General features: G+C 62.4%; 103 protein-coding genes, 1 tRNA gene and 5 pseudogenes (2 of these 109 cut by a window edge). 44 read left to right on the forward strand and 65 right to left on the reverse strand.

What is annotated here, in order from left to right:
* Positions 1-721 (forward strand): annotated as a pseudogene (locus PZ895_RS14165) (IS110 family transposase); it begins 316 nt to the left of the window's first position.
* Between the two features lie 389 nt (positions 722-1,110).
* On the opposite strand, the gene PZ895_RS14170 reads toward PZ895_RS14165, so the two are convergent.
* From PZ895_RS14170 to PZ895_RS14190, 5 genes are read right to left on the reverse strand one after another with little or no spacing between them, the layout of a single operon-like run.
* Positions 1,111-2,394 (reverse strand): FAD-binding oxidoreductase, encoded by a 1,284-nt coding sequence (locus PZ895_RS14170; protein WP_275839624.1) that lies wholly within the window; start codon positions 2,392-2,394, stop codon positions 1,111-1,113.
* Positions 2,395-2,406: 12 nt separating this feature from the next.
* A complete protein-coding gene (locus PZ895_RS14175; protein WP_275839625.1) occupies positions 2,407-3,135 on the reverse strand; it encodes an amino acid ABC transporter ATP-binding protein in 729 nt (242 codons plus the stop codon).
* On the reverse strand, positions 3,132-3,785 hold the full coding sequence (locus PZ895_RS14180) for an amino acid ABC transporter permease (RefSeq protein ID WP_275839626.1): 654 nt from the start codon (positions 3,783-3,785) through the stop codon (positions 3,132-3,134). The genes PZ895_RS14175 and PZ895_RS14180 overlap by 4 nt, the downstream gene beginning before the upstream one ends.
* A gap of 22 nt (positions 3,786-3,807) precedes the next feature.
* A complete protein-coding gene (locus PZ895_RS14185) occupies positions 3,808-4,551 on the reverse strand; it encodes an ABC transporter substrate-binding protein (protein WP_275839627.1) in 744 nt (247 codons plus the stop codon).
* Between the two features lie 23 nt (positions 4,552-4,574).
* Entirely contained in the window at positions 4,575-5,354 is a 780-nt protein-coding gene (locus PZ895_RS14190; RefSeq protein WP_275839628.1) for an IclR family transcriptional regulator, read from the reverse strand.
* A 173-nt stretch (positions 5,355-5,527) separates the two neighbouring features.
* Between PZ895_RS14190 and PZ895_RS14195 the strand changes: the two genes are divergently transcribed.
* The 7 genes from PZ895_RS14195 to PZ895_RS14225 all read left to right on the forward strand — a co-directional run bounded on the left by PZ895_RS14195 (position 5,528) and on the right by PZ895_RS14225 (position 14,609).
* A complete protein-coding gene (locus PZ895_RS14195; RefSeq protein ID WP_275839629.1) occupies positions 5,528-6,682 on the forward strand; it encodes an IclR family transcriptional regulator in 1,155 nt (384 codons plus the stop codon).
* Between the two features lie 42 nt (positions 6,683-6,724).
* Positions 6,725-7,723 (forward strand): TAXI family TRAP transporter solute-binding subunit, encoded by a 999-nt coding sequence (locus tag PZ895_RS14200; RefSeq protein ID WP_275839630.1) that lies wholly within the window; start codon positions 6,725-6,727, stop codon positions 7,721-7,723.
* 56 nt (positions 7,724-7,779) lie between these two features.
* Positions 7,780-9,654 carry a TRAP transporter fused permease subunit gene (locus PZ895_RS14205; RefSeq protein ID WP_275839631.1) on the forward strand — a complete coding sequence of 625 codons (1,875 nt, stop codon included), beginning with the start codon at positions 7,780-7,782 and terminating at the stop codon, positions 9,652-9,654.
* Positions 9,651-10,793, forward strand: coding sequence for a thiolase family protein (locus PZ895_RS14210; protein ID WP_275839632.1), 1,143 nt, complete (start codon positions 9,651-9,653; stop codon positions 10,791-10,793). The genes PZ895_RS14205 and PZ895_RS14210 overlap by 4 nt, the downstream gene beginning before the upstream one ends.
* A gap of 5 nt (positions 10,794-10,798) precedes the next feature.
* Positions 10,799-11,173: an OB-fold domain-containing protein gene (locus PZ895_RS14215; protein ID WP_275839633.1), complete on the forward strand. Its 375-nt coding sequence runs from the start codon at positions 10,799-10,801 to the stop codon at positions 11,171-11,173.
* A complete protein-coding gene (locus PZ895_RS14220) occupies positions 11,170-13,257 on the forward strand; it encodes an acetate--CoA ligase family protein (protein WP_275839634.1) in 2,088 nt (695 codons plus the stop codon). The genes PZ895_RS14215 and PZ895_RS14220 overlap by 4 nt, the downstream gene beginning before the upstream one ends.
* Positions 13,258-13,511: 254 nt before the next feature.
* Complete coding sequence (locus PZ895_RS14225; RefSeq protein ID WP_275839635.1) at positions 13,512-14,609, forward strand: DUF4268 domain-containing protein; 1,098 nt, start codon at positions 13,512-13,514, stop codon at positions 14,607-14,609.
* Positions 14,610-14,856: 247 nt separating this feature from the next.
* On the opposite strand, the pseudogene PZ895_RS14230 reads toward PZ895_RS14225, so the two are convergent.
* From PZ895_RS14230 to PZ895_RS14245, 4 genes and pseudogenes are all read right to left on the reverse strand, one after another.
* Positions 14,857-15,191, reverse strand: a pseudogene (locus PZ895_RS14230) (IS3 family transposase); the annotation flags it as partial.
* A 272-nt stretch (positions 15,192-15,463) separates the two neighbouring features.
* A complete protein-coding gene (locus PZ895_RS14235) occupies positions 15,464-18,736 on the reverse strand; it encodes an error-prone DNA polymerase (RefSeq protein ID WP_275839636.1) in 3,273 nt (1,090 codons plus the stop codon).
* Positions 18,733-20,256, reverse strand: a complete 1,524-nt coding sequence (locus PZ895_RS14240) for a DNA polymerase Y family protein (protein WP_275839637.1) — start codon at positions 20,254-20,256, stop codon at positions 18,733-18,735. Before PZ895_RS14240 ends, PZ895_RS14235 begins: the two co-directional genes overlap by 4 nt.
* Positions 20,171-20,929, reverse strand: coding sequence for a damage-inducible protein (locus PZ895_RS14245; RefSeq protein ID WP_275839812.1), 759 nt, complete (start codon positions 20,927-20,929; stop codon positions 20,171-20,173). The genes PZ895_RS14240 and PZ895_RS14245 overlap by 86 nt, the downstream gene beginning before the upstream one ends.
* 178 nt (positions 20,930-21,107) lie before the next feature.
* Between PZ895_RS14245 and dinB the strand changes: the two genes are divergently transcribed.
* Entirely contained in the window at positions 21,108-22,193 is a 1,086-nt protein-coding gene (gene dinB, locus PZ895_RS14250; protein WP_275839638.1) for a DNA polymerase IV, read from the forward strand.
* A 121-nt stretch (positions 22,194-22,314) separates the two neighbouring features.
* A pseudogene (locus tag PZ895_RS14255) lies at positions 22,315-22,398 on the forward strand (HVA1 family protein); the annotation flags it as partial.
* Positions 22,399-22,441: 43 nt separating this feature from the next.
* Here the strand turns inward: PZ895_RS14255 and PZ895_RS14260 are convergent.
* The 3 genes from PZ895_RS14260 to PZ895_RS14270 all read right to left on the reverse strand — a co-directional run bounded on the left by PZ895_RS14260 (position 22,442) and on the right by PZ895_RS14270 (position 27,039).
* Positions 22,442-23,485, reverse strand: coding sequence for a hypothetical protein (locus PZ895_RS14260; protein ID WP_275839639.1), 1,044 nt, complete (start codon positions 23,483-23,485; stop codon positions 22,442-22,444).
* Between the two features lie 778 nt (positions 23,486-24,263).
* The gene (locus PZ895_RS14265) at positions 24,264-25,907 is read right to left on the reverse strand and encodes an E2/UBC family protein (protein ID WP_275839640.1); all 1,644 of its coding nucleotides are present in this window, start codon (positions 25,905-25,907) and stop codon (positions 24,264-24,266) included.
* On the reverse strand, positions 25,900-27,039 hold the full coding sequence (locus PZ895_RS14270) for a CBASS cGAMP synthase (RefSeq protein WP_275839641.1): 1,140 nt from the start codon (positions 27,037-27,039) through the stop codon (positions 25,900-25,902). The genes PZ895_RS14265 and PZ895_RS14270 overlap by 8 nt, the downstream gene beginning before the upstream one ends.
* 103 nt (positions 27,040-27,142) lie before the next feature.
* On the opposite strand from PZ895_RS14270, the gene PZ895_RS14275 reads away from it, so the two are divergent.
* The gene (locus PZ895_RS14275) at positions 27,143-28,132 is read left to right on the forward strand and encodes a CBASS cGAMP-activated phospholipase (RefSeq protein WP_275839642.1); all 990 of its coding nucleotides are present in this window, start codon (positions 27,143-27,145) and stop codon (positions 28,130-28,132) included.
* Between the two features lie 32 nt (positions 28,133-28,164).
* Here PZ895_RS14275 and PZ895_RS14280 read toward each other — a convergent pair.
* Positions 28,165-28,359, reverse strand: a pseudogene (locus tag PZ895_RS14280) (transglutaminase family protein); the annotation flags it as partial.
* Between the two features lie 581 nt (positions 28,360-28,940).
* On the opposite strand from PZ895_RS14280, the pseudogene PZ895_RS14285 reads away from it, so the two are divergent.
* Together PZ895_RS14285 and PZ895_RS14290 are read left to right on the forward strand one after the other, a co-directional pair.
* Positions 28,941-31,030, forward strand: a pseudogene (locus PZ895_RS14285) (ATP-dependent helicase).
* Positions 31,031-31,622: 592 nt separating this feature from the next.
* On the forward strand, positions 31,623-32,045 hold the full coding sequence (locus PZ895_RS14290) for an MbcA/ParS/Xre antitoxin family protein (protein ID WP_275839643.1): 423 nt from the start codon (positions 31,623-31,625) through the stop codon (positions 32,043-32,045).
* Between the two features lie 754 nt (positions 32,046-32,799).
* Here the strand turns inward: PZ895_RS14290 and PZ895_RS14295 are convergent.
* On the reverse strand, positions 32,800-33,414 hold the full coding sequence (locus tag PZ895_RS14295; RefSeq protein ID WP_275839644.1) for a hypothetical protein: 615 nt from the start codon (positions 33,412-33,414) through the stop codon (positions 32,800-32,802).
* Here PZ895_RS14295 and PZ895_RS14300 point away from each other — a divergent pair.
* A complete protein-coding gene (locus tag PZ895_RS14300; protein WP_275839645.1) occupies positions 33,401-33,700 on the forward strand; it encodes a hypothetical protein in 300 nt (99 codons plus the stop codon). The genes PZ895_RS14295 and PZ895_RS14300 overlap by 14 nt on opposite strands.
* A gap of 31 nt (positions 33,701-33,731) precedes the next feature.
* On the opposite strand, the gene PZ895_RS14305 is transcribed toward PZ895_RS14300, so the two are convergent.
* From PZ895_RS14305 to PZ895_RS14315, 3 genes are read right to left on the reverse strand one after another with little or no spacing between them, the layout of a single operon-like run.
* Entirely contained in the window at positions 33,732-34,907 is a 1,176-nt protein-coding gene (locus tag PZ895_RS14305) for a DUF3644 domain-containing protein (protein ID WP_275839646.1), read from the reverse strand.
* Positions 34,908-34,920: 13 nt separating this feature from the next.
* Positions 34,921-35,742 (reverse strand): nucleotidyl transferase AbiEii/AbiGii toxin family protein, encoded by an 822-nt coding sequence (locus tag PZ895_RS14310; protein WP_275839647.1) that lies wholly within the window; start codon positions 35,740-35,742, stop codon positions 34,921-34,923.
* Positions 35,739-36,539 carry a type IV toxin-antitoxin system AbiEi family antitoxin gene (locus PZ895_RS14315; protein WP_275839648.1) on the reverse strand — a complete coding sequence of 267 codons (801 nt, stop codon included), beginning with the start codon at positions 36,537-36,539 and terminating at the stop codon, positions 35,739-35,741. Before PZ895_RS14315 ends, PZ895_RS14310 begins: the two co-directional genes overlap by 4 nt.
* A 166-nt stretch (positions 36,540-36,705) precedes the next feature.
* On the opposite strand from PZ895_RS14315, the gene PZ895_RS14320 reads away from it, so the two are divergent.
* From PZ895_RS14320 to PZ895_RS14335, 4 genes are read left to right on the forward strand one after another with little or no spacing between them, the layout of a single operon-like run.
* Positions 36,706-37,263 (forward strand): hypothetical protein, encoded by a 558-nt coding sequence (locus tag PZ895_RS14320; protein WP_275839649.1) that lies wholly within the window; start codon positions 36,706-36,708, stop codon positions 37,261-37,263.
* The gene (locus PZ895_RS14325; protein ID WP_275839650.1) at positions 37,260-38,615 is read left to right on the forward strand and encodes a 7-cyano-7-deazaguanine synthase; all 1,356 of its coding nucleotides are present in this window, start codon (positions 37,260-37,262) and stop codon (positions 38,613-38,615) included. Before PZ895_RS14320 ends, PZ895_RS14325 begins: the two co-directional genes overlap by 4 nt.
* Entirely contained in the window at positions 38,612-39,802 is a 1,191-nt protein-coding gene (locus tag PZ895_RS14330) for an XRE family transcriptional regulator (protein WP_345803532.1), read from the forward strand. Before PZ895_RS14325 ends, PZ895_RS14330 begins: the two co-directional genes overlap by 4 nt.
* Positions 39,777-40,400, forward strand: a complete 624-nt coding sequence (locus tag PZ895_RS14335) for a hypothetical protein (RefSeq protein ID WP_275839651.1) — start codon at positions 39,777-39,779, stop codon at positions 40,398-40,400. The genes PZ895_RS14330 and PZ895_RS14335 overlap by 26 nt, the downstream gene beginning before the upstream one ends.
* A gap of 5 nt (positions 40,401-40,405) precedes the next feature.
* Here PZ895_RS14335 and PZ895_RS14340 read toward each other — a convergent pair whose 3' ends face one another.
* The 3 genes from PZ895_RS14340 to PZ895_RS14350 all read right to left on the reverse strand — a co-directional run bounded on the left by PZ895_RS14340 (position 40,406) and on the right by PZ895_RS14350 (position 45,592).
* Positions 40,406-43,309, reverse strand: a complete 2,904-nt coding sequence (locus tag PZ895_RS14340; protein WP_275839814.1) for a DNA methyltransferase — start codon at positions 43,307-43,309, stop codon at positions 40,406-40,408.
* A gap of 214 nt (positions 43,310-43,523) precedes the next feature.
* Positions 43,524-45,332, reverse strand: coding sequence for a relaxase/mobilization nuclease domain-containing protein (locus PZ895_RS14345; RefSeq protein WP_275839652.1), 1,809 nt, complete (start codon positions 45,330-45,332; stop codon positions 43,524-43,526).
* Positions 45,329-45,592: a hypothetical protein gene (locus PZ895_RS14350; protein WP_275839653.1), complete on the reverse strand. Its 264-nt coding sequence runs from the start codon at positions 45,590-45,592 to the stop codon at positions 45,329-45,331. Before PZ895_RS14350 ends, PZ895_RS14345 begins: the two co-directional genes overlap by 4 nt.
* An 814-nt stretch (positions 45,593-46,406) precedes the next feature.
* Here PZ895_RS14350 and PZ895_RS14355 point away from each other — a divergent pair.
* The gene (locus PZ895_RS14355; protein ID WP_275839654.1) at positions 46,407-47,087 is read left to right on the forward strand and encodes a SprT-like domain-containing protein; all 681 of its coding nucleotides are present in this window, start codon (positions 46,407-46,409) and stop codon (positions 47,085-47,087) included.
* Positions 47,088-47,149: 62 nt separating this feature from the next.
* Here the strand turns inward: PZ895_RS14355 and PZ895_RS14360 are convergent, their stop codons facing one another.
* From PZ895_RS14360 to PZ895_RS14370, 3 genes are read right to left on the reverse strand one after another with little or no spacing between them, the layout of a single operon-like run.
* Entirely contained in the window at positions 47,150-47,458 is a 309-nt protein-coding gene (locus PZ895_RS14360; protein ID WP_275839655.1) for a hypothetical protein, read from the reverse strand.
* Positions 47,455-47,664 (reverse strand): hypothetical protein, encoded by a 210-nt coding sequence (locus PZ895_RS14365; RefSeq protein ID WP_275839656.1) that lies wholly within the window; start codon positions 47,662-47,664, stop codon positions 47,455-47,457. Before PZ895_RS14365 ends, PZ895_RS14360 begins: the two co-directional genes overlap by 4 nt.
* 39 nt (positions 47,665-47,703) lie before the next feature.
* Complete coding sequence (locus PZ895_RS14370; RefSeq protein ID WP_275839657.1) at positions 47,704-47,937, reverse strand: hypothetical protein; 234 nt, start codon at positions 47,935-47,937, stop codon at positions 47,704-47,706.
* Positions 47,938-48,544: 607 nt separating this feature from the next.
* On the opposite strand from PZ895_RS14370, the gene PZ895_RS14375 reads away from it, so the two are divergent.
* A complete protein-coding gene (locus PZ895_RS14375) occupies positions 48,545-49,777 on the forward strand; it encodes a hypothetical protein (RefSeq protein ID WP_275839658.1) in 1,233 nt (410 codons plus the stop codon).
* Positions 49,778-49,787: 10 nt separating this feature from the next.
* Positions 49,788-50,366, forward strand: a complete 579-nt coding sequence (locus tag PZ895_RS14380) for a hypothetical protein (RefSeq protein ID WP_275839659.1) — start codon at positions 49,788-49,790, stop codon at positions 50,364-50,366.
* Here PZ895_RS14380 and PZ895_RS14385 read toward each other — a convergent pair.
* A complete protein-coding gene (locus PZ895_RS14385) occupies positions 50,348-50,713 on the reverse strand; it encodes a phosphoglycerate kinase (protein ID WP_275839660.1) in 366 nt (121 codons plus the stop codon). The genes PZ895_RS14380 and PZ895_RS14385 overlap by 19 nt on opposite strands.
* Before the next feature lie 1,357 nt (positions 50,714-52,070).
* On the opposite strand from PZ895_RS14385, the gene PZ895_RS14390 reads away from it, so the two are divergent.
* Complete coding sequence (locus PZ895_RS14390) at positions 52,071-53,597, forward strand: type IV secretory system conjugative DNA transfer family protein (RefSeq protein WP_275839661.1); 1,527 nt, start codon at positions 52,071-52,073, stop codon at positions 53,595-53,597.
* Here PZ895_RS14390 and PZ895_RS14395 read toward each other — a convergent pair.
* The gene (locus PZ895_RS14395; protein WP_275839662.1) at positions 53,594-53,989 is read right to left on the reverse strand and encodes an ankyrin repeat domain-containing protein; all 396 of its coding nucleotides are present in this window, start codon (positions 53,987-53,989) and stop codon (positions 53,594-53,596) included. The two genes, PZ895_RS14390 and PZ895_RS14395, sit on opposite strands and share 4 nt — an antisense overlap.
* Positions 53,989-54,813 (reverse strand): hypothetical protein, encoded by an 825-nt coding sequence (locus PZ895_RS14400; RefSeq protein ID WP_275839663.1) that lies wholly within the window; start codon positions 54,811-54,813, stop codon positions 53,989-53,991. The genes PZ895_RS14395 and PZ895_RS14400 overlap by 1 nt, the downstream gene beginning before the upstream one ends.
* Before the next feature lie 118 nt (positions 54,814-54,931).
* Between PZ895_RS14400 and PZ895_RS14405 the strand changes: the two genes are divergently transcribed.
* Positions 54,932-55,630 (forward strand): hypothetical protein, encoded by a 699-nt coding sequence (locus tag PZ895_RS14405; protein WP_275839664.1) that lies wholly within the window; start codon positions 54,932-54,934, stop codon positions 55,628-55,630.
* A gap of 50 nt (positions 55,631-55,680) precedes the next feature.
* Here PZ895_RS14405 and PZ895_RS14410 read toward each other — a convergent pair whose 3' ends face one another.
* From PZ895_RS14410 to PZ895_RS14440, 7 genes are all read right to left on the reverse strand, one after another.
* Positions 55,681-56,589: a zincin-like metallopeptidase domain-containing protein gene (locus tag PZ895_RS14410; protein WP_275839665.1), complete on the reverse strand. Its 909-nt coding sequence runs from the start codon at positions 56,587-56,589 to the stop codon at positions 55,681-55,683.
* Between the two features lie 411 nt (positions 56,590-57,000).
* Positions 57,001-57,531, reverse strand: a complete 531-nt coding sequence (locus PZ895_RS14415) for a GIY-YIG nuclease family protein (protein ID WP_275839666.1) — start codon at positions 57,529-57,531, stop codon at positions 57,001-57,003.
* Between the two features lie 161 nt (positions 57,532-57,692).
* Positions 57,693-60,149: a S8 family serine peptidase gene (locus PZ895_RS14420; protein WP_275839667.1), complete on the reverse strand. Its 2,457-nt coding sequence runs from the start codon at positions 60,147-60,149 to the stop codon at positions 57,693-57,695.
* 106 nt (positions 60,150-60,255) lie between these two features.
* Positions 60,256-61,278: an ATP-binding protein gene (locus PZ895_RS14425; protein ID WP_275839668.1), complete on the reverse strand. Its 1,023-nt coding sequence runs from the start codon at positions 61,276-61,278 to the stop codon at positions 60,256-60,258.
* A 438-nt stretch (positions 61,279-61,716) separates the two neighbouring features.
* On the reverse strand, positions 61,717-62,928 hold the full coding sequence (locus PZ895_RS14430) for a site-specific integrase (RefSeq protein WP_275839669.1): 1,212 nt from the start codon (positions 62,926-62,928) through the stop codon (positions 61,717-61,719).
* A 57-nt stretch (positions 62,929-62,985) separates the two neighbouring features.
* Entirely contained in the window at positions 62,986-63,228 is a 243-nt protein-coding gene (locus PZ895_RS14435; RefSeq protein ID WP_275839670.1) for a hypothetical protein, read from the reverse strand.
* An 11-nt stretch (positions 63,229-63,239) separates the two neighbouring features.
* Positions 63,240-63,473 (reverse strand): hypothetical protein, encoded by a 234-nt coding sequence (locus tag PZ895_RS14440; protein WP_275839671.1) that lies wholly within the window; start codon positions 63,471-63,473, stop codon positions 63,240-63,242.
* A 310-nt stretch (positions 63,474-63,783) separates the two neighbouring features.
* Between PZ895_RS14440 and PZ895_RS14445 the strand changes: the two genes are divergently transcribed.
* The 3 genes from PZ895_RS14445 (at position 63,784) to PZ895_RS14455 (ending at position 66,026) form a co-directional block, all read left to right on the forward strand.
* A complete protein-coding gene (locus tag PZ895_RS14445; protein WP_275839672.1) occupies positions 63,784-63,978 on the forward strand; it encodes a hypothetical protein in 195 nt (64 codons plus the stop codon).
* Between the two features lie 183 nt (positions 63,979-64,161).
* Complete coding sequence (locus PZ895_RS14450) at positions 64,162-64,386, forward strand: hypothetical protein (RefSeq protein WP_275839673.1); 225 nt, start codon at positions 64,162-64,164, stop codon at positions 64,384-64,386.
* Positions 64,383-66,026, forward strand: a complete 1,644-nt coding sequence (locus PZ895_RS14455) for a recombinase family protein (RefSeq protein ID WP_275839674.1) — start codon at positions 64,383-64,385, stop codon at positions 66,024-66,026. The genes PZ895_RS14450 and PZ895_RS14455 overlap by 4 nt, the downstream gene beginning before the upstream one ends.
* Here the strand turns inward: PZ895_RS14455 and PZ895_RS14460 are convergent.
* Both PZ895_RS14460 and PZ895_RS14465 read right to left on the reverse strand, forming a co-directional pair.
* Positions 65,997-66,073, reverse strand: a tRNA-Arg gene (locus PZ895_RS14460). The two genes, PZ895_RS14455 and PZ895_RS14460, sit on opposite strands and share 30 nt — an antisense overlap.
* Positions 66,064-66,228 carry a hypothetical protein gene (locus PZ895_RS14465; RefSeq protein WP_275839675.1) on the reverse strand — a complete coding sequence of 55 codons (165 nt, stop codon included), beginning with the start codon at positions 66,226-66,228 and terminating at the stop codon, positions 66,064-66,066. Before PZ895_RS14465 ends, PZ895_RS14460 begins: the two co-directional genes overlap by 10 nt.
* A gap of 78 nt (positions 66,229-66,306) precedes the next feature.
* Here PZ895_RS14465 and PZ895_RS14470 point away from each other — a divergent pair, with 78 nt between their 5' ends.
* From PZ895_RS14470 to rpiB, 7 genes are all read left to right on the forward strand, one after another.
* Complete coding sequence (locus PZ895_RS14470; protein ID WP_275839676.1) at positions 66,307-66,846, forward strand: cell wall hydrolase; 540 nt, start codon at positions 66,307-66,309, stop codon at positions 66,844-66,846.
* A gap of 78 nt (positions 66,847-66,924) precedes the next feature.
* Positions 66,925-68,016, forward strand: a complete 1,092-nt coding sequence (locus PZ895_RS14475) for an FAD-dependent oxidoreductase (protein WP_275839677.1) — start codon at positions 66,925-66,927, stop codon at positions 68,014-68,016.
* Between the two features lie 89 nt (positions 68,017-68,105).
* A complete protein-coding gene (locus PZ895_RS14480) occupies positions 68,106-68,858 on the forward strand; it encodes a FadR/GntR family transcriptional regulator (RefSeq protein WP_275839678.1) in 753 nt (250 codons plus the stop codon).
* Between the two features lie 12 nt (positions 68,859-68,870).
* Positions 68,871-69,863 carry a TRAP transporter substrate-binding protein gene (locus PZ895_RS14485; RefSeq protein WP_275839679.1) on the forward strand — a complete coding sequence of 331 codons (993 nt, stop codon included), beginning with the start codon at positions 68,871-68,873 and terminating at the stop codon, positions 69,861-69,863.
* 63 nt (positions 69,864-69,926) lie between these two features.
* Positions 69,927-70,391, forward strand: coding sequence for a TRAP transporter small permease subunit (locus PZ895_RS14490; RefSeq protein WP_275839680.1), 465 nt, complete (start codon positions 69,927-69,929; stop codon positions 70,389-70,391).
* 1 nt (position 70,392) lies between these two features.
* A complete protein-coding gene (locus tag PZ895_RS14495; protein ID WP_275839681.1) occupies positions 70,393-71,667 on the forward strand; it encodes a TRAP transporter large permease in 1,275 nt (424 codons plus the stop codon).
* A 13-nt stretch (positions 71,668-71,680) separates the two neighbouring features.
* Positions 71,681-72,127, forward strand: coding sequence for a ribose 5-phosphate isomerase B (rpiB, locus tag PZ895_RS14500; RefSeq protein ID WP_275839682.1), 447 nt, complete (start codon positions 71,681-71,683; stop codon positions 72,125-72,127).
* A gap of 94 nt (positions 72,128-72,221) precedes the next feature.
* On the opposite strand, the gene PZ895_RS14505 is transcribed toward rpiB, so the two are convergent.
* Both PZ895_RS14505 and PZ895_RS14510 read right to left on the reverse strand, forming a co-directional pair.
* Positions 72,222-73,133 carry a D-alanyl-D-alanine carboxypeptidase family protein gene (locus PZ895_RS14505; RefSeq protein ID WP_275839683.1) on the reverse strand — a complete coding sequence of 304 codons (912 nt, stop codon included), beginning with the start codon at positions 73,131-73,133 and terminating at the stop codon, positions 72,222-72,224.
* A gap of 77 nt (positions 73,134-73,210) precedes the next feature.
* Positions 73,211-74,344: a 5-methyltetrahydropteroyltriglutamate--homocysteine S-methyltransferase gene (locus PZ895_RS14510; RefSeq protein WP_275839684.1), complete on the reverse strand. Its 1,134-nt coding sequence runs from the start codon at positions 74,342-74,344 to the stop codon at positions 73,211-73,213.
* A 134-nt stretch (positions 74,345-74,478) separates the two neighbouring features.
* Between PZ895_RS14510 and PZ895_RS14515 the strand changes: the two genes are divergently transcribed.
* Positions 74,479-75,507 carry a TRAP transporter substrate-binding protein gene (locus tag PZ895_RS14515; protein WP_275839685.1) on the forward strand — a complete coding sequence of 343 codons (1,029 nt, stop codon included), beginning with the start codon at positions 74,479-74,481 and terminating at the stop codon, positions 75,505-75,507.
* A gap of 49 nt (positions 75,508-75,556) precedes the next feature.
* Here the strand turns inward: PZ895_RS14515 and PZ895_RS14520 are convergent, their stop codons facing one another.
* The 7 genes from PZ895_RS14520 to ureC are packed head-to-tail and all read right to left on the reverse strand — an operon-like array spanning position 75,557 to position 80,765.
* On the reverse strand, positions 75,557-76,327 hold the full coding sequence (locus PZ895_RS14520) for a class II aldolase and adducin N-terminal domain-containing protein (RefSeq protein WP_275839686.1): 771 nt from the start codon (positions 76,325-76,327) through the stop codon (positions 75,557-75,559).
* Between the two features lie 60 nt (positions 76,328-76,387).
* On the reverse strand, positions 76,388-77,020 hold the full coding sequence (gene ureG / locus PZ895_RS14525; protein WP_275839687.1) for an urease accessory protein UreG: 633 nt from the start codon (positions 77,018-77,020) through the stop codon (positions 76,388-76,390).
* The gene (locus tag PZ895_RS14530) at positions 77,017-77,664 is read right to left on the reverse strand and encodes an urease accessory protein UreF (RefSeq protein WP_275839688.1); all 648 of its coding nucleotides are present in this window, start codon (positions 77,662-77,664) and stop codon (positions 77,017-77,019) included. Before PZ895_RS14530 ends, ureG begins: the two co-directional genes overlap by 4 nt.
* A complete protein-coding gene (locus PZ895_RS14535) occupies positions 77,657-78,124 on the reverse strand; it encodes an urease accessory protein UreE (RefSeq protein WP_275839689.1) in 468 nt (155 codons plus the stop codon). Before PZ895_RS14535 ends, PZ895_RS14530 begins: the two co-directional genes overlap by 8 nt.
* Entirely contained in the window at positions 78,121-78,729 is a 609-nt protein-coding gene (locus tag PZ895_RS14540) for a glutathione S-transferase family protein (protein WP_275839690.1), read from the reverse strand. The genes PZ895_RS14535 and PZ895_RS14540 overlap by 4 nt, the downstream gene beginning before the upstream one ends.
* A complete protein-coding gene (locus tag PZ895_RS14545) occupies positions 78,729-79,025 on the reverse strand; it encodes a putative quinol monooxygenase (protein WP_275839691.1) in 297 nt (98 codons plus the stop codon). The genes PZ895_RS14540 and PZ895_RS14545 overlap by 1 nt, the downstream gene beginning before the upstream one ends.
* Positions 79,026-79,052: 27 nt before the next feature.
* Entirely contained in the window at positions 79,053-80,765 is a 1,713-nt protein-coding gene (gene ureC / locus PZ895_RS14550; RefSeq protein WP_275839692.1) for an urease subunit alpha, read from the reverse strand.
* Positions 80,766-80,982: 217 nt separating this feature from the next.
* Here ureC and PZ895_RS14555 point away from each other — a divergent pair, with 217 nt between their 5' ends.
* Together PZ895_RS14555 and PZ895_RS14560 are read left to right on the forward strand one after the other, a co-directional pair.
* On the forward strand, positions 80,983-81,513 hold the full coding sequence (locus tag PZ895_RS14555) for a hypothetical protein (RefSeq protein ID WP_275839693.1): 531 nt from the start codon (positions 80,983-80,985) through the stop codon (positions 81,511-81,513).
* Positions 81,514-81,678: 165 nt separating this feature from the next.
* A complete protein-coding gene (locus tag PZ895_RS14560) occupies positions 81,679-82,227 on the forward strand; it encodes a hypothetical protein (RefSeq protein WP_275839694.1) in 549 nt (182 codons plus the stop codon).
* Positions 82,228-82,242: 15 nt separating this feature from the next.
* On the opposite strand, the gene PZ895_RS14565 is transcribed toward PZ895_RS14560, so the two are convergent.
* The 8 genes from PZ895_RS14565 to PZ895_RS14600 all read right to left on the reverse strand — a co-directional run bounded on the left by PZ895_RS14565 (position 82,243) and on the right by PZ895_RS14600 (position 88,917).
* Positions 82,243-82,548 (reverse strand): urease subunit beta, encoded by a 306-nt coding sequence (locus PZ895_RS14565; protein ID WP_275839695.1) that lies wholly within the window; start codon positions 82,546-82,548, stop codon positions 82,243-82,245.
* Positions 82,549-82,557: 9 nt separating this feature from the next.
* Complete coding sequence (locus PZ895_RS14570; protein WP_275839696.1) at positions 82,558-83,145, reverse strand: HupE/UreJ family protein; 588 nt, start codon at positions 83,143-83,145, stop codon at positions 82,558-82,560.
* A 28-nt stretch (positions 83,146-83,173) separates the two neighbouring features.
* Positions 83,174-83,476 carry an urease subunit gamma gene (locus PZ895_RS14575; protein ID WP_275839697.1) on the reverse strand — a complete coding sequence of 101 codons (303 nt, stop codon included), beginning with the start codon at positions 83,474-83,476 and terminating at the stop codon, positions 83,174-83,176.
* Positions 83,477-83,486: 10 nt separating this feature from the next.
* Complete coding sequence (locus PZ895_RS14580; protein WP_275839815.1) at positions 83,487-84,314, reverse strand: urease accessory protein UreD; 828 nt, start codon at positions 84,312-84,314, stop codon at positions 83,487-83,489.
* 74 nt (positions 84,315-84,388) lie between these two features.
* Positions 84,389-85,240 carry an ABC transporter permease gene (locus PZ895_RS14585; protein ID WP_275839698.1) on the reverse strand — a complete coding sequence of 284 codons (852 nt, stop codon included), beginning with the start codon at positions 85,238-85,240 and terminating at the stop codon, positions 84,389-84,391.
* 10 nt (positions 85,241-85,250) lie between these two features.
* A complete protein-coding gene (locus PZ895_RS14590) occupies positions 85,251-86,537 on the reverse strand; it encodes an ABC transporter permease (protein ID WP_275839699.1) in 1,287 nt (428 codons plus the stop codon).
* A gap of 89 nt (positions 86,538-86,626) precedes the next feature.
* Positions 86,627-87,733: an ABC transporter substrate-binding protein gene (locus PZ895_RS14595; protein ID WP_275839700.1), complete on the reverse strand. Its 1,107-nt coding sequence runs from the start codon at positions 87,731-87,733 to the stop codon at positions 86,627-86,629.
* 80 nt (positions 87,734-87,813) lie between these two features.
* Positions 87,814-88,917: an ABC transporter ATP-binding protein gene (locus tag PZ895_RS14600; protein ID WP_275839701.1), complete on the reverse strand. Its 1,104-nt coding sequence runs from the start codon at positions 88,915-88,917 to the stop codon at positions 87,814-87,816.
* A gap of 232 nt (positions 88,918-89,149) precedes the next feature.
* Here PZ895_RS14600 and PZ895_RS14605 point away from each other — a divergent pair, with 232 nt between their 5' ends.
* Positions 89,150-90,604 (forward strand): aldehyde dehydrogenase family protein, encoded by a 1,455-nt coding sequence (locus PZ895_RS14605; protein WP_275839702.1) that lies wholly within the window; start codon positions 89,150-89,152, stop codon positions 90,602-90,604.
* Positions 90,605-90,970: 366 nt separating this feature from the next.
* Positions 90,971-91,594, forward strand: a complete 624-nt coding sequence (locus tag PZ895_RS14610; protein WP_275839703.1) for a transglutaminase-like cysteine peptidase — start codon at positions 90,971-90,973, stop codon at positions 91,592-91,594.
* 231 nt (positions 91,595-91,825) lie between these two features.
* Here PZ895_RS14610 and PZ895_RS14615 read toward each other — a convergent pair whose 3' ends face one another.
* Both PZ895_RS14615 and gshB read right to left on the reverse strand, forming a co-directional pair.
* Positions 91,826-93,358: a YifB family Mg chelatase-like AAA ATPase gene (locus PZ895_RS14615; protein WP_275839704.1), complete on the reverse strand. Its 1,533-nt coding sequence runs from the start codon at positions 93,356-93,358 to the stop codon at positions 91,826-91,828.
* A 116-nt stretch (positions 93,359-93,474) separates the two neighbouring features.
* Positions 93,475-94,416 carry a glutathione synthase gene (gene gshB, locus PZ895_RS14620; RefSeq protein ID WP_275839705.1) on the reverse strand — a complete coding sequence of 314 codons (942 nt, stop codon included), beginning with the start codon at positions 94,414-94,416 and terminating at the stop codon, positions 93,475-93,477.
* Positions 94,417-94,649: 233 nt separating this feature from the next.
* Between gshB and PZ895_RS14625 the strand changes: the two genes are divergently transcribed.
* Complete coding sequence (locus tag PZ895_RS14625; protein WP_275839706.1) at positions 94,650-95,948, forward strand: EAL domain-containing protein; 1,299 nt, start codon at positions 94,650-94,652, stop codon at positions 95,946-95,948.
* A gap of 9 nt (positions 95,949-95,957) precedes the next feature.
* Here the strand turns inward: PZ895_RS14625 and PZ895_RS14630 are convergent, their stop codons facing one another.
* The 3 genes from PZ895_RS14630 to PZ895_RS14640 form a co-directional block, all read right to left on the reverse strand.
* Positions 95,958-96,272: a septal ring lytic transglycosylase RlpA family protein gene (locus PZ895_RS14630; RefSeq protein WP_275839816.1), complete on the reverse strand. Its 315-nt coding sequence runs from the start codon at positions 96,270-96,272 to the stop codon at positions 95,958-95,960.
* Positions 96,273-96,470: 198 nt separating this feature from the next.
* Positions 96,471-97,868, reverse strand: coding sequence for a M20 family metallopeptidase (locus tag PZ895_RS14635; RefSeq protein WP_275839707.1), 1,398 nt, complete (start codon positions 97,866-97,868; stop codon positions 96,471-96,473).
* Between the two features lie 5 nt (positions 97,869-97,873).
* A complete protein-coding gene (locus PZ895_RS14640; RefSeq protein WP_275839708.1) occupies positions 97,874-98,632 on the reverse strand; it encodes an SDR family oxidoreductase in 759 nt (252 codons plus the stop codon).
* Positions 98,633-98,736: 104 nt separating this feature from the next.
* On the opposite strand from PZ895_RS14640, the gene PZ895_RS14645 reads away from it, so the two are divergent.
* The 3 genes from PZ895_RS14645 to PZ895_RS14655 are packed head-to-tail and all read left to right on the forward strand — an operon-like array spanning position 98,737 to position 100,870.
* Positions 98,737-99,492: an HpcH/HpaI aldolase/citrate lyase family protein gene (locus tag PZ895_RS14645; protein ID WP_275839817.1), complete on the forward strand. Its 756-nt coding sequence runs from the start codon at positions 98,737-98,739 to the stop codon at positions 99,490-99,492.
* 31 nt (positions 99,493-99,523) lie between these two features.
* Positions 99,524-100,159: a glutathione S-transferase N-terminal domain-containing protein gene (locus tag PZ895_RS14650; RefSeq protein ID WP_275839709.1), complete on the forward strand. Its 636-nt coding sequence runs from the start codon at positions 99,524-99,526 to the stop codon at positions 100,157-100,159.
* A gap of 9 nt (positions 100,160-100,168) precedes the next feature.
* Complete coding sequence (locus PZ895_RS14655; protein ID WP_275839710.1) at positions 100,169-100,870, forward strand: FadR/GntR family transcriptional regulator; 702 nt, start codon at positions 100,169-100,171, stop codon at positions 100,868-100,870.
* Here the strand turns inward: PZ895_RS14655 and PZ895_RS14660 are convergent.
* The 6 genes from PZ895_RS14660 to PZ895_RS14685 all read right to left on the reverse strand — a co-directional run bounded on the left by PZ895_RS14660 (position 100,861) and on the right by PZ895_RS14685 (position 106,964).
* Positions 100,861-101,196 carry an NIPSNAP family protein gene (locus PZ895_RS14660; RefSeq protein ID WP_275839711.1) on the reverse strand — a complete coding sequence of 112 codons (336 nt, stop codon included), beginning with the start codon at positions 101,194-101,196 and terminating at the stop codon, positions 100,861-100,863. The genes PZ895_RS14655 and PZ895_RS14660 overlap by 10 nt on opposite strands.
* On the reverse strand, positions 101,193-103,157 hold the full coding sequence (locus PZ895_RS14665) for a TRAP transporter permease (RefSeq protein ID WP_275839712.1): 1,965 nt from the start codon (positions 103,155-103,157) through the stop codon (positions 101,193-101,195). Before PZ895_RS14665 ends, PZ895_RS14660 begins: the two co-directional genes overlap by 4 nt.
* A gap of 88 nt (positions 103,158-103,245) precedes the next feature.
* On the reverse strand, positions 103,246-104,190 hold the full coding sequence (locus tag PZ895_RS14670) for a TAXI family TRAP transporter solute-binding subunit (RefSeq protein WP_275839713.1): 945 nt from the start codon (positions 104,188-104,190) through the stop codon (positions 103,246-103,248).
* Positions 104,191-104,246: 56 nt separating this feature from the next.
* The gene (locus PZ895_RS14675; protein WP_275839714.1) at positions 104,247-105,320 is read right to left on the reverse strand and encodes an Ldh family oxidoreductase; all 1,074 of its coding nucleotides are present in this window, start codon (positions 105,318-105,320) and stop codon (positions 104,247-104,249) included.
* A gap of 193 nt (positions 105,321-105,513) precedes the next feature.
* A complete protein-coding gene (locus PZ895_RS14680) occupies positions 105,514-106,191 on the reverse strand; it encodes a GntR family transcriptional regulator (RefSeq protein ID WP_275839715.1) in 678 nt (225 codons plus the stop codon).
* A gap of 59 nt (positions 106,192-106,250) precedes the next feature.
* Entirely contained in the window at positions 106,251-106,964 is a 714-nt protein-coding gene (locus PZ895_RS14685) for a GntR family transcriptional regulator (protein ID WP_275839716.1), read from the reverse strand.
* A gap of 150 nt (positions 106,965-107,114) precedes the next feature.
* On the opposite strand from PZ895_RS14685, the gene araD reads away from it, so the two are divergent.
* Together araD and PZ895_RS14695 are read left to right on the forward strand one after the other, a co-directional pair.
* Positions 107,115-108,851, forward strand: a complete 1,737-nt coding sequence (araD, locus tag PZ895_RS14690) for an L-arabinonate dehydratase (RefSeq protein WP_275839717.1) — start codon at positions 107,115-107,117, stop codon at positions 108,849-108,851.
* Between the two features lie 10 nt (positions 108,852-108,861).
* Positions 108,862-109,578, forward strand: a complete 717-nt coding sequence (locus PZ895_RS14695) for a ribonuclease activity regulator RraA (protein ID WP_275839718.1) — start codon at positions 108,862-108,864, stop codon at positions 109,576-109,578.
* Here the strand turns inward: PZ895_RS14695 and PZ895_RS14700 are convergent.
* On the reverse strand, positions 109,565-111,154 hold the full coding sequence (locus PZ895_RS14700) for a CRTAC1 family protein (RefSeq protein ID WP_275839719.1): 1,590 nt from the start codon (positions 111,152-111,154) through the stop codon (positions 109,565-109,567). The two genes, PZ895_RS14695 and PZ895_RS14700, sit on opposite strands and share 14 nt — an antisense overlap.
* Positions 111,155-111,157: 3 nt before the next feature.
* Positions 111,158-112,281, reverse strand: the 3' portion of a protein-coding gene (locus PZ895_RS14705; RefSeq protein WP_275839720.1) for a vanadium-dependent haloperoxidase. The gene runs 184 nt beyond the window's last position; only the last 1,124 of its 1,308 coding nucleotides appear in the window; the start codon falls outside the window, past its right edge; it ends in the stop codon at positions 111,158-111,160.

Genomic DNA, 112,281 nt, shown 5'->3' on the forward strand with positions numbered 1-112,281 from the left:
GGTTCGTGGCAATGAAGTCCGCCGAGCAGCAGGCGGCACTATCGATCCACCGCACTCGCAATCTCCTGGTCAAGCAGCGCACGCAACTGGTCAACATGATCCGAGGTCTGTTGGCCGAGTTCGGCATCGACATACCTGAAGGCCTAGAGCGGCGCTTGGGTTGGCACGCCCGATTGCATCAAAGGAAGCGACACCAGACGTACCATCGATGGCAATGCAAATTCTCGGTCTGCTGTGCGGACAGGTTCTCGACACCCATGTCCGTTTGCAGGCGATAGACCGAGCGATCCTTGCCCTGCAGAGAACCGACGAAGTGGCACGGCGTCTGTCGACCATCCCTGGGATCGGCCCGGTCGGTGCAACAGCACTGGCGGCATCGGTTGCTGATCCCGGACAGTTCCGTTCGGGTCGAGAGTTCGCCGCTTGGCTCGGGCTCACGCCGTCGCAAAACTCGAGCGGTGGCAAGGACCGGCTCGGCCGTATCACTAAGATGGGTGACCGATATCTGAGAAAGCTGCTGGTGGTCGGCGCGACATCGTTGATCCGCGGAGCTAAATACAAGCCGGAGACTGCGGACCCCAGGCTGGTCGCACTCCTCGCCAGGAAACCGGTGCGCGTGGCGAGCGTCGCCATGGCGAACAAAATGGCCCGCGTCGTCTGGGCAGTCATGGTTCGCGGCGAGGTCTACCAGCCTCGGTATGTCCCCCACTTGGCAGTGTGACATCGCCAAGAGATGAGACCCTGAAGCAGGTAACAGTTCGAGCCGACCGATCGGCTCCATGAAGTTGTGAGAGCGAAGCGATGTGATGGCGAAACCGGTCAGGCCGGGAACAGGGACAACCCACGGACTGTCTGAGGCATCATAGCCTGCAAAGCAGATTGGGACCTTGTTAGCCGACCCCATCAGGGCCAGCAGTCTCCAATGGCTGCATCAACAGGCCGGACAGAAGACTGCACCCGACCAACGCGCTAGAACGTCGAATTACCTCTTGCAATGCGGGAGCCATCCACAGAAGACTGTCAGCAAATCTAGTAGCCAACATTGACGCCAGTTATCTGCAACCGAGAATCCGGAAATCGAATTCTTTGCAAGTGGCTGCCAGTTCATCGCTACCGTACTACGTCTGCAATCTTGTAGTAGGAGAGCGTCGCAGCGACATAGAGCCGACGCAAGGCATGAAATGGGATTGGCGAAATGTCGGTCACAGGGAGCGGCAGCTTCTGCGGATCGCCGCTGACGATGTAGTCGCGGACCCACTCACCCATCTTGCTTTGCAGCGCCACGCCTCGTCCTTGGCATCCAAGTACGAATAGCAACCCATCTTCCGGCGTGTGCAGGTGCGGCAGGAAATCCGGGGTAATCGCGACCCGTCCACCCCACCTGAATTCGATCGGCTGGTCGGCAAGCATGGGGTAGGATCGCGCCAGCATTCGCTCAACATGGCGAAACTCGGCGGCCGTGGTCGGCTCGGCAAAGGTGCCACGTCCACCCATGATGAACCGTCCATCGCGGTCCCGGCGGAAGTATGCGAGCAGCCGGCGCGTGTCAGAGGCGACGACATTGTCCTTCAAGATCAACCGATCGAGGTTGGGCGACAGGGGCTTAGTCGCGACCTGAAAGCTGTTCGCTGCGATCGCTGTCTGCTCGAGCTTCGGCCATAAACTCTTGGAATATGCGTTGGTGCAGACGATGACATTGGCAGCGGTAACGGCAGGGCCGCGATCGGTCTTGATACTCCAGTTGGCACCGTCGCGATTAAGCGATGTGGCGCGGGTATGGGTGGCGATTGCCGCACCTTCCTGCAAGGCGGCGCGCGCGAGACCACGCGTGTAAGATAATGGCTGGACACCTCCACCTCGTCGGTCGATCCAACCTCCGTGGTAGACGTCAGTCCCGAGAAGCTCGGCCATCTGATCGCGGTCGAGTTCGGTGACGTCCGCTCCCAGGGCCAGCCATTGCCTGCACCGGTTGCGAGCGGCCGCCTCTGCGACTTTCGAATGGGCAGGCTGAGCCCAGCCGCTTCGCGTGTCATCGCACTCGATCTTATAGCGATCGATCAATTCAAAAACCTTTGCGGCGGTCGATCCGAAATTTGCGGCGGCACGTTTTCCAGCATCCTGACCGAACATCTTGATGAGATCGTCGGGATCATACTTGATGCCGGGTATGACTTGACCGCCGCTTCGCCCTGACGCGCCCCAGCCGATGTCGCCGGCCTCGACAACCTGCACCGTGCGTCCGACCGTGGCGAAATGAAGTGCCGTGGACAAACCCGCGTAGCCTGCGCCGACAATCGCGACATCGACAGCGATGTCTCGGTCGAGAGGCGACGTCTGGGGTGCCGGCGCGGCGGTCGCCGCCCATAGGGATTGGGGAAGTTCTAGCTTCGACATGAAAGGGCCAGTCTATTTGTTGAGTACGCGGCGCAAAAAGTCCCGTGTACGGTCCTCCTGCGGATCGGTGAGGACACGTTCGGCCGGTCCCTCTTCAACGATCAGGCCGCCGTCCATGAACAGGACGCGGTCGCCGACCTCACGCGCAAATGCCATCTCATGCGTGACGACGAGCATCGTCATACCGTCGTTGGCGAGATCGCGCATGGCCCCCAGAACTTCACCTACAAGTTCGGGGTCGAGTGCCGACGTAGGCTCATCGAAAAGGATCGCTTTCGGCCGCATTGCCAAAGCGCGTGCGATTGCCACGCGCTGCTGCTGCCCGCCGGATAGGGATGTTGGGTAGGTCTCTGCCTTGGCACCAAGGCCCATACGATCAAGGAGCTCTCGACCGTGCTCTTCGGCTTCTCGTCGCGCCTCCCCTTTGACGTAGATTGGACCCTCCGTGACGTTCTCAAGCGCTGTTCTATGAGGGAAAAGATTGAAACGTTGGAACACCATCGTGACCGAGGTCCGCAGGGCACGAATTGACGGGTCCTTTCGATCAACGAGCTTACCGTCGATTGTGATCTGGCCCTCTTCGTAGCTTTCAAGCCCATTGATACAGCGCAGGAGCGTAGATTTTCCCGAGCCGGAAGCGCCGATGAGGCATACCACCTCACCTTGCCGGATCTCGCCGTCGATCCCCTTGAGAACCTCGAGATTGCCGAATTTCTTGTGGACGTTGTCGAGCTGGATCATCGTGCTCCGAACCTCCGCTCCAGATAGGATGCCAGGATGACGAGAGGCACCGAGAGGGCCAGGTAGAGCAACGCCACGAGCGTGTAGACGGTCATGTTGTCGAACGTGGATGAGGCAACGAGCTTGCCGCGCATCGTCAGCTCCGCAACCGTGATCACCGAAGCTTGCGACGTGTCCTTCAGGAGCATGATCATAGTATTGCCGTAAGGCGGCAGGACGGTTCGGATTGCTTGGGGCAGGATGACGCGCCGCATCATCAATGACCACTTCATGCCGATCGACTGCGCAGCCTCGATCTGCCCTTTGTCGATAGCCTCCAGACCAGCTCGAAAATTCTCGGCCATATAGCACGAATAAGCCAGGCCGAGCCCGAGCGCGCCCGCTTGGAACGCGCTCAGGTCGATGCCAAATTCCGGCAGGACAAAATAGATGTAGAACAGCTGAACAAGGATCGGGATGCCTCGCACCGTGTTGACGATTGCCTTGGACACAAACACCAGCGGCGCGATGCCTGAATAGCGCATCAACGCCCATACCAACCCCAGCAGTGTTGATATGACGAGCGCCGCGAGCGTCAGCGCTATGGTGATCCCCACGCCCTGAAGCAGCAGAGGAAGATATCTTCCCGAATTTTCCAGAAACTGCATCATGTTGTCCTGCCTTCAGGGCGCGTTATTGCAAGCCCCATTTGGCAGCGAGCTCATCGACGGTGCCACGCTCTTTCAGCGTGGCCAGCGCAGCATTCAAGCGCTCCAGCAGCTCCGCTGAATCCTTGCGCACGCCCAGGCCGACAGAACCGACATACTGACTTTCGTAGTCGGCCAGCTCAATGTTGGAATACCGTCCTTCGGACAACTGATAGGCAATGATCGGGCGGTCGCCCATCCCAGCTGCGATGCGACCACGGTCCACCTCGGCTAGAATGTCAGCAAGGGAATCGTAGACCCGCACTTCGGAGAACACGTCCGAGCCCTGAAGGTTCTCTAGGTACACCGTGCCCTGCTGGACGCCGATGACCTGGCCCTGCAGTTCCGAGAAATCGGCAGAGATCGAGGTGGCTCCATCGGCTGGAACGACGATGCCCTCGCCATACGGCATGACCGGATCGGAGAAGTCGATTACTTCCTTGCGGGCATCTGTTGCCAGCATGGCAGCAGATATGATGTCGATGCGGTTTGATGTCAGGGCAGGAATGAGGGAGGCGAAGTCCATCGGCTGAACGTTCACGTCGAAGCCGGCTTCTTCGCCGACAGCCGTGATGAGGTCCACCATCATACCTTGGATCTCATTGGTTTCCACGTCGAGGAAAGTGAACGGCACCCCTGTCGGCGTAGAGCCGATATTCAGTGTTTCAGCCGAGGCTCCGGCCGTCAGGCCGGCAATGAGCGTTGTTGCGAGAATGGCATTCCGGATCATATCTAGTTCCTTTCCCATTGATGTTATTGCTGCGAATGCAGGTAGCCACCGGACGAAATCGTCCGGACGGTCTGGATGAGAAGCGGAGCAAGTTCCGCCTCCATTCTCTCCATGCTCCATCGACTGGTCGGGCCGGAGATGTTGACGCAACCGAGCGTCTGCCCGTCCGCGCTGATGATCGGTGCGGCGATGTTCAGATCACCGACGTAGAATTCCTCGGAAGCCTTCGCGAACCCCTGGTCTCGAGCCTCATCGACCAGTTCCATGATGGCATCGACGTCAGTGATCGTCTTAGCGGTGAATGCTCGGCGCGCTGCATGTTCAACGAGCAGACGCGCGTCGTCGCGCGGTTGGGTCGACAGATAGGCCCTGCCTGATGCAGCGCAGTACATTGGAATGCGCGTACCGATTGGCATGTGAATGAAGAAACGCCGGTTGGCCGTGAAGCGCGCCATGTAGACCATATCTGTGCCATCCGGCTGGGACAGGTTCACGGACTCGCCGCACTCGTGGTTGAGTTCGTTTAGGTGTGGATTGGCCCGTTCGAGCAGCGGATCCGATGCGAGGTAGTAGGTTCCGAACTCAAGGGCGCGCGGGGTCAGGCTCCAGCGCTTGCTGGAGTCCCGGCGCAGGAACCCCAAAACTTCAAATGTATGCGTGAACCTCTGAGCGGCACTTTTTGTGATGCCCGCCCGGTCGGACAGTTCCGTAAGACTGAGCGAGAACGTGCCCCGAAATGCACGCAGAACTTCGAACCCGCGTTCTACGGACTCTACGAACAACCGATTGTCTCGTTCGATCATTTATCGCTCTGCAATACAATGTGTTGCTTAGCGATATCGTTGATCGAACGTCGTGGCATGTCAAGCGTAAGCGTCGCTGCGTTAACTGGCCAATGCAACTGTCGATGGTTCGAGTATCGACGCGGCTCACTGCAAACTCGAACAGAAGCAGGTGGACGGTAATCGCCCTCTCAATGGCCGAGTTCGCATGCGCACAGCTGCCTGGGGTCGAAAGAAGCAACCATTGCTATTCCAAGCTTGCGGAAATCAGTTTCCAGATCTCCTCGTCCGGCCGCCACGGCGAGTTCGTCCTGTCCATCCTCGACCTCCGAAGCGTTATGTCGAAGCCGGTCGAAGAGCTGCGCGAGCGGGCCGCATTGAAGGGTGTCTTCTACTGGCATGCGAGGTCAGCCTCATATTCCGCCAAGTCTCGCTATGCGATACGGACAGACCTATTGCCTTCGAGAACTTCTTTTTCGACCTTGAGTTTCTACGTTTTCTGCCTGATGTTCCGTCTCGCTGAACGAGACAGGTGCCATGAAGTCATGAGCGGCTCGAACACGGTCCATAGCCTCGAAAGAGGACTAGCCATACTCCGCATCGTCGCGGGATCCGGCCCGGCGGGATTCCGACTGACGGACATCGTAGAGCTGGCGGGGATGCACAAAGCTTCGGTCGCCCGCATTTTGGATACCCTGGTCAACGGACAAGCGATCCGAAAGGGTGCCGACAAGCGGTATTACGTCGATGATGCTTTCAGGGCGGTCTTCGGGATGCCCAAAAGTACGATCATGATCCGCGACGCCGTTCGCCCGGCCATATCTCGCGTGGTCGAAGATCTCGGCGATGCTGCTTTCCTGTCGGTCCGGTCAGGTTTCGACTCGCTTTGTGTCGAGCGTCACGTCGGCTGGTATGCGATGCAGGCATTGTCTTTGAATGTCGGCAGCCGCCGCCCTCTTGGAATAGGTGCCGGAGCCATGTCGCTTCTCGCGCATCTCGACGAAGACGAGCAAGAGGCCATCTTCGCGGACCTTCCGCGCCGATTGTCGGCATTTCCGCACATCACCGTCGATGAAGTACGTCGGGAGGCGGCCGCGACCCGCGTCAAGGATTACGCGCACCTGCCGAATTTCGTCGTTCCGGGCATGACCGGAATGGGCGTCGCGATCAGGGATCGGGACGGCATCGTAGTCGGCGCGATAAGCGTCGCGGCCGTTGGAGAACGATTGAATGGACAACGCCATGAACATGCTTTGCGCACGCTGCGCGAAGCGCGCCAGGTCGCGGAGGAGCGGTTGGCGAGCGGTTCAAGTGAAATCCATTCATTCGCAGAAAGGATCGCGTCTTAACCGTCGCTGAAGCGACTTGGAACTCAACAAGGAGGAAATGTAATGAAGTATGGATGTAGCCTCGCCGGATTGGCGTTTTCGGTTGCCTTGATTGCAGGTGGCGCGGCGAACGCGCAGAACCTGACGCTCGCCGCGGGACCTTCCGGCGGCACTTGGTATCCACTCGGCACGGCCGTCGCCGACATAATCCAACGTGAAATTCCCGGGACAAGGGTCAGCGTCGTCAACGGAGTGACGGTCGCCAACATCCTCGGCACGAATGCGGGGCAGTACGATCTGGCGCTTTCCCTTTCGACTTCGAACGCCGACGCGCTCAACGCTATCGGAGAAAACTTCCCGCAGCCCCAGTCCAACATCACCGGGGTCGTTTCGTTCTACCCGTCTCCATACCAGATGGCCGTTCGTCCAGGCAGCGGCATCGAGAGTGTGGCGGACTTCGCGGGCAAGATCGTGAACCCGGGCGTGGTGGGCGGAGCCACCGACGTCATGACGCAGAAGCTGCTCGAGTTGAACGGCCTGTCTTACGACGACCTGTCGCGCGTCGAGAGGCTTTCCTATGCCGACGCCTCGATGCAGATGAAGGACGGCCATATCGACGTCTTCACGGGCATCATTTCGGTGCCTTCCTCCGCGATCGCGGAAGTGGCTTTGGGCGGAGGGATAAATCTGGTGCCCATAGACCAAACCACCGTCGACGAGCTTCGGAAGGAGAACGACGGGTACAGCGCCATCACTATTCCGGCCGGCACCTATCCGGGCCAGGACGAAGACACGCTCGCCGTGGGCATGAACAATGTTCTGATCGCCAATGCGGAACTGCCTGCCGATCTGGTGGAGAAGATCACCAAGGCGCTCGTCGAAAACGCTGGCCAACTTCAGCAGGTTAATGCCGCCCTCCAGAATTTCGGGCCCGAAACCGCCGGAAGCGGCATCGGCGCGCCGCTTCATCCCGGTGCGGAGGCCGCACTCGCGGCGGTTGGCACCGGCGGGTCGGGCGGGACGACCCAGGCAGACGGGGAAGCTGGCGCTTCCGACGACTGATTGTTCCCGCAATCGGCCGGAAGCGCGGAGCTTCCGGCCATCGGTCTGGTGACGAAATGCGAAATTTGACCGTGGCGTTTACGGCCGCCGCCATCGCCCTTGCTGCCTTCCATCTTTGGACGGCCTTGTTCGGCGTGATGGAGAGCTTCACGCAGCGAAGCGTCCATCTGCTGCTGGTCTGCCTTGCGCTCCCGATGCTCGCCTTGCTGGGGCCTCAGGAAAGCCGATCAAGAAGGTTCTTGCTGCTGGCGGGATCCTTGATGGTAGTGGTTCCGCTTCTGTTCAATATCTGGACTGGCGACTATTGGGCCAATCACATGGCCTATGTCGTCCCTTTGGAGGCGGTCCCTATCATTCTGGCATGCATTGGCATCGCCGGTTTGGTGGTCCTTTCCGAACGCACGCTGGGTCCGGCTTTCGCCGTGATTGTTTGCGTCTTCATCCTCTATGCCTGGCTGGGCCAGTACATCCCGGGCCGCTTCGGCCATCGCGGGTTTTCACTGTCTTGGGCCGTCGACCACTTCTGGTACACAAAGGAGGGCGTCTTCGGCATCCCCTTGGGTGTCTCGGCGACCTACATCTATCTATTCGTCCTCTTCGGAGCCCTGCTGGACCGCTGTGGCGGGGGCAAGTTCATGATCGACCTCGCGATCGCCGCGACGGGGCGCTTTCGAGGCGGCCCGGCCAAGGCGGCGATCGTCGGATCCGCTGTGATGGGAACCATATCCGGATCGGCGGTCGCCAACGTCGTCACGACGGGCGCGATCACCATACCGCTCATGAAGCGAAACGGGTACAAGCCGCATTTCGCCGGGGCGGTGGAAGCGGCAGCCTCTTCCGGAGGCCAGCTCGTGCCGCCCGTCATGGGTGCCACCGCATTCGTGATCGCCGAGTTCGTCGGCCGTCCGTATTCCGAAATCGCCCTGTCGGCGGTGTTCCCCGCGCTCCTGTTCTATGTCGGGATCTTCATGGCGGTTCATTTCGAGGCGCTCCGCACGGGGCTCGCGGGAAACCTGAAAGTACCGAGCATGGTCGCCATGCTTCGCGAAGGGGCTCTGTTCCTTTTGCCGATCGGCGTCATCGCCTGGTCTGTATTCCAATATTCTCCGATGCGGGCCGCACTTTATGGCATCGGTTCGGTTATCGCCGTTGCGGTGTTCTACAGGCTCCTGCGCGGCGACTTGTTCAAATTGCCGAAGCTCGTGGCGGACGGCGTGGTCGAAGCCGCAAAGGCTATAGGTCCGGTCGCCATAGCGTGCGCAGCATCCGGACTGATCGTCGGCGTGTTGAGCCTCACCGGCCTCGGCATCACGATCAACTCCGCGATCCTCTCCGTTGCCGGATCCTCAATGATCGCTGCCCTCGTCCTGACGATGATCTCGTCGCTGATCCTGGGTATGGGGTTGCCGACCGTGGCGGCCTATCTAGTCCAGGTCGGAGTCACCATTCCCGCGCTGGTCAATCTCGGAGTGGACCCTGTCGGCGCTCATCTGTTCGTGTTCTATTTCGCGATCCTCGGCAACGTAACGCCGCCCGTCGCCGTGGCCGCTTACGCTGCTGCGGCAGTCGCAAATTCCAATCCGGACAAGACGGGTTGGCAGGCGTTGGCGATTTGCCTTCCTGCGTTCATCGTCCCGTTCATGTTCGTCCTCGAGCCTGCCTTGATCATGCAGGGAAGCGGCGTGAGCGAGGCGATCTGGCCCTTGGCGACCGCGATCGTCGGTGTTGCCGGCCTCGCCGCGGCTATCGTCGGGAACGGCTTCGTGCCGCTTAACTTCGTCCTCCGGATCGTGGTCGGCGTCGGAGCCTGCGCCATGCTCTACCCGGGGGTCGCCAGCGATATCGCCGGTGTCCTCGTGATGGGCGGTGCGCTTTTGACGGGAAGGGCGCTCGCGCTGAGGCACGCCACGGCAACTTCGGAGGGATCATGACACGGAGCAAAGGCGGCACTGCCTACATCGGAGGAGTCGGCCTGACGCCCTTCGGGCGGTTGGAGGGCCTGGACACGCTCGACCTGATGTCGTGGGCCGCCAACGAGTGCCTCTCGAACGCGGGATTGATCCGTGCCGAGGTCGACGGCCTCGTCACGGGCTATTCCACGACCATGCCGCACTTGATGCTGGCGACGCTGTTCGCGGAGCACTTCGGAATCGAGCCGAGCTACTGCAACGGTCTGGCGCTGGGAGGCGCGACAGGCTGTGCAGCGATCATGCTCGGCAAGATGCTGGTCGAGAGCGGCCAGTGCGGCAACGTCCTAGTGGTGGCGGGCGAGAACCGACTGTCGAGCAAAGGCGGACGGAACAGCGCCATCCAGACCCTGGCGCAAGTGGGACACGCCGACTTCGAGGTACCATACGGCTGCACCATTCCCGGCTACTACGGTCTTCTCGCTTCCGAATACGCAGACAGGCACGGTGTCCGGGAGGTGGACTTGGCGGAGGTAGCGGTCCACATGCGTGGCAACGCGGCCGGGCGGTCGGGAGCGCATCTTCGAACACCAGTATCGATCGAAGACGTGATGGCCTCGAAGCCGATCGCGACACCTCTCAAGCTGCTGGACTGCTGTCCCATATCGGACGGTGCCGCCGCCGTCCTGCTGACATCTCGACCCGCGCAGATCAGGATCACAGGCGCGGGCCAGGCACACCGGCACCAACATGTCAGTTCCATTGGATCCATCGACGAGACCGGGGCGGCGTTGTCGGCTGGCCGAGCGTTGGCGCAGGCGGGGCGGACCGTCGACGACATCGACGTTCTCGGCATCTACGACAGCTTCACGATCACGCTGACGATGTTGCTCGAAGAGATTGGGTTCAGCGCCCGGGGCCGCACGGGCATAGACCTACGGGAAGGGCGGTACGACGTTTCCCGAGGGGGCAAGCCTATGAACGGCCACGGGGGTCTTCTCTCCTACGGACACTCGGGCGTGGCGGGCGGCATGGCGCATTTCGTGGAGGTAGTCGGCAGCCTGCGCGGCGACCGGAATGCAGATGCCGGCAAAAGCGGCTTCGTGCACGCAGACGGGGGCGTGTTGTCCTCGCATGTCAGCATCGTCCTGGAAGCGGAGTGAGAGCGATGGACTTACCGACACCCAGAGCCAAATCCATCTCCGAGGGCAGCGCCGTGCGCGCCTACCGCTGCACCGATTGTGGCTTCGAGCATCTTTATGCTCGCGGTTTTTGCCCTCGATGCGGCAAGACCGATCTGCAGCCATTCAGCCTTTCTGGCGAAGGCCGTGTAGCGTCGGTGACTGTCCTCCATAGAGCGCCGACGCCGGAGTACGAATCCAAGGTGCCTTACGCGGTCGCCCTGGTCGATCTGGACGAAGGGTTCCGCGTGATGGGCCATGGGCCCCTCGACGTGGTTCCCGGAGCTCGGGTGTCGGCTGTTTTCGAGGGTTCATCTGACGCTCCACTCAATTTCCAACCGCTTGCCAAGGCTGACCAATGACGCTCGACATGTTCCTCGACCCGAATTCAGTCGCCGTCATCGGCGCGTCCGATAGCGAGGACAAGATCGGTGGCAGACCCATCGCTTTCATGAAACGCTTCGGCTTCAAGGGGAAGATCTATCCGGTTAATCCCAGTCGGACCGTCATTCAGGGACTGCCCGCATTCGCAGGACTCGAGGACCTGCCGGAAAGCCCGGACGTCGCCATCATCGCGGTGGCGGGCCAAGCGGCGGTAGACGCAGTCGGACAGTGCGCCGCGGCGGGCGTCAAAGGCGCGATCATCATCGCCAGCGGCTTTTCCGAGTTGGGTGCGGAAGGGCGCTTGATCGAGGAGAGTATGCGCCGGACCGCCAACGATGCGGGGATGCGCCTCATCGGCCCCAACAGCCAAGGTCTCGCGAATTTCGCAACGGGCGCGATCCTGTCATTTTCGACCATGTTCATCGAGGCCGAGCCGGCCGATGGTCCGGTCGCGTGCCTATCGCAAAGCGGGGCGATGAGCGTCGTTCCTTACGGCCTGCTCCGGGCGCGCGGCATCGGGGTGCGCCACGTGCATGCGACCGGGAACGACTGCGACGTCAGCGTTTCGGAACTGGCGGCGACCGTCGCGGCCGATCCGGACGTCAAACTGATCCTGATATACCTCGAGAAACTCGTCGATCCGGAACATCTTGCCAAAGCCGCGGCCGTTGCCAGGGGGCGGGGAGTTCCGATCATTGCATTGAAGTCGGGCGTATCCGAGGAAGGGAAGCGCGCCGCGGCGTCGCACACCGGGGCGATAGCGAGCGAAGACCGGGTGGTCGACGCGTTCTTCAGGAAGCATGGCATATGGCGCGCCAGGAATACGACTGAACTCGTCCGGGCGGCCGAGCTCTATCTGAAAGGGTGGCGGGGCAGCGGCAGGCGACTTGCCATTATCAGCAACAGCGGGGCGACCTGTGTCCTGTCCGCCGACGCTGCCGAGCGGGAGGGCCTGCAGGTGGCACGGCTGGGTTCCGAAAACGAAGAGAGGATCGGCAAGATATTGCCGGCTTTCGCTTCGTCGCGGAACCCGATCGACATCACCGCCGCTCTCCTCAGCAATGGGGGGCTGTTCGGAGAAGTCTTGCCCGTCGTGGGGAGCGATCCGAACATCGACATGCTTCTCATTGGGATACCCGTCAGCGGACGGGGATATGATTTTCCCCGCTATGCCCGCGATACTGCTAAATTCATGAAGGAAGCGAGCTTCCCTGTCGTCGTAGCAGCACCACAACAGTCGGTCCGGGCCGCCTTTGCGGCCGAGGGTGTTCCCGTATTCGAAACCGAGGACCAAGCGATAGCGGCCCTGGCGCAATTCGCGATGCATCGTGAAATGATCGAGCATACGCAAGGGCATGTTCTCGACCAAACGGGTGTGGTTTCGACCTCCGGTTCGGCGGGCGATTGCAAGACGCTGGACGAAATGCGATCGCTGCGGATCGTCGCCGATGCCGGCTTGGATTGCGCCCGCCATTTGGTATGCGCTTCAGTCGAGGACGCAGTAGCGGTTCAGCGGGAGTGGGCACTTCCCGTGGTGGTGAAGGCGGTATCGGAGGAAGTTCCCCACAAGTCCGACCATGGCCTCGTCCATCTGAACGTCGGTGGCCAAGACCAGGTCCGCTCGGCCTACGTCGATATCGCCGACAAAATGGCGGCCATGGGGAAGCGCTTCGACGGCGTCCTCGTTTCAGAGATGCTCAAAGGCGATCGAGAGCTCGTCATTGGCGCTAACAGAGATCCCCACTTCGGGCCGGTTGTAGTAATCGGCGACGGCGGCATCGCAGTTGAAGCCATTCCTGACAATGTCCTCCTACTAGCTCCATTTTCCAGGCGTGAGTTCAGTGACGCGCTTGCGACGCTTCGGATCGCGCCGTTGTTCGAGGGAGTGCGCGGCAGGAGCGGACTCGCTATCGACACCCTGTTCGAGGCGGCTACAAATCTCGCCGATCTGCTTCGGGACGAAGCTGACATCTGTTCGGTTGATGTCAACCCGATCCTAGTTTCAGCCGACGCAGCGATCGCGGTCGACGCGCTGGTCGTTCGAGGGACGGCGGGTAAGTAAGTGCGACGATAATGCTTGTTGTAAGTCTTCTGCCTCCGCATGTGACCCGCCCACGGTCTGTTCCCAGCTGGCGGATTTTGATCCTGTAAGCATGCGAAGTCACCTCCTCGCCCATGATGGGTCGTCAGCAGCCGGCGAGCAGACGACAACACGATTCTAGGAAAAAATGCGGATAGTCGCGGTGGAGAATGGCTACCGGACGATGCATGTTCTGTGTAAGCCTGTGCACAGATAATCGAGGGACGCCGCGCCGCATGTACAGCATCGACCGCACCGCGAACAGGATCAAGCCGTTGGAGAAAAAGACCTTCGCCGAGCTCCAATTCCGCGAACGCGACCATCTTCAGGAGTGGATCGCCAACCATCCATCCGTCCTCGGCGAGGAACTCCTGATCATCGCCAAAGAGTTTGCAGGTTTCGAGGAAACAAACGAGCGGCTGGATCTCCTCGCGCTTGATACGTCTGGCGCGCTCGTTCTCATCGAGAATAAGCTGGACGACGCGGGCAAGGACGTCACCTGGCAGGCGTTAAAGTATGCCTCATACTGTTCCGGATTCACGAAAGACAGCGTCCGCGACATTTACGCCAAGTATCGCCAGATGGACGTTGCCGCCGCCGAGGAATCGATCGCGGATTTTCTCGGAGCCGAGAGTTTCGGGGAGGCAACGGTCAACGCGGGTTTGACACAGCGGGTCATCCTGGTCGCGGCGCACTTCCGCAAAGAAGTGACTTCGACGGTGATGTGGCTTCGCGGCTTCAACCTGCGCGTTCAGTGCATGTCGGCTGCGATCCACGTCGATGAAGGGGGAAGCCTCTACTTCTCGGTGGAGCAGCTGATCCCGCCGAAGGCGGCCGAAGAGTACATGGTCAACTTGGCACGCAAGCAGCAGTCCGAGGCCGCAGCGGCCGATGTCGATGCTGCTCGCTATACAGTTCGTCGCAACTTCTGGAGCAAGCTGCTTCCCGAGATGGGTAAGGCCACCACCATCTTCCAGAATATCAGCCCGCAGAAGAGCAGCTGGGTGATGGCGTCGTCGGGCATCTCAGGCCTCAGCTGGATGCTTTATGCGCTCGGGACAGAGACGCGGGTCGACTTCTACATCGACTCGAAGGACGCCATGCGAAACGACCTCACCTTCGTGAAGCTGGAAACTAAAAAGGAGGAAATCGAACAGGCTTTCGGAGAGCCGCTTCACTGGGAGCCGCTTCCGAATTACCGAGCATGCCGCATCAGGCACGCCATGCCTGCGAACGTGTTCGATGAGGATCAGTGGCCCAACATGATTTCTTCCCTCACCGAGCGAATGGTTCGGCTGGAAAGCGCAATCAAGCCCCATCTTAAAGAAATCTAAGACCCCAGCGCCTCCGTCTGGTCCCCTGTCGCTAGAAACCGCCTGTCCGCCGTGAGGACCACCATTGCCCGCTTTCCGCTGGAATAAGTAATCACATAGTATGCGCCTACGTCATCTGGCCCCGATTTTACGCGTGTCGAAAAGTTTCTCGCTGCGCCTGGATTCGACATTCCTCCATGACTTCGGTCGAGCCAAACTGGCTCACTACTTGCGTTGAATAGCCCCGAGTTTCATGGAGACCCTCGGGTTACAATTCCTGCTGCCGTTCGAATTCGACAGGTGACAGCATCCGTTCCTGACGTGCTTGCGCTTCGCATTTTAGAACATCTCGATGTAGTCGAACACGTCCTGCCTTGCCTCTTCGTGTGTTCGGTAGGTCCTTCGCCTGATTCGCTCGCGCTTGAGGAGATTGAAGAAGCTCTCCGCCACAGCGTTGTCGTGGCAGTTTCCGCGCCGGCTCATCGAATGCTCCAGATTGTGGTGCTTCAGGAACGCCGCCCATTCCATGCTGGGGAACTGCGAGCCCTGATCCGAGTGGACCAGGACCTTGCTCTTCGGCTTTCGACGCCACACCGCCATCACGTGATCGCCAACGGAAAACTTGCTTATCTCGGCCTCCCTTGTGTTCCAAATGCCTTCGTGGCCGCTTTGTTTCGGCTGAAACCGCATCGAACTCGAACAGAGTGGGCAAGAGATTGGTTGGGAGATGTTGTTGTCGTCTAGGCGCAACTTCGTGGCACGATCTACGATGATTGCCCCGCCCAAATTCAAGCTGTTACAACGGCGGCTTTCAGGAAGTTGCAAAGGAGTTGGGAATGGCAGGCATGGGGTCGAAAGCGGTCGTACTCGGTCGGTCAGCGGAAATCCCGTGTCTTCACCTTAATCGCGTCGATGTGCAAATCTGGGATGTAGATGTCACGCGTCCGCAGGCCTTTCGGCGGCAGCCCGCGCGGGTCGGGCGCGGATGAGCCGTGGTGGAGTTCATCGCCGCGGCCGTGGGGCAGGGGAAAGGGAGTGTCGCGTTCGCCGACGCTCCGGAGTTCGTCTGAAAGATCCTCGATCTTGTGTGCGACCAGGTGGACGACTTCGCCTTCGCGTTGAATGCGCCCTTGGACGGCAATCATTCCAGCGGATAAAACGATGCGGCGATGGGCCTCGAACACCTTCGGCCAGACGACAAGGTTGGCCACTCCGGTCTCGTCTTCGAGCGTAATGAACATGACTCCCTTCGCCGATCCGGGCCGCTGGCGCACGAGCACGATCCCGGCGGCCTGCAGCCACCGCCGGTCCTTGGCGTTCATCGCGTCGCTGCAAGTGACCATCCGGCGGTTCCGCAACTCCTGCCGCAGGAATGAAACAGGGTGGCTGCGAAGCGAAAGCCCGACATGGCCGTAGTCTTCGACGACTTCGCCGCCCGCGGCCATCTGCCTGAGTTTAACAAACGGCTCGACGGCTTCCGGAACGGTCTCTCCTGCCTTAGCTGAGGCTGCGGCGAACAGCGGAAGCTCCTTGTCGCCAAGCCCCTTGATCGCCCACAGCGCGTCGCGACGCGACAGGCCGAACGCAGGGAAGAATCCGTCGGCCTCCGCGATCCGGGCTAGGGCGGCGACTGGGACGCCAGCCCGCCTCCAAAGATCCTCTGCCGATACGAAAGGCCGATCCGCGCGTGACGCGACGATCGAGGCCGCATGCGCGTTGGCGAGGCCTTTCACTATCCGCAGGCCAAGCCGGACAGCGAAGCGCCCGTTGTCACGGGTTTCCTCGAGGGTGCAATCCCACCGCGACGCGTTCACGCAGACCGGACGGATTTCGACACCGTGTTCCTGTGCGTCTCGCACGATCTGGGCCGGGGCGTAAAATCCCATCGGCTGGCTATTGAGGAGGGCCGCGCAAAAGACGTCCGGATGCCAGCATTTGAGCCAAGAGGAGGCGTAGGCGATCAACGCAAAGCTGGCTGCGTGGCTTTCCGGGAAACCGTAGCTGCCGAAGCCTTCGAGCTGCGAGAATGTCCTTTCCGCGAAGGACCGCTCGTAGCCACGGGCGACCATCCCCTCGATTAACTTGGTTTTGAAGGCGCTCACCCCGCCCGTAAACTTGAACGTCGCCATGGATTTGCGCAGCATGTCGGCCTCGCCCGGCGTGAAGCCGGCGCACTCGATCGCGACGCGCATCGCCTGTTCTTGAAAGAGGGGCACGCCAAGTGTTTTTCCGAGAACTTTTTCGAGTTGCGGCGTTGGGTAGTGGACCGGCTCCAGTCCCTCGCGCCGCCGAAGATAAGGATGGACCATGTCACCTTGGATAGGCCCAGGTCTCACGATCGCCACCTGCACGACAAGGTCGTAAAAGGTCCGCGGCTTCAGGCGCGGCAACATGGACATCTGCGCGCGGGATTCGATCTGGAATGTGCCCAGGGTGTCCGCCTTGCGGATCATCGCATAGGTGCGCGGATCCTCGGCCGGGATGCTTGCAAGGTCGTGGATGACGCCCTTGTACTCGGCCAGCAGGTCGAGCCCCTTCTTCATGCAGGTCAGCATGCCGAGCGCCAAGACATCGACCTTCATGAACTTCAACGCGTCGATGTCGTCCTTGTCCCATTCCACGACCTGTCGATTATCCATGGAGGCGGGTTCGATCGGGACGAGATCGTCGAGCCGGTCGTGCGTTAGCACAAAGCCGCCGGGATGCTGTGACAGATGTCGGGGCGCGCCCATGAGCTGGCGGGCGAGGTCTAGGGTGAGCCGAAGGCGTCGGTCGGCGAGATTGAGGTTCAGGTCTTTGACATGCATGTCTTCGACCCCTTCCTCCGACCAGGCCCAGATCTGGCTCGAAAGCGTCTGGATCAGGTCCTCGGGAAGGCCGAGGGCCTTGCCGACGTCGCGCAACGCACCTTTCGTTCGATATCGGACAACTGTCGAGCACAGCGCCGCCCGGTCCCGGCCGTAAGTCTCGTAGATCCACTGGATGACGAGTTCCCGGCGCTCGTGCTCGAAGTCGACGTCGATATCCGGCGGCTCTCGCCGCTCCTCCGACACGAAACGTTCGAACAGAAGATCGTTGCGGGACGGATCGATGGAGGTGATGCCGAGGACGTAGCAGACGGCCGAATTCGCGGCGGAACCTCTCCCCTGGCACAGGATGTCCTGCGAGCGCGCGTAGCGCACGATATTGTTGACCGTCAGAAAATAGGGGGCGTAGTCGAGCTTGCGGATGAGTTCGAGTTCATGGCGCAGGGACACTTTCACCTCCTCGGGCACGCCTTCCTGAAAGCGGGCGGCTGCGCCTTTCCAGGTCAGCCTTTCCAGCGTCTGCTGCGGCGTCAAAATCGGATCGTCCCGCTCCTCAGGGTACTGGTATGCGAGTTCGGACAGGCCGAAGGTGCACCGCCGGGCGATCTCGAGCGTCCGCGCAAGCGCCTCCGGGTACCGGTCGAAGAGGCGATGCATCTCAGCCGCCGGCTTGAGGTAACGGTCCGCATGGCGCTCGCGCCGGAAGCCGAGCCCGTCGACCGTGACGTTGTGGCGGACCGCGGTGACGACGTCCTGCAGCATCCGGCGTCCGGGCTCGTGATAAAGGACGTCGTTGGTCACGATCGTGGGCACACGCATGGCGAATGCGAGGCTCGACAGGTCGTGGAGGCGGAGCTGGTCGTTGGGCCGGCGGCGCAAGGTGAGCGCCAGATAGGCCCGGTCGCCGAACGCGTCACGCAGGCGGCGAAGCCGCAGTCCGCAGTCGTCGTTGGCCAGGTCCGGAACGAGGACGGCGACCAGCCCCTCGCCATAGGCAACGAGATCATTCCAGTGGAGCAGGCATTTGCCCTTCCCGGCGCGCTTCTTGCCGAGAGACAGGAGACGGCAGAGCCGCGAATAAGCGGGCCTGTCGATCGGGTAGACGAGAACGGACATGCCGCAGGCAAGATCGAGCCTGCATCCGACGACGAGCCGGACCTTGGTGGTCTTCGCAGCCTCGAAGGCTCGCACGATCCCGGAAAGCGAGTTGCGGTCGACGACGCCGACGGCTTCGATCCCCATGAGGGCGGCCGTGGCGAACAGTTCCTCCGCCGAGGACGCGCCGCGAAGAAAAGAGAAATGCGTCGTGACCTGGAGTTCGGCGTAACGGGGCTCGCTCATCCGAAGATTCCGTGCATAAACCACCGGTGCGAGCCGGTTTCGGCGTTCTCGCCGTCGCCGGCGCGGTAGACCCAGAAGCGCTCTCCCGCGTCGTCCTCAACGCGGAAATAGTCGCGCACCGCGACGAGCTCGGCGTCGGCCCGCCACCATTCGCCAAACACGCGTTCGGGCCCGTCGGCACGTTTGATCCGCCGCCGTATCCCGCGCCACGAAAACCATGCAGGCGGATGGTCGGGCAGCAGCGCCATCGTTTCGATCACCTCAGGACGGAGCAGCAATCGGGAAGGACGGGGCCAGTGGTCCGGCCATGCGCTTCCCGTGTCGGCGGCGAGCGGCGAGATGCGTTGGACGGACCGTTCTGGAACATCGCTTGCGACCGCCGCGAACCGGTAGACGCCGCGTTCGCCGATGCGATTGGAAAGGACGTCGATTAGGTTGGAGATGTCAGTTGGTGCAGTCTCGATCAGCGTCGTTGCCGATTGGCGGGCGTGCAACGGTTCGGCGACCGTGGCGGCTATGGTCATTAGTTCAATACCGAAACCCGGTGCGATGGTCTCGATCTTGTCGCATAGAAGCCGGGTCAGCCGTTTGACGTCGCGGACCGGCGTCGCCGTCCCGACGCGTACCGCCTCGACGCCGCTGTCGACGCGGTGACAGACGAGATCGAGACGGCGCGCGCCGAGACCCCGTCGATCGAGTTCCATGCAAAGCGCGACGACGAGCTTGCCGACATAGCGCGCGATGGTCTCCGCCGCGCCGATAGGCTCCGCAAAGGAACGCCGGACCTCGACGATGTCATCCGGCCGCAACGGTTCGATCGGTTCGACAGCCTGGCCGAGCGCGTGGTCGATCCGACGACCCAGCTCCGTGCCGAAACGTCGTACAAGCGGAGCGCGGGGTTGCGCCAAAACATCGCCGACGGTGCGGAACCCCAGCTTGACGAGGCCGTGTGCTGTCGCATCGTCGATCCGTAGCGCCCATAGGGGCAGCGGTTCGAGGATCTGAGGTCCATGCGCCGAGTTTGCGACGACTATGGTTTCCCTGCGAAATCGCGCCAGGGCATGCGCGGCTCCCCACGTATCCGCGATGGCGACCTTGGCCGCAATGCCGGACATTGCAAGCCTGCCCACGATCGCGTCAAGCATGGCTGCCTCGCCGCCGTGAAGGTGGTCGGAACCGGTGGATTCGACGACAATGCCGTCCGGCGGATCCACCGCGACGACCGGGCTGAACCGTTGCAACAGCCAAAGCGCGAGACGCTTGAGGCTTTGGGCATCGGCGGCAGGATCGGCGTTCTCGACGACGAGACCGGGGACGAGGACCCGCGCTTTCGTCAGCGGCATCCCGACCCGGATACCCGCCGCGCAAGCAGCGTCCGTCGCCGCGGTCACGACTTGGCGGTTCCGCTCGCTTCCGGCGACGACGAACGGGCGGTCAGACGCTGGCATAACGTCGCCACCCGTCCGCCGCAGCCGATCGATCGGCCACTTCGGCAGGTAGACCGAGATGACCCGAGCCATCACATGCCTCCACTTCGATATCGAGACTTTCGCCCGCGCGGGCGCGGATCAGTTCGACCAGCCATCGGGCGCGGTCTACGCCGGGAACGGGCAGGGGGCGGGACGGAAGAGCGGAGATCCGCCAGCGCGTCATTGCCGCCGTCGGCTGGCCGAAGTCCGCCGCCTCGGCCTGCCGCCGCCATCGGCGCAAGGCGATGCCGACCGAGCCTGTGCCCTCCGCCGCCAATTGCAGGCGACGCGACGCCGTCATGGACAATCGGGACACCTCGGCGACGACAGCGCCAAGACCGCCGTGCCGCAACGCTTCTTCCATACAGCCAAGCAATGCCTTTTCGTCGCCTGTTTCGGCATAAATGACGCGGTCGGCCGCGAGACCGGCTTGGGCAAGAGCAGGGGCGAACAGGTCCTGCCTTGCCACGCACCACAGCACCAGTCCTTGGGTTCTGGCGGCGATACCAGCCGCGAAAAGCGCCGCCGCGGCACCGTCAACCGCGCCGCTTCCTCTACCCGCCACCTCATGCAGCGCTCCTCGCGCGAGACCGCCGCCGGGAAGCTTGCGGTCGATCTCGGGAACGCAAAACGGCAGGACCTCCCGTGCCTTCGCATGTCCACCTTCGAGGTGGACGATGCTGGAACGGAGGGCTTCTATGGCCGGGTTCAGGTTCGATGACATGTGCACAGCGGTTGGCAGGCCGTCAGCTTGATAAGGTGGTTTGTTCCCGTTTTGTTCCTTATGCGCTAGAGAGTCAATCGCGAGTTCGCGCTTCATGATACGACGCCGGGTTAACGTCGGTGGACGAAGCCGGGAATCGGCGCGGTCGGCTCTGATGGAAACGCCGGAGGAAAACCCAGTGGACAGTCACGACGACGGGCGGAAGATCATCCATGTCGACATGGACGCTTTCTATGCTTCCGTCGAACAGCGGGACAACCCTTCGCTGCGCGGCAAGCCGGTCGCTGTGGGCGGTTCGGCCGCCAGGGGTGTCGTGGCGGCCGCGAGCTACGAGGCGCGCGTCTTCGGCGTTCGCTCGGCCATGGCGTCGGTCACGGCCAAACGCCGATGTCCCGACCTCGTCTTCGTTAAGCCACGCTTCGACGTCTACCGCGAAATCTCAAATCAGATCCGGTCGATATTCGCCGAGTACACGGACTTGGTCGAGCCGCTCTCCCTCGACGAGGCTTACCTCGACGTGACCGTGAATAAGAAGGGCATTGAGCTGGCAAGTACGGTGGCGCTGGAAATCCGCAACCGCATCCGCGCGGAAACGGGCCTCAACGCGTCCGCCGGCATCTCCTACAACAAGTTCCTGGCAAAGATGGCGAGCGATCTGAACAAGCCGAACGGCCAGGCGGTGATACCGCCTTCCATGGGGCCGGCGTTCGTCGCGGACCTCGCGGTCAAAAAATTCCACGGTGTCGGACCCGCTACCGCCGAGCGCATGGAGCGTCTTGGCATCAGGACAGGCCGTGACCTTTGCGACAAATCGATCGCGTATCTCGAGGAGATGTTCGGCAAGTCCGGACGCTGGTACCATCGGATTTCGCGTGGCATCGATTTCCGACCTGTCGAGCCCAACCGCGTACGCAAATCGATCGGAGCGGAAGACACGTTCGACGAAGACATCCACGAGTTGGAAAAGGCCGACGCCGAACTCGCCAAACTCGCTTCGAAGATCTGGAAGGGATGCGAGGGCAAAGGCATCACGGGGCGGACGGTCACGCTCAAGGTTAAGTATTCCGACTTCCGCCAGATCACCCGCAGCCGCACCGTCAACCGAAGGATCGAGGGCGCGTTGGAGCTGCAGCTCCACGCAGCAGACTTGTTGCGGGCGGTCCACCCATTCGAACGCGGCATCCGCCTGCTTGGCATCAGCCTGTCCGGCCTGTCGGTAGCCGAAGCGGGACCCGCGGAGGACCGACAGTTGTCGCTCTGGTAGCGGCCTGCGCAAAAATCCGTTTCGGTTTGCACTTGGACATGGCGTCGCTAGTAGCTGCAAACGGTCGGTCGGCGCACCGCTTCTCTGTGCCACGAGCTGAGCCTGCAAAGCGGCCGCGTCAAAGGACGATCCTCAATATATCGTCGAAAGCGAAAAGTCCGGCAAGTCGGCGGCGCATCGGCCGAGTAAACTCAAGAAGCGTTGAAGCAAGCCGCCTCCACGACCCCGTGCCTCGGCCAGAACCAAGGTTACCCGCCAAAGCAGCTCTTGTTCTTCACTTGAACCGGAATAGTGCCCAACCCCCCGTTCTCGGAGCCGTTGACAATTCCGGACATGACATAGGGGTTCCAACGGTAGCCGCAATGTGCGGTGTCCGGGCGCTCCAACAGGCCAAAATATGTCGGTCCGTTGGATACGAGCACGTTCGTCACCTGAACCCGCTCGGGGATGTTGGCTCCGGGCAACAGGCGATAGCTCAAGAGATCGTTGGGATCGGTATAGGCCACGAAATGCAGAGTACCGCTTGGCTCCGCGTCCAAGGCGCGGACGCTCTCCGGCGAGCGCGCTTCCGCAAGAACGTCCAGAAGCGACAGTCCCGGATCGTTGCCTTCGTCCAAGGTCCTCGTCCCGATTGGCGGAAGCCTGCCTCCAGCATCCAGGAGCGGGATCTGATTGGCCGCATAGAAGACGGTCTGCACATCCGCGAGGCGCTCGACCACCGCCGAATCACGTTTTTCCCAGATGGAAAGCAGCCCGTCCGATAGCATCTTGCTTCCTAGGCTCTCCGCGACGAAGACAACTTTGGACCGTGGCCGTTCGGGATCGATGCGGCACCGCCGGTCACCAGAGATCGCTCCTCCGAGCGCATCGCACAGCTCCGAGCGCACCCAGGTCCGGATGCTATCGCCCGCCGCACCCAAATAGATGACGGCGTCCGATAGGCAGTCGTTGATCAATCCCTGCTTGATCTGGGCGTTCAGGCTCGCCTTCACCGGGCTGCCGTCTGGCCTCAGATCATCGAGCTTCACTGCCACCTTTTCCGCATCGTTTAAGGGCGACCAAACGAGGTAGCGCAGTTCGAGACCGTGACTTTTCCCCGAAGGTCCGGCTACCCGGTGTTCATATACCGCTCGGAATGCGCCGCTCGGGTCCGCGACGTCGTAGGGTTCGACAGTCGGCAAGCCTGCGGCAGCTGCGAATGTTGACTGGCGATCGGTCACCCAGGTGTTGCCATGGCTACACATGCCGTGCAGCCACACAACCCGGGTATCGCCCTGGGCAGCGTAGTCCATAACACCCGGGAAATAGGCCGGTCCGGCATATCCTAACGGCGTTAGGCTTGGAGAAGAGTAGGGCGTCGCGCAGCCAGCGACGAACAGCAATAAAGCCATTGCACCGCGGTGGGCATATGCAAGCACGTTCTGAAACGCTGACACGGCATCCCTTCGCCTCTCGGCGATCCTGTCCCAGCAGCGGGATGTTTGCAATGGGCGGCATGCTGGTAGCGTGGCCGACGTTCGCCCTTAGCCGCTCGACAGACGTTAGACCGACGCCTTCGGCACGGTTTCAGGCAGTGCAACGACGGGCGGAAGGCCGCGGCCGCATTATTCGGGGGGCCCTACTTGTTGATGCTCGGACATTCGACGGACTTGTCGGTCATTTCCAAAGCCCCACCAGCAAGAGTTCCAGCCTCCGACAGCGAAAACCAAGGGTGCGCGGCACCTCGCGAAGAGCGATTTCCACGTGCGCCGATCAATAGGCGAAGGGACCGGATCATTCTCGGGATGCGTATGCCATTCGCCCACGTAAGTGTCGGTACCGCTGCTGGCGCGCCAAGCCTTCATCGCCGCGGCTTGGTGTCCCGGATCGCGTCGGTCGAAGATTGTGGCGCGGCACCTGTCGCCAGGTAACGGCGATGTGCACCCGAAAACCTCGATATGGTCACCCCTATAGCACCCTAACAAGACTCCGCCTGCTTCCCGAGCGCTTGGACCTCGTTCGACATGTGTACTGATCACTCTATTACATCGGGCCAAACGAGCACGTAACGTTGGTCGTCGGTCGTCAGGATCAGCGGGCGACGGTGCACGCCGGACAATCTTTACTAGGTGTCGGACTTTGGTCCTTGATCTCAAAAGCTTGCCTAGGATTGAACGTCCGCGAACGAAGCCGATCACGCTGATTTCCGTTCGCCCAATCCAACACGAGGTCGCAGACCAGTGCAGCAGCCGATATCGATCGGGACACCGGAAACGTTACGAACCCGGTATCGCTACAGGCTTGGACAGCACCGATCTCGACGGACACTCCGGGTTTCAGGGTTGGGAAGCGCGAACGACCGGCCAGAGTAGGTTTTAGGCATTTGAGGCATGCGTTCGCTTCGGAACCGTCGACCATCAAACATTGTGCGATCGCTCCGTTTCCTGCGAGCCATCCGTAGAAATGCGTCGGACCTTTAGGCCTCCGGTCGATGGCGCGCTGGTTCAGCGCGATGGAAAATGCTTCCTCGCCTGTGACGTCGATGACGGCATCATAACGAGATACGTCGAACCCCTCGACGTTAGCCCCCGGAAGCATCCCGTTCAGGAACTCGGCACACGCTTCCGCCTTATTCCGGTGAAGGTGCGGCACGCCAAGTAGATGTCGGCCGAGATTGGCTGTTTTCAACTTGTCATTGTCGATCAGATGAAACTCGCCGCCCCCTACCCCGGCACCGCACATCGCCATTTGATGGGCCAAGAAGCTGCCGATTGTCCCGCATCCGATCATCAAGAGCTTCTTGCCGGAAAGATTCCGAGTCCGCCCGAGGTTGCGGCTATACACGTAATCCAGGTCAGCCGCGTCTGTCGAAATCCTTTCGACCCGAACGGTCGATGCCATGGTTCGCAACACCTTCGGGATTGAGCGGCGACGACTGTTGAGGAACTCTCTTGTCTGAAGCTGTTTGGGTAGTCCAAACCTAACCGCGAACATGCCGTTCGTGGCCTTGATCGCCAAAGCCACAGTCGGCGATCCGTCGATTATGGCCTCATCGAGCCGGGTCACGAGGCGCGGATTCAACCATTCAAGCCAAGCGATCACTTGATCGAGCGTAGCGGGAGGCCAAGCCCGGTTGGGGTCGACCGAAACCGCACGATCGATGCTGACGATCAGCGCGCGTTCGATCTCAGATTTGGCTTGTGACGAGGGGTCAAGGTCAGTCCACCAGGATCTTCCGGCGGTCAACACCGGAGTGCGCTTGTCTTCGGTGTTGAGGCGGACAAAGCTTATGCTGCCGGCCCCTGTGAAAGACGGCGGTACATCTGAAAGCATGAAGGTCTCGGTCCAGTAGCCTTCGAATTCCGCGACAAAGTCATCATCAAGCTTCCCCGCGATGGCTTGACGGATCACCTTTTCCGCCTTGTACAAGCACTGCAAGGCGGTTCCGGTCGGATCGTACCGGTCGAGGACGATGGAACCGCGCTGATAGTAGCAGACCACCCCGGTCGGGCCGAAGATGTGCGGGAGCGCCCGTTCGGGAACCGCGTCCCGATCCGTCAGGCGAATGACGGGCAATTGAACGAAGTCGAGGTCGACCAGAGATATCTCGACGGGGATGCCGGGACCGTTGTTCTTCAGCAGCCCGCGGTAGAGGTGGCCGACGCGGGAGGAAATTCTTTCGAATCCGTGTTGGTTCAGACCGTCGTGAAGAGCCGCGATACGCCCGTTAGCCACTTACCGACCGTCCGACTTCCGGAGCGGGCACAGCTTTCTTGGACTGCGCCGTGATCTTGCCCGCCAGGGTGGCGGGGATCGAAACCAAATCCGGACGGTTCGGCACCCTCAGGCCAAACGCCGCGCGCATCTGCGCGACTGCCTCTGCCTCGTTGTCGCATCGCTTGACGATCTCTTCCAATTGCGAAGCAAGTTTCTCCATCTTTCGCGCCACCATCTCTCTATGGTGTCCCGCTATCCTGTTCAAATCCTCCGACTTGCAGGCCGGATTGGGAACCGCGGTTCTTAGATACCCTGAGAGACGCTCGGCGACAGCGAGTAAGCGTTCGTCCTCCCGCTCGGGGAGGTAAAGTCCACGAATCTCTTCGTAAGCTTGCCAGATGCAGGCCATGAGCAGAATCGACGTCACGCGATACTGGTCGAGTTCGAAATGATCCCGCCAGCCTTTGATGAACCGGGCATCACGGCGAAGGCGCTCGCCGTACAGGCGCACGGCGTCGGTGAACCATCTATGGATGAGGCGAGGATCAGATTCGACCCAATCTTCGTCGCGATGGGCGAGCAAGACGGCATCGGACGGCAGGTCGCTCCAGTCATCAAGGGATTTCTTGATCGCCGTGCGAGTAGATAGGGCATCGTGAACTTCGAGGAGCTGGAACTGGGCGTCCGGGATCGCATAAAGAGGGACGTCGATGTGAGCGTCGCTCGAGATCACAAGTCGCGAACAGGTCGGTTTTTCGACATGGTCCCAGCCCATCTCCTCGGCCATGTCCTTAAGTGCGGTATCCACAAACTCGAAGAACATCGTGGCAGCCTGCGACGGCCGCGTACCTTGCACGAACGACAGAGGCAAATAACAGCCGTCGTCGAGATCCATCTGTTGATGGGGAGGCCAAGCTGGGTCATTCAGCGTTTTGTAGGCGAAGCTGCCCTGTGTGAAAAATCGGGGGCGCACCATGCGACCGAACGCCTGTTCGCTGCCCGCCGCGAATGCCTTCCGGAGATGGTCCCGTATAGTTTTCTTGGCTTCGCGCAGGAATCGATCCCGGGGAGTGAGGTTGACCAGATACGTCTCAGGGTCGACCGTGGTGTAGAGGAGCTTTGAAACGTTGGCCATCACCGGTCCTTTCATGGCCGCAATTCCGATGTCGGCCGGACCTATGGTATAGCCGATTCTAGCTAGGGAACAAACATCGAACGTGTCGAGAAAAAACTCCAAAGCATAGGGAGAGGCGATGCCATTCCAAATTTTGAGCCTTTCAGGCGGCGGGTACCTCGGCCTCTATACGGCGGCGGTGTTGGCGGAGATCGAAGCGCTCTACCAAAAACCGATCATCGATAGCTTCGACATGATCGTCGGCACGTCTGTGGGAGGCATTACAGCTCTGGGGCTCTCTGCAGGTACGCCCGCTTCCGAGATTCTGGACAGCTTCTATGTTGATGGGCCTGACATCTTCGGTTCAAGTCGCCCTCCCCGGGGAGGGATAAGCGGGTTTCTCAATGTGGTGCGAGGAATTCGGAAGGCCCGTTACGATCCGAATCCGCTGCGCGGCGTCATTGAACGGATAGTTGGTGCGGAAACGGTGATGGCCAACCTTCGACGGCCGACGTTAGTTCCGGCCGTGAACCTGACAAAGGGTGGCCCGCGCGTATTCAAGACGGGACATCACCCGGATTTCAAGTTCGATTGGAGACTCAACGTAGTGGACGTAGCACTGGCTACCTCGGCCGCGCCGACGTACTTCCCGCTGCATCGAATCGGCAGCGAACTGTTCGCCGACGGCGGAATGTTTGCCAACTCGCCGGACATGATAGGAATCCATGAGGCGGAGCACTTTCTCGACATTGACCGTGAGGATATTCACCTCTTGAGCATCGGAACGACGACAACCAAGTTTGCTTTCTCGTCCTCGGTAAGCCAGCAGATCGGCGCTTATGGATGGATGAAAGACGAACGGTTGCCGACGGTGATGATCGGGTGCCAACAGGCGCTCGCCGACCACATGGTGCAACACATTCTCAAAGAGAGATATCTTCGCATCGATCGCGAGCAATCGCCGGACCAGAAAGTCGAACTGGCGCTCGATTGTGCGAGCGAGAACGCAAAGCGCGATCTGTCGGCAATGGCGGCCCAGTCAGCGATGGAGATGTCCAACGACAGGCGGCTTGAAGACATGCTCTCGCATTCCGCTCCACCGTTCTCGTTCATTAATGCCGGCGGATGAACTCGGCTAGCCATCGTCGCGCATTTGCCTACTTACTTCGCTCCGGCATCGGGAGCCGGCTCCTCCGTTGAAACGGCATCGACCGTCCGCCCGTTCTCCTCGCCGCTCCCGTCGGCATGCTCGATCGTGATCTCGACCGGCCCGGCTTCCATCTCGCCGAAGGGCGAGGCGAACGCGATCTCGGCGGCGTCGCGACCGACGCCAATGCGCACAAGTCCGTCTAGGTTCCCGCCGGGCAAATTGAATAGAATTCTGATTGTTCGGCAAGCTTGTGACGCGGAGCGCGCCTCCTTTTGAGCGGAGCGCCCATGCACGTAGGCGCGTTTGAGGCATGGGTCGCTCAGCCGGATCGACCGGGATCTCCGGGGAAAAATGGCCGACTTGGTGGGCATCAGGAAAGTCTGTGCGACCTGTTAAGATCCCTCTCCGGAGTCACGATCGGATTCGGAACCCGAACGCTACCTTCGGTGGCCTCCTTTCGGCGCTCCCAGATCATGCTGCGCGGCGAGACTTCGGACCTCGCCGTTTTCCGGAGTTGCTCTAAGCCGAACGAGGATGTCCGTGATCGGACGGCGGTGGCACAACATTGCATGACCGCGAACCTGCCGCGCCGATTTGTCAGATCCACGGCAGATGGACCTCGCGATGACACCGCACCTCAGGAAGATCGGGAAGCGCTGCGAGGCATGGGCTAGCGAGTGCCTCGTTTCGCCTTGCACCGCAACCGCCGCCGATCAGCGCATCGAGACGCGCCAGCATGAGGCAGTTCCCTTGCGAACGAAACGGAAACGGGCTTCAGTCCGCAGCCATGGACCTACTCATTTCCGACTCGCGGCCGGCTCCCGACGAGCACGGCTATCTCGCGGGACTCAACGCCGAGCAGCGGCAAGCCGTCGAGCATGGAAACGGCGACGTCGCCGGTCCGCTTCTCGTCATCGCCGGAGCAGGTTCGGGCAAGACGAGCGCACTCGCGCATCGCGTGGCTCACCTGATCGTCAAGGGTGCCGATCCACGCCGCATCCTTCTGATGACGTTCTCGCGCCGCGCAGCGGGCGAAATGCGGAGCCGGGTCGAACGCATCTCCGCCAAGGTCATGGGGGAGAAGGCGGCTATTTTAACCGAGGGCCTGATTTGGGCGGGCACGTTCCACGCGGTAGGCGCTAGGTTGCTGCGCGACTACGCGCTGGAGATTGGCCCCGATCCTGCCTTCACGATCCATGACCGCGAGGACTCGGCGGACCTTATGAACCTGGTCCGCCACGAACGCGGCTTGTCCAACACGGAAAGCCGGTTCCCGGCCAAGGGAACGTGCGTTGCCATCTACTCGCGCGTCGTCAACGCGCAGGCTGAACTCGAACCCATACTCGCCAGGAACTTCCCCTGGTGCGTCGGATGGGCGGACGAACTGAAGCAGCTCTTTGGCGCGTATGTCGAGGCGAAGCAGGCGCAGAACGTCCTCGACTACGACGACCTGCTGTTGTGGTGGGCGCAGATGTGCTCCGAACCGGCGATCGCCGGACATCTGTCCGGACGGTTCGATCACATACTGGTCGACTAATATCAGGACACGAACCGGTTGCAGGCCGCGGTCCTTACGGCCCTTAAGCCCGACGGCCGCAGGCTTACCGTCGTTGGCGACGACGCGCAGTCCATCTACGCTTTCCGCGCAGCCGAGGTGCGCAACATCCTCGATTTCCCAAACATTTTTTCCGAACCCGGCCACGTCGTCACGCTCGACCGGAATTACCGCTCGACGGCGGGCATCCTCGACGCGGCGAACGCGGTGATTGCCGAGGCGGCCGAACGGTTCACGAAGAACCTCTGGACCGACAGGGGGGCGGCGAGAAGCCCAGGCTCGTGACGGTACGCGACGAAGGCGAGCAGGCGAACTATGTATGCGAGATTATACTGGCCGAACGCGAGGCCGGGACAGTCCTGAAAGAGCAGGCGGTCCTCTTCCGCTCGTCCCATCATTCCGGCCCGCTGGAAGTCGAACTGACCCGCCGCAATATCCCCTTCGTCAAATTCGGCGGTTTGAAGTTCCTGGATGCGGCGCATGTGAAGGACGTGCTCGCAGTCTTGCGGTTTGCCGAGAACCCCAAAGACCCGGTCGCCGCGTTCCGGGTGATGCAACTGCTGCCGGGCATCGGTCCGTCGGCTGCCGCCGGGGCGATGGAAGCGATGGAGCGCGCCCTGGATCCCGTACTTGGCCTGCAGCTATTCCAGCCACCGTCTCGCGCCGGCGAGGACTGGCCGGGGTTCGTCGACCTTTTCGCCGGGCTACGGTCCCGCTCCAACTGGCCCGCCGATCACGAGCACGTCAGGTTGTGGTACGAACCGCATCTGGAGCGCATCCACCAAGACGCGCAGGTCCGGCGCAACGATCTATTGCAGCTCGAGCAGATCGCTTCCGGACATCCGACGCGGAAGCGTTTCCTGACGGACCTGACGCTGGATCCTCCGAGCGCGACGAGCGATGAGTCCGGGCCGCCGCTGCTCGATGAAGACTATCTGGTCCTATCGACCATCCATTCCGCAAAAGGGCAGGAGTGGAAGAACGTCTTCGTCCTCAACGGCATCGACGGCTGCATTTCGTCGGATCTCGGTGTCGGCGAGCGGGACGAACTCTAAGAGGAACGTCGTCTCCTTTACGTCGCCATGACGCGCGCAAAGGATGCGCTTCATCTAATCACTCCGCAACGATTCTCCGTGCATGGGCAGGCGGTACGCGGCGACCGCCACGTCTACGCCTCGCGGACGCGCTTCATTCCCGATCATACGCTCGATCTGTTCCAGCAGACATCCTGGCCGCCGCCAACCGCTTCGAACGGCGCGCGCGTCGCGCAGCCGGCCGTGCGTGTCGATCTTAAGATTAAGATGCGCGGGATGTGGGGCTGAACGAATTGCAGCTTAGAACGCCCCACGTTCCACCTCAGATGACGCTCGACGAAGGTCAATGGAGCATGGTCACACGAAAACAAACCCAACTATGCCGACGATCAAGAGAATCGCGGAGGCCGCGAAGATCAGCCGCGTCCACCAGGGCATGTGTGGCGTCCACTCTTCCCTGTCATATCCACTCATTGGTGCCTTTCTCCCTCCACCTGCGAACGCTATGCGGTCAGGTCAGATCAGGCAACCCGGAACTCGGGCAGCAGCCTCCGCACCATCATTGATCATGTCGTCTTCGAACCAAAATGCCTCCTAACCGGTTGCGGTTATTCAGCGGCGTCGACGTGGGAGCCGAAATCCTGCAGACGGATGAATAGACGAGGCAGATGGAGTTTGAGCGGGCGGGTGGATAAGGCAGCTCCCGATCCGAAGTGGTAGGCTGCCCTCTCGTCCAGCCGCCAAGATCAAAATCCCGCAACCACGACGGTACGTGATAGGCTCACTACGCCAGCGGCGTCGTGGCTGCCGCAATTCGAACGGCATGAGGTACTTGCCAATTGGCGAGCATAAAGCTGTATATGCAAAAAGGAGCAATACAATGCAGCTTCAGAGCGTATCGTCAACGCCGGCCAGTGCGGGCAAGCCCTTGATCACAGACGCCGAAGCCGGCGCTTTGGCACGGGCAACAGTAAACCTAGCCAAGGTCTGGGAACTGGCCGACGCGGAAGCGTGCGCCCTTCTAGGCGGCATGTCCGCACGCACTTGGGCGCGTTGGAAGGACGGCTCCCACGGTCGAACCGACCGGGATCTTCGTGCAAGGATGGCCGACTTGATGGGCATCCATGAAGGTTTGCGCTACCTGTTCAAAGATCCGTCCCGCGGCTACGAGTGGATTCGCAAGCCGAACGCTGCGTTCGGCGGCCTTTCGGCGCTCCAGATCATGCTGCGCGGGGATATCTCAGACCTCGCGGCGATCCGAGATTGGCTCGAAGCTGAAGGGGGATCACCGCCAGTTGCATGAGTGTAGGCCTGAACGCCTGAAACGGAGAGCGCCTCTGACCTAAACCCGCAATCCGTGGGCACGCTGGATGAGGTGGCAAGCTACGAATTCTCCGATTGCATCGAGTTCCTTTGGCTGGAGGACGGAGACCGGTCAAGGAAGCGCCTGTCGGGCTTCAACCCCGCGGAGTTGTTGGCGACATTGGCCGCAGAGGGGGGCCGGATGAACCAAACGCGTTATCGCGAATGAAGTTCGCCGCTTTCAACCTCGACGGCGTCAACAAGCGGTTCGCCAATCTCCCCGCTTGGCTCGCAACCGCAAAGCCAACGTCATCTGCCGTCAATGCTCTCCATGTGCGGACGTCTCTGGACATGCGACCGAGGCACTCTTGAATATCGCCTTTTCCAGAGCCTACGGCCTAAGTACGAAGCCTAACAAATCCCGAGTTGCAATTCTGGAGGGCCAATAGCGCCGGTGCATTTCACACGAGCTAACACCCGCTCCAGCTACTCGGACAGCCCCATGAGCCATTTTGATGAGGTGTTTGAGTGCACACTATGGAGTTAAATGCCAAACTGTGGGGTGCACGACAGGCCATAGCGCATAACCGAGGTTGAAGGCGGTATTGGCGCGCCGGAGAGGATGAAACTGGGAACGGTTATGTGATTGTTTTCAAAGCATAAAGTCAACCGAGAGTCCTCTCGATCGGCAATGCCAAAGCCTGAAAGTGATGGACGCTGCGATAGACAAAAGCAGCGCCGATAGGAAACAGCGATCATTCCACTGCGGGCGGCGGCTCCAGATTGACCAGGAGCGTTTTCGCTTCTCTGCCGAAGAAGCGCTTGATTTCGGCATTATGGTAGTTTGCAAGCCAAGCGTACTTTGCCCGTACGCCACGGTCATCAGTTGCCTCGTATGCCTTTGAAACAGCCTGCCCATGATGCCTGGCCCAGTCGCGACAGGTTTTCCGCCAGGCCTCGGTGCGCATGCGATCCCGGCCCTCCTCATCCATCGCCTGATAGCGTTTCCGGTCATCGCCGACGATGACAGGCTCAACTGCCTCCAAACAAAGGCGCAGATAGTTTATGAACCATTGAGTCTTTCCGTTTGGCAGTTTGTGGTACTGCTTCAGGGTCTTGGGAAAGGGATCGAAATCTTCGCTGTAAAAGCCCCGATGAGGATGAGCTGAAAGGTACTTTCGAAGTTCTGGGGAAACGGCGATCATGGGAACGCATGCATCATGTTCCAGCCTGTACGCCTTCACCATGGCCGGGCTGATGAGAGAGTCTCTACGGCGATACCAGAATCCGAGATCAACGCCGCCGCGCAGGAAAATTCCGCGGAGCACGCACGCCCCTTGGGCCAGCGCAAAGCTGTTGAGTTCGCTCATCAATACATCGAACGTTCCTTCGAAAGCGGTCAACTGGGAACGCAGAGGAACGGAGAGGAACGGAGAGCACGATACAATCAGAAAACGCGAGAACGCTCTTGCCGACGACCTTATGCGACTGTCTTATGAATTCGTCGGAGGATTTATGTTCAAACTGGTTCTGAACGAATACAACGTCATCGTCCAGCGCTCGCAGTTCCTTCTCTGTTGTGATATTCTCTACACGGGCCGAGAAGCCCAACAGATCAATGAAAGCAAACAGACCGTTCCTCAGATTTCTGCGTGAAATGTTTTTTACCATGACGTCACTCCGGGCCTTACGGTCGGACCCATCCCTCCGCCAGCTTTTCGATCACCGTGTCGAACCAGTGCTCATACCAGTACCAGGTGTTGGCGACCTTGGTGCCAAACCCCTTACCGGGATTGCGTGCATCGAGCTGCCGCGCGAGCAATGTGTGATCGTGCATGTTGAACGCCGGATAGCCGGCCGCCGTGACCTTCGTCACGATCTCGGATGGCCGGAACTTCGGCCGTTCCACTTCTTTCAGCAGTACCCGCTCGACCGCCTCCGCCTCCGGCGAGCCCGGCTTGATAAATTCAACGGCGAGGTCCGCTTTCGACGCCTTGCCTGACACCTTCGGCACGAAGGCCACCCGATAGCGGAACTTCGGGTCTTTCTGCTCGTCCTCAGTAAGTCCGTTATGGAAGTCATCCATTGCGGCGGCGATGTGTGCCGGAAGGTCTGCGCCGACGAGCCCGGCTCTCTGCGCCCCGTCGAACGTCACGAATTGCAGGGCGATCGGTAATCGCTTTTCGAGGGCGAACTCCTTGCCAAACAGTGTCTTTATAGCGTCGTTGAAATTGATGCAGCACGCCTGGAGTTTCGCGCTCAGGGCATCGTCGATCCTGTTGGTCGAGCGATGCTCGATCTCGTGGCGAATCTCGCTGAGGAATTTGAGGTTGTTGATGACGCCCTTTTCTAAAGGGCATTTGCCGTGCGCAAGGCACTGGCCCAGCTCCCAGTATTTTTCGGCGCCGGTCGGTGTTTTTTGGACAGTGCCGCCCTTCTTGTAACGGTAGTCGATGCCTTCCCGCTTGTAGTACGCATGCAGGAGATAGGTCCACGCGATGATGCTGGTGACGATGAACAACTCCGCCCTGAAATACAGCCCGGCGCTGTTGAACGTGTGGACGGCGGCGATCATGGCTTCACGGGCCTTTACGAGAAGCTCATCTCCTTGATGGTGCAGGCCTGTGACGGGATCGATGTTGGGCCATGCTTCAAGAAAGGCGTCCAGTTCGGCGTCGGTGGCTGCCTTAACAGCCTTGTGCTTCGCCCCATCGCGTATCTCGGAAATACGGGCATGATTGATAGAGCGGGTCGGCCGCGAGAAGTATGCCTGAATATCTTGCGGCACGTATTTCTTCGCCAGCATCGCTTTGACGATGGCGACTTCCCATTTTTCCAGCGTGTTTCCCGGCCGTCGTGCCATTGATTGCCCCCGCTCAGTCTTCCGCCACACCCTTCCATGGATCGCCCGGCAAACGGCGGATGAGAGCGGCATTGACCGCTTCTGCTGCTGTTTCGAGGTTCCAGGAATAGCGGGGAGCCAGAAGCGGACCGATATCCGCCGTGAACAACGGATCAGACAATTTCTGGTGCATGTTCTGTTCGAAGAGAGCGCGGGTCACGTTGTGACCACCGTGATCCATATAGGCCGTGAAGGCGTCGACGATGCGGTCAGGGTCGATGCCGTCGTATTCGAGCGCGACAGCGAGGTCGAACAGGTCACGCCCCTTCTTTCGCTGATAGAGCGCGCGCAACTTCGTGCCGAGAAGCTCGTCGAGCGCGTAGGTCGGGATTTCGCATGTGCCTTCATACCAGCGCGACGACACGCCAAACGGCTGGCCCATGAAACCATGAACGGCAAAATGCTCGCGCGAGTTGATTTCAACTTTGAGCCGCATGTTGATCGGCGGTGCATCTTCGGAGCCGAACCGATAAACGAAGGTGACGCGGCCCTCCGTCTGTTTCCAGCGGGGCGCGCCAAGCCACGGATCGAGCACCGACCGCAGGGCGTCCATCACGGGGCCGGCGGGCTCCGCGCGCATCTGCACAAGGTCGATATCCTCAGAATAGCGGGCGGCGGGTTTGAGATAGAGCTTGTAAAGCGCCGTCCCGCCACGAAACGCGAGAGCGTTTTTCAGCACCGGATTGGAGAAAATCTCGACCAGCGCGCGGCTGATCACGAGGTCTTGCTCGACCTGGATGTCCTGAACCCACGGCGCCTGCGCGCGCCACTCGGTAATATAGTCGCGCGGAATCACAGCTCGGACTCCACGGCAACATTGACGGCAAGCCGCCAGTCGTCATCCCGAACGGCATTTTTGTGCGGGGCGGCCGGCAGCAGAACGGCTATGCTGCGCGCATGGTTGCGCACATAGGCTTTGAGCGGCCCCGTCCGGTCGTCCGCACCTGCCTGATCCATCAGGTAGCCGAGCCGCTGCGCCCAGGGTACGGGAGCTGTTTCGGCGGCGGCAACCAGCTTTTCGGGGTCGATGTTTTCGGCGAGTTCGCCCAGGATTGTCGCGACCTGATCGAGACCTCCGACATGGTCGTGATAGCCGACAAGGTCGATTGCCGTGGCCTCGGGCGTTGAGACAAGGACAGTGCCGCGCGGCGTGTTGAAACTCTGCGTGGGCACGAACGCGATGTTCTTGCGGACGACGAACCCCACGCGCACCGCGCCGCAAACGATGGGGCGGCGCGCCTTTGCCACCATGACCTGAAATTCCTGAGGCCGGTGATGAGCTGCACCGTGAAACTGGGCGGCTGACAGCAGACCCGCATAGTATAGTTGGCCCAGCCGTTTCATCAGGGCCGGAATGAACTGCTCGGCGGGAAGGCTGCCGAGAGAGTGGTATTCCGGGGGCACGATGACGTAAAATCCTCGTGCCGGCGACGCGATCAGACCCTGCTTACTCAGACGATGGAGGGCTAGCTTTGTCGCGGCGGCCGAGACGCCGAGCGCACCTTGAGCTTCTGAAGAGCTGAAATGGTAGCGCCCCGCGCTGGCAAGGCGGGTGATGTAGTCCCGGGCATGAATCCGCGATTCCGATTTCATGCGCATAAAGTATCATTATTCGATACCTTCCGCAAACGTTCTTGGAGCTTGCCTCATTTGCCGTAACAGCGGTTTGACCCGGTCCCGATGCGCCGTTCTGGCACTTCCGAACAAATTTGACATTGTCAGTATTTTTATCGCATACTCCTGACATAGGAGAATCGCGATGAGTGATGGTCCCCACCGCAGTCTGAATATGCGCCCACATTGGAAGCTGTCTGCCCAACGGGCAGCCAACCTTGCCCACACCGCCGAAGAGGTGTGCGAGGCTATGACCTTTGCGCTGAAGAAGGACATTCTCGAAGCGCCGATCGCCGCCGTCCGGGAGATCATGAACAGCGACACGCTGTTCACCGACATGCGTCTCGACCAGTTGGAGGCGCTGCGGGCCCGTTCTCCACGCTCCGCCGCTACCAACACCTTGATTGACTGCGCCGTCGAGGCCGCCGCAACCGGTATCAAGGGAGAAGCCGGGACGGCCGCCGCTGTGGCCGCCGCGCTCGAAGAGATCGCGCGGCCAGCCATGCGGGGCATCGACGAACACTACCAGCGGGAAGCGGGCGCCCGGGCGAGCCGTTCGGTACGCGCCCGGCTGGACGAAGCCCACAACAAGCTGGATTGCGCCGGCATCGCCCGCGAATTGCTCTCCCCCGCCCGGCCGCCGTCCCGGCGTTCGATCCGGACCCCGCGCCGGACCGGGCTTGGCGAGGGGCCGCGCCTATGACCCTCGCCGCTTACAAGGCAAGAGTGCCGGTGCGCGCGATTGACGTGGTCCCTTCGGGACGCGCGCGGCGCGGCCGCTTGCCCTTCGACATGGGTAAGAATTTCAAGTTCTCGACGGCCGCACTCGAATCCTACGCGTTCGCACGGTGGGAACCGGTCATCTACGACGCGATGGTCGTTGCTGCGTCTGTGGAGTATGCGGACCGGACCTTCGCCCGCCCGAAACTGGGCTGGCGTCGCGCCTTCACCGTGCGCATACCGGTGCTGGAGCCCGCGCGCTGGCTGGACCACGCCGTGCATGACGCCCTGCGGGACGCGGCCTGTTTCCTGACGGGCGATGACTGGGACTTCGAGTTCATCCAGAGTGCGGGCGAAACGCCCCGTCCGCCGCAGGACTGCCTCCAGTTCAACATTGCGACCGATTCCGTCATTGCGTTCAGCGACGGCATGGATTCCCGTGCCGTTGCCGGGCTGACTGCGCGAAGCGTGGGCCGCAAACTGGTACGTGTGCGTGTCGGTTCCAAGGCCGGCGGACGCCCGGTTCCCGGTGAGCCTCTGCCCTTCGCCGCCGTCCCCTACAACGTAAAGGCGGCGGGCGAAACCAGTGCCCGCAGCCGCGGATTCAAGTTCGCACTCATCAGCGGCGTGGCAGCCTACCTCGCCGACGCTTCTGAAATCGTTCTGCCCGAAAGCGGCCAGGGCATTTTCGGCCCGGCGCTCGTAACCTCCTCCGCACAAGCCTATCCAGACTTCCGCAGCCATCCGCTTTTCACGATTCGGATGGAGAGATTTCTTGCCGCTCTCCTCAAAAGGCCTGTCCGATTCGTCTTTCCGCGCATCTGGTCCACCAAAGGCGAGACGCTCAAGGCGTATGTGGCCCTTCCGGGGAGCGACGACTGGCGCGACACGAGGTCGTGCTGGCAGAACGCGCGCCACTGCTCCCTGAATGGAAAGCTCATGCAATGCGGCGTCTGCGCCGCCTGCATGCTCCGCCGGATGAGCATTCACGCGGCGGGCCTGAAAGACGATGACAGCGTTTATGCGTGCCGCGACCTTTGCGCAGACAATCTCCAGGGTGCAATGCAGCATGGATTTCGGACCCGTGGCCGCGCCTTGCGCGAATATGCCATCGCGGGCACGCAGCATCTCGATCACATGGCCGACCTTGCCTTTCCGGTCAGTCGGCCATTGCTAAGACGCCACGCCCTATTCGTGGGCAAGGCGCTCGACATGACGACGGCCGAAGTGGAAGCCCGGCTGGTGGCTATGCTCGAACGGCATGCGGCTGAGTGGAATGATTTCTTGCAGGATAAGGGAGCGCGTTCGTTCCTCAGACAGTGGACGCGGGCATGACCATGACTGAACCGGGAGAGCGTCTATCGGACGTAGAGATCGGCGAGCGCCTGCGCATAGCGCGCGAAGGACGAAAGGTCACGCAGGCCGCGGCGGCAGTGCTGATCGGAGCGGCGCGAACCACGATCGTTGCCATTGAACAGGGTAAGCGGCGAATCCAGATGGAGGAACTACAGAAGCTGGCCGCGGCCTATGGCACGTCGGCCAACGCCATCTTACGCCGCGCTGCCGTCCACCTTGATTTGGTCCCGCGTTTTAGACGGTTGCATGAAGACGGGGACGACGCGGTCGAACAGGCAACCCGGCTGCTCAACGATCTGGTGCAGGCTGAAGTCGAGCTGGAAGACGCGCTCGGAGTCGTGCGCGAGCGACGCTATCCTCCCGAACGCCCGATCCTGCCCGGCGAACTTTATACCCAGGCCGAACAGCACGCGCAGGAACTGCGCGACTGGCTCGGCCTCGGTCCAGGTCCGGTGTTGGACATCGTTTCCATCCTCGATCTCCAGCTCGGCGTACGCGTGTATGTGCGGCGGCTTCCCGGCAAGATCGCGGGCCTGTTCGCCTATGATGAGAGCGCGGGCGCCTGCATCCTTCTTAATGGCAGCCATCCGCACGAGCGCCTGACGCAAAGCGGCGTCCACGAGGCGGCGCACTTCATATCAACGCGCCGGCAACCGGAAGTGCTTACTGAGGATGAGCGCTTCGCATCGCGCGAAGAACGCTACGCCAACATTTTCCAGCGCTGTTTTTTGACGCCAGGCCGAGAAGTGCGCCAGCGCTTCGCCGAGATCACGGCGGGCCAGTCGCACCTGAACCGCAGCCACGTCATTCTGCTCGCCCATGCCTTCGGGGTTTCGCGTGAAGCTATGGTACGACGTCTCGAAGAATTGGGCCTTGCGCCAAAGGGAGCGTGGGACTGGTTCGTTTCAAACGGAGGGATCAGCGACAAGGACGTGGCCCAGGTACTGGGTGGAGAGCCAGACCGTCCCTCCTACAAAGGTCTGTCGCGCGGCCTCGTACCTCCGCGCCTAGCCCTCCTTGCGCGGGAGGCGTGGAAGAGAGAGCTCTATAGCGAAGGACAGCTTGCTCGAATGCTCCAGCTCGACCTTCACGGCATCAGAGAAGTTTTAGACGGCGCAGAGCGCGAGGAGAGCGAAGCTGATGAGCTTGTCCGCATTCCTCGCTGATCCCGACGCGGCATTAATAGCCGATGCGAGCGTGGTCATTGGCCTCAACGCGAGCGGTCAGGCGCGCCGCGTCATCGAGCTGATCGCGCGCCGGGTTATCGTGCCGGACAACGCCGGCAACGAACTGGCCATCGGCGCGCGATTTGGCCATGACGACGGCGCGCAGCTCGACGCGCTGGTTGAAGCCGGACTCGTCGAACGCCAGCCTCTGGAGGGAGTAGCGGCAACAACGTACACGGCACTGATCGACAACACCTACGGCGAAACGCTCGATGACGGCGAAGCCGCGACGATCGCCCTTGCGGTCCAGCACGGCGCGGTGGCCGTTCTCGATGAAAGGAAAGCGCGGCGCATGTGCGGGCAGTATTTCCCGCATATTGTGCAAGGTTGCACGGCGCAGTGGCTTTTGGGTGTCGCTACGCTGGGCAGGGCCGCCCACGCCGAAGCCATGCTCAATGCGCTGCGCAAGGGCCGGATGCGCGTGCCGCCTGAGTTTCTGGAGGCGGTCGTGGCCGTAATCGGGGTGGAAGCGGCGGCCGCATGCCCCAGCCTGCCCCGGCTCGCCCGGCAGGCAGCCGCGCGATCCGCCTCTTTTTAGGAGGGTCATGGCAGAATGATGAAATCGCTGCTCAGGCGAGCGACCTTCCGGGAAATGCCCGGAGGTATGCCGGGTCCGATGACGGCTTCGCCTGCCGCTTCACGTTTCACCACCGCGTGGTTGAGATCAAGGAGAAATGCGAGCGGGTCTTCGGATTTTGTCATGCCGAACGCCTTTCGAACGGCATTATCAAGCTTTGCCAAGCTGTCTTTCATTGCAGATGCGCCCGGCAAGTCGAAGGTCCGATAGAGTTCACGCAACGTTAATTCATGATCAGCCTGCTGTTTGGCTCGGCATTCGCGTAGCGCCTTGGCAGCCTGCGCAACGGCTTTGACCTGCGCTGCTGTCGGCTTCTGCGGCCAAGGAAAGGAATCGAACACCGTGTTCGAAGTATAGCGGGGGTCACTCTTGAGTGTGGAGCAGCGGGCGACGAACCATTGCCAATGGATGCTCGATTGCAGGATTCCAAAAGAATAATCGTCATCGAGAGGAAAAGCGGTCAAAGAGTCGTTTGGCCGGATGCGTGGATCAATGAACGCAAAAATCGGACGTTTCGTTACGCGGCCGCACACGATGTACCTATCCATGGTCTCGATATGCGAGAGCAACTCGCCGCGGCGCCTGAACAGTCGCCACCAGTATTTCAGCGCGTTCTCGTGATCCTTGGCCGTCTTGGCGTCTTTGTTGTCGGCAAGCGCCTCATCGTTGCGCGCCTTCTCCTTTGCCGCTGATTTTATGCGATCGGCAAGCACGCGTGATTCCAGCATTTTTGCGGTATGGCCGTATTTCTTCTGAACTTCGATGAGTTCCAGTTCTTCGAAATCGATCACGTACCGCGATGGTAAGCCGTCGAGAGTCCCAATCAGATCGTCGGTGATCAGGAACGGGTGAATGTAGCTCTCGACTCCGGCGTCGCGTTTTGCAAGGTCGGCTGCCTCTACGGCATTCAGCAGAAATCCTTCATGGCCGTGCGTCTGACCCTGGTAGCAAGCTGTTGATGACGAATTTGCCTTGATCGGTTTGGCGATACTGACGTCGAGATCGAAGGATAGCGACGGACCAATCTTGTCGAGAGACTTGATCTCCCATGGGGAGTCGAGACTGTCACCGACCTGCCGGAATATCGCTTTCTTCCCCTTCTGCGATCCCTTCAGCCAATTGGCTATGGACACGTGGACGACGGCATCACCGGACCAGACTTGGGTTGAGACGGCTTCGGTAATTGTGCCGCCGTTGTTGACGATGTAGTCCAGTCCCCCAACCCGGGAGTAGTTCTGCCGGATGGTATTGGTCCCCACGAGGCCTGCGCGCTGACCGGGCTTCAGGTGGTCGTGCGCTTTCCTGAACCAATAGACACAGTAGTCGGCGCGGCCGGGAACGCCGGGGTACGCGCGGCGCACCCGGTTTACGTAGGCCCGACCCAGCTCGTCGATAATCTTATTCTTTGACTGATAGGGCGGGTTCCCGATGATGGCGTCCACCTCGGGCCAGTCGCGGAAGAGCGCGTCGTCGCACACGACGTTGGCGTCGAGATTGTCGAGCGGCAGAGCATCGTCGCCGTGAAGCGACAACTCAATCTGGTCGCGCTCCATGACCTCGATCGCCTCGTCCAGCGCCAGTTTCTTTGCCAGCATCAAGGTGACCTTGGCGAGTTCGACGCCGAACGAATCGCGGTCGAGCCCATAGAATTGACGAGGGCTGATGAGCGAGACCGTTTTCGCGTGTTCCTCGAAGCTCTTGTCGCTCACGATGTCCCTGAGCTTGGTCATCAGAGCGATCTCGATGCGCACAAGCTCGCGATAAGCGACGTACAAAAAATTGCCGCTGCCGCAGGCAGGATCAAACACCCGAAATTTCATGAGCTCACCACGAAGGGCGAGAAGGTCTTTCATATTACTGGCGGCTTCGATCCTTTCCTGCCACGGCCTTGTGATCGTGGGGATGACGATACGCATAATGTCGGCTTCGGACGTGAAGTGCGCGCCGTAGGCGTGGCGCTCCTTGGCATCCATGCTTTGTTGAAAGATGGTCCCGAAAATTGCGGGATTGACCTTCGACCAGTTTTTTCGCGCCGCCCCCTCATCGCCTTCTTCATCGCTGGCAATAAGCAGAAGCTCTTCGGCGGTGAGATCGACAGGCTCGACGGTCTGGAACACACCGCCGTTGAAGTACGGCACGTCCTTGAAGCGGCCACCGGTGGCTGGCTTTGCCGTGTTCATCTGCGTGAACAGGCCACCGAACAAGTCGTAGGGGCTCTGACCTTTGTTCAGGCAATCGTCGGCAAGGCGAAGAACCGTCCCTGCTGGCAACAGACCGATATCTTCGCCGAACATTGCGACAACCAGTTGCAGCACGAAGCGCTGCGCCTTCGCGCGCTCGATGCCCCGTGCAACAAGGCTGTTGAACACCCCGGCGACTTTGTCGGCCGCTTCGCGGGACACCTCCTCCAGGTCGTTCTTGAAGATCGGAGGCGGATCGTCCGGGAACAGAAAGTTGAGCGCCGTGTAGCGCAAGGCGAGATCGGCCACAGTGACGATGTCGACGGGCTCATCAATCTGTTTGTCGAAATCGTATATCCAGAATTCATCGAAATTGCAGAGTACGACATAACGCGGCCGGTTTGGGACCGCGTGAATCCAATACTCGAACGCCTGCTTATAGTGCGCATAGAGATTCTCGCCGCGCTTTTTCATCTCGATTAGCACGCGAGGCTTCCATACGAGGTCTGCGAAACTTCGACCGCCGCTGGAATTTTTCTTGATCCGGTACTCGAGCTCCGCGCCGGCTTCCTTGTAGCCTTTATGCCCAAAGCCCTGAAATAGGCGGTCGCAAAACACCTGCGCCTCGCCTTTTTCGTCCCCTTTAAGCAGAGCTACGTATTTCTGGAACTCTTCCAGCCTGTCGGTCACCGAACTCAAATTGCCCCCCAGTATTCCGCGTCTATTTCAGCTCACATGCAAAGCCTGTTGATTACGTTAATTCGCCATGCAGACGATACGAATCCCCACTTCAAAGCTACTCCAAGGCGCGTGACAGACATAGCGAAACCATCGCACCCAGAGACGCATCCGTCTGTGCGGGGATGCTGCATAAGATATTCTGACGCCTCGACGATCTCCGGTGTTACCGTTCCCGCTCAAAATCCCCATCCCGCCCCTTCTTGCGGGCATCCCGCTCCCCGGGCCGCTCCGACCGCGATATCCGCACACCACGCGTGTCTTCTCCGCCGCGACCGACATCATCGCGGTCGCGCGCCGCGCGCAAGAACTTCTCGGATAGCGGCAGCTCGGTCCAGTGTGGCTGGACGAAGGTGCGGGCCGGAGCCTGAGCCTGAACCTCAACCGGCTCCTGCCGGCGCTCGACGTGCGGGCGACGCGTTCGCGTGCGCCTGAGCTGAGGCCCGCCGCTCTCCCCGCGACCTTCCTGCCGGCCATCGCCCTTGCCATCAGCCGCACGGTCGAAGGTGGCCTTGAGCTTCGGCTTTATCTGCGGTGCCGCCGCCTGCTCCAGCGCCCGCTTCACATAACGGTTTTTGGCCTTATGCGGCACAGCCCGCCGCCCGCGCGGCTTCAGTTCAAGCCCCAGCTCCGGCCCGTGCTCGCGACCGGCGCGCTCCTTTATGCGCTCCTCCTTGCGCTGCGCGGTCTCGAAGCTACGCAGTTCGCGCTTTTCGATCTGGTCGAGAGCGCGCACGGCCCGCGCCTGGTCGAGGGCTTGCAGGTCATGACGATGCTTGAGGTCACGCGCCGCGCGCTCTTGCCGTTCGGCCAATGCGGCCTTCTCGGCCACGAAGGCCGCATGTCGCTGCGCATCACGATGCTTGTGGAGCTTGCCGATCACATAGCTGACGCCGGTGACGCGCCCAAGGAAGGCGGCAAGCCCCGTCGGCCGGTGCGCCGCCCGGGCTTCTTTCACCTGCCGGACCTCAGCAAGGTAGCGCGCCTTCAAGGCCCGTCGCTCGCCTAGCTGACGCTCCACCAGCGCCGCGCGCTCGTGCCGATGCCGCTCCAGCATCTTCACCTGCGCAGTCTCGACCTCTGCCCGCCGCTCGGCCTGCTTGGCTTTCAGCGCTTCGAGCTTGCGCCCGTCGCGCTGGCTGCGCGCGAACGCCTCGCGTGCCTTGCGGTGCTCTGCGGCCAGCGCCTTCGCCTCCTCCACGGTGGGGAGCGAGTCTGGCGGGAAGTCCTTTTCCAGAAAGGCGCGGATGTCCTTCGTGCGGACCGACTTGTCATCGATCAGCTTGGGCAGCGCGTTCATGTCACCATAGCGGTCGACCAGCACATAGGGCCGCTTGCCGGTCGCGAGGACATAACCCATCTCCTCCAGCGCTCGCACAAAAGCGCGCGGGCTGTCACTGCGCTTCCACGCTTCCGTGACCGCGGCCATGCGCTGCTCTTTGGTGATCCCGGAGGAACGCTCCTGCTGGGTTTCATAGAGCGACTTACGCTTGCGATCATCGCCGCCGCGCTCATAGCCGTCCGGCAGCTTGAGACCGTGGTCGCGCGCGAACTCCCGCGTGACCATCATCAGCTTCTCACGGTCGAAGGCGAGATGGACGGCCTTCCCGGCGCGGTCGTCGATACGCGACCAGACGACATGGCAGTGCTCGCGCCCGTTCTTGATGTGAAAGACGACGGCGCGCGGCTGATCATCGAGACCCATCGCCTTCTCCACGCGGGCGATGTAGTCGAGATATTGCTCGCGGCTGAGCTGCCCCTGACCTAGATCGGGATTGACCGACAGGCTGTAGAGGTAATTCCGGCATTTGGTCAGGGACTGCGCGATCGCCTCCCATTCGGCGAACGCGCCATGCAGGTCGGATGCGACCGCGCCGCGGACATCGGCCAGCTCGATATACTCATTGTCATGGGCATTGAGGAGATGGGTGGCGAGGTCCTGCCCGCCGGCACGCTGGCTCGCTTTGGGGATCATGGCTTGCGTCCCAAAGCAGCCAGACACGCGGCGCGGATTTCATGCAGGTCGCGGACCGCCTCTTCGAGAAGCACGGGATCGACAGCATCCCGATCGCCGAGCGCGCGCAGGCGATCATGCAGCCGCGCGGTTTCGCAAAGAAGCCGCGCGAGCTCCTGCTGCTCGACGGGCGCACGGCGCACCTGGCGGGGCGGATCTTCGGCGAAGATGGATCGGGTGATGAAGGCGCCGACGGAGAGGCCGGATTTGTCTACACGCACCCGAAACTCCTCCCGGAGTGCTGCGGGCGGGCGGTAGGAAATCGGGGCATCGCGAGTCTTCCTCTCCGTCATGGCACATACATAAATGCGCCGTCTCATCATCCGCCGCGCGCAAACCGCGCGCCATCCAACCGCCGCCATCCGCCCCGCTCAAGCGAGGGTCCAGGGAGCGCCATCCCCTGCGTCGATGGGTTTCCAAAGGGAGAGCGACATCTCCCTTACGCTGCCGTCACCGGCACAGCGCGCCATAGCCCGCAAGGGCGACGGCGGGTCGTGGTTCAGGACGCGAGAGTCCTGACCGTGGTTGCAAGGGGCGCGGATAGCCCTTTGCCTGATGGGTCCAGGGAGAGCAGAATCTCCCGGTCGTGACGCAACGGCGAAACGTTGCCTCAGCCGGGGTGGGCTCAATGCCCGCCAGCTCCTGCGACCGGCTGAATGCATCCGTTGGACCGAATCCGCCCCATGCGGATTCGCAAGCCTTACGGATGCCACCGGGGGGTCCGCGGGGGATGTGAAATCCCCCCGGCAAGGTTGGCGTGGTAGTACCACGCACACCTTGTACAAAGCCCTATCCGACTTACCCCGGCTATACTTAAATTATACCAGAGGTCGGGGCCGAGTAGGAAATATGCGCCAGTCGCTATCGCGAACTGTCATGCACATTACACTATGGCGATGAAACGGGCACGAGGTTTTGGCGAGGAAAGAGGAGCGGTAACAGAGCCAAATTGGGCTCCATCACACAACGCACCGCAGGCTCGATTGGAATGTACATTCCAAAATGAAGGAGCCCCGGTGCCGGAGATGGTTCGCCATGAACATGCACCTCGCCCCCGTCGATCTCCAGGTGAAGCCGACCCGTGAGACCTATGACCGGCTCCAGCAGGCTTACGATCATTTCAACAAGGCGCTGTTCGGCAATGAGTTGCCGAACGCGCTCATTACATTGCAGCGCCGCAAAGGAAGCTTTGGCTTCTTTGCGGCTGAGCGGTTCCGCAATCAGGATGGCCGGCAGGCCGACGAGATTGCCCTGAACCCCGCGAAGTTCGAAGGCCGCCCGGTGATCGATATCCTCGCCACCCTCGTCCATGAAATGGTGCATCTGTGGCAGCATCATTGCGGGCATCCCGGGCGCGGGCGCTATCACAACCGCGAATGGGCCGCGAAGATGACGGCGGTCGGACTTGCGCCCACCGCCAGCGGCGCGGAAGGCGGCAAGGAGACCGGCGAGAGCGTCGGTCACCTGATTATCGCCGGCGGCCCGTTCGAGGCCGCTGCGAACCGGCTGATCGCGCGCAACTTCACCATCGACTGGAAGGAAGTACAAATCGACCCGGTCGCGGGGATCACGGGCGAAGGCGAAGCCGAGCCCGAATCCCGAAGCGGCAAGCGCGTGCGCTATGCCTGCCCGGAATGCGATCTCAAGGCCTGGGCGAAGCATGATGCCCACCTGCTCTGCGGCGACCACAAGGTGCCGTTGGTTCCGGCCGAATAGGCCGATCAAAAGTTACGGCGCGCCCCGCACGGGGCGCGCCGTTTTCCTTTTCAGCCGCCAGATCAGAACAGGCTCATCTGCCGCGAAGCATGTTCGCTGTCCTTCCAGGATTGCGTCTTCGCCGACTGATCGAGCCATGAGAGGGCGAAGGCCACCGGCCCGCCCATCTCCTCGACCAGTTGGGCCTTGAGGAAGCAGGAGCGGTAGCCGGTCTCGGTCACCGGCAACGGTGAGCGGGCCGGTTCGATCACTTCCAACTCCAGATGGGCCGTATTGAACGGGCCATCGGAGCCCAGCCATCGGGGCTCGTAGCGGACCTCGATGGTGCGGCCCTGCCATGTGATGGTGTGGGTTTGACGGGAGCGCGTCATGGCGCGCTCCCGATCTCAACGTTGAAGATGCCGACCGCCATGTGTTCGCAACGCGCGAAGTCGATACCGGCTTGTCTGGCGTAGTGGCGCAGGTCCACCAGCATGTCGATCACGGCGCTCTCGTCGTAGTACGGGGCAACTCCGCGCGCCCATGCGGCGCGCGCCATGGCGAGCTTGGCGGCGTGGATTTGTGCGGAACAGTTCATGTCTATCTCCTCCTCTTCCGGGGTGAAGGGGGGGGGCGCTTACGCGCCCGCCTCCTGGTTGTTTTCGGAAGGGACCCGGAGGATGACGCGGCCGCCATTCACCGGGAGGAGATCGAGCTGGAGGGTGTAGCCTTCACCGTCCTTGTGATCCCAGGCGGCGCCGATGCGGGTCCAGAAGGACTTCTCGCCTTTCTCGTCGACGTGCCAGGCGATGAAGGCCGGGGCCTTGGTCTCGCGGGCGGGTTTTTCGTTGCGGTTCTGATAGCGTGCCATTGTTAAGCTCCTTTCGCTTGGGTTGTCCTCGACACGCCTCACCGCGGAGCGGGCGAACAAGCGGCGGGTTCATGGCTGGGGCGTGGGAGGGGGATCGCCCGCCTTGCAGGGCGCGCAGCAACCGAAAGGCGGGGACACCCGCGCTCCACCCCGCAAGGGGCCGCAGGGCCTTGAACCCGCCGCGCGCCCGATCAGGTTGGCGATCTTCAGTCGAGGGCAGCACAAGCGGAAGGACGAAGCGCACCCGGCACGCGGTAACCGCAGCAATAAACACGCCGGACCATGATGCCCCTGACAGCTGCCGGCATGGCGGGAAGACGAACCGGCAATGGACCCTGCGCCGCCCTGGCGATGCACGGCGAAGGCGCTAGTCCTCTGCTATCGTCCCTCGGCGCATGGCCGTGTCACAACCGGTATCTCAAAACAACGACGCGGGCCGCAGTCCAGACCCTCAAGACGAGAAGCGGTATGGCGGCATGAACATCGATGCCCATGACCTCCCCGCCAAAGAACAGCAACGGCGCTACATCCAATTACCGCGCGAAATCGTGCCCTGATACTGCTATAGTCTACATCATCGCAGATGCGGCGCGAGCAGGAGGAAGTCATGGTGTGGGCTGTGTTGCGTGCCGCCCTATTGTCCGCGGCACTGTCATTGAGCGCCGGCTTTGCCGCCGCGCAGCAGATCGACGGATTGCACGGGCCGGCGGCCGAGACGCTTGCCGCAGAACTGCGCGATACGGACTTCCTCGATCCGATGCAGGTCAATCTCTTCTACGGTGATCTGACCGGGCGCGGCACGAACGACGCCGTCGCGCTGATCTATCACCCGACAGGCGGGAACAGCGAATATCTCGATGAGTGGCTGCTCTGGGATAAGGGTGGCCGCTATGAGGTGGTGAAGGAGTCGCCGCTTCAGGAACTTCTCGGCGATGGTGCGCGCGATGTCCGCTTCGCGCCAGGCCGGTTTGAAGTGACGATGACGGTTATGAACCCCGGCGACCCGCGCTGCTGCCCGACCGGCGAGCGGCGCTTTGTGATCATGCTGGACGGCAGCGCCGCCGCGTCTGCGCCCGCCGCAGACAGCGGCGCATGGACCGCCACACAAACAAGCGACCCGACAGGCGTCACCGTCGAAGCCATATCGACCGACGGGCGCGCCCGCATCAGGGGCGCTTGCGCCACCCAATTCCTCGAACCCGGCTTCTGGCTGACCTTCATTCACGACGGCGACGCGCTGGAGCGCACGCACCAGAAAGCGGAACTCCTGCTGCTCGAGATCACAAACCGCCATGGCGCGCAGTATTTCACCGCCAGCACGCTCTATGAAGGTCCCGGCAATTCATGGGTGGCCGACCGGCCGCTGCCGGAGGACTTCCTCAACGCCTTCGCCGCCGGCAATGAATTGGCGGTCAGTGGCGGCGGCGTCGACGGCGGCACCATCGCCCGTTTCGGCCTACGCGGTACGGCCCATGCGGTCACGATGATGCGCGAAGTCTGCGGCCCGGCGGCAATCGCCGCCGCGCAGCCGCCAGTCGCGCTGCCCTTCGCCGATGGCCGCTATCTCAGCGACGCGTCGCTGTGCGGCCTGAACCACGGCGAGATCGTCGACCGGATCGGCGACGACATCCATTATGTCCTGTATGACATCAATGACGGCTCAGTGAACGGCGCGGACTTTTTCTGCAAAGTGCGGGACGTGAACCGGGCCGGCGATCTTGTCCGCCTGAACACCGAATGTGAAGCCGAAGGAACCGCGAACGCATCGACGATGGAGATGACCTACATCTCGGAAACAGCATTCCGGCAGGGCGAGCGAATATTTTCGCGCTGCGAGTAGGATGGGCACCATGGCGAAAATCGAGATCGAAATCGACGACGAGATGCTGGCGCATGTTCCTGAGACTGGTCGTTCGCTGAAGGAGCTGGTGAGAAAAGGGCTAGAATTTGCTCTGTGGGAGCATGAGTCTCAATCCCTCCTTAAAAAATGGATGGACGAGCAGGAGGAGGAGCGGCTCAAAAGAGCACAGGAACATGCGCAGTGGATTGCGGCCCAGCACCCGCAAGTTGCGGCGTCCTTCAAGGACTTGTCCGACACATATCGGCTCGATATGGATCGGCAGAGGGAGGCGGCGGTGACACTGACCGAGGAACAGGCCGCAACCTTTGCGTGGCTTCATTTGGTCTCGCGCGCGCTGGCTGCGCGCCAGCCGATAGAAGGCCTGCGCATCAATCTCGACGATCCCGCGCATTATCATGCAGCTGAAGATTACATCCGCAGCGCGCTGTATCTGCATTTTAAGAAAGAGCGAGCGATGCTTGAATTCGGCGAACATCAGCTTCTTTCTCCCGAGGCCGAAGATGCCGATGAAATGCCGGACCGGCGTGCCGGTCCGGCACATGATGGTCATCACCACCACGAGGAGTAGAAGACGCTCAGCCCCTCGGCGAGCGCCTCGCGCGCCTTGGCAACAAAGCGCAGATCGTCTTCAATCTCGCTGCCGTCCGATGCGCCGAAGAAGAAGCCCTCGGTATGTGGCAGTGCGCGCTGCCGGATGGCGGCTTCGAGCCGGTCGAGGTCTTCAGCCGTGAGCTGGAGGTTGACGCAGTTGAAGCATTCGGCCGTGCCGCCCTTGGCGCGGTAGAGCTGCTCCATCCAGCCGTGAAGGTTGGGATGCTTGCGCCAGTAATGCAGTTCCCCGCCTTCCTCGGCTTTAAAGTCGACCGGCGTGGCCGGCGGTTCGTGCAGGATGGCGGCGTACATATCGAGTCCCATGATGATTTCCTTTCGTTCGTTGTTGCTGTCCCGAAGGACGCGGAACGAAAGGCCGGGCGGCATCAGCCGAAGCGGTCACGGGCCAACACGGGCCTGCGCCAAGGGGCTTCGGCCCGCAGGCGGCAGGCTGGCGCGGTCAGGCCCTTGACCGCAAGGCGCCGTCCGGCAGGTCCGCAAAGTCCGAAGACTCACCTACGAACGAAGATCATTGGGAACTACTGTAGGCCCCCCGTGCGCACCCCGGGGAGTCTGTATAGAGGAGAGATAGTTGGAAAAAATCAGATAGAGAGGCTAAAATCTGTTCCCGGTATGGTAGCAAAAGGCATAAAACGTATAATGTCTCTGTCTTTAATCTTATCGCCCTCAACAGCCTAATCAGTCATCCACAATGCAAATTAATCGGAGTTGATTGTTACATGCCGTATTGCCAACACTCCATCTCCACTGATTTATATTATTACTTCCGCCGCTTCTGCCACTGATTCCTGTATCATTTGATGTCCAAGAAGTACAACTCGTGCTGGCCTGATAAGGACTGTTCGCCCAGCTAGAAGCGCTACTCTCGGCCCGATTAGTCCAATATGAGACGCCGCCACTTAACCTAAGTCGGTCGTTCCAGGATTGCGTACCACTTGTTGCCGGTATACTACCAGCACTCATAGGAAGGAACGCGCCACCGGCTCCTGTATCTCCTGAACGTGCGAACTGATAAATGGTGTCGGGCAAGTGATCGTTGCAGGTTGTCGCGTCACATAACCAAGCGCGTACTGTAGTCGCGTCCAACGTGACGTTTTCCTTTCCCCGCCAATCATTGGCCGTTAGGTCGCTTAGGCACGCAGCATTGGCACCCGCCAACCCGCCGAGATTCCCGTCAAATGTAGCAGATGTTAGAACGAAGTAGTTTCTAATGTTATTTCCGTCTATGACATCACCTGAGCATGTAGCAGGGTTACATTGCGAGACGCCTGCTTCTGCTATTCTCAGCCGCACCCAAGTATCCTCTTCGCAGCCCTGGAAATATCCATGGTCGACGTTGTAAATGATCGTTCCCGGCGGTCTAGTCGTTGGCGCAAGAAGGGTCGTGCCATTGGCAATGAGCTCGCAATCGGCTAACGCCGGCGAAGTCAATATTATCAGAAACAACGGTAATATAAAAACGATCCTAAACACGGCTCCTCCAGCATTTAATTGTACAGCGTGATCGTTAAAATAAAATATAAATTTCATTTTCGGCAAGTAGTTGTATTATTTCAGTTTAATTTAATCGATGTACGCCACCCGATACAAGGCGCGGAATCGGCGAGGTTTTGGCACTCCCGGGCGGGCTATCTTGAGCCTGTCATTCAGGAGCAAGATTATGAGAATGCTGCCTTCCGAGCTATTGCGCGACGTCCCGCGCGGTGTAGCCAGCCGCTTCCTCTCCGAACAATCCGTGCCGCAGGCGCGGTGGCAGGACCCGGAGAAGCTGGCGGTGCATTCGGCCGTGGCTTATGACCCGCGCAATGCGGGCGGCAAGCTGCTGGTCGGCGCGATCGGGGAGAAGCTGATCGGCATTGCCGATAACCGCCATGTGCTCACCGTCGCCGGATCGCGGGCGGGCAAGTCGGTGACGCTGGTCGCGAACCTGATGTTCTATCGCGGCAGTGTGTTGGCGCTCGATCCCAAGGGCGAGCTTGCCAACCTGACCGCCGCGCGGCGGGCGGAGCTGGACCAGGATGTCTATGTCCTCGACCCGTTCAATGCCTGTGCCGATCATGTCGCGCCGTATCGCAAGCGTTACAATCCGCTTTCGGTGCTGGATGTCGCCAGCGAGTCCATCATCGAGGATGCGGGGCTGATCGCCGACGCGCTGGTGGTGGCCTCGGGCCGCGACCCGCATTGGGATGAGAGCGCGCGCAGCTTTATCGAAGGGTTGATCCTGCATGTCGCGACCGCGCCATACTATGACGGGCGCCGCACGCTGGTGACGGTGCGGGAGCTGCTGCGTGATTGTCTTGTGCCGGTCCCCGGCGAGGATCGCGGCTTCATGCTGGAGCTGGAGATGCTCGCGCATGCCGATGAACTCGGCAAGGATGCCGAGACCGAAGACCTCGCCAACGCCATCGCCAGCGCCGCGCGCGAGTTCTACGAGAAGCCGGGCAATGAGCGCGCCAGCGTGCTCTCGACCGCGCGGCGGCACACGAAGTTTCTGGATTATAAGGCGATGCGCCGGGTGCTGTCCGGCCATGACATCGACCTGGCTGATTTGAAGCGGTCTCGGAACGGCGCGAGCCTGTTTCTGTGCCTGCCCGCCAGCCGCATGGGCCTGTGCAATCGCTGGCTGCGGCTGTTCGTCAATCAGCTGCTCGACGCGATGGAGCGCGAGCCGGCAAAGCCCGCAGCGCCGGTGCTGGTCTGCCTTGATGAGTTCCCGGTGCTGGGCCACATGAAGCAGCTCGAAGACGCCGCCGGGCAGATCGCCTCGTTCGATGTGAAGCTATGGGTGTTCTTGCAGGACTGGGGCCAGGGCAAGGCGCTCTACGGTGAGCGCTGGGAGACCTTCGCCGGTAATGCCGGTATCCTCCAGTTCTTCGGCAACAACGATTTGATGACGATGGAGTATGTCAGCAAGCGCCTCGGCAAGACCCGCGTGCGCGTGGCGCGCGAAGGCGAGGTCAATGCCGAGCAGAGTGCGGCGGGGCTGTCGGGGCAGTCATCGTCGGTGGAGCTGCACGATCTGCTGAGCCCGGAGGAAGTCAGCCGCCAGTTCGCGCGCGCGGACCGGCTCAAGCGCCAGCTGGTGATCTGGGCGGGCTATCACCCGATGATCCTGCAAAGGGTCGAGTATTTCGACAGCAGCGCGCCGTATCACGGCGTCTTTGCCGGAAAGTATCACGCGGGTTAGCGCCGCCGTTGTTGCGGCGCGGCGCGCAGCCCCTGCTCGTCTCCGGTCGTCGGCTCGGCCTGCGGGTGCTGCGCGTGCAGCTTGTCGTAAAGCAGCCGCCCGGCGGCCGGATTGTCGGCGACCTCGACCGCCAGCCGCGCCGCGGTGCGGCCCTGCCGGTCGCGCAGGCTGTAATCGCACGCGCCCGTTGCCAGGAGAAGCTTCAGCACGCCGCGCGCATTGCGCGCGGCGGCGTAGTGCAGCGCGGTGAAGCCGGTCTGGGGCTCGACATGATTGATGGCGGTAAAGCCCGAGTCCAGCATGCGCCGGATCGTATCCGTATCGCCCGCCTTTGCGGCGGCGATGAAGGCTTGCGGCAGTTGGGGGCTGGCGGTGGAACTGGTTGTCGCCATCACCGCTCCTCCTGCCGTGTGAAGTGCCAGCCATGCCGCGCGACCCACGCCGCCAGCACAGCCTGCGCCGGTGCCGGCTCCTGTACCTTGTTATCCATCGTAACAGTCGGCGCGGCGCCGAGCCCGTCATGCTCGATCACATAGAGACCGTGTCCATCGGCACGGGCGAGGGTGCGCAGGCTGCTCTGCCCGGTCTCGCGGCTGCGTACCAGCAGCGCCGCCTGATCCGGCGCGGACGGGACAAGCCAGCCATCATGGAAGATCGTCGCGCGGCTCGCCACGCGCAGGAAGCGGTTCAGCGCCACGGGATCATGCGCGGGCGCCGTACCGGCGGTCAGGTGCACGGTCTCCTCCGCCGTCCAGCCCTGGCCGTCATGGCGGGCGATGCGCAGCAGCCGCACTTCCTGCCGCCCGGTCGTGCCGGTACTGAGCGCGACATAGGCGCCGCAGACGGGGTCAAACGCTTTGTCGTCCTGCCCGTCCCGCCCGAAAAAGGCGGACAGGCCGAGCAGCGCCTGCACCGGGGCGTCGCTCTCCTCAAGATCAGCATCGGTGAGGTAGCGTTTTTCACGAAGGAAGGCGGCGAGGGCTTCGGCGCGCTCTTCGGTCAGCACCTGCTTGCCGGCGGCAAAGCGGCGCAGCGCCTCGCCGAGCGCCTTGAAGCTGGTTTCGCGTTCATAGAAGGCGTGAGGGACGCTGTCGGCATCGACGATGTCGCGCGCAATGGCTTCCCATTGCCGCTTGCGTCCGCCCTGCCGCGTGGCGCTGCGATAGAGCAGCAGCCGGTCGCGCAGGCGGCGTATCACACCATCATCAAATGCCATGCTTCCTCCGCCCTCCACCCCCCCCTACACCGCAGGGGTACGCGGAATGCGCGCGGTTTGGTGGCTCTAAACGCCGCCATCTTCTTTGCGAGGCCCCGCAAGATCAAGGGCCGCGCAATTGAGGACGATCATGACAGAGACCAGGTCACCCTTTGCAGGCCTGCCGGAGACGATCCAGTATGATGACGAGGAACGCGGCCCGGTGATCGAGGTCAGGACCTCGACCATCGGCCCGGTCGCGAAGCAGCTGGAAGAAGTCGGCACGGGCGTGATCGCCTTCCTCGGGCTGGTCTTCGCCTGCCACCAGATATTCTTCGTCTACAGCCCCAAAATGGACAATGTGGTGCTGTGGGGCACGATCGCGTCGCTGATCAGCCTGTTTTACATCGGGATGCTGAATTATCTCCTGCACCGGGAAACGCTGATCCGCTTCACGGTCGACCGGATTGAAGTCTGCCGGAGCGGGAAGTGGGTGTATTACGACCGCCGCCAGCAGCACCGCTTCTCGCTGTTCCGCCATGACCGGGCCGATTGGGAAAAGCTCAAGGAGGAGCACAAGCGGGCGGAGGCGGCGCTGAAGCGCAAGGCTTACAAGCCGCGCTATTTCTTCAGCGATTCTTATTTCGTGAGCCTCGATCATTACGGCCAGCGCAACGACCTGATGTGCGTGTTCCGGCATCCGGATGCGATGCAAATCCTCACCCGCCTCCAGGCCTGTGATGAGATCATGGACAGCTACGCCCGCGCCGGCAACAAGGCCGTGCTCGACCCCGCCGCCGACTGGGCGCCGCAGCCCGGCGACCTGCCAGCGGAATAAACGAAAAAGGCTCCGCGCCCGGCATCGCCGGGCGCGGAATTTTTGGAAGCTCAAGCCGCCTGCGCTTCCGCCTCCACTTCTTCTTGGGGCTGCAATCCCGCAAGATAATCAGCGGCGCGCTGCGCATGGGCGGCGGCTGCAAAAATCGCCTTGCGGTCATCCTTCAGGACCTTCAGCCAAGACGCGATATAGCTGGCATGGTCGGGCCGGGTTTCCGGGGTAAGCTCCAGATCGGCGGACAGGAACGCCGCGCCCAGCTCGGCGACCAGCTCCTCCATGGCATAGCCTTCATCACCCCAGCGCTTGCGGCCAAAGTCACGATCAAGCCGGGATTTGTGCTTCGTCCAGTGGGTCAGCTCATGCGCCAGCGTGGCGTAATAGCATTCCGCGTCGCGGAACGTCTCGAACGGCGGCATCTGCACGCGGTCCTCGGTCACGCTATAGAAGGCCTGATTGCCACCGTGCCGGACATCCGCGCCGCTCGCGGCAAAGAACGTTTCGGCCTTCTCGATCCGCGCCACCGGATCAAGCATTGCCTCCTGCATGGCGTAGAAATGCGCGGGCAGTCCTTCGACCTGTTCGGCATTGAAGACGGTATAGCCTTTCATGAAGGGGATTTCGCGCGCGGACTCTTCGCCGGTCTCGGCATCGGCTTCGGTGCGGGTGATGGTGTTGGCATAGACGACAAGGCTGCCCTTCTCGCCCTTGCGCACCTGCCCGCCCAGCTCCTGCGCCTGCTTGTAGGTCAGCCACAACGGCGCGGCAAAGCCCTGCGCCATGGCGGACGACCACAGCATGATGACATTGATGCCGCGATAGGCGATGCCGTTGGCCCGTAGCGGCCTTGTGATCCGTCCGGCGGCGTGCTCTGCATTCCAGGGTTTAAGCCACGGCCTGACGCCTTTCTCCAGTTCGGCTACGATGCAGTCGGTTACACGTTGATAAATATCGGGTTTCATTGCCTTTCTCCTTGGTTAGCGGGTTGCGCATGCAACCAACTAGCCACGCGGCAATGAGCGGGGGTGCGGCCGTCAGGACCGCCGCCGGGGAAAGGGGGATCACCCGGCCTGCACAAGCCCCGCCTTCGGGGCGCGGAAGGCCGGGGAACGCCCCGGCGGCGTCCGGAGCAAAGCGAAGGAGTTCGTCTTGACGGCCCGGGGGCGGCACGCCCCTTTCTTTTTTAATGGCTGCGCGCAAGGCGCGCGGCGGGCGGCACGCCCCTCTTTCTTAGACGCTGCGCGCAACGCGCGCGGGGGCCGCAGGCCCCTTCTTCAATGAGAGACAGAGCGCGCCAACAGCGCTCAATTATCAGCGCGAGGGATAGTCACCGTGCCCTGATTTTGTCTGTCGTCGGTCGCAAAAGTGACTGATCATCTCCGATCAGTAGATATGTTGTATTTGCGAAAGAGATCGCCCAGCGCCTCGGCCACGAGGTCTTGAACTGTCGTGCGCTCGCGTGCTGCAAGCTGCTTCAGCGTGTGCGAATAGAATTCGTCCACATAGGCTGAAACCACCTTCTTGCCCTCACGACTGGCCTGAATTTTTCTACTACTTCCCAAATATGCGTTAAGCGCGGTCGGCCTATAACCCTGACTTCCTAAATATTTATAAACAATATCCCGCGTAGGATCAGCCTCATAAATTTCAGTGCTTCCGTACATTCTTCCATTAAGAATCTCGACGGCTCTGAATGGTTCACAAAAGCGGTGTATTTGCTTTTCAACTTCTAGATATTTCATCCCGACCTGGAAAATGAATGAACTTTCTACTTCGACGCCGTTGCAGTCGTTACTTATAGATTGGTATCGACAGCGCACGTCATCGTAGCTGCTACCAATCTTGACGAGTCCGTTTTCTCCATCGTCCGGCAAGGAAAATATGTAAATATACCCTTCGTTCATGTAATTATTATACTAAGCGAAATTCAAAGATGTATATACCTAAATGCCGCGCGAGGGATAGTCACCGGATGGCGGAAACGGCCCCACCGATTCCGGGCGCGCAGCGCCTATAGCCCGGTCCGGCCTGCCGGACGCGCCTGACCGATAAAACCATGCCTGGATTACGCCTGCGCCCGAACGCGCAAAGTCTGCTCGATTTCCTGATGAATATCGAACTGAACCTCAGCTTCGACCTGAAGCGTCACGGCAATGGCGTACAGGATATCCTCATCCTGATTCAGCCCGCCGCCGGAGGCGTCACGACACTGCACCCGGATCGGGATATCGGCGTCCTCGCCGAATTCGGGTATGGTCTGGATTCTGTTCTTCAGGCGCTTTGACCAGACGGACCCGCGCTTGATGATGTTCGCATCCAGCCCGTCGGGGGTCATGTCGAAACCCCATCTGCCGTCATCTTCATCATCGGCTTCGTTGACCGCGACGGCTTCCAACGCAGCAAGCCGGTATTGAGCGCGCGAAGGATTGACCGGCGAAAACCACGCCAGGGTCACGCGCATGGAGCGCGGCAGCTTCTCTCCCGACAGGGATGGCGGCACGGGCATCCTGAAAACCTGCGCGCCGTCCTTGCGGATTGTTCCCAGGCCGACCATCGTCACGCCGGACTCAGGCGATTCCCGCATCAACCCGCCATCCAGATAGCCATGCCCGAAATGACGGCAGACTTCCTCCTTCGCGCGCAGATGCTGTTTGCTGCCAAGCCGGCCTTTCTCTTCGTCGTAGAGATCGAGTGCGTCCTGCGGCCATCTCGCGGCATTGACCGCGAGCGCTCGGGTCAGAAGTGCATTCTGGCGACGGGACAGTTCCAGTCCCTCATAGGGACCGTCTTCTCCCGTGAGCGCCGCGGCGGCGCGCAATAAGGAACGGGTGACGAGCGCAGCCGCAGGGCTCGTACCGCGAGATTTTTGGGTGGCGTCCTGCCCTGGCGGCGACGCTGCGACAAGACCAGTGCGACTGGACTGCATGGCTCGCAAGCTGACATCTGTCCCTTGGGGCATGGCGCGCACTTCCAGGCAGCCGCCTGCCTCGACGAGATCGGGTTTGATAGACCGGCGGGAGCCCAATCCAAGGGCGCTGGTCATCTGCGGCACAAATTCGCCGTCCTCCTCCAGTTTGAGGATGCCGGCCTGCTGCGGCGGCGTGTGGTTGGCGTAATCAAGTGACAATGCGCCCACGGTCAGGCCGTTCAACGATTCCGCCGGCGCGAGAAGCGTACGGTTGAAAATGCCATCGCGCATTGCCCCGCGAACCGTAGCGCGGCGGTCGATGATCGCGGCGTTCTCAAAGTCCATCGTGGTCGTTCCGGGAAGGGCGAGATGGCCGACATTGCCAGCCGAAATCACAAAGAGCAGCCCTTCCTTCGCCGCCCACCAGTCCATCAGCCGCGCAAGCGCGCTGATGCGCCCGGAGAAGTGACTGTCGCGGACGCCGATGGAGAAATTGACGACAAACACCTCCGGTGCCACGGGCTCGTCGGTGCCAATCAGCCGCATCAGAGTGGTGTGCACCACATCGACAAAGAGGCGGTTTCCCGCGGTTTCAGCGCCGTTCTCCAGGTCGATCAGGACAGGTACGCTGATAAGCCGCGTATCCGTGAGGGGCGTGCCGTCGGCCTGTAGATCGCCGCGCAGGATCAGCGAAGCCATCGCGGTAGCGTGGTATCGCCGGGCTACCGGCGAAAGCCTGACCAGGTCGTGCATATCTTCGATGACGACACCGCCATCGAGGGACCGATGGGCCGCGACGGGTGTCCCGTCGAGAAGCGCCGCACGGATTGGCGCGTCGGGATCGAACGCACCGTCAACGGCACGATCTTCGCCTGCGGCATCCGGACCATCCGGTATGGCCTGACCGATCGTCTGCGGCAGGATGAACTGGACACCTTCAAGCGTGGCAAGACCGTCAATATCGGCGGGATTAGCCAGCATCTCGCGCACAGCAAGGCAAGGAAGCTCTACGAGAAGCGCTTCATAGATAAAGCCGTCTTCGGCAATGGAGCTGCGATCCAGGATCGAGCCGTCCCGCGCGGCCACACGTTGCTCCAGCTCGCCGCGCCAGTTCGCACGTTTTTCGGCGTTCGCCGTCGGCCAGATTTCAAACTCGATGGAGATCGGATCTTCGCCTGCCCGGAAAGCGAGTCGATCTTCAATGACTGCGCGCGCCGTGTCGCCAAGCCGGTCCTGCGGCCCCCACGGGCGCAATTCAAGGAGCAGGTCGAAGACCCCCCACCACGGTGCGGCGCCGTGTGGCGCGTTTTCTCCCCGCTGATGCGCTCTCCACAGCGAAAGCATCTGCTGGAATGACTCTATGGTAGGAATGGTCGCGTACAACGTGCGCGCCAAGCTCGCTGCGTCTCCGGCCGGCTGGAAACCCTCCGGATAGTCCTCCAGGGTTTCCAGTTCCTCTTCGGAGAAGACTTCAAGACCGGCCTCACGCGCTACCTTGGCAAAATTGGCAACACTGCCGGCTGTGACAAAAACGAGCGCACGCTCAGGCGCTATGCCAGCGGGGTCCTGGCGAAGCGCGACCAGCGGATCGTCGCTGGCAAACGCCGCGCTCAACCTGTCGAAAGTTGCCTGAAAACGCTGGCCCTGCCGTGCCCGCCCGGGTCCCGACGGTCTCGGCGGGACACCGGAACTCCCCGTGGGACGAATAGCATTGACCGGATCAGGAAACCGGAGGATCGGTCTTTCCACCATCTATGCCCCCTGTCTCCCGTATGCCGGACCGTGAACGAAAGGCTTTAACGCGATCATCCAATATAGATCGGAGCTCACGGGCGCCCTGCGCTAAAGCTATTCTCCGCCTTACATCAAGAAAAAATGCCTCAGCCTCTGAAAAACTGACAGGATTGACCGACTCGCACAAGCGTTTGGCGGTATAACCCGGTTGACCGCCCAGCGTATCGAGTTGGTCATCAAAATATTTGATCATTTCCTTGGCCGACGGAGCATCGAGGTTCAGCCGCAGCTCAAACCGACGCCAGGTGGCGCGGTCCAGCAGTTCCGGGTGATTGGTCGCGCCAATCAGCACGCAATAAGGGGGCAGGTCATCAATCTGAAGCAGGAGCGTCGTGATGACCCGCTTGATTTCGCCGGTCTCGTGAATATCGCCCCGCTCCTTGCCGATGGCGTCAAATTCATCAAAGAACAGGACGCAAGGCTCCGTGCGGGCGAAATCGAACAGCCGGCGCAGACGCTGCGCCGTCTCGCCAAGGTAGCTTGTGACGACCGCGTCATAGCGCACAGTGAAGAGCGGTAGCGCTAACTCGTACGCTATCGCTTCGGCAAGCGAGGTTTTCCCGTTGCCGGGAGGGCCGGCCAGCAGCAACCGATGGCGAGGCTCAAGGCCGTGCACCCGCAGGACATCGGCCCGGCGCTGCTCTTCGATCAACTCGTCACAAGCCTTGCGAATACCTTCGTCGAGATACAGAGCCGACAGGGGACGCCGGGGCTCAGTGCGCTGAATGCCGCCCGATCCGTCGCGGACTCGGATGCCCGGCGCACTTGCCTGACCGTTCCGCTGACTTGGCTGCTGCGTATCAAGGACGCGCGTTATCCGCTCTGCGACGCCGGAATGCTTCTTCGACCGCTCGTCCGCAGCGATAGCCTCGGCGACAGCGCGCGCGTCGGCAACGTCACCGCGGACGCTGGCCTTGACGAGATTAATGATGAGGTCACTGCGCGCCATCTAAATCCGTGCCCTTCAAAACGGCACCAGAAGATTCGCACCGTATTCTTTAATTCTGGCACGGATCAGGGCCTCACGTCACCCGGAAAACGTAATTCCAGCCCGGCTGCGCGCGGCATGCACAGGATCAAAAGCCGCACAGGGTCCGCTGCGGCGCACAACGGCGGAGGCTGCGGCAGCGCCAACTCCAGATCACGCGAAAACCTCATGGCCTTGCCACAAACTCGCCACAAGCCGAAAAAGACAGAGCCGGACAATTGAGGATTTCTGCGGATTACAGCGGATCGCTGTTGTGGCGCGATTTGTGGCAAGAAACCAGAAACACGGCCCTTAAAATCCCACTAAGCCATTGATTTAATTATGGCGCGCCCGGCAGGACTCGAACCTGCAACCGTCTGCTTAGAAGGGCGATCAAAAAGATGATATTTCAGTCAATTACTACTCTGCTGCCACAGATTCGCCACAGCTATTTTGATCCAACCGAGCAAGTAAACCTATTTTGTCGCGGCTTCTTACTTCTGCACGCTCGATCAGGTGGCCGTATATATTCAATGTGGTCGTGACGTTGGTATGCCCCATCAACTGCTGAATCCGTTTCAGGTTTAATCGCGATTCTATCAGCATCGACGCATAGAAGTGGCGCAGGTCGTAAGGCGAGTATTTCGGGCGCTCAATTTTGCGACCGTCAACCTCCACCTCTTCGACCAACCCTGCCTCGAAACAAGCGGCCGCGAAGGCCTGCGCCCTCCAGTTGGACACCGCTTGCCAGCGACCGGTCGAAGTGGGGAACACAAGATCGTATTTGTTTGTGGGAGCGTGGTTATCTGCGTAGTGGAGCACCATGTCCGCGGTGTCGGGACTCAGATCGATCCAGCGCCAACCGGCCGGGGTCTTTGTGACGGATATTTTGTCGCCGTTGCGCTCGATCGCCCGATCAACCTTCACCTCGGTGCGGCTGACATTGAAACGTGGGAGAGCCAGGTACTCTCCCGGTCTCATTCCGGTATCAGCTGCCAGATAGATCATCGGGCGGTTCCGACGCCACGCCCGGGCGACTTGACGATTTCGATGATTGGCAAGCCGGTCGGCAGCAGCGAGCAACGCCTGAACCTCCTCGAAGCTAGGAGGACAGACCGGCTGCTCGTACCTGGAGGCGGTACTGACCGTAATTCCAGACGCGGGATTGCTGCCGATATGTCCACGCAAGGCCATCTCTTTCATGACGGTCTGGAAGTAGGTAAGCGTTTTGCGGGCCAGATAACGGGATGGACAATTCCCCAGCAGCCACGAGCGGAACTCTACAATATCAGGAGCCTGAAGCTCGCGAAGCGGCTTTTCCCAGACGTATCCCTTCATGTAGTCGGCGAAATAGCGATAGGATTTAAGGGTAAAAGTAGTCACTGGCTCGTTACCGTCCGTCCCCTCTTTCTCACAGATATCCAGCCAACGGTCGATCGCCTGAGGCACGGTCTTGACGGAGCCATCGATAACGCCGTCGGAGTAGCGCGTCGCGCCGCTTTCCACGAAAGCGCGCGCCTCCTTCAGAGTATCAAACGTAGCGTAGGAATACCCGCTTGAAGTACCGGGACGCGCATAGCGCACTTGGTATGTAACCCCTTTTGAACCTTCTCTTTTTCTTATATCTGCCATAAGATTATTCTACTTTTATATGCTACGCTTCAGTAAACATGATGTAGATTCATCAAGTCAATCCTTATTAATGAAGTTATTTTCAGCTTCTATTTGCAGCTGCCGATAGATATCCACTAGCGTGCCCTTCTCGATTTTCAACGTTCCTTCAATAGGATCGACGAAAAACGGCAGCTTGCGCCGCCCCAAAACATCCTTGTCGGCGGCGCGTTTCATCTGCCGGCTCGATAGCTCAACGCCCATCTCCGCCAGCACCTGCCGAGCCTGCTCCAGCCCGATATATTGCGGTGGCAGCTTCATCCTTTGCTCCGCTACGGCACGAAATCATCAGCGGCGGACTTGTACGGCCCGCGCTTGGTGATCTTGTCGATGGCCTTGCCAAGGGGCGTTCGCGGCACAACGACCTCGCCGAACTCATCTGTCGGCGTGAAATACAAAGACACGCCACGGGCATGATGTATCGCGTACTCGTCCTCGAATTCTGAAATCGTTTCCCACAAAGCCTGACGCATCTCTTTAAAGGTCATGCCGTCATAAAATTTCATCAACATCAAACAACCTGCGAATAGTCTCTCCAATACTTAAATTATACCGCGGAGGCTGCGCCGTTTTCAAATTTGCGAATCCAGCAAACCCGCAGAAAACCGGCCTTCACACCCGTTTTGCGATCAGACCGGTTGCATTGTGCAAACCCTGCGCGCCAACACCGACGGGCAGTCCGTCCACGCCGCCTCTGCGATCCCTCTTTGCCTTTCCTTGTCTTCTCGTCCGACCACAGCGCCTTCCCGGGCGATGATCTGTGTGCGGGGCCGAAAGGCCCTGATGGTCGGGGCCTCCGAAGACAAGGAGACGACGATGTCCCGCATCATCACCATGAACGACCTGCACGGCCGGTCGCTGGCTGAACTGCACGTCCTGCATCATGAGCTGCAACAGGCCTTGGCCGGAACGGCTCCCGGCACCGACGCGCAGCGTCAGGCGCTGGCAAGCCTTGAAGCCATCCGCCGGATGATCCGGCTGCGGCAACAGGCTCTCAGCCCGCGCTTCTGACGCATCGCCGGTCCCGCGCCAGCGGGGCCGGTTTTCTCACGAGATTCCACGCGGTTTCCACGCGGCACGCCGCCTCCGCGAAGGCGCACCTTTCTCGCAAAGGCACGAAAGGAGCGCCCCATGATTACCAACTCTCTCACGCGCCACGGCGCGGATAACACCTAAGGCAGCGGGACCGCGCCGATGCGCCGCCACCCGCATCAGAACGGCACGACTGGCCGGTCCCCGCAGCCTGCGCTGGAGGTTAAAAGCGACCTCCAGCGCAACCACCCGATCACCGAGGAAGAACTCGCCGTCATTGAAGCCTTCCTGCTCCCTGAACTGCTCGCCATTCTTGATGACTCGAAAGAGCCGCAAAGACCGGCAAAGCTGAAGCGCAAGGAAGCTCTCGCGGAACCACGCCGATGAACCAGCATGTCCTGCCCACCACAGAACCGCAGCTGCGCGTCGCGCTCTACCTGCGCGTCTCCACGACAAGGCAGGCCGAGCACGACCTATCGATCCCGGACCAGCGCCGCCAGGCGCAGTCCTACTGCGAGGGCAAAGGCTGGGAGATCGCCGCAGAATTCGTCGAACCCGGCGCGAGCGGCACCGACGACCGCCGCCCCGAACTCCAGCGTCTGCTCGACATGGCGACCGCCGGCGGCGCGCCGTTCGATGTGGTGCTGGTCCATTCCTTCAGCCGCTTCGCCCGCGACCATTTCGCGCTGGAATATCATGTGCGCCGCCTGCGCAAGCACGGCATCCGCCTCGTCAGCATCACGCAGGACCTCGGCGATGACCCGATGAGCGTGATGGTCCGGCAGGTCTTCGCACTCTTCGACGAATACCAGTCCAAGGAGAACGGCAAGCATACCGCCCGCGCGATGAAGGAGAACGCCCGGCAGGGCTTCTGGAACGGCGCGCGCCCGCCCTTCGGGTACACGACCGTTGCCGCCGAGCAGCGCGGCGCGAAGACCAAGAAGCGCCTCGCCATCGACCCGGTCGAAGCCGAGACAGTCAGGCTCATATTCAGGCTCTTCACCCACGGCGACGGCACCAGCGGCCCGATGGGCGTGAAGGCCGTCGCGTCATGGCTGAACGATAACGGCTACCGCACGCGCCTCGGCGCGCGCTGGGGCATCGGCCCGCTGCACAAGATGATCTCCAACACGGTCTATAAGGGCGAGTACCGCTTCAACCAGACCAGCTGGAAAACCAAAGAACCGCGCCCCGAAAGCGAGCACATCACAGTGCCGGTCGATCCCATCATCGACGAGCCTACATACGACCGTGTGCAGGCCAACCTGAAGGCCCGCAACCCTAAACGCACCCCGCCGCGCACTGTGACAGGCCCGATCCTGCTCACAGGCCTTGCCACCTGCGCCTCCTGCAACGGCGGCATGACGCTAAGAACCGGCAAGTCCGGCAGATACCGCTACTACGCCTGCGCCGCCTGCGCGCAAAAAGGCAAGGCCGCCTGCAAAGGCCGCGCGATCCCGATGGACAAGCTCGACACGCTGGTGACAGACCGCCTCAACGCGGACCTGCTCCAGCCGGACCGCATCCACGACCTCATCAGTAAGCTTCTTGAACGCCAGGCCGCCCGCAAGGCCGACCACGCCGACCGCGTGCGCAAGCTCACCGCCAAGCGCGACGACGCGCAGACGCGCCTCAACCGCCTGTACGAAGCCATCGAGAACGGAGTAGCAGACCCCACCGACGAGACCCTGAAAACGCGTATCCAGACGCTCAAAGCCGATAAGGAAATCGCGCAGGAATCCCTCGACCGCGCGCTCAAGGAACTACAGCCAAACGCCCGCATCACTGCCGACAGGATCGCGGCCTTCACTGACACGATGCGCAACAACATCGCGAACGGCCCGATCCCGTTCCGCCGCGCCTACCTGCGCGCCATGATCGACAATGTCGAAGTGGACGACACGGAAATCCGCATCCACGGCCGCAAAACCGTGCTCGAACAGCTTGTTATGAGAAACGGGGCAATTCCGGACGCAGTGCCCAGTTTTGTTCGTAAATGGCGCACCCGACAGGATTCGAACCTGTGACCTTCGCCTTCGGAGGGCGACACTCTATCCAGCTGAGCTACGGGTGCTTGCCAGCGCGCGCGTCGCGCCGGTAGCCGCGTTGGTCATAGCCGAACCGGCGATGGGCTTCAACAGGTGAATGGCCGGTCTTCGCGGCTGATGCGAGAACGGGATCGATCCGGTCGGCGCGTCGAATCGCCGCGAGTTGCTCGCTCTGTGTCACGTTTTCGTCACCGCGCCTTCGGATTGCAGACGCATTGGACTGACACAAGCGCGGCGTCATCAACAAGCCAGAGCGACCATGAACCGACCGTTTGCAGCGGCGATCCTCATCGCCATCGCCGCCTTCAGCGCCCCTGCGCGCGCCAACGCAGCCCCGCTGCCCGAAAAACCCGAGATAGCCGCGGATGCGCCTGCCAGTCGCAGCTACAACAAGGAGATCGAATGTCTGACGGCAGCGATCTACTTCGAAGCGCGCGGCGAACCCGTCCGGGGCCAGAACATGGTGGCCCAGGTGGTCCTGAACCGCGTCGAGAGCCGTTTCTATCCCGACAGCGTCTGCGATGTCGTCTACCAGAATGCGCATCGGAGGAATGCCTGCCAATTTTCCTTTGCCTGCGACGATCTTCCGGATGAATTTTCCGAGCCTGCCGCACACGCCATGGCGCGCAAGATCGCCGTCTTCGCCTTCAATTGCGACGAGGACTGCAAGGCATCGCGCGGCGAGATCGCCCAGTCGACCCACTACCATGCCGACTATGTCGCCCCCTTCTGGTCGAAGAAACTGCAGAAGACCGGGAAGGTCGGCAGCCACATCTTCTACTACACGGCATCTATGTAGCGGTCCTGACACGGGAAGATGACTGGCCTTTCGCGCTGCCATCGGCCACGGTCGGCGCATAGGACGGAGGCGGACATCGTGGCGGGACGAATTGTGCTGGTCGGCGGCGGCCATACCCATGTCCATCTCGTGGAAGCGTTCGGCAAGGCGCCATTGGTCGGCTGGCGCGTTCTTCTGGTCTCGCCGGAACCGAAGACGGCCTATTCGGGCATGGTTCCCGGCGTCATCGCAGGTCATTACCGGCGCGAGGCCCTTGAAATCGATCTGGAGCGATTGTGCGCGGCGTATGGAATCGACTTTCGCCTGGCGCGGGCGGTCGGGATCGATCGAACCGGCAAGCGGCTGCACCTCGAAGGCGGCGGCGAAATCTGCTATGATCTCCTCTCGCTCGACGTCGGCAGCGCATCGGCGACGAATGGCATCGCCGGCGCCGTCGAGCATGGCCTGCCGGTCAAGCCGGTCGGCGATCTCCTCGACAGGTTGGAGACGCACATATCATCCAAGGGTCGGGATGGACCGGAGCGGATCACGGTCGTCGGCGGTGGGCCGGCCGGCATCGAGATCGTACTCGCCCTGCGCCAGCGCCTCGCCAGCGCGTCGCTTGCGCTGGTCTCGGCCGGCCCTCTTCTCGAAGCGCATCCGCCGGGGGTTCGCCGCCATATCCGGCATGTCCTTGCGCGCCGCGCTGTCGATGTCGAGGAAAGCCAAGCCGTCGCTGCGATCGGGCAGACGGAAATCGAACTTGCCGATGGTCGCCGCCTCGAATCCGATCTGACCCTTCTGGCGACGGGAGCCGCAGCGCCCGCTTGGCTGGCGCAAACCGGTCTGCGGCTTGCGAATGGCTTCATTGCTGTTCAGCCGACCCTCCAAACGATGAGCGACCCGGACATTTTCGCTGCCGGCGATTGCGCGACGATCGTCGGTTCCGAGCGGCCGAAGGCGGGCGTCTTCGCGGTCCGCGCCGGGCCGCCGCTGGCCGCCAATCTGCGCGCCCACGCGCAAGGCAGGCCGCTGCGGCCCTGGTCGCCGCAGGAAACCTATCTGACGCTCATGGCGACCGGCGGGCGACATGCAGTCGCCTCGCGCGGCGCATTCTTCGTTGCCGGCCATTGGGTCTGGCGTCTGAAGGACTGGATCGACCGAAGCTGGCTGCGCCGCTATACGTGCTGATCCGATGTCGAACATCCGTGCCGCTTGACGCCGCGTCTTGTTCGCGTCACAAGTGGTATGACCACTGTAAGGCCACTGGGAGGAACAAGGTGCTTTCGGAGGGAGCTGAGGAACTGCTCGGCACGGAAAAGGTGTTCGCCTATTTTCGCGAACAACTTCTATCCGGCGCGCTCAATGCCGGCGACCGCCTCCTTGGCGAGCGCGAACTGGCGCTGCGCCTTGGTGTGTCACGTCCGGTTCTGCGCGAAACGCTACGCTCGCTCGCCATGCTCGGATTCCTCGACATCCGTCACGGCAAGGGCGCCTATGTGCGTCACGCCGACGTCTCCGTACTCACGGATTTCTTCACCTTCTGCCTTGCCCAGCAGCCCGACATTCTCGACGACGTGATGGAAGCGCGCGTTGCTATCGAGTGCCAGGCGATCCGGCTTGCCTGCCAGCGCGCCAGCGCCAGCGACATCGAGCGGATCGGCGCCCTGCTTCGAACTCTCGGCGAGACGCTGCACGATCCTGTCGCCGGCGCCGAGGCGGATTTCGCGTTCCACATGGCGTTGGTCGAGGCCGGCCGCAGCCCGGCGCTGATCATGCTCTACCAGTCGATCTCGGAGCTTCTGCGTCGAAGCCATGTCCAGCGGCGGCGCCAGACGGCGTTCGTGCCCGACATCCGTGATTCCCTGTTCGAGGCGCATCGGGAGGTGTTTCTTTCGATCGTCGAGCGCGACGGCGACGCTGCCGACCGACGTCTTCGCGATCACTTCGCCATCGGCGATGAGCTCCGCCGCAAGAGCTACATCGCCGCGTACACGCAGACTGCGGCGATCAGTCGTGACAAAATCACCTAGGGAGGAAGTCCAATGTTTCATTCGCGTATCCTGAAATTGTTAGCTGCGACCACCATTGCGGTCGGTGTTGCCGCTGCCGCCCACGCGGCCGAGTTGCGTTATGCCCATGTTGGCGCTGACGGTGACATCCAGACGATCTTCGCGACAGAGGCGGCCGCCGGCATCGCCGAGGCGACGGCCGACGCCGTGACCGTTCAGGTCTATCCGGCCAGCCAGCTCGGCGGCGTCGCCGAAATGGTAGACGGCGTTCGCATGGGGTCGATTTCGATGGGACACCACGATTTCGCGTCGCTCGCGCGCATCGTGCCCGAAGTGGCCGCCTTCAATGCGCCCTTCATCTATCGCGACGGCGCTCATGCGCTCGCTGCGACCGACCCTCAAAATTCGCCTGCCCTTCAGGCGATCAACGAGAAGCTCGTGGCCGAAGGCGGCGTGCGCATCATCGGCCGCATCTATCGCGGCGCCCGGCACATCTCGTCCAACTTCGAGGTGAAGTCTCCCGCCGACCTCGAAGGCAAGCCGTTCCGCGCCGTTCCGCTCGATCTGTGGGTATCGATGGTCAAGGGCTTCGGCGCGACACCGACGCCGGTCGAGGTGGCCGAGCTGCCGACCGCGCTGATGACGGGACTGGTCGTGGGGCAGGAAAACCCATTGACCATGATCACCGCGAACAAGCTCTATGAAGTGCAGTCGCATATCGCCCTTACCGGCCACATGCAGGCCGTTCTGGCCGTGTTCGTGAACGAGGAAGTCTGGCAGGGGCTGGAAGAAGGGCAGCGTCAGGCCATTACCGAAGTTCTCGAGCGCGAGGCGCAGGAATCGCTCGTCATGGCGACCGAATCCGAGGTTGAGCTCATCGAAGAGGTCAAGAGCCACGGGATGACTGTCGTGACGGAGGCCGAAGGCCTCGATCTCGACGCCTTCCGCGCACAGGTGCTGGAGCAGATCCGCGCCGATTTCCCGTCCTACGAGACGTATATCGAGCAGATCGCTGCCGTCGAATAAGGCAAGCACAGTGCTTTGCCGGTGGCGACTCCAATCGCCGCCGGCCCTTCGGGAGGTTCGGAAATGGTCATCGTCAAGCGCGCACTGGGCGCGTTCTGCGTGCTTGTGCTGGTGGCGTTGGTCGCCGTACCGTTCACGCAGGTCATCATGCGCGACGTCTTCGGCGCCGCGATCGTCGGCGCGGAGGAGTTCACGCGCTTCCTTTTGATCGTGCTCGTCTTTACCGCCTTCCCGCTTGTCGTGCTCGACCACGAGAACATCGTCATGGCGGAATTTCTCAATGCGATGCCCACCGGCCTGCGCAGGGCGCTGACCTTCGCCATCACGGCGGCAGCGGTCATCGCAGCTTGTTTCGTCGCCTATGTCGCCTGGCAAACCATCTTCCGCAATCTCAACAATGCGACGCCGACGCTCAAGATTCCGTTCTGGCTGTTCCTGGGCGCGACCTTCTTCGGCTTCGCGGCCGCGACGCTCAGTCACCTGATCGACCTGCGCCATCCGCCGCGCGAAGAAACCAAGGTGCTCTGACATGGGTCTTGCAGTCATCGGTGCCTTTCTCGTGCTGTTCATTGCCGGCTTTCCGGTCGTCTATGCGATCCTCATCCCCTCCATCGTCTACGTGCTGATCGAGGGCTTGCCCTACGGATTGCTCGTTCAGCGCATCACCTACGCGCTCGATTCCTTTCCGCTGGTGGCCGTTCCGATCTTCATCTTTGTCGGCAACCTGATGAATTCGGCCGGCATCACCGATCGCATCTTCCGGTTCGCCGACACTGCGGTCGGTCGTTTTCCGGGCGGCCTTGCCCAGGTCAACATCTTTTCGAGCCTTATCTTTTCGGGCATGTCGGGCGCGGCGCTTGCCGATGTCGGCGGGCTTGGCCGTATCGAGATCGCAGCGATGAAGAAAAAGGGGTTCACCGCGCCCTTTTCGGCGGCTGTTACCGGCGCCTCGGCCGTCGTCGGGCCGATCTTCCCGCCTTCGATCCCGCTGATCGTCTACGGCTCGGTGACGAGCGTCTCAATCGTCCAGCTCCTTCTGGCGGGCATCGTTCCCGCGCTCGTCTGCGTCGTGCTGCTTATGCTGACGACGGTCTTCCTGTCCTACCGATACAATCTGCCGCGCTCCGAGCGCTGGCCGACGCTGCGCGAGCTTGGGGGCGATCTGCTGCCCGCGCTCCCCGCGCTGCTGGCACCGGTGCTGATGATCGCGGGAATGCTGCTCGGCCTCTTCACGCCCACCGAAGCCGCAGCCGTAACCGTCGTCTATGTGCTGGCGATCAGCGCGATCTTCTACCGCGATCTGACATTCGAGCATTTGTGGCAGGCGCTGATTTTGACGGTGAAGAGCACCAGCGCGATCCTGATCATCGTCGCGGTTGCTGCCATGTTCGGCTGGATTCTCGCCGTCGAGCAGATTCCGCAGGATTTCGCCCGCTGGATTCTCAAGTTCTCGACCGATCCGATCGTGCTTCTGATCGTCGCCAACCTGATTTTCTTCATTGCCGGCATGTTTCTCGATTCGACGACCGCGACGCTGCTTGTTGTTCCGGTCATCGCGCCACCGATGATCCTGGCGGGCATCGATCCGGTTCACCTGGGCATCATTGCCATCTTCAACCTGATGTTCGGTCTTTTGACCCCGCCGATGGGGTTGTCGCTGTTCCTGTTGTCGAGCATCGCGAAAGTGTCGCTGCGCCAGTTGCTGCGCGCCCTCGTTCCGTTCTACGTGCCGCTTCTTGCGACACTTGCCATCATCACCTTCTGGGAAGGCCTCGTCCTGTGGCTTCCCTCCATGCTACGCTAAACTTGGAGTGCACATGCGCATCGTAATCGGCTCGGACCACGCCGGCTTCCCGTTGAAGTCGACTATCGTGGAATACGTCAAATCGCTTGGCCATGAAGTCGAGGATGTCGGCTCCTTCGATCCGAACCCGGTCGATTTTCCCGACATCGCCCGCAAGGTCACCGACAGGATCAATGCCGGCGAGGCCGCGCGCGGCCTGATGGTCTGCGGAACCGGCGTCGGCGCGTCCATCGCGGCCAACAAGGTCAAGGGCATCCGCGCCGCAGTCTGCCACGACGTTCATTCCGCGCATCAGTCGGTCGAGCATGACGACGTGAACGTGATGTGCATCGGCGCGCAGATCGTCGGTCCTTGGCTCGCCAAGGATCTGGTCGAATCCTATTTGAAGGCTGAATTCTCGACCGACGAGGATTTCCGCCGCCGCGTCGCCAAGCTCGCCGAGATGGACGCCGACCGCTGATCCGGCGATCGAGCGTCATCCATGGGTGACGCTCCGTTGCGGCGGCGCGAATTGGGGCCGCGCCGCCGCAACGTGCTTTTCAATCGGCGAAGGTTCAATTCATCGGTGCGAGCAGCGCCTGCTGCGGCACCGGGCGCGGCGCCGAGGTCGCGGTCACTGTGCCGGCCATCGGCATATATTGCTCGACGAGCTGTTCCATGTGCGAATTGCGGCTTTTCGCCGTCTCGCCGCCCATCACGACCGCGACGAGCTTGCGGCCGCCGCGATCGACCGAAGTGGCCAGATTGAAGCCCGACGCGCGGATATAGCCGGTCTTCAGCCCGTCGACGCCGGCCACGCGGCCGAGCAGGTCGTTGTGGCCGCGAATGGTCTTGCCGGCATAGCTGAATTCGCGATTGGCGAAATAGTGGTAGTGGTGCGGGAAGCGCTTGTTGAGCGCGATGGACAGCAGCGCCATGTCACGCGCCGTCGTCTGCTGGCCTGCATCCGGCAGGCCGGACGCGTTGCGGAACGTGGTGGAATTCATGCCCATCTGGCGTGCGCGCTGCGTCATCAACGCGGCGAAATTCTCTTCCGTCCCGCCAAGGAATTCGGCCGTCGCCACCGCCACGTCGTTGGCCGAGCGGATGATCAGCGCCCGGATCGCCGTGTCCACGTCGATCGCCTCGCCCTGCCGGAAGCCGATCTTGGTCGGCACCTGACCGCGCGCATTGTCGGAAACGGGGATCATCGTCTGTTTGCCGATGCGCCCGGAATCCAGGGCTTCGAACAGCATGAACACCGTCATCATCTTGGTCAGCGAGGCCGGATAGCGAAGCTGATCGGCGTGGACGGAATAAAGCGAGCGCCCCGAACTGACGTCGACGACGATCGCGGCGTATTTTTCGGACGGGATCGGCGGCGGCGGCTCGGGCAGAACCGAGGTCGAGCAGGCGGAGACAAGCACCGCTAGTGCGAGGAGCGCCGCCAAAGGCGACAAGAACGCACGCCTCAACATCCCGCCCATTCGAAAAGCTCCCGCAAACCATGTCCCCGCCCCATCGTTCTGCACGAGGCATGGTTAAGCGGCAATGAAGAATGACGTTACTTCGCCACCCCGCCCCAGATCGCCTCGGCGGTCTCGACGACGAGGTCGAGCTTGCGGCGCTGGTCGTCGAGCGAGATCGAATTGCCTTCCTCGGTCGAGGCGAAGCCGCATTGCGGGGCGATGCCGAGCTGCTCGAGATCGACATGTTTCGACGCCTCGTCGAACTTTCGCTTCAGATCGTCGAGCCTTTCCATCTCGCCCGTCTTGGTTGTAATGAAGCCGGGCAGCACACGCTTTTTGCCCTTCGGCAGGAGGCGCAAGGGCTCAAGCCCGCCGGCCCGCTCGGTGTCGTATTCCATGAAGTAGATGTCGACGCCGGTCTGGTTGAAGACCGCGTCCGCCGCCGGATCATAGGCGCCTTCGGCCGCGTGGGTAGAGCGGAAATTGCCGCGGCACATATGCATCCCGATCAGCATGTCGTCCGGCCGGTCCTTGATCGCGTCATGCATCATCCTGGCATATTGCTCGATCAGCCAGTCCGGATCGGTCCCTTGCTCCTTTTGTGTCGCGCGATGCTTGGGGTCGCACAGATAGGCGAAGAAGATGTCGTCCATCTGCAAATAGCGGCAACCGGCATCGTAGAATGCCTTCACGGCCTTGGCATAGGTCTTCGAGAGGTCGGCGAAGAGCGCTTCCGGATCGTCGCGATAGTCCTTTGGGTGGATGTCGTCTTTGGCGGTACGGAAATGACAGCAACTCGGGCCGGGGATCGAAATCTTCGGCATCACCCTCGTCTTCGAGGCGACATAGCGGAAATGGTCGAGCATCGGATGGTCGTCTGGAAAGTCGAGCTTGCCGGTGATCGTTGGAAAGACCGGACGCAGCTTGACGCCGGCGAAGTCGACGCCTTTTTCGGGCGCGCGCTCTTCCATGTCGAAGCCTTCGAGCCCGCCCATGAAGTCGTAGTGCCAGAAGGAACGTCGGATCTCGCCGTCCGTCACGACCGGCAGTCCGGCTTCTTCCTGCATCCGGATCGCGTCGTCGATCGCTGCATTCTCGATTTCCTCGAGTTCCTCCGCGGCGATCGCCTTGTCCTCGTAGAATCGTTTGCGCGCATCCTTGACCGATTGTGGCCGAAGCAGGCTGCCGACATGGTCGGCGCGATAGGGCGGGGTGGCGATCGGCGTCATGGCGGTCCTCCGGATTGCTCGTCTGGGCGTGTCGTGGCTACCATGCGAAGGTGATGACGGCCAGCCTTTCAAGGGTGCTTCCAAGGCAGAAAGTTCTATCGTATAACAATCTCGGGACATGCAGGGAGGAACCCATGTTTAACTTGAAAACCTTGACTGCCGGCGCTGTTGCGTTTGCAGCCTTCACCAGCGTTGCCGCCGCGCAGGAAACGACGCTCCGCCTTCACCAGATGCTGCCGCCGCAGGCGACCATTCCCGCCGAGGCGCTGAGACCCTGGGCCGCCAAGGTCATGGAAGAGTCCGGCGGCCGTCTGAAGATCGAGCAATATGACGCGATGCAACTCGGCGGCACGCCGCCGCAGCTCGTCGATCAGGTCACCGACGGCGTCGTCGACATGATCTGGACCGTCATCGGCTATACGCCCGGCCGCTATCCGTCGACCGAGGCTTTCGAGCTTCCCTTCATGGTGACAACGGGCGAGGCGACGTCGAAAGCCTTCCATGAATATTGCGAAAAATACTGCATGGACGAGTTTGCGGGCGTGAAGGTCATCGCCTTCCACACGCATGGTCCGGGACTGATCCACTCGAAGAACCCGGTCGACACGCTGGAATCCATGCAGGGCGTCAAGATCCGCGGCGGCTCGCGCGTCATCAACCAGATGCTCGAAGCGCTGGGATCGACGCCGATCGGAATGCCGGTGCCGGCCGTCTCCGAAGCCCTGTCGAAGGGCGTGATCGACGCCACGACGATCCCATGGGAAGTCACGCCATCGCTGCGTGTTCCCGAACTGGTCAAGAACCATACCGGCTTCACCGGCGACGAGGGTCTTTATACGCAGACCTTCGTATTCGCCATGAATCAGGCGTCCTACGACGCGCTGCCCGATGAGATGAAGGCGGTCATCGATGCCAATTCAGGCATCGAGACCGCCGCCATGTTCGGCCGGGTCATGGATTCGGGCGACGAGGCCGGTCTGAAGATCGCGCAGGATCTCGGCAACAACATCATCACCCTCGACGAAGCCGAGACCCAGCGCTGGAAGGACACCGCCGCGCCTTTGATCGACGCCTGGATCGAGGAGATGAACGGCAGGGGCATGGACGCCAATGCCATGGTTGACGATGCCCGCGCGATGATCGCCAAGCATCTCGGCTCCTGATCGGCGGACGATTGCGAAAAGCCGGCTGCGAGCGATCGCAGCCGGCTTTTTAGTTGCGGAAGTTCGAGCCTTCCTCGTCGAGGATCGCCTTCAATTCCTCGAGGTGTCGCTTGGCGGACGCAACCGGATAAGTGTCCATCTGGGTCGCGACACGCTCGGCGATCTCGTCGGACAGGTGCCGGATCGGCTGTCCGGTCCACAGCGCCTTGATGTAGGTCTCGCAGGCGCGCTCGAAATAATAGAGCCGGTCGAACGTGTCGCCCACCGTCTCGCCGATGATCATCACGCCGTGATTGCCCATCACCATCACCTTGGCCTTCGGGTCGGAAAAGAGCCTCGAACAGCGCTCGCCCTCTTCCTCGAAAGCGAGCCCGCCATAATGCGCGTCGACCACCTGCCGTCCGTGAAACATCGCCGAGTTCTGGTCGATCGCGGGCAGCCGCGAATCCGCCAGAGAGGCAAGAACCGTGGCGTGAACCGAGTGGACATGCATGACACAGCGTGCATGAGGCACGTTGCGATGGATCGCCCCATGCAGCCCCCAGGCAGTCGGGTCGGGCGCATCGGGGCGCTTCATCGTGTCGGGATCGTTGGCATCGATCAGCAGAAGGTCGCTCGCCTTGATCCGCGAAAAATGCATCAGGTTGGGGTTGATGAGGATCTGCGTTCCGCCGTCGTCGACGGCGAGCGAGAAGTGGTTGGCGACGGCTTCGTGCATGTTGAGCCGCGCCGTCCAGCGAAAGGCGGCTGCGAGGTCGCAGCGCTCCTCGTAGAAGGGCAGGTTCGGACGGCGTGTATCGGCAAGCTGGGTGACGCTCATCGGGCGCTCTCCTGATCTTTGATGCGCCAGCATGTCGCTTGGCGACCCGCTGCGCAACCGTCAGGACGCCTGTCTCAACTGGTCCAATCCGCCATGTTCGACGAGGAAATCGACGATTTCGGCAACGCCCATGCCGCGCGAAAGATCGGTGAACGCGAATTGCTTGCCCACCCGCGCCTTGGCCGCATCGCGCGCCATCTGGTCGAGATCGACGTTCACGTAGGGCGCCAGGTCGGCCTTGTTGATGACGAGAAAATCAGACCGCGTGATGCCCGGCCCGCCCTTGCGCGGAATGTCGCCGCCCTGGCACACCGAGATGACGTAGAGCGTCAGGTCGGCAAGGTCGGGCGAGAAAGTCGCGGCCAGATTGTCGCCGCCCGATTCGATGAAGACGATGTCGAGGCCGGGAATACGCTTGGTCAGTTCGTCGATCGCCTGTAAATTGATCGAGGCGTCCTCGCGAATGGCGGTGTGCGGGCAGCCGCCCGTCTCCACGCCGACGATGCGGTCCTCCGAAAGCGCCTGCGCGCGCACCAGCGCCATCGCGTCTTCCCTGGTGTAGATGTCGTTGGTGACGACGGCGAGCGAGTAGCGTTCGCGCATCGCCTTGCACAGATTTTCGGTGAGCGTCGTCTTGCCCGAACCCACCGGCCCGCCGATCCCGACGCGCAGCGGGCCATTGGAAGAAGTCATGTGCGGAACAGCCTCGAATATTGGGTTTCGTGGTTCATGGCGGCGATTTCGGCGATAAAGGCCGACCCGCCGAGATCGTCGAGCGACGAATTCGCGGCGCGCGCAGTGATGTCGATTATCGTCGCTTCCATCTCGCGCAGGACGGCGACGCCGCGTTCCTGGCCGAGAAGCGAGAGCCTGATGCCGGCTTGGATCTGGTTGGAGACGAAGGCCTGGCAGTAGGTTGCAATCGTCCCTTCAAACGGCAATCCGTTGAATCCGGCCGACGCACCGAAGACGACCGGGTAGGGACAATTTGTCGGCAACGCGAGGCCTGCGGTCCATCCGGCCACCGCCTTTGCAAATGCCTGGCCCTGCGCCATCGTTTCCAGATGCCGCTCGGCCGAGCCCGCCAGCGCCTCGCCAAGTTCGGCCAACTCGCCGATGTCACCACCGTCACGCCCGCGCCGCCACGCTTCGGCCACGATCACCGCGTCGTTCCATCCGGTGCCGTGCCGCATCAGCCCGTCGAGCCATGCGCCGAGATCACCGACCCTCCCGTCCGCCGCCGCGCGTTCCAATCCATGGCTGTAGCTGAACGTACCGACGGGAAAGGCCGGCGACAGCCAAGCCATCAGCCGCAGCGTGGAGGAGGGATCAGCCATGCTGGTGATCGTGCCCGTGCGCCTTGCCGGAATAGGCGCCGCGCACCGGCTCGAACCCGGTCCGTACATGGGCGACGGTCGCCCCCAGCCCTTGCAGCATCGCTTCGATCACATGGTCGCGCAGGATGAGGATACGATCATCTTCGATCTGCGCTGCGAGATGACGATTGCCGATATGCCAGGCGAGTTCGACGAGATGTAGCCGGTTGCGCGGGCGGATCTCGAAAAGGTCTTCCGCGGCTGCCGCGATCTCGGCCAGCGACCCGGTGTCGAGCAACAGACAGTCGCCGGCACGAAGCGCAACCGCCTTCGGCAGGTCGGCGAGCACCCGCGCGCCCGTGTCAAGGATCAGGAGCTTGCGCCGCAAATGCCGCTCGTCATGGGCGAGCGCGATGGAGCCGACGACGGGACGGTCGCCGCGCGAGGCCACCTCGACCACCGCGTTCGCGCGAAACATCATGCAGCCATCGCCTCCTTTTCGCGGGCTTGGGCGCGGGCTAGTGCCGGCCGCGCCAGCACCCGGTCGAAATAGGCGTTCACGCGCGACGAACCGATCTCGAATTTCGCCCCGCGCGCCCATTGCCCGCAATGGCCCAGAACGACGTCGGCGCAGGTGAAGCGGTCGCCCATTGCGAAATCGCGCTCGCCGAGACGCTTGTCGAAATTACCGATCTCGGACGCGAATTCCGCCGTGGTCCAAGGCCCCACTTCGGCCCGCTGGTCGTCCGGCAGCCGCAATCTGTGCTTCAGCTTGTTCCAGAGCGGCGCTTCCAACTCGGCCTGTGCAAAGAAGAGCCAGGATGCGATCTCGGCCCGTTCGGCCGGCGTCGTGCCGCCCATGTGCTGGTCGGCGTGCTTGTCGGCGAGGTAGAAGACGATCGCAGCCGAATCCGTGACGACGACGTCGCCATCGGCCAGCGCCGGCATCTTGCCGCTCGGGTTGTAGCGCTGCATCGTCTCGGTGTGCATCTTCGCCTTGACGATCTCGTAGGGCTGGCCGAGTTCCTCCAGCATCCAGGTGACGCGCGTCAGGCGCGAGCCTGGCGATCCGACTGTCTGATACATCAATGGTTCTCCACTTTCTCGGCGTGGACGATCTCGATTTTGCGCTCGATCAGATGCGGCGCGCTCGCCTCCCGCCAGGCGGTGACATGCGCACTCTTCGCATGGGCGGACAACGCCTCGCGCGTCTCCCATTTCTCGACGAAGACCAGACGGTCGGGATTCGCGATGTCGGCGTGAAGATCATAGGCGATGCAGCCATCCTCCCTCAGCGTCGCCTCGCGGCAGATGCGCGCCGGCTCGCGCAGATGGTCGAGCGTGCCGGGCCTGATGATGAGCGTGGCGAAGACGTAGATCATGGAACCTCCCGTTTGATGCCGGGCACGCTAGAACAGAAAATAGCGCTGCGCCATCGGCAGGACGGTCGCCGGCTCGCAAGTCAGGAGTTCGCCATTGGCGCGAACTTCGTAGGTTTCCGGGTTCACCTCGAGATGGGGCGTGGCATCGTTGAGGATCATCGAGCGCTTGCCGATCCCGCCGCGCGTGTTCTCCACCGCGACCATTTCCTTCTCGACGCCCAGCCGCTCCCGAAGGCCACTGTCGAGCGCCATCTTCGAAACGAACGTCACCGATGAATTGGTGATCGCCTTGCCGAACGCCCCGAACATCGGCCGGTAGTGGACCGGCTGCGGCGTCGGGATCGAGGCGTTCGGGTCGCCCATCGGTGCGCACGCAATCGTTCCGCCGACGAGCACCATGTCCGGCTTCACGCCGAAGAAGGCCGGGTTCCAGAGCACGAGATCGGCCCTTTTGCCGATTTCGATCGAGCCGATCTCCTTCGACAGCCCATGCGCGATGGCCGGGTTGATCGTGTATTTGGCGATGTAGCGGCGGACGCGGAAATTGTCGTTGTCGCCGGTTTCTTGCCTCAGCCGCCCGCGCTGGCGCTTCATCTTGTCGGCCGTCTGCCAGGTGCGGATCGGCACCTCGCCGACGCGGCCCATGGCCTGTGAGTCCGAAGAGATGATCGAGAACGCGCCCATGTCGTGCAATATGTCCTCGGCCGCAATGGTCTCTTTCCTGATGCGGCTTTCGGCGAAGGCGACATCCTCGGGGATCGACGGCGACAGATGATGGCACACCATCAGCATGTCGAGATGCTCGGCGATCGTGTTGACGGTGTAGGGCCGGGTCGGATTGGTGGAGGACGGGATGAAATTGTCGAACCCGCACACCTTGATGATGTCCGGCGCATGGCCGCCGCCCGCGCCTTCCGTGTGGAAGGCGTGGATCGTCCGCCCCCCGATCGCGTCGATGGTGTTTTCGACGAACCCGCTTTCGTTCAGCGTATCCGTGTGGATCATCACCTGAATGTCGTGATCGTCGGCGACGGTCAGGCAGCAGTCGATCGCCGCCGGCGTCGTGCCCCAGTCCTCGTGCAGCTTGAGCGCGCAGGCACCGCCCAGAACCATTTCCTCCAGCGCCTTGGGCTGCGAGGCATTACCCTTGCCCGACAGGCCGATATTCATTGCAAACGCGTCGAAGGACTGGATCATGCGCGCCATGTGCCACGGTCCGGGCGTGCAGGTCGTGGCGAGCGTGCCATGTGCCGGGCCGGTTCCTCCCCCCAGCATGGTGGTGATGCCGGCGGCCAGCGCCTCTTCGATCTGCTGCGGACAGATGAAGTGGATATGCGCGTCGAAGCCGCCGACGGTCAGGATCTTGCCTTCGCCTGCAATCGCCTCGGTGCCGGGTCCGACGATGATCGTCACGCCATCCTGCGTGTCGGGGTTGCCGGCCTTGCCGATCGAATGGATCCGCCCGTCCTTGAGCCCGATATCGGCCTTGTAGATGCCCGTATGGTCGACGATCAGCGCATTGGTGACGACCGTATCGACCGCGCCTTCGCTGCGCGCCGCCTGGCTCTGGCCCATGCCGTCGCGGATCACCTTGCCGCCGCCGAACTTCACTTCCTCGCCATAGGTGGTCAGGTCGCGCTCGACCTCGATGAAGAGTTCGGTATCGGCCAGCCGCACACGGTCGCCGGTCGTCGGACCGAACATGCGGGCATAGGCGGCGCGTGAAATGCGGTTAGGCATGAAAGGCTCCTGCGGTGTCAGTGATGCCAAGGACTTGGAGGCGCGGTGACACGGCTCCGTCACATTGCGCACCTTCCGGCCACGAAATGACCAGCGAATGACCCCGATCGGTCCGCAACCGCACCGGCGCCGATGCATTTCTACCCCAGTCGCCACCGAGCGACGATCGTGAGCACGAAGGGACAGATCTCAAATCGAACCGAAGAGGAAATTCACGATGAAACGGATTATTGGACTGACGACCGCTGCCCTGATGGGCGCTTCGATGATGGTAGCCCCCGCGCTTGCCCAGACGAGCGTTGGCGGCGGCGCAACGGGTGGTGTCAACGCCGAGACCGGCGTGACCGGCGGCGTCAATGCCGGCGACACGGTTGACGACGCTGCGGGTGCCGCAACCGACACGATGGGCGAGACGGACGCCGGCACGACCGCCGCGATCGGCGCCGATGCGACCTTTGACGGCGCTCTCTCGGCGATCGAAGGCAATGCGACCAGCACGGCGGCCATCGACACGATGACCGAAATCGGCAGTGTCGAAGTCATCAGGATCGGCGAACTCGAAGACGCGGACATGACCGCGCTGGAGACGGCCACCACGGAACGTGCTGCGGAGATCACCGAGCTCCAGGCCGCGCTTGAGGCCAACACGGCCGTTTCGGCGGCTCTCGAAGCCGAGGACGTTGCCGCCAACGAGGTCGTCGCGGCCCAGATGGGTGCCGATGGCGAACTGGTCGTCTATGTCGAGTAACGCCCATTTCGTGTAGCGACAAAGCGGCGCGGGCTTGGACCCGCGCCGTTTTTTTGTGTTAGGGAGACCGCGCTTCGCAGTTGCGGTAGAAGCGGGCACAAGCCAAACTCGCATGAAGACAAGATTTCGACCCTGATCCGAAGCTAGACCGAAGGACCGATCAAGATGGCCCAGACCCTGTTCCGTAACAACCGTCCCCTGGCTCTCATTCTGGCCGGAGCGATCGGTTTGGCGGCCTCTGCTGCTTGCGCGCAGGGGCTCGACAGCGAAGGTGCGATCGACACGATCGTCGGCAGCGACGTCAAGACCGGCGAGAAAAGCGCCGTCGACGAAGGTGGGCGCGTGATCGCCGCCATCGAGGCGACCATGGACAATGCCCAGCTCGTGCGCCGCGCCTTCAATATCGACGAGGTCGAGATCGTCTTCCTGCCCGAGGTTGGAGAGGGCGACAGCGGGATTACCGAAAAGCGCGAGGAATTCGCCGATCAGATCGTCGAATTGCAGCAGTCGATCGAGGGCAGCGCAATCTTCTACCATGCGGTCGATTCCCGCCAGATCATGGTGCGCGACATCGTCGCCGTGGAATTCGGCAACGAGAACCGCACGGTGACGATTTTCGTTGCCGGCGCGGCACCGGCCGGCGCAGCGCCGGCGGCGACCGCTGACGAAGACGAGGTTGCTCCCGAGCAGACCGATGCCGAACCGGCAGATTGACGCTTCCGCATCCGCCTAAAGCCTGCCCATGATCTTCTGCTGGAAGCCGAAGATGCGCCGGGTTCCGCCGATTGGAACGAGCGTGACGTCCCGCTCCTGTCCGGGCTCGAATCGAACCGCCGTTCCAGCCGCGATATCGAGTCGCATCCCCCGCGCCGCTTCGCGATCGAACACAAGCCCCTCATTGACTTCGTGGAAATGATAATGACTGCCGACCTGGATCGGCCGGTCGCCCGTATTGGCGATCTTGATGGTGACGGCCGGTTTGCCTGCATTGAGTTCGATCTCGCCGGCGGCGGTGATGATCTCTCCGGGGATCATGCGCATCTCCTAGCCGGCAACGAAGACGAGGATGACGGTGAATGCAGTGACGGCGCCGAGCGCGCGCACGGGCAGATCGCGACAGTCGAGACGTGCAAGGGCGGCGGCAAGACCGATACCGGCCGCGTGGAGGGCAATCGTCGCGATCAGGAAGCCGGAACCATGGGCAAGCGCGTTCGCGCCGTCCATCTCGGTACCGTGCGCGTGACCGTGGAAGACGGCGAAGAGACCGACCAGCAGCGCGGCCGGCACGGCAGGTAGCCGGATCGCGACCGCGACCATCAGGCCGAGAACCACCACCGAGCCGAGGATCATCGGTTCGACATAGGGCAGGGCGGCACCCGACAGCGCGATCACGAACCCCACCGCCATGAAGGTCGCGAAACCCGCCGGCACGGCCACGATGGCGCGGCCGCCGAGCGAAGCGGCCCACAGCCCCACCGCGACCATCGCGAGGATGTGGTCGAGCCCGGTGACCGGGTGCAGCAGGCCGGACATAAAGTCGTGATCGGTGCCGGTTGCATGGCCGGGATGGGCAAGCGCCGCTGTCGCCGCGGCGATCAGAGAAAAGACAGCGAAGAATATGCGTGTCGGCATCGGCCGTCATCCTTGTTTGTTGGGCTTGTCAGCGGATCGGCTCATGGACGGTCACGAGTTTGGTCCCGTCCGGAAAGGTCGCTTCGACCTGAACGTCGTGGATCATCTCGGCAATGCCGTCCATCACCTGATCGCGTGTGATCACATGGGCGCCCGCTTCCATCAGATCGGCGACGGACCGTCCGTCCCGTGCGCCCTCGACGACGAAATCCGTGATCAGCGCGATGGCCTCGGGATGATTGAGCCTGACGCCGCGCTCGAGCCGCTTGCGGGCGACGATCGCGGCCATGGCGATCAACAGCTTGTCCTTTTCGCGAGGCGTCAGGTTCATGGCTTCACTTTCAGCTTGTCCAAATCTTGGGCAGTCCTGCCCGTCCGTTGAGCAGGCGGATGAGGGAGACCAGCCGCGCCCTGAGGGCGTAGCCGTCCTCGGCGACCAGCCTCGCAAGAAGCTTGCCAGTCGTGCCGACGCGCCAGTGGCTGGCGCCGCCTGCATCGCCGATGATCGCGCGCGCCGGATCGAGCATGTCGCCCGCGCGATCTGCGATCATCAGGACCGTCGCGACGGCCTGCCCGCCGGCAGCGATCGCCGGGCGGGCGAGTTGCGCCGCGATATCGGTGCCGATGCGAAAATCCTCGGCATGGACGAGCCTGCCGTCGACGCACACCCGCCAGCGATCGTGGAACGTTGCGGCGCTGACATGTTCGCCCATCGCCTGTCGTCCGAAGATGGTGGCTTCCAGAAGCAGTGCGCGCGCGCCGGGTTCAAGATCGATGTCGAGCTTTCGAACAAGCGCCGATCGGTCGAACAGGATCGTCTCCTGCGGCAGCCAAGCGAGCCGCGCATCCATGCCCGCCTTGAGCGACACCGAAACACCGGCGTGCCCGTTTCCGGCCCGGTAGATCTTCTCGCAGGCTTGCGTCGTCAAAGCGAGATGGGTTCCGGCTGCCGCCTCGATCGACCAGGCGACGCGGTCGCCGCCCGTCAGCCCCCCGGCCGTATTGATCAGGATCGCCTCGAGCGCGTCGCTTTCGGGAGCGGGAAAGCGAATTTTCGCCGCTCCCTCCTGATAGAGCCGGTCGAGCCCCGTTCGGTCGCCGGACAGCTTGACCGAGAGGCGTCCTGTCGCGCGCACGCGCTGCAGGACGGGACGATCGGCGGGCATCATGTTCAAGTCAGGTGCTCTCGGCAGGGGCGGTTGCCGATGCTGTGCAACCTGCGTGCCAGATCACGCTGATGGTTCTACTGCGCCGTCATGCCCCGCATCCGTTCCGAGCGGCGACGCAACAATTCGATCGTCGTCAGGAGCGCGATCGAGAACAGCACCAGCACGGTCGCGACGGCGAGGATCGTCGGGCTGATCTGCTCGCGGATGCCCGACCACATCTCGCGCGGAATCGTCCTTTGTTCGACACCGGCCAGGAACAGAACGATGACGATCTCGTCGAAGGAGGTGATGAAGGCGAAGAGCGCGCCCGAAATCACGCCCGGCAGGATCAGCGGCATGGTGATCTTGCGAAATGCGGTCGTCGGCGACGCGCCGAGGCTCGCGGCCGCGCGCGTCAGCGAGTGGTCGAACCCGACCAGCGTCGCCGTCACGGTGATGATGACAAAAGGCGTGCCGAGCGCCGCGTGGGCCATGATCACGCCCGGCAGCGTCCCGGCAAGACCGATGCTCGAATAGAAGAAGAACATGCCGGCGGCCGAGATGATCAGCGGCACGATCATCGGTGAGATCAGGAGCCCCATGATCAGCCCGCGGAACGGCATTTCCTTGCGCGACAGACCGAGCGCGGCGAGCGTTCCGAGCACCGTCGCGATCAAGGTCGCGAAGACGCCGATGATGACCGAGTTGCGGATCGAGTTCATCCACGCCGCGGAGTTCCAGAAATCGCGATACCAGCGCAGCGAATAGCCGTCCGGGTCAAGCGTCAGCATCTCCCGCGTATAGGTGAAATAGGGCTGCACGTTGAACGACAGCGGGATGATCACCAGGATCGGTGCGATCAGGGAGAAGAAGACGAGCCCGCAGAAGATGCGGAAGGCATAGTACCAGATGCGTTCGAGCGGTCCGGCATAGGTGGGAAGCGCCATCGTCCTGTCCTCAGCCCAGCTTCACGTTGTCGATGCCGACGATTCGGTTGTAGATCCAGTAGAGGATCAGGACGCCGGTGAGCAGGATCGTGCCGAGCGCGGCGGCAAGCCCCCAGTTGAGCGAATTCTGCATGTGGAAGGCGATCAGGTTGGAGATCATCTGGCCGCTCTGGCCGCCCACCAGCGCCGGGGTGATGTAATAGCCGATCGAAATGATGAAGACGAGGATGGCGCCCGCGCCGATCCCCGGCACCGTCAGCGGCACATAGACCTTCCAGAAGGCCGTCCAGTTATTGGCGCCGAGCGACCGCGCCGCGCGCATATAGGAGGGCGAGATGCCCTTCATCACGCTGTAGAGCGGCAGAACCATGAACGGCAGCAGGACATGCGTCATCGCGATGATCGTGCCGATCGCATTATGGATCATCGGCAGCCGGCCGCTGTTCGAGATGATGCCCGACCAGACCAGCAGCTCATTGACCACGCCCTGCTGCTGCAAGAGCACGATCCAGGCCGTGGTGCGCACCAGAAGCGACGTCCAGAAGGGCAGGAGGACGAAGATCATCAGAAGGTTGGACGTGCGCATCGGCAGCGAGGCCAACAGAAAGGCGATCGGATAGCCAAGCAGGAGCGTCGTGCAGGTGATCGCGACGGACAGCGCCAGCGTGCGCAGGAAAAGCTGGACGTAGACGCGCTGCGTCGTCGGCTGGCGTTCCAGTTCGCCGTCGGAATTGTATCGCATGTCGATCGCGGAAACGTAATGCGCGGTCGTATAGGGCCGTGCTTCGCGTTTCAGGATGTGCCAGATCTGCATGTCGCCCCAGCGGCCATTATTGTCGATCACGGCCTCGCGGAACGGTGCCTCCATGTCGTCGGCCCGCCTGGCAAGCCCGGCCACCAGGCTGCGCGCACCGGAAAGCTCGTAGTTCAGGCGGATGGCGAGTTGGCCGACCGTGCGGTTTTCCTGCGCGATGGCGAGGTCGGCGACGAGCGCGGCATAGGTCTCCTCGGACGGCAGATCCTCGCCATTCCAGTCGGCCAGCGCGTCGGCCGTCTGCGGAAGAGTCGCGACGATCACCGGATTGTCGACGCTGCGCCACATCATCTGGCCGATCGGAATGATGAAGGTGATGACGATGAAGGCGAGGAGCGGTGCGACGAGCAGGAAGGCGGTGATCTTGCGCCGCCGCTCGGCGCGCTTCAAAGACGTTTTCAGCGGGACGCCGTCGGCCGTCACCATGTCCCGCGGCGCGGGATCGGTGGGAGAGGCGGCCGGAGCGAGCGCTGCCTGTGCCATAGATTCGATACTCCTCGCGGAATGCGTGTCCGCGGTCATGCCGGAAGATGGGGGAACGGGCGCCGAGGCGCCCGTTCCCGTGGAAGCTCCTACTGGAGCATCCAGCTAGCGTAGCGCTCGCGCAGTTCGTCGCCGTAATCGGTCCAGAAATCGTTGTTGAGGATGATCGGCGTCGTATAGTTGTCGGGGTGGGTCGGCATGTGCGTGGACATGTCGATGCCGAGATCGGCATGTTCACCGACAAGGTCTGCGGACGAGGCGCGGGCCGGGCCGTAGGAGATGTATTTGGCCTGATCGGCAAGGCGCTGCGTGTCGGTCGCCCAGGTGAGATATTCCTTCACGGCTTCGAGATTTCTGGTGCCGGTCGGAACCACCCAGCCGTCCCATTCGACGAGTTGCCCGTCCCAGATGATACCGAATGGCTGGCCTTCGACTTCCGCTGCCGCAAAGATACGGCCGTTGTAGCCCGTTGCGAACGCGGCCTCCTTGTCGGCCAGGAGCTGCGGCGCCTGGGCGCCTTCGGTCCAGAAGATCAGTTCCGATTTGATCGTGTCGAGCTTGGCGAAGGCACGGTCGACGCCTTCGGGCGTCTCCAGCGTCTCGTAGATCTCGTCGATCGGCACGCCGTCGGCGTAAAGCGCCCATTCGAGATTGCCGGCCGGCCGATCCTGGATGGCGCGCTTGCCGGGGAATTCTTCGATATTGAAGAAATCGGCGATCGAGGCCGGCGCCTTGCCATCTTCGAACATCTCGGTGTTGTAGGACATCACGGTCGAATAGACGATCTGCGGGATGAAGCAGTCGCCCAGCGAGCCGGGCAGGAAGTCCTCCGATGCCGCCGTGCCGTCGGGCGCCGGCGCCAGCCATTCATCGTGATCGATGGGCATGATGATGCCTTCGTCGCAGGCAAGCTGCGCATCGGACGGCAGCATGTCGACCAGATCCCAGGTTACGTTGTTCGCCTGGGCCTGAGCGCGCAGCGAGGCCAGCGCATTGGCCGATCCGTCGTCGTTGATGATGCGGACATTGGGATTTTCGGCCATCCAGGGGTCGTGATAGGCGCGCTGCTGGCTTTCGGAATAGGCGCCGCCCCACGACACGACGGTCAGCGATATCTGGTCCTGCGCGTAGGCGCCGAGCGCGAGCAGGCTGACTGCCGCTCCCGCACCAATCACCTTGAGACGTGAAAGATTCATGACGTTCTCCTCTGGTTTCGCCGATGGTTCCTGCATCGGCTTCGTGCTCTTGTCCCCGCCACCCTTCGGCGGCGGCTTTGTCAGGCGTCGAGCGCCCGGCAATCTTCCGCTGCCCATCCCACGCGGACTGTCTCGCCCGTGGCGAGCCGGTCGTTGCGCGCCGCATTGGGCACCTTGATGATGAAATTTGGATTGCCGCATACGCTGACGCGGGTGCGGATATGGTCCCCGAGATAGATCAGTTCCTCGACCCGCGCCTCGAAGCTGTTGGCCAGGCTTTCGGGCGGCGCGATGCGGACCCGTTCGGGCCGCAGCGACAGCGTCGTGTTCTCGCCCGTGCCCGAGACGTTGACGGGCAGCGCCTGGACCAGCGAGCCGTCCGTCAGCCGCACGGCGCAACTCTTGCCGTTCATCGCCTCGACCTTGCCGGCAAGCTTGTTGTTCTCGCCGATGAACGAGGCGACAAAGGCGTTGTCCGGCCGTTCATAGAGATCGGCGGGCGCGGCGAGCTGCTGGATCACGCCGTCCTCGAAGACAGCGATGCGGTTCGACATGGTCAGAGCTTCGGACTGGTCGTGCGTCACATAGACGACGGTCACGCCCAGATCGTCGTGAATGTGCTTGATCTCGTACTGCATCTGCTCCCGCAAATTCTTGTCGAGCGCGCCGAGCGGCTCGTCCATCAGCACCAGAGCCGGCTCGAAGACGAGCGCTCGGGCGACCGCCACCCGCTGCTGCTGGCCGCCGGAAAGCTGTGCGGGCATCCGGTTGCCAAGCGCGCCGAGCTTGACCATGTCGAGCGCGCGCTTCACGCGGGCCTCGATCTCCGCCTTCGGCTTGGAGCGCACCTTGAGCGGAAAGGCGAGATTCTCGGCCACCGTCATGTGCGGGAAGAGCGCATAGTTCTGGAACACCATGCCGATTTCACGCTTGTGCGGCGGCACGTTGTCGATCCGCTCGCCCTTGAGTCGAATCTCGCCATGGGTCGCATTCTCGAACCCCGCCAGCATCATGAGGCAGGTCGTCTTGCCGGAACCCGATGGCCCGAGCATCGTCAGGAACTCGCCCTGTGCGATGTCGAGATTCAGATTCTTGACGACCAGAACCTCGCCGTCATAGCTCTTCTGGACGTTCTGAAAGCGGACGAATCCGGGCTCGTCCGCGTCATTGCTGACGCTTACCATGCAGTCGATCGTTCCCCTGTGGTCCTGGGCATCGTGGCCGGACTGTCTTTGCTTTGGCCTCTAGGATCACCATATCCTGGCAAATTGCAACAGTGGCCGACCTTGCTTGGTCCAGTTTGCCTGTTTGCGTCGTGGGCTTGTCTTCTGGCGCTGCGATGCAAGGCGCCACACTCGTCTTTGAGTCTATCGCCGCACCGGGTCATCGCGCTATCTGGAACCTCTGCGATCCGAATTGAAGGAGACGAGCATGATCGAGAAGACCGATTTCTACATCGACGGGCGCTGGGTGGCGCCAGCCAGGCCGAACACCTTGGAGGTGATCAACCCGGCCGACGAACAGCCCTTCGCCGTCATCTCGCTCGGCTCTGCGGCTGACGTCGACAAGGCCGTTGAAGCCGCGCGCCGTGCTTTCCCCGCCTGGAGCGCGTCCACGAAGGAGGAGCGTGTCGCCGCGCTTGAGCGACTGCTCGAAGCCTACAAGGCGCGGGTCGCCGATATGGCGAAGGCGATTTCGGACGAAATGGGCGCGCCGATGAAGCTGGCCATGGAAAGCCAGGCCGCCGTCGGCATCAGCCACATCAAGACCTTCATCCGCACCTTGAAGAATTTCGAGTTCGAGCACGCGCTCGACGAGCGCAACCCGCAGGAGCGCATCGTCCACGAGCCGATCGGCGTCTGCGGCCTGATCACGCCCTGGAACTGGCCGATGAACCAGGTCACGCTGAAAGTCGTGCCGGCAATCGCGGCCGGCTGCACGGTGATTCTGAAGCCGTCAGAGATCGCGCCGCTCTCCTCGATCGTCTTTGCGGAGATCATGGACGCGGCGGGCTTTCCGGCCGGCGTCTTCAACATGGTCAATGGCGACGGGCCGACGGTCGGCGAGGCGATGTCGCGGCATCCTGGCATCGACATGATGTCGTTCACCGGATCGACCCGCGCGGGCATCGCCGTCACCAAGGCGGCGGCCGATACGGTCAAGCGCGTGACGTTGGAACTGGGCGGCAAGTCCCCGAACATCGTCTTCGCCGACAGCGATCTGGAAGCGGCCATCGTGCGCGGCCTCGATCACTGTTTCGAGAACACCGGCCAGTCCTGCAACGCCCCGACGCGTATGCTGGTCGAGCGTTCGGTTTACGACCGCGCGGTCGAACTTGCCGGCGCACACGCGAAGACGGTCAAGGTCGGCAATCCGGCCGATGACGGCGATCACATCGGACCGCTCGTCTCGCAGGCGCAGTTCGACAAGGTGCAGGGTCTGATCGACATCGCGGTCAAGGAAGGCGCCAGGGTCGTCGCCGGCGGCGCGGGCCGGCCCGAAGGCTTCAACCGCGGCTACTATGTCCGCCCGACGATCTTCGCCGATGTCACCAACGAGATGACGATCGCGCGCGAGGAAGTGTTCGGCCCGGTCCTGGCGATGATCTCCTTCGAGGGTGAGGACGAGGCTGTCGCCATCGCCAACGACACGCCCTATGGCCTGTCGAGCTATGTGCAGACCGGCGATGATGAGCGCGCGCGTCGCGTCGCGCGCCGGTTGCGCGCCGGCATGGTGCAGGTGAACGGCGCCAGCCGGGCGCCGGGCTCGCCCTTCGGCGGCTACAAGCAGTCGGGCCTCGGACGCGAGGGCGGCAAGTTCGGCCTCGAGGATTTTCTTGAAGTCAAGGCGGTCGCCGGCTGGCCGCGATAGGCTGGGCCATTTCAAGGCCGGCGGTGCGCGGTTGCCGCCGAATCAGATGCCGCGCCCGTAATCGGCGCGGCATCGCATCTTTGCCACCCATCCCGATATAGGGAGCGCGCCTTGCCCCCTCGGCGCACGTTTGAACCCGTATTCCGTCCAGATCGTGTCTCGGCGCGAAACGCGCAATCTTGTCATATGGTTAATTGCGCAAATGCCGCCTGCACGCCCGGTTTGCGGGCAAAAATGTGTGTGCGGATTGTCACAGCCGCAAAGCGATGGATGTGGTCGGCGCGCCGCTCGATTGACAGTACTGATCACCCGAACTTAACCTTTTGTTAACGACGCTGAAAAAGTGCGAAATCGGGGTTAGGGCGAATGGGTGGATCTTCGAGATCACTGCGATTTCTTGCGGTCGCGATTCTGGCAGGCGCCCTGGCGCAGTCCGTGCCGGCATCCGCAATGCCCGGTTCAGGTGCGGCAATGCAGGTTTCCGGCCTCACATCGCAGCCAATCGGTCATTACGACCTTTGTCAGCGCAGCCCCGGCGAATGTTCCATCCGCCCGATCGATCGCGGCCCGCTTCCCATCGACAACGCAATCTGGCGCAAGATCGACCGGATCAACCGGTCGGTGAACGAAACGGTCTCGCCCCGCAGCGACCTCGAAATCTATGGCCGCGACGAATGGTGGGCCTATCCGGTCAATGGCGTCGGCGACTGCGAGGACTACGCGCTCGAAAAGCGCAAGCGGCTGGCCGAGGCCGGTATTTCGCTGTCGAACCTGCTCCTGACGGTGGTGCGCAAGCCCGACGGCGAGGGTCATGCCGTCCTGACGCTGCGCACCGATCGTGGCGACTTCATCCTCGACAATCTGAACAACGACCTGCGCCCCTGGTACTCGACCGGCTACAAGTTCCTGAAGCGTCAGGCCTCCAACCATACCGGCCACTGGGTCACGCTTCGCGAAGACCGCAATATGCTGGTCGGCGCGCTGCAATAGGCAAGGATTTTCGCCGAGGCGTCTCACCGCGCGGCAACGTCTCGGCGTCCGACAGGCAAGGCACCCGGAAAGCGCGTTCCACCTTGTCGTCGTGTGTCTCCGCCGCAAGCGGCTTTCCCACCGCCGCGCTCTATCCCGATGCCTGACGCCGCGCCGAGCACCGCAAGCGCGGAAAACGGGCGTTTGCAGGCCGCTCAGACCTGACGATCAACACACCAAACGCCTCTCGCTCTACGCCGCTGCTGCCAGCCTTTCACCTGCCATCCGATAGGAGATCGCTTCGGCAAGGTGAATGCGCGCAACCGGTTCGGCGCCGTCGAGATCGGCAAGCGTGCGTGCGACCTTGAGAACGCGGTGATAGGCACGCGCGGACAGGTTCAGTTTCTCGCTCGCATCGCGCAACAGGGCCGCGCCGGCGGCATCGGGCACCGCGACCGTCTCGATCAGGCCGGCACTGCAATGCGCATTGGTCGTCGCTGCCGCCAACCCGAGTGCTGCATAGCGCTCCGCCTGCAATCGACGTGCCGCGGCAACGCGTTCGCGCACGACGATGCTCTTTTCGGCGCGGCCCGGCGCGATCAGGTCGGCAGCGCTGACGGCAGGGACTTCGATGCGCAGGTCGATGCGATCGAGGAGTGGTCCCGAGATGCGAGCCTGATAATCGGACTGGCAGCGCGGCCCGCGCGCGCAGCGATGGCCCGGCTCGCCCGCCATCCCGCAACGGCACGGGTTCATCGCCGCGACGAGTTGGATGCGCGCCGGATAGGAGACGCGGTGATTGGCGCGCGCGATCACGCTTTCGCCGTTCTCGATCGGTTGGCGCAGCGAATCGAGCACAACCGGCTGGAATTCGGGAAACTCGTCGAGGAAGAGAACGCCATTATGCGCGAGCGAAACCTCGCCCGGTCGCGCCCGCAATCCGCCGCCGACCATCGCCGCCATCGAGGCTGAGTGATGCGGGCTGCGAAAGGGTCGTCGATCCGAAAGCTTGCCGCCGGCGAGTTCCCCGGCGATCGAGGCGATCATCGAGACTTCCAGCAGTTCCTTCGGCGCCAGCGGAGGCAGGATCGAGGGCAGGCGCTGCGCCAGCATCGACTTGCCCGAGCCTGGCGGCCCGATCATCAGGAGATTGTGCCCGCCCGCCGCCGCGACTTCGAGCGCGCGCTTGGCACTTTCCTGACCTTTGATATCGGCGAGATCGGGCAGGTTTCCGGTCTGCGGCTCGATCATTGCTTCGGGCCGGCAGAGCACCTGCGTGCCGCGGAAATGGTTGGCCATGGCGATCAGACTGCGCGGCGCGAGGATATCGATCTCGGCGCCCGCCCACGCAGCTTCCGAGCCGCAGACGGACGGGCAGATCAGCCCGCGCCCCATCGCGTTGGCGCCAATCGCCGCCGGCAGCACGCCCGCCACCGGCGCGATCGTGCCGTCCAGCGCGAGTTCCCCCAGAACCACATAGCTGTCGAGGGCATCCGAGGGGATCGCCCCCAGCGCCGCCATCAGGCCGAGCGCGATCGGCAGGTCGTAGTGACTGCCTTCCTTGGGCAGGTCCGCCGGCGCCAGGTTGATGGTCACCTTCTTGGCGGGCATCGACAGGCCCGAGGCGTGCAGCGCGGCCTGAACCCGTTCGCGGCTTTCCGCAACGGCCTTGTCGCCGAGCCCGACGATGTTCATGCCGATCTTGCCCGGCGCGACCATCACCTGGACGTCGACAGGCACCGTTTCGATGCCTTGGAACGCGATCGTGCGGACGCGTGAAACCATGTCTTGCTCTCCTTGCGGAAAGACAAGCATGAATTGCGGATCAAATCAAGAACATCGAGCGAACAAAAAGGAGCATAAGTTGTGGTCGGGTTGTATCTGGTTGTGTCGGTGGAACATCAGCTCCGCTTGGCCTCCACCGCATCCCAGAACAGCGCGGCGATATCGGCCCCGCCGAACTTCTTCACCTCGCGCACGCCGGTCGGCGAGGTGACGTTGATCTCGGTCATGTAGTCGCCGATCACGTCGATGCCGACGAGGATGAAGCCGCGTTCCCTGAGCGACGGTCCGATCCGCGCGCAGATCTCGCGCTCGCGCGGCGTGAGGTCCGTCTTTTCGGCCCGGCCGCCGACATGCATGTTGGAGCGCGAATCGTGCTCCGCCGGGACGCGGTTGATCGCGCCGACCGGTTCGCCGTCGATCAGGATGATGCGCTTGTCGCCCTTGCGCACGTCCTTGAGATAGCGCTGGACGATATAGGGTTCGCGGAACATCTGGCCGAACATTTCCAGGAGCGAAGCGAGGTTCCGGTCCGCTTCGAGCATGTGGAAGATGCCCGCGCCGCCATTGCCGTAGAGCGGCTTGACGATGATGTCGCCGGCCTCGCGGCGGAAATCGGCGACTTCCATCGGGTCCTTGGTGATCAGCGTTTCGGGCATCAGATCGGTAAATTCGGTGACGAAGATCTTTTCGGGCGAATTGCGCACCCAGGCCGGGTCGTTGACGACCAGTGTCTTCGGATGGATGCGCTCGAGCAGATGCGTCGTCGTGATGTAGTTCATGTCGAAGGGTGGGTCCTGGCGCAAAAGCACCACATCCATTTCGCCGAGATTCACGCGTTGCGGTTCGCCGAGCGTGAAATGAGCGCCCTTGACGTCGTCCACCCGCATCGTCTCGACGCGCGCCGTCACCTCGCCATTGCGCATCGACAGCCGGTCTGGCGTGTAGTGGAAGAGTTCGTGCCCGCGCCGCTGCGCCTCGAGCGCCAGTGCGAATGTGGTGTCGCCCGCGATCGAAACGGTCGCGACATGGTCCATCTGGAAGGCGATCTTCAAGCTCATGAAAGGCTCCGGTCGGGGGCTCTGCGGGCGGGCTGGCCCTTGATCTAGTCTCTTCGCGTCGCCTTGCCAATCGGTTGCTCAACCATGTCGCCCGCCAAAGCGCGCCCACGATACGTTTCCGAAAGCTTTTTCGTGCCAGCTTCCCGCGCAACAAGAAAAGGCGGTGGGGGAAATCAGCGGCCGTGTCGGGGGACAGAACGGAGACCATGCGGCCAGGCGATGCGGCCGGTCATATGACGGATCGGTTGACCGGTCTCGGCACCCGTGCGCGGCTGAAGGACAAGATCGCCCGCCTGATCGTCGAGCGCGAGGCGGACCCGGCGCCCTTCGCCGTCGCGATCGTCGATCTCGACGGCTTCAAGCCGATCAACGATCTTTATGGCCGCACCGCCGGCGACGGCATTTTGAAGCAGGCGGCCCTGCGCCTGCGCGCCGCGCTCGACGGCGCCTCGACCGTCACGCGCATCGGCGCGGACGAGTTCGCGATCCTTGCGCCGATGGTCTTCAGCGCATCCGCCGCGCGGCAGCTCGCGACGATGCTGATCGAGGTTCTCTCCGCGCCCTATGACATAGGCGCGCGTTCGGTGCGGCTGACGGCATCGGTCGGCACCTCGATCTATGACGACATGGCCGAGACGACCGAAGGCCTGATCGGCAAGGCCGAGACGGCGCTCTACGAAGCGCGGCGCGTCGGACGCAATCGTGTCGTCGTCTATTCGCCGGAACTGGTCGAGGCGGTGCATTCCGTCACCCGCATCGAACAGGCGCTGCGCCGCGCCGTCTCCAATGGCGAGGTCGAGCCGCATTTCCAGCCGATCGTCGCGCTCGACGGTGGCCATCTGCTTGGATTCGAGGCGCTGGCGCGCTGGAACGACCACGATCTCGGTCCGGTGTCCCCGGGTCTCTTCATCCCGCTCGCCGAAGAGCGCGGCATCATGCCGGACCTGTCGCGTCTCCTGCTCGGCAAGGCGGCGGACGCGGCGCGCAACTGGCCACGGCATTTGTTTCTCGCATTCAACCTGTCGCCGGAGCAGCTCGTCGACCACTCGACCGCGCGCGAGGTGCTGGAGATTTCCGCGCGCTCCGGGCTCGACCCGCGCCGGCTGGAGGTCGAGATCACCGAGACCGGCCTGATGTCGCAGCCCGAGACGGCGGCGACCATCATCGGCGAGTTCAAGCGTGCGGGCGTCCGGATCGCGCTCGACGATTTCGGCACCGGGCAGTCCTCGCTTGGGCGGTTGCGCGATTTCCCCTTCGACAAGCTCAAGATCGACCGCAGCTTCATCGCATCCATCCTCAACGACCGCCCGTCGGAGCATATCGTCAAGGCGATCCTCGCCATGTGCGCGGGGCTCGGCATAGGGGCGGTTGCGGAAGGCATCGAGGAAAGGGCGCAGGCGAAACGTCTTGCCGAACTGGGTTGCCGCATGGGGCAGGGTTTCCTTTACGGGCGCGCCGAGTCTGCGATCGCGACGACGGATCTCATCCAGTCGCGCGAAAGCCGCAGGCTTGCCGAGTTGAAGCGGAGCTAGCTGAGCGCTTCAGCCTATATTCTCCAGGCAGATTTTCGTGTGGCCGGCATTGATGAAGCCGAGCTTGCTCGCCGCGCCGCGCGACAGATCGAGGACGCGCCCCTTGGTGAACGGCCCGCGATCATTGACGCGCACGACGACTTCCTTGCCGTTGCGCTGGTTGATCACCTTGATCTTGGTGCCGAAGGGCAGGCTGCGATGGGCCGCCGTCATGCCGTCGGGGTTCATCCGCTCGCCCGAGGCCGTCTTGGAGGTCAGCGCATACCACGAAGCGCTGCCGCACTGGGCATTGGCGCTGCCGGCCGAAAGACCAAGAGCGATCATGCCAGCCAGTGCGATGCCGGAGAAGCGGAGGAAGCGAGCCGTCATTGTCGGTGGTCCATACCCGTTAAAGACATTATGGCGGGTAGGAGGCGAATGGGGCGCCGATGGGGTCGCACAACCCACGCGCGAACACTTTTGGAGTCTCGGCGAAACATTGGCGGCCGGAGCGCGGCGGAAATGCAGCTTTCGGCTGTCGTGTCAGTCGCGTGTCAGGGCAGGCGTCCCGCCGGAGCCGATGTCCCAGTAAAGTCCCGCCATCATCTCCAGCCCTTCACGCAGCAGATGCGGCGCCAGATGTTCGTCCGGCGCGTGCTGCGAGCAGCCGGCATAGGAATGCGGGACCCAGATCGTGCGCAGGCCGAGAATGTCGGCAAAGGCGTCATTGGGCAGCGATCCGCCGAGATTGGGCAGGACCGCCGGGCGCTGCCCGGTCGTGCGCTCGATGGACCGCGCCGCGAAGCCGACCCACGGGTCGGCCGGGTCGAGCCGCGTCGCCCGAAACATCTCCTCATCCGCCGCCGAGACATCCACGAAACCGAAGCCGGTATTTTCGAGATGGCGCCTGACCGCAGGCACGACGCCGTCGGGGTCGACGCCGACGACGAAGCGCAGTTGCAGTCGCGCGAAGGCGTGGCCGGGAATGGCATTGACCGGCGCGCGGGGCTCGCCCGCCTCGAAGGCCAGCACTTCGAGCGCGCACCAGCCGAACACTTTTTCCGCCGCCGACAATCCCGGCTCGCCCCAGTCCGGGTCGATGCGCGGGCCGTCCCTTGTATCGACGACCGGGCAATCGGCCAGAGCTTCGCGCACGCTGGCGGGCAGGTCCGCAGGCTTCAGTTCCGGCACGAGAATCCGGCCTTCCGGCCCGACCAGCGCGGCAATGGCGTGGGCGAGCTGGACGGCAGGGTTGGACAGAAGCCCGCCCCAGTTGCCCGAATGATGCGCGCCGTCGCGCGCCTTGATCTTGAGGTCGAAGGAGATACCGCCGCGCGAGCCGAGGAAGAGCGTCGGCCGGCCTGCGGAAAGGCGCGGCCCGTCCGACGCGATCAGGAGATCGGCGCGCAGCGCATCCCTTTCCGCCGCGCACAATTCCCGCAGGCCGGGCGAGCCGATTTCCTCCCCCATCTCGATCAGATATTTGGCGTTGAAGCCGAGCCTGCCGCGCGCTTCGAACACGGCGCGCAGCGCGGCGACGTTGACCGTGTGCTGGCCCTTGTTGTCGGCGACGCCACGTCCGTACCAGCGGCCGTCGCGCTCGATCAGCACCCAGGGCGAAAGCCCGTCCTGCCAGCGTTCGCCCTGGCCGCGCGTCACGTCGCCATGGCCGTAGCCGAGCACGGTCGGCAGGCTCCCGTCCTCGATCCGTTCTGCGATCAGGAATGGTCCCTGTGCCCGCTCATGCCGTGCGATCCGGCAGGAAAAGCCGAGCGTTTCGAGCTCCGGGCGGATTTCCTCGGCAATGTAGCGGTCGAGATCGCCGCCCGATGCCGGTTCCTGGCTTTCCGTGCGGATGGCGACGCGGCGCGCGAGAACGTCGCGAAAATCCCCGCTGTCGAAATGCACGCGCGCGCGTTTGATGGCGTCTTCGCGGCTCATGAGAATTATCCCCGTCCGACGAATGGCATGTTCGTCGCCATCACGTTGAGGAACAGGATGTTCGCCTCCGGCGGCAGCGTGGCCATGTGGACCACCGCGTCGGCGACGTGCCGCACGTCCATGCGCGGTTCTGACATGCGCCGTCCGTCGGCTTGCAGCACGCCGGCGGTCATGCGCTGCGTCATGTCGGTCGCCGCATTGCCGACGTCGAACTGGCCGCAGGCGATGCCGAATTCGCGCCCGTCGAGCGCCGTCGCCTTGGTCAGGCCGGTGATGGCGTGCTTCGTTGCCGTATAGGGCGCCGAATGCGGGCGCGGCGTCGTCGCAGACAGCGATCCGTTGTTGAGGATGCGCCCGCCGCGCGGGTCCTGCCGCTTCATGATGCGGAACGCCGCCTGCGTGCAAAGGAACGCGCCCGTCAGGTTTGCGCCCAGAATCGCGTTCCACTGGTCGAGGCTGAGTTCCTCGATCGGCACCGCCGGCGTGTTGGTGCCTGCATTGTTGACGAGAAGGTCGAGCTGGCCGAAGCACGTTTCCACGGTCTCGAAAAGCCGCGCCACGGCAGCCGCGTCGCCAATATCGGTCGGCACCGCCAGGACGCGGGCTGGATCGTCGCTCATCTCGCGCGCGGCCGCTTCCAGAATGTCCGCCCTGCGTCCGGCCAGCGCCACGCGAAAACCCTTATCGACCAGCCCGGCGGCAATCGCCTTGCCGATGCCCGTTCCCGCTCCGGTCACGATGGCGGTTCGGTCAGTTCCGTTCATGATGCCTCCCGATCTCGTGGCTGGCGATTTGGTCCTGCATCGTGCAATCTGTCAACTTTCTTGATAACTATGCCGAAAGCGAAGTGGAGGCGCATGTGGTGGGAATGCAGGAAAACCGGTTCAAGGCGGCGCTGAAGGCGGGTCGACCGCAGATCGGGCTCTGGTGCAGCCTGACGAGCAATGTCGCGATCGAGCCGCTGGCGGGCGCCGGCTTCGACTGGTTGCTGATCGACACAGAACACGCGCCGAACGAACTGCCGTCCGTCCATGCGCAGCTTCAGGCAGTGTCGCATTCGACGGCGAGCCCGGTCGTCCGGCCCGCCTGGAACGATCCCGTCGCCATCAAGCGCTTCCTCGACATCGGCGCGCAGACCCTGCTCGTCCCCTTCGTCCAGAACGCCGAGGAGGCGCGTCAGGCGGTCGCCGCCATGCGCTATCCGCCGCACGGTATTCGTGGTGTGTCCGTCAGCAACCGCGCCAACGGCTTCGGCCGGTTTGCGGATTATTTCGCCCGCGCCAATGACGAGGTCTGCCTGCTCGTCCAGATCGAGACGCGGGTTGCGCTCGGCAATATCGAGGAGATTGCCGCAGTGGACGGTGTCGACGGCATTTTCATCGGACCCTCGGACCTCGCGGCCGACCTCGGCCATCTCGGCAATTCGGGCCACGAGACCGTCAGGTCTGCGATCTCGGAGGCGATCGGGCGCATTCGTGCGACCGGCAAGGCCGCCGGCATCCTCGCACCCGTGGAGGCCGATGCGAAACGCTGGCTCGACGAGGGTTGCCTGTTCGTGGCCGTCGGCAGCGATCTGGGCCTTCTCGCGCGCGGAAGCGACGCACTTCGCGCCCGCTTCGCCTGATCCGCCACCCATTCGAATTCGGAGACACCAGATGATCGATCTTTATACCTGGACGACGCCCAACGGGCGCAAGGTCTCGATCGCGCTCGAGGAAATGGCCCTGCCATATGAGGTTCATTCCATCGATATCGGGAAGGATGAGCAATTCGCGCCGGATTTCCTGAAGATTTCGCCGAACAACAAGATCCCCGCCATTTTCGACCGCGAGACGGGTCAGTCGGTTTTCGAATCCGGCGCCATCCTGATCTACCTCGCCGAGAAGACCGGCCGCTTCCTGCCGACCGACGCCAGGGCGCGTATGAAGGTGCTCGAATGGCTGATGTGGCAGATGGGCGGGTTCGGTCCGATGCTCGGCCAGGCACATCAATATCTGAAATTCAATCGCGGCAAGGCACCCTTCGCCGAAGAGCGCTTCACCAAGGAAGTCTGCCGCCTCTATGGCGTGCTCGACGGTCAGCTTGGTCGCGAAGCGTATGTCGCCGGCACCGACTATACGATCGCCGACATGGCGATCTGGCCATGGGCGTCGCGTCATGAGTGGCAGGACATTGATCTGAACGACTTTGCCAATGTCAAACGCTGGTATGTCGAACTCGCCGCCCGCGAGGCGGTGCAGAAGGGCTATCATGTGCCGAAATTCACGCAGGACATCCCGATCCCGGCATGAGAATAATCCATGAAGATTGAAATCACGCCGGCCCGCCGCGAGAAGCTCGCTGACAATCTCTACGGCCAGCTACTCGAGCAGATCATGCTTGGCCGGCTGAAGGAGGGCGAGCGCCTGCCGTCCGAATCGGAGATCTGCCGCGCCTTCAAGGTGTCGCGGCCTGTCGTGCGCGAGGCGCTGATGCGGCTTCAGGCCGATGGTCTCGTCTATGCGCGGCGCGGCTCCGGCTCCTTCGTCAAGCAGCGCCCGCCGGCCCGGCTGACCGAGTTCGCCGCCGTATCGGACGTCGCCAGATTGCTGCGTGGCTACGAGGCGCGGATGGCGCTGGAGCCGCAGATCGCCGCTCTGGCGGCCGAGCGCGCCACGGAAGCGCATCTCGAGCAGATCGCGGCCGCTTTGGCCGCGCTCGAGGCCAGCGCCAACGATCGCGACGAGGACTTCGCCTTCCATCGGGCCATTGCCGCGGCGACCGGCAACGAGATTTTCCCGGCCCTTCTGGAATCGATGCGCGACCTGATGCTGGGCGGGATCGATGTCGCCGTCAGCCTGAGCCGTGTCGGATCGCAGGCGCGACGCGAACGCGTGCTGGCCGAGCATCGCCAGATCTACGACGCCATCGCCTCGCGTGACCGTTCGGGCGCGGGCGTGCTCATGCACTATCATCTCATTCAGGCCCGCAGCCGGACCACCGACTACCAGCGTCATCCCTGACGCGGACCGGCCTCGACGAAGTCGAGCGGACCGGAAAGCAGAGTGTTTTCCTGGGCGACGAGATAGCCGGCCTCGCGGCTCATCTTGCGATAGGCGATCCAGTCTGGATCCTTCTCCATTTTCGCGCGCCGTGTCTCCCGGTCGGCTGCGTTGTCGAACGCCCACAGATGCACATAGGAGTTGAGCTTGCCCGTCTCCGTAACCGCATAGACGAGCGGCGTTCCCAGATGTCTTTTCTGCACGGGATAGCCGTGTCGGCCGTAAAGCTCGAGATGGGTCTTCATCGTGCCGGCGCGGCACGTATAGGTGCGAAGATCATAGATCATGCGCGTCCCTGTTCGACGGGGTTTTTCGATGCGTGCGCGGGAATGTCCAGAACGTCGCCGGGCGCGACCGGCGAATGGTCGGGTGCCTCGACATGCCCGATGCTCTGCTCTTGCGTGCGCGGGACACGTTCCGGCGCCGGCCATTTCAGGTTGATGGCGATGCCGATGGCCGCCAGGGCGAGGCCGATCACGTCGGTCACGAACGCCGTATTGATCAGCGACAGGGCGGCCGCGAAGAACAGCAGGCGCGTGATCCAGCTTGCCGGCTTGATGAAGTATCCGGTCAGCGCGCCGGCCAGAAGCGTCACGCCGATCGAAGCGGAAATCGCGGCGCGAACGATGTCCGGCCAGTCGCCGATCATCAGCAGAGCGGGCCCGAAGACGAACATGAACGGAATGATATAGCCGGTGAGGCCAAGCTTCACCGCATTCCAGCTCGTATCCCATATGCCGCCGCGGCTGAGGCCCGCCGCCGCGTAGACCGCAATCGCGACGGGCGGCGTGATCGCCGACAGGATGGCGAAGTAGAAGACGAACATGTGCGCCGCCTCCATCGGTACGCCGAGGCGCACCAGCGCAGGGACCAGAAGCGCCACCTGCACGATATAGGCGGGCGTCGTCGGCATTCCCATGCCGAGGATGATCCCCGCGACCATGGTGAGCAGCAGCGCCGGCAGCAGCATGTTCTGGGCTGCGGCGCGCACGATGCCGGTGAAGGTCAGGCCAAGCCCGGTCTGGGCGATGACGCCGATGACGATGCCGGCCGCCGCACAGGCGAGCGCCACGATCACGGCGTTGATCGCGCCGGATTCGAGCCCGTCCATGAGCTTCTTGAGCGAAAATTCCGCGCGGGTCGTCTTGCGCATCAATACGACCGGGACGATCGACATGATGCCCATCAAGGCCGAGAATTGCGCCGACCGTCCGATCATCAGCGCACCGATGATGAAGATCAGGGGCAGAAACAGATGGCCGCGTTCGCTCAGCACCGTCCAGACGCGGGGCAGGTCGGCCTTGGGCAAACCTTTCAAGCCCTGCTTCTTGGCCTCGAAATGGACGGCGAGGAAGACTGCCAGATAATAGAGGAAGGCGGGCAGCAGCGCGTAGGTCGCGACCGTCAGGTAGCTGACGCCCATGAATTCGGCCATCACGAAGGCGGCCGCGCCCATGATCGGCGGCATGATCTGCCCGCCCGTCGAGGCCACGGCCTCGACGGCGCCGGAAAATGCCTTCGGATAGCCGATGCGCTTCATCAGCGGGATGGTGAAGGTGCCGGTGGTCATGACATTGGCGACGGCCGATCCCGAAACCGAACCGAACAGGCCCGAGGTCACCACGGCGACCTTGGCCGGCCCGCCGGCCGTGTGGCCGGTCAGCGCAAGCGCGAAATCGGTGAAGAGCTTGCCGATGCCCATGCGTTCGGCGAGCGCGCCGAAGATGACGAAGAGCACGACATAGGTCGCCGAGACCTGCGCCGGAATGCCGAACAGCGCGTCTGTCGTCATATACTGATATTCGAGGAGCCGCAGGATTCGCGTGTTGGTGAAGAAGATCTGATAGCCGAGGAACAGCAGCGCCGTGATCGGCAGGATCGGTCCCATGGCCCGTCTGGCGGCCTCCAGAACCACCAGGATCATCAGGATCGCCATCGCCTGGTCGGTGGTCGAGACCGGGCCGACATAGGCCATCCGCGTGTTGAAATATTGCTGGTAGAAGATCGGATAGGCGCAGGCGACCATGGCGCTGATCACGAACAGCCAGTCGAGCGGGCCCGGCGCCTTTCCCGCGTTGCGGCTGAACAGCGGCAGGGACAGATAGGCAAGGACCAGTGCGAACCCGAAATGGGTCGCGCGCAGGGTGAACGCGTTGGGCGGCCCCGCATAGGCGACGTAAAGATGAAACAGGCTCATCGACACCGCCACGAATGTCACGAGCTTCTTCATCAGCGATTCGTAGCGCATCGTGGCACCTCCTCGGTGTCGTCCTGCCTCATGCGGATGTGCAGTCAGGAGCGGGCGGACATCCGGTCGTGTCCGCCCGCATGGCAGCCTACCGCGCGATGCCATTCGCCTCGTAGAAGGCGGTCGCGCCGGGATGCATCGGCACGCCGATGTCCTGAGCCATCTCCTCCAGCGTCAGATCGCCCATCACCGATGCGATGGCGGCAAGGTCCTGCTTGTTTTCCCACATCTGGGTCAAAAGGCCCTCGACAATCTCGGCTTCGAGGTCGCAGCGCGCGACGATGTGCGTGGCATAGCCGACCGCATTCACGTCCTCGTCCTGGCCGGGATAGGTGCCGGCCGGGATCGTCAGGCTGGTATAGCCGGGGTTGATCTCGGCGCGCATCTTCTCAACGAAGGCTTCGTCGAGCGGGATCAGGGTGAGGTCTGCGCTGTTGGCCAGGTCCATCACCGCGGAGGACGGGATGGTGGTGCCGAGCGCCAGGATGTCGGAATTGTTGTCCTGAACCAGCGACACGCCGTCGGAATAGGAAACGAAGTCGACCGACGAAAGATCGTCGTAGGAAAGGCCCGCCGTCTGGAGCACCGCGCGCACCACCTGCTCGGCGGTGTTGCCGACGGGCTGGGTGTTGAGGCGCTTGCCGGCGAAATCCTCAACCGTATTTATCCCGCGCGCCTGCGGCACGACCATCTGGAAATATTGCGGATAAAGGGTCGCCACGTTGCAGACATTGTCGGCTTCGCCTTGGAAGGGTTCGCGACCCTCGATCGCGTCGACCGTTGAGATCGAATTGCCGAAGCCGAGATCGGCATCTCCGTTCTGGACGCCCTGGACATTGGCGATGCCGCCGCCGGGCAGGACCTGGATTGAGGCGATTCCGGCGTCACTGGCCATGGCCTGCATGGCGCCGCCCAGCGGATACCACGCGCCGCCCTGCGGGCCCGTCATCAGGTTCAGTTGCTGCGCCTGCGCCGGTGCGGCGACGGCCGCCACGGCAAGTAAGGTGAGTGCAGTCATGATCTGGGTCTTCATCGTCGGTCTTCCTCCCTGTTGGACCTGTCGAACGTTTTTCTTGCCGTCGCGGCGCCTCAGCCCGGCACCGCCTCCTCCGCCATGCGGAAAACAAGGCCCGCACGGTCGCAGATATCGCGCAATTGCCGCTCGAGTTTGTGCGGCAACGCAATGCCTAGTGCGCGGCGCTCGTCCTCGCAGCGATATTCCGGGTCTCCCGCGACCATCACCGGCACGGACCTGTTCCGGGCGGGCGTCGCGCGCAGCGCGTCCACCATTCGCGACATCTCGGCCGCGAACTCCTCACGCGAGCCGCGAATAAGCGCCGGATCGATCGCCATGACGAAGTGGCCGACATCGTGATACCCTGCCAGCGCTTCGCGCAGCGGTGTCATCGCCGCGCCTGAAAGCGTGCTCGACAGGATTTCGACCATCGTGGCGAGTCCGTAGCGCTTGTGCCCGCCGAGCGGCACGAGAAGCGTGTCGCGCAAGGCTTTGGCGGGATCGAGCAGAGGCGCCCCCTGCCGGTCGAGCGCCCAGCCCGCCGGGATCGGCCTATCCGCACGCTCGGCCAGTTTCAGCTTGCCGATTGCCGCGGTCGAAGTCGCCATGTCGAGCAGGAAAGGCCGCTGTCCGGCGCAAGGCGCGGCGAAGGCGATCGGGTTGGTGCCGAGCCGCGGTTCGAGCCCGCCGGTCGGCACGATGGCGGAGCGCCAGACCGACGAGGTCGACAGTCCGATCAGCCCGCGTTCGGCCAGCCGCCGCGCATAGATCCCGGCCGCGCCGTAGTGATTGGAGTTTCGGATCGCCACCGCGGCAATGCCGAATTTTTCCGCTCGGTCTCCCGCCATCTCGGCGGCCATTGCCGACGGGACCTGTCCGAAACCGCCATCGGCGTCGATCAGCGCGACTGCGGCATGATCGTGGACGATTCGGATATCGGGGCGCGGATTGGCCCCGCCTTCCTGCAACTGGCGTTCGTAAAGCGCGAGCATGGCAATCCCGTGGGAGTCGATCCCCATGAGATCGGCCTCGGTCAGGATACCGGCGGTCGTTGCGGCATGATCCGCGCTCAGGCCCCAGGCCGACAGGATGTCGGCCGCCTGGCGGCGCCAGATCGCCGCGGGGACGTTTGACCCCGTCTGCGTCACGCTGCTCCTCCCGTATGCGGTCCCCGGATCGGCTTTCGTCGGGGGTCTCGCTCGGGCCGGAAGCGCACCATGAAGGCCGACCAGTTGTCAAGGCACTTTACAGCCTGCCGGGTTTCATCAGCCTCGCCGACATGGTCTCCGTCACAGTCGTCGCGGTTCATGAGGTCCTCCATCTCGTTTGAGTCCGAAGAGGTCAGAGCGCGAAATAATCCGGCCGGACGCGGCTGAGTTCCGTGGCGATCCTGATCGACTGCGAGAGGTGGAAGGCCATCGCGTCGTCGGCGCGCTCGGGCGATGCGGCTTCTATGGCCTCGATGATGGCACGATGTTCGTCGACGATGCGCTTCGTCTTGTCGCCCATCGGCAGGTGCAGCGCACGCAGCCTGTCTATATGGACGCTCTCGCGCCGGATGACGCGATGGAGCCGCATCAAATTCGCCGCCTCGAACAGCGTTCGGTGAAAGGTCAGGTCCAGGCTCGCAAAGCCGTCGAGGTCGCCGGACGTCTCGCACGCGACCTGAAGCGTCACGATATGGTCGAGTTTGCGCATCAATTCGCCGTCCGGCTTTTCGGCGAGCAGGCGCGCCACGCTCCGCTCGATGGAACTGCGAAGGAAGTGCGCCTCACGCGCCTGTGCCAGGTCGATGCGGCTGACCAGCGTGCGCGATTGCGGGTGGATGTCGACCAGACCTTCCTCCTGCAAACGCAGAAGGGTGTCGCGCACGGGAGTCGAACTGACGCGATAGGTGGCCTGAAGGTCGCCGCGGACGAGCTGGCTGCCCGGCGGAAGATCGAGCGCGAGGATGCGCGCCCTGAGGTCGGCATAAATGGTTGTCGCATCCTGCGCGGCGGATGCTGCCGTCGCTCGCATCGATTGGGCTCTCCAGCGAATGGAATGCTGATACATTAGTGCAGCACTGATGCCTTGGGTCAAGTCCCGCCGGTCTCGGCCGCCGTCTCCATCCGCCTCGGCCGCGTCTGCAACGCGTCCGGCTCGAGCAGGAGTTGCTGTTCCATGAAGATCACCGCCCCGGCAATGTGCCGGCGCAGTGTCGCTTCCCCGGCGGCCCCGTCCTGGGCGATGATCGCGTCGAGGATCGCCTTGTGATCCTGGACGAGGAGCGGAACTTTGCCGCCCTGCGGCGCCTGTAGGAAGCGGACGCGGTCGAGTTGGGCCTTGCGCGAGTGGATCACGGACCAGATTTCGCGCAGGCCCCCAAGCTCGAAGAGCGATTGGTGGAAAGCGTCGTCGAGCGGCATGAAGGTCGCGAATTCCGTATCGGCCATCAGCACCTGCTGTTCGATCAGGATGGCCCGCGGGCGCGACAGGTCCAGGCCCGGCGTGGCGCAAAGCTGGCGGATCAGCGGGATTTCGAGGTTGCTGCGTAAGAAATGCGCTTGCCGGACCGCACGTACGTCGATCCCGGCAACGAAGGTCGCGTGCTGGGGAGCGATCTCGACGAGACCGTGATCGGCCAGTCGCAGGATCGCCTCGCGAAGAGGCGTGCGGCTGACCGCGAAGCGGTCGCACAATTCCTTCTCGACCAGGGTTTCGCCCGGCTTGAGTTCGAGCGTGACAATCATGCGGCGAAGCTCGTCGTAGATCTCGTCGGCAAGCGAACGGCGGCGCAGTGGCTGGATCATGTCGAACCCCCTGGCTCACGCTATAGCGCTCACGGGAAGATGTTCCAATCCGGGACACTGTGGATTCAGCGGTTGCACACCGCTTTGAGATATACTAGCGCAATAGCTATGGCCCCTCTGAGCCGGGTCGGTCGTTTCGGGAGGCGGTTAATGAAGATCGGCAAGAAACCTGCGGACCTTCGCAGCGCGCGCTGGTTCGCGCCCGACGATCTGCGCAGCTTCGGCCATCGCTCTCGCATGATGCAGATGGGCTATTCCAATGAGGAAATGGCCGGACGGCCGATCGTCGGCATCATCAACACCTGGTCGGATCTCAATCCCTGCCACGCCCATTTCCGCCAGCGCGCCGAGGACGTGAAGCGCGGCGTCCTTCAGGCGGGCGGCTTTCCCGTCGAACTGCCGGCGCTGTCCTTGTCGGAAAGCAACGTCAAGCCGACCACCATGCTCTACCGCAACCTGCTCGCCATGGATGTCGAGGAACTGATCCGCTCGCACCCGCTCGACGGCGTGGTGCTGATGGGGGGCTGCGACAAGACCACCCCGGCGCTGCTTCTCGGCGCAACGAGCGCGAACCTTCCGGCGATCTTCGTGCCCGCGGGCCCCATGCTGCGCGGCAACTGGAAGGGCCGCGTCCTGGGTTCGGGCTCGGACGCCTGGAAATACTGGGACGAGCGTCGCGCCGGCAACATCACCGACGCCGACTGGCAGGGGCTCGAAGGGGGCATCGCGCGCTCCTACGGCACCTGCATGACCATGGGCACCGCCTCGACCATGACCGGCATCGTCGAGGCGATCGGCATGACGCTGCCCGGTGCCTCGTCCGTTCCGGCCGCCGATTCCAACCATATCCGCATGGCGTCCGCTTCCGGCCGGCGTGCCGTCGAGATGGTGTGGGAGGATCTGAAGCCCTCCGACATCCAGACCCGGAAAGCCTTCGAGAATGGCATCACGGTGGCCATGGCGATGGGCTGTTCCACCAACGCGATCATCCATTTGATCGCGATGGCGCGCCGCGCCGGTGCGGATATCGGACTCGACGATTTCGACCGCGCGAGCCGCATCGTGCCGGTGATCGCCAACATTCGCCCGAGCGGCGACAAATATCTGATGGAGGATTTCTTCTACGCCGGAGGCATGGAGGCCATGATGGCGTCGCTCGGCGAGCATCTCCACGTCGATTGCATTACCGTTACCGGCTGCACGCTGCGAGAGAACATCGCCGGCGCGCAAGTCCACGATGCGGATGTCATCCGCCCGCTCGACAACCCGATCTACGGCGAGGGCGCGCTTGCGGTCCTGAAGGGCAATCTTGCGCCGGAAGGCTGCGTCATCAAGCCCAGTGCCTGCGATCCGCGCTTCCAGCAGCACACGGGCCCCGCGCTGGTCTTCGACGATTATCCGTCGATGAAGGCGGTGATCGACCGGGACGATCTCGACGTCACCGCCGATCACGTCCTCATCCTGCGCAATGCCGGCCCGCTCGGCGGGCCGGGAATGCCCGAATGGGGCATGTTGCCGATCCCGAAGAAGCTGGTGCGCCAGGGCGTCCGCGACATGGTGCGGATTTCCGACGCGCGCATGAGCGGCACCAGCTATGGCGCCTGCATCCTCCACGTTGCGCCCGAATCCTACGTTGGCGGACCTTTGGCGCTGGTCAGGACGGGCGATCTCATCAGCCTCGACATTCCCGCCCGCTCGATTCGGCTGGAGGTGAGCGACGAGGAAATGGCCGCGCGCAAGGCGGCATGGACGCCGCCTGCGCCGCGCTACGAGCGCGGCTATGGCTGGATGTTCTCGAAGCACATCCGTCAGGCCCATGAAGGCTGCGATTTCGATTTCCTGGAAACCGAATTCGGCCGTCCGGTGGACGAGCCGGCGATCTACTGAGGAGCTTCCCATGCCTCTTTCGGCTGAAACGCGCGACAAGCTCAAGACCGTCTCCACCGCGACGCTCTGCACCGCGCTCTACAGGCGCGGCCTGCGCAACCAGTTCATCCAGGACGTGCATCCGCTCGATCCGACGAAGCCGACCATGGTCGGCGAAGCCTTCACGCTGCGCTACATGCCCGCGCGCGAGGATCTGAACAGGCTCGAGGTCTTCCGCGACCGCGCCCATCCGCAGCGCAAGGCGATCGAGGATTGCCCGGAAGGCGCGGTGATGGTGATCGACAGCCGCAAGGATCCGCGGGCGGCGTCCGCCGGCGGAATTCTCGTCACGCGGCTGATGGTTCGCGGCGTCGCCGGGGTGGTGACCGATGGGGGTTTTCGCGATTCGGCCGAGATTGCCGGCCTCGCCATCCCCGCCTATCACAACCGCCCTTCCGCCCCGACGAACCTGACGCTGCATCAGGCGATCGACATCGATGTGCCGATCGGCTGCGGCGACACGCCGGTTTTCCCCGGCGACGTGATGGTCGGCGACGGCGATGGCGTCGTCGTGATCCCCGCGCACCTGGCCGACGAACTCGCGGCGGAGGCGGTCGAGATGACGGCCTTCGAGGATTTCGTCACCGACGAAGTGCGCAACGGCCGCTCGATCCTCGGCCTTTATCCGGCAACGGAGGAAAAGACTCTGACCGATTTCGCCGCCTGGCGGAAGGTCAACGGCCGTTAGGCTTCCAGGCGACGGGCTCGGTGTCGCGCGCCAGCACGTAGAAACCGTCCGCCGCAACACGCGTCCAATCGCCCTCGGCGCCATCCGGCCAGATGACCCGTATTTCGGCCTCGTCCCGATCACCGAGGCCGAAATGCCACCAACCCGTCTGGCCGCTGACATGGCCGCCTCCCGAGGTCGCCTCCCGCCGCATCGTCACATCGCCCCGCCTGACCTCGATCCAGGCGCCGACCGCGTCACGGTTCGGTCCGTCCTGTTCGAGCTTCATCTGCACCCAGCGCCCGGCATCCTCGCTCGTATTGCGCCAGATCTGCGCCCTGTCGTGCCGGTTGACGACGACGAGATCGACCAGCCCGTCGAGGTTGAAATCGACCAGCGCCGCGCCCCGGCCGGTCAACATGCTGGCCACGCCGGCCGTGTCGCCCGCTTCGCCGAACGTGCCGTCCGGCTTCTGGATGAGCAGGTTGTTCGGGTCCTTCCGCGCGAAGTCCGGCATCTCCCAGACATTGCCCTTGGCGATGAAGAGATCGGCGAGACCGTCATTGTTGACGTCTTCGAACTGCGCGTGCCAGGCGGTGCTCGGCTGGATCTCACCGCCCGTATAGGGCCGGTGCGCCGTCACGCCTTTGGCAAAGGCGATGTCGTCATAGCGGGGCAGCATCTCTCCCGCTTCGGGTGGAACCAGCCTTTGCAGCTTGTTGTCGGCCATGCTGGTCAGGAAATAGTCGGGATAGCCGTCGAAGCCGAGATCGTAGGAGGCGATCCCCATCCCCCAGATGCGCAGGCGTTGCCAGCCTTCCTCGGGCGTATAGAGCGCCGGCGCTTCGCCCGCGCGCACATGCCAGAGCTGTTCCTGCCCGCCCTTGTAATATTCGCGGTCGTTCGAGACCCGCAAGGCAGGCGTGCCGGACCGGTTCCAGTCGGTGAAGAGCATGGAAAGCGCGCAATGGCTTGGCGTCAACGGCAGGGGTGCATCAAAACGGCGCTCGCCTGCCGCCGGCCGGTGAAGCCAGTTTTCGGTGCAGGAGCCCCAGGGAAACATCTGCTCGTTCCGGTCGACATAATTGCCGATGGCGAGCGTCGGAAAGATTGCGTCCCTCTCCCAGGTCGCGGCGAAGGCGGTCGACCACGCATCGCCGCCCTCGAAGCCCCAGTCCTCGTTGGCGCGTTCGAACCGGCAGTCGCCAAGCCCGCGCAGCACGACGTTCTCGCCGACGCGCAGGAGAACGAGATCGGTGACGCCGTCGCCGTCGATGTCGAGTGGATAGGCGCCCGCAACCTCGTCGAATTCCGCGCCGCTTCTCGCCTTTTCGAACCGCAGTTCGCCTCCCGCCTCGCTCGCATTCCGATAGAATCTTGCCGGCGCCGAGCCTCCGGCCAGAAACACGTCGGGAAAGCCGTCGCCACTACAGTCGAAGACGGCCACGCCGCCGCCGACCATGAATTCCCATTCGCCCTCGAACACGCTGTCGATGCCCGACGCGTCGGTTTCCTCGACGAAGCTCGGGATCGCCTGCGCATGGGCGCTCGCGACGCCGGTGAAAAGCGCGATCGAAAGGACGAAGACCATACGCATTGCCTACTGCACCGTTTTCAGCGCGGTCGCATGGGCGCCGATGCAGCGACCCTGGTCAAGCCCGCGTTCGATCGCGGCCCGAAAATGGATGCCGCCGTAAAGCCGCGACATCGCCGCTTCTTCGGCTGCTGCCCAAAAATCGGAAAAGCGGCGCGGATCGAACCCCTCGTCGACATGCGTTGCGTCCTCGAAGGCGAAGTCCTCGCCGAAATGCGCCGTCAGCACCGCCGCCGCCGCTCCGGACTGGGTGGAGTGGCCGCTCGGATATTCGGGGAAGGGCGGGGTGATCAGGATCGGCTGCCAGTTCGGATCGATGACCCGGCGGATATAGGTGACGGGCCGTATCAGGTCGAATTCGTACTTGGCGTGCCAGCATCCGATGAAGGCATCCGCCATCGCGACGCCCAGCCGCGCAAGAAGATCCGCGCGTTCGCCCGCATCCGCCTTCCTGTCCTGAAGAATGTCCATGGCGATGGATATCCAATGGCCGGGCGGCGTCGGCGAGAGCATCGGGTCGTCCGACCAGAACCGCGCGATCGTGGCCTGTTCCGGCGTTAGCGTCTTGGCGGTCTCGTAGACCTCGAGCGCCTCGGCGTGGAAGTCGGACCCGGCCTTCTCGCTATAGGCAGGTGGCGCGGGCAGTGGGCATGACGCGCCGGTCGGCATGGCGAAACTGCGGTTCTCGCCCCATCGGGGCAGAAGCGGCGCCTGCTGCTGCGCGACGAGACTGGTCGGCGCCCAGGCCCCCGGTCGGCTGTTCAGCGCATGGTCGAACGGAAAGCCCATATTCTCGACGACCGCGCCGCCATCGTCCTGGGACCAGTCGAGCACATGTGCGCCGATCGCCTCGCCGAATTCGACGCTGCGCGCGGCGATGGCGTCGGGCACCCCCGCGGCGCTCACCTGCGAAAGCTGTGCTTCCATCGCCTTCATGGCGCGCTGCCCCGTCGGACCGGTATTGCCGAAGAAATTGCGCACGGCGAATGCCATCGCCGCCTGCATGATTATCGCCTCGTCATAGGCCGCACCGGTTTCGCGCACTGGGCCAGGCTCGAACCCGTTCAACTGCCCGGAAAGCGAGACGAGGTCCGCGCCGCCCGCCGCGGCCTCATAGGCGATGACGCCCA

Source organism: Mesorhizobium sp. YIM 152430 (assembly GCF_029210365.1).
Lineage (GTDB): Bacteria > Pseudomonadota > Alphaproteobacteria > Rhizobiales > Rhizobiaceae > Aliihoeflea.

What these genes read in the sequence shown, in the direction of transcription:
- PZ895_RS14170 (WP_275839624.1), bottom strand. Translation starts at nt 2,394, where the DNA reads ATGTCGAAGCTAGAACTTCCCCAATCCCTATGGGCGGCGACCGCCGCG.
- PZ895_RS14175 (WP_275839625.1), bottom strand. Translation starts at nt 3,135, where the DNA reads ATGATCCAGCTCGACAACGTCCACAAGAAATTCGGCAATCTCGAGGTT.
- PZ895_RS14180 (WP_275839626.1), bottom strand. Translation starts at nt 3,785, where the DNA reads ATGATGCAGTTTCTGGAAAATTCGGGAAGATATCTTCCTCTGCTGCTT.
- PZ895_RS14185 (WP_275839627.1), bottom strand. Translation starts at nt 4,551, where the DNA reads ATGATCCGGAATGCCATTCTCGCAACAACGCTCATTGCCGGCCTGACG.
- PZ895_RS14190 (WP_275839628.1), bottom strand. Translation starts at nt 5,354, where the DNA reads ATGATCGAACGAGACAATCGGTTGTTCGTAGAGTCCGTAGAACGCGGG.
- PZ895_RS14195 (WP_275839629.1), top strand. Translation starts at nt 5,528, where the DNA reads ATGGCCGAGTTCGCATGCGCACAGCTGCCTGGGGTCGAAAGAAGCAAC.
- PZ895_RS14200 (WP_275839630.1), top strand. Translation starts at nt 6,725, where the DNA reads ATGAAGTATGGATGTAGCCTCGCCGGATTGGCGTTTTCGGTTGCCTTG.
- PZ895_RS14205 (WP_275839631.1), top strand. Translation starts at nt 7,780, where the DNA reads ATGCGAAATTTGACCGTGGCGTTTACGGCCGCCGCCATCGCCCTTGCT.
- PZ895_RS14210 (WP_275839632.1), top strand. Translation starts at nt 9,651, where the DNA reads ATGACACGGAGCAAAGGCGGCACTGCCTACATCGGAGGAGTCGGCCTG.
- PZ895_RS14215 (WP_275839633.1), top strand. Translation starts at nt 10,799, where the DNA reads ATGGACTTACCGACACCCAGAGCCAAATCCATCTCCGAGGGCAGCGCC.
- PZ895_RS14220 (WP_275839634.1), top strand. Translation starts at nt 11,170, where the DNA reads ATGACGCTCGACATGTTCCTCGACCCGAATTCAGTCGCCGTCATCGGC.
- PZ895_RS14225 (WP_275839635.1), top strand. Translation starts at nt 13,512, where the DNA reads ATGTACAGCATCGACCGCACCGCGAACAGGATCAAGCCGTTGGAGAAA.
- PZ895_RS14235 (WP_275839636.1), bottom strand. Translation starts at nt 18,736, where the DNA reads ATGAGCGAGCCCCGTTACGCCGAACTCCAGGTCACGACGCATTTCTCT.
- PZ895_RS14240 (WP_275839637.1), bottom strand. Translation starts at nt 20,256, where the DNA reads ATGGCTCGGGTCATCTCGGTCTACCTGCCGAAGTGGCCGATCGATCGG.
- PZ895_RS14245 (WP_275839812.1), bottom strand. Translation starts at nt 20,929, where the DNA reads ATGTCATCGAACCTGAACCCGGCCATAGAAGCCCTCCGTTCCAGCATC.
- PZ895_RS14260 (WP_275839639.1), bottom strand. Translation starts at nt 23,485, where the DNA reads ATGGACTACGCTGCCCAGGGCGATACCCGGGTTGTGTGGCTGCACGGC.
- PZ895_RS14270 (WP_275839641.1), bottom strand. Translation starts at nt 27,039, where the DNA reads ATGAAAGGACCGGTGATGGCCAACGTTTCAAAGCTCCTCTACACCACG.
- PZ895_RS14275 (WP_275839642.1), top strand. Translation starts at nt 27,143, where the DNA reads ATGCCATTCCAAATTTTGAGCCTTTCAGGCGGCGGGTACCTCGGCCTC.
- PZ895_RS14290 (WP_275839643.1), top strand. Translation starts at nt 31,623, where the DNA reads ATGCAGCTTCAGAGCGTATCGTCAACGCCGGCCAGTGCGGGCAAGCCC.
- PZ895_RS14295 (WP_275839644.1), bottom strand. Translation starts at nt 33,414, where the DNA reads ATGAGCGAACTCAACAGCTTTGCGCTGGCCCAAGGGGCGTGCGTGCTC.
- PZ895_RS14305 (WP_275839646.1), bottom strand. Translation starts at nt 34,907, where the DNA reads ATGGCACGACGGCCGGGAAACACGCTGGAAAAATGGGAAGTCGCCATC.
- PZ895_RS14315 (WP_275839648.1), bottom strand. Translation starts at nt 36,539, where the DNA reads ATGAAATCGGAATCGCGGATTCATGCCCGGGACTACATCACCCGCCTT.
- PZ895_RS14320 (WP_275839649.1), top strand. Translation starts at nt 36,706, where the DNA reads ATGAGTGATGGTCCCCACCGCAGTCTGAATATGCGCCCACATTGGAAG.
- PZ895_RS14325 (WP_275839650.1), top strand. Translation starts at nt 37,260, where the DNA reads ATGACCCTCGCCGCTTACAAGGCAAGAGTGCCGGTGCGCGCGATTGAC.
- PZ895_RS14330 (WP_345803532.1), top strand. Translation starts at nt 38,612, where the DNA reads ATGACCATGACTGAACCGGGAGAGCGTCTATCGGACGTAGAGATCGGC.
- PZ895_RS14335 (WP_275839651.1), top strand. Translation starts at nt 39,777, where the DNA reads ATGAGCTTGTCCGCATTCCTCGCTGATCCCGACGCGGCATTAATAGCC.
- PZ895_RS14345 (WP_275839652.1), bottom strand. Translation starts at nt 45,332, where the DNA reads ATGATCCCCAAAGCGAGCCAGCGTGCCGGCGGGCAGGACCTCGCCACC.
- PZ895_RS14355 (WP_275839654.1), top strand. Translation starts at nt 46,407, where the DNA reads ATGAACATGCACCTCGCCCCCGTCGATCTCCAGGTGAAGCCGACCCGT.
- PZ895_RS14360 (WP_275839655.1), bottom strand. Translation starts at nt 47,458, where the DNA reads ATGACGCGCTCCCGTCAAACCCACACCATCACATGGCAGGGCCGCACC.
- PZ895_RS14365 (WP_275839656.1), bottom strand. Translation starts at nt 47,664, where the DNA reads ATGAACTGTTCCGCACAAATCCACGCCGCCAAGCTCGCCATGGCGCGC.
- PZ895_RS14370 (WP_275839657.1), bottom strand. Translation starts at nt 47,937, where the DNA reads ATGGCACGCTATCAGAACCGCAACGAAAAACCCGCCCGCGAGACCAAG.
- PZ895_RS14375 (WP_275839658.1), top strand. Translation starts at nt 48,545, where the DNA reads ATGGTGTGGGCTGTGTTGCGTGCCGCCCTATTGTCCGCGGCACTGTCA.
- PZ895_RS14380 (WP_275839659.1), top strand. Translation starts at nt 49,788, where the DNA reads ATGGCGAAAATCGAGATCGAAATCGACGACGAGATGCTGGCGCATGTT.
- PZ895_RS14385 (WP_275839660.1), bottom strand. Translation starts at nt 50,713, where the DNA reads ATGGGACTCGATATGTACGCCGCCATCCTGCACGAACCGCCGGCCACG.
- PZ895_RS14390 (WP_275839661.1), top strand. Translation starts at nt 52,071, where the DNA reads ATGAGAATGCTGCCTTCCGAGCTATTGCGCGACGTCCCGCGCGGTGTA.
- PZ895_RS14395 (WP_275839662.1), bottom strand. Translation starts at nt 53,989, where the DNA reads ATGGCGACAACCAGTTCCACCGCCAGCCCCCAACTGCCGCAAGCCTTC.
- PZ895_RS14400 (WP_275839663.1), bottom strand. Translation starts at nt 54,813, where the DNA reads ATGGCATTTGATGATGGTGTGATACGCCGCCTGCGCGACCGGCTGCTG.
- PZ895_RS14410 (WP_275839665.1), bottom strand. Translation starts at nt 56,589, where the DNA reads ATGAAACCCGATATTTATCAACGTGTAACCGACTGCATCGTAGCCGAA.
- PZ895_RS14415 (WP_275839666.1), bottom strand. Translation starts at nt 57,531, where the DNA reads ATGAACGAAGGGTATATTTACATATTTTCCTTGCCGGACGATGGAGAA.
- PZ895_RS14425 (WP_275839668.1), bottom strand. Translation starts at nt 61,278, where the DNA reads ATGGCGCGCAGTGACCTCATCATTAATCTCGTCAAGGCCAGCGTCCGC.
- PZ895_RS14430 (WP_275839669.1), bottom strand. Translation starts at nt 62,928, where the DNA reads ATGGCAGATATAAGAAAAAGAGAAGGTTCAAAAGGGGTTACATACCAA.
- PZ895_RS14435 (WP_275839670.1), bottom strand. Translation starts at nt 63,228, where the DNA reads ATGAAGCTGCCACCGCAATATATCGGGCTGGAGCAGGCTCGGCAGGTG.
- PZ895_RS14440 (WP_275839671.1), bottom strand. Translation starts at nt 63,473, where the DNA reads ATGAAATTTTATGACGGCATGACCTTTAAAGAGATGCGTCAGGCTTTG.
- PZ895_RS14445 (WP_275839672.1), top strand. Translation starts at nt 63,784, where the DNA reads ATGTCCCGCATCATCACCATGAACGACCTGCACGGCCGGTCGCTGGCT.
- PZ895_RS14450 (WP_275839673.1), top strand. Translation starts at nt 64,162, where the DNA reads ATGCGCCGCCACCCGCATCAGAACGGCACGACTGGCCGGTCCCCGCAG.
- PZ895_RS14455 (WP_275839674.1), top strand. Translation starts at nt 64,383, where the DNA reads ATGAACCAGCATGTCCTGCCCACCACAGAACCGCAGCTGCGCGTCGCG.
- PZ895_RS14470 (WP_275839676.1), top strand. Translation starts at nt 66,307, where the DNA reads ATGAACCGACCGTTTGCAGCGGCGATCCTCATCGCCATCGCCGCCTTC.
- PZ895_RS14485 (WP_275839679.1), top strand. Translation starts at nt 68,871, where the DNA reads ATGTTTCATTCGCGTATCCTGAAATTGTTAGCTGCGACCACCATTGCG.
- PZ895_RS14490 (WP_275839680.1), top strand. Translation starts at nt 69,927, where the DNA reads ATGGTCATCGTCAAGCGCGCACTGGGCGCGTTCTGCGTGCTTGTGCTG.
- PZ895_RS14495 (WP_275839681.1), top strand. Translation starts at nt 70,393, where the DNA reads ATGGGTCTTGCAGTCATCGGTGCCTTTCTCGTGCTGTTCATTGCCGGC.
- rpiB (WP_275839682.1), top strand. Translation starts at nt 71,681, where the DNA reads ATGCGCATCGTAATCGGCTCGGACCACGCCGGCTTCCCGTTGAAGTCG.
- PZ895_RS14505 (WP_275839683.1), bottom strand. Translation starts at nt 73,133, where the DNA reads ATGGGCGGGATGTTGAGGCGTGCGTTCTTGTCGCCTTTGGCGGCGCTC.
- PZ895_RS14510 (WP_275839684.1), bottom strand. Translation starts at nt 74,344, where the DNA reads ATGACGCCGATCGCCACCCCGCCCTATCGCGCCGACCATGTCGGCAGC.
- PZ895_RS14515 (WP_275839685.1), top strand. Translation starts at nt 74,479, where the DNA reads ATGTTTAACTTGAAAACCTTGACTGCCGGCGCTGTTGCGTTTGCAGCC.
- PZ895_RS14520 (WP_275839686.1), bottom strand. Translation starts at nt 76,327, where the DNA reads ATGAGCGTCACCCAGCTTGCCGATACACGCCGTCCGAACCTGCCCTTC.
- ureG (WP_275839687.1), bottom strand. Translation starts at nt 77,020, where the DNA reads ATGACTTCTTCCAATGGCCCGCTGCGCGTCGGGATCGGCGGGCCGGTG.
- PZ895_RS14530 (WP_275839688.1), bottom strand. Translation starts at nt 77,664, where the DNA reads ATGGCTGATCCCTCCTCCACGCTGCGGCTGATGGCTTGGCTGTCGCCG.
- PZ895_RS14535 (WP_275839689.1), bottom strand. Translation starts at nt 78,124, where the DNA reads ATGATGTTTCGCGCGAACGCGGTGGTCGAGGTGGCCTCGCGCGGCGAC.
- PZ895_RS14540 (WP_275839690.1), bottom strand. Translation starts at nt 78,729, where the DNA reads ATGTATCAGACAGTCGGATCGCCAGGCTCGCGCCTGACGCGCGTCACC.
- PZ895_RS14545 (WP_275839691.1), bottom strand. Translation starts at nt 79,025, where the DNA reads ATGATCTACGTCTTCGCCACGCTCATCATCAGGCCCGGCACGCTCGAC.
- ureC (WP_275839692.1), bottom strand. Translation starts at nt 80,765, where the DNA reads ATGCCTAACCGCATTTCACGCGCCGCCTATGCCCGCATGTTCGGTCCG.
- PZ895_RS14555 (WP_275839693.1), top strand. Translation starts at nt 80,983, where the DNA reads ATGAAACGGATTATTGGACTGACGACCGCTGCCCTGATGGGCGCTTCG.
- PZ895_RS14560 (WP_275839694.1), top strand. Translation starts at nt 81,679, where the DNA reads ATGGCCCAGACCCTGTTCCGTAACAACCGTCCCCTGGCTCTCATTCTG.
- PZ895_RS14565 (WP_275839695.1), bottom strand. Translation starts at nt 82,548, where the DNA reads ATGATCCCCGGAGAGATCATCACCGCCGCCGGCGAGATCGAACTCAAT.
- PZ895_RS14570 (WP_275839696.1), bottom strand. Translation starts at nt 83,145, where the DNA reads ATGCCGACACGCATATTCTTCGCTGTCTTTTCTCTGATCGCCGCGGCG.
- PZ895_RS14575 (WP_275839697.1), bottom strand. Translation starts at nt 83,476, where the DNA reads ATGAACCTGACGCCTCGCGAAAAGGACAAGCTGTTGATCGCCATGGCC.
- PZ895_RS14580 (WP_275839815.1), bottom strand. Translation starts at nt 84,314, where the DNA reads ATGATGCCCGCCGATCGTCCCGTCCTGCAGCGCGTGCGCGCGACAGGA.
- PZ895_RS14585 (WP_275839698.1), bottom strand. Translation starts at nt 85,240, where the DNA reads ATGGCGCTTCCCACCTATGCCGGACCGCTCGAACGCATCTGGTACTAT.
- PZ895_RS14590 (WP_275839699.1), bottom strand. Translation starts at nt 86,537, where the DNA reads ATGGCACAGGCAGCGCTCGCTCCGGCCGCCTCTCCCACCGATCCCGCG.
- PZ895_RS14595 (WP_275839700.1), bottom strand. Translation starts at nt 87,733, where the DNA reads ATGAATCTTTCACGTCTCAAGGTGATTGGTGCGGGAGCGGCAGTCAGC.
- PZ895_RS14600 (WP_275839701.1), bottom strand. Translation starts at nt 88,917, where the DNA reads ATGGTAAGCGTCAGCAATGACGCGGACGAGCCCGGATTCGTCCGCTTT.
- PZ895_RS14610 (WP_275839703.1), top strand. Translation starts at nt 90,971, where the DNA reads ATGGGTGGATCTTCGAGATCACTGCGATTTCTTGCGGTCGCGATTCTG.
- PZ895_RS14615 (WP_275839704.1), bottom strand. Translation starts at nt 93,358, where the DNA reads ATGGTTTCACGCGTCCGCACGATCGCGTTCCAAGGCATCGAAACGGTG.
- gshB (WP_275839705.1), bottom strand. Translation starts at nt 94,416, where the DNA reads ATGAGCTTGAAGATCGCCTTCCAGATGGACCATGTCGCGACCGTTTCG.
- PZ895_RS14625 (WP_275839706.1), top strand. Translation starts at nt 94,650, where the DNA reads ATGACGGATCGGTTGACCGGTCTCGGCACCCGTGCGCGGCTGAAGGAC.
- PZ895_RS14630 (WP_275839816.1), bottom strand. Translation starts at nt 96,272, where the DNA reads ATGATCGCTCTTGGTCTTTCGGCCGGCAGCGCCAATGCCCAGTGCGGC.
- PZ895_RS14635 (WP_275839707.1), bottom strand. Translation starts at nt 97,868, where the DNA reads ATGAGCCGCGAAGACGCCATCAAACGCGCGCGCGTGCATTTCGACAGC.
- PZ895_RS14640 (WP_275839708.1), bottom strand. Translation starts at nt 98,632, where the DNA reads ATGAACGGAACTGACCGAACCGCCATCGTGACCGGAGCGGGAACGGGC.
- PZ895_RS14645 (WP_275839817.1), top strand. Translation starts at nt 98,737, where the DNA reads ATGCAGGAAAACCGGTTCAAGGCGGCGCTGAAGGCGGGTCGACCGCAG.
- PZ895_RS14650 (WP_275839709.1), top strand. Translation starts at nt 99,524, where the DNA reads ATGATCGATCTTTATACCTGGACGACGCCCAACGGGCGCAAGGTCTCG.
- PZ895_RS14655 (WP_275839710.1), top strand. Translation starts at nt 100,169, where the DNA reads ATGAAGATTGAAATCACGCCGGCCCGCCGCGAGAAGCTCGCTGACAAT.
- PZ895_RS14660 (WP_275839711.1), bottom strand. Translation starts at nt 101,196, where the DNA reads ATGATCTATGATCTTCGCACCTATACGTGCCGCGCCGGCACGATGAAG.
- PZ895_RS14665 (WP_275839712.1), bottom strand. Translation starts at nt 103,157, where the DNA reads ATGCGCTACGAATCGCTGATGAAGAAGCTCGTGACATTCGTGGCGGTG.
- PZ895_RS14670 (WP_275839713.1), bottom strand. Translation starts at nt 104,190, where the DNA reads ATGAAGACCCAGATCATGACTGCACTCACCTTACTTGCCGTGGCGGCC.
- PZ895_RS14680 (WP_275839715.1), bottom strand. Translation starts at nt 106,191, where the DNA reads ATGCGAGCGACGGCAGCATCCGCCGCGCAGGATGCGACAACCATTTAT.
- PZ895_RS14685 (WP_275839716.1), bottom strand. Translation starts at nt 106,964, where the DNA reads ATGATCCAGCCACTGCGCCGCCGTTCGCTTGCCGACGAGATCTACGAC.
- araD (WP_275839717.1), top strand. Translation starts at nt 107,115, where the DNA reads ATGAAGATCGGCAAGAAACCTGCGGACCTTCGCAGCGCGCGCTGGTTC.
- PZ895_RS14695 (WP_275839718.1), top strand. Translation starts at nt 108,862, where the DNA reads ATGCCTCTTTCGGCTGAAACGCGCGACAAGCTCAAGACCGTCTCCACC.
- PZ895_RS14700 (WP_275839719.1), bottom strand. Translation starts at nt 111,154, where the DNA reads ATGCGTATGGTCTTCGTCCTTTCGATCGCGCTTTTCACCGGCGTCGCG.